Consider the following 110,434-nt stretch of genomic DNA (forward strand, 5'->3'; position numbering starts at 1 on the left):
TCGGCATAGTCCCGGATAGGTTCCTTCTCGATGAAATAACGGGAGCCGGCAATGTCGAGCACGTAATCGCGGCTGATGGTGGAATCGTCGCGATCCAGCACCGCGAAAGTCAGGTCCTCGACATCGAGATTGATGCCGTATCCGATGACGAACATCAGGATGACGCTGCCGAGCACGGCCAGCGTGCCGCGAATGGGATCGCGCTGCAGTTCCAGTGCCTCGCGGCGCGTATAGCTGAACATGCGCCTGAAATCGAAAAATCTCTTGCGGGTGGGCGCCGCATGTTGCGTCACCTGCACGTCCGCTGCTGCCACAGATGCTGTCGCAGGCGCGTCCCTCGTAACCCCGGAAGCATCTTCCAGATAGGCGACGAAAGCCTCTTCAAGTGTTGCGGCATTACGGCTTCTGGTGATCGCATCGGGCGTATCGCTGATCAACACCTTGCCAGCATGCATCAGCGAAATCCGGTCGCAGCGCTCCGCCTCATTCATGAAATGGGTGGAGATGAAGATGGTGACATTATCGTTGCGCGAGAGATCGGCGAGGATTTGCCAGAAGCCGTCACGCGCCACCGGGTCGACACCAGAGGTCGGCTCATCTAGGATGAGAATATCGGGCGAATGGATCATCGCCACCGCCAGCGACAGCCTCTGCCGGATGCCAAGCGGCAGGTCGTCCGGCAGCGTGTCCATGACCGCGCCAAGATCGAAACGTTCCGCCATTTCGGCGATACGCGGTTGAATTGCCTCTTCCGGCAGCTTGAACAGGCGGGCGTGCAGATCAAGGTTCTGCCGCACCGTCAGTTCGGAATAGAGCGAGAAGGCCTGGCTCATGTAACCGACGCGGTGGCGGATCGCCATGTCGCTCGCATCCACCTTGTGTCCGAAGAGCTTCGCTTCTCCTTCGCTGGCGGCCAGAAGGCCCGTCAGCATCTTCATGGTGGTGGATTTTCCGCAGCCATTGGAGCCGAGAAAGCCAAAAATCTCGCCGCGCGGAATCTTGAAGCTGACATTGTCGACGGCGGTGAAATCGCCGAAACGCATGCTAAGGTGCGATGCCTCGATGGCATAATCACCCTCAGCGGTCGGCTTTCGTGGCGCGATATGGACTTCGTGGTAATCCTTGCGCTTTTCTTCGGGAAGAAGCGCGATGAAGGCGGCGTCGAGATTGGGTGCCGCGGTGCGGTCGAGAAGTTCGGCGGGCGAGCCGGTGGCAAGAATCTTGCCGCCATCCATGGCAACCAGCCAGTCGAAACCGGCGGCCTCCTCCATATAGGCCGTTGCGACGATGACGCTCATGCCCGGACGCCCGGCACGGATAGAGTCGATCAGTTCCCAGAACTGCCGCCGCGACAAAGGATCAACGCCTGTCGTCGGCTCGTCCAGGATCAGCAGGTCCGGGTCGTGGATGAGCGCGCAGCAGAGCCCCAGCTTCTGTTTCATACCGCCGGAGAGCTTCATCGCGGGACGATCGGCAAAAGGTTCGAGGCCGGTACTCTTCAGCAATTCGGCGATACGCGCCTGCCGTTCCCTTCCGTCCTGTCCGAACAGCCGCCCGAAAAAGTCGATGTTTTCAAAGACCGACAGGGTGGGATAGAGGTTCTTGCCAAGGCCTTGCGGCATATAGGCAATACGCGGGCAGGTATCCTCGCGGTGGCGCGGATTGGACATGTCGCCACCCAGAACCTCCACCTTGCCCTTCTGGATGGCGCGCGCGCCCGAAACCAGCGACAACAGGCTCGATTTGCCGACGCCGTCAGGCCCGATGAGCCCTATCATCAGCCCGGCGGGTATCTCGACCGATATGTCGTCCAGCGCAACCGTGCTTCCGAAGGTCAACCGCACATCGGTCAATCGCGCAACGGGTGAGTTCCTGTCATTCGTTTCGGGAGGCGCGACCATAGCGGCCACCCTCACTTGACGAGATTGCGTTCGAGATTCTCCGGCCAGGCGGCCTCCGGATCAAGCCGGACATAGGCCATGCCGGGCAGCCCGGTTTTCACATATTGAATATATTTCTGCAGAAGTTCCTGGGGGATTTGCGCCCTTACCCGGAATGTCAGCTTCTGGCGTTCCTCTTCGGTCTCCACCGTTTTCGGCGTGAACTGCGCGACATCCGCGACGAAGGACACTTTTGCCGGAATGGTGTATTGGGGGGCGGCATCCAGTATCAGTCGAACATCAGACCCCATGGACGTGCGGCCAGCCTCGGCCGTCGGCAGGAAAAACGTCATATAGACGTCGCCGAGATCGACGAGGTTCAGAACCCTTCCACCGGCGGAAAGCACTTCTCCGGGCTGGGCGATGCGATATTGCACGCGACCGTCGCGAGGCGATTTCAGCGTCGCATCGGCTATGTCAGTCTCGATGCTCTCGATGTCAGCCTGTGCGGCGTCTACCGCCGCTTCGGCGTCGACGATCTGCGCCTTGGCGGCGTTGATCGCGGCGTCGGAAGCCGCAAGCGAGGCCTGCGCAGAGGCGAGCGTTGCGCGGGCGGACTGCTCGGCGGCCTCGCTGTCATCGACGATCTGCTGCGAGACCGCATTGCCCGTCAGCAATTGTTTCGAGCGTGCATTGGTCTTGGAGGCGGAATCGAGCTGGGCCTTTCGCTGTTCCACCACCGCAAGCGCCGACGTCTTTTCCGCTTCACGCTGGGCGACAAGACTGTGGGCCGTGTCGATTGCTATTTTCGCACGGCGAAGCTGTGCTTCCGCCTGGCGTTTCCTCGCCTCCAGCTGGGCCGTATCCATCTGCGCCAGAACCTGTCCGGCCTTCACGAAATCACCCTCACGGACCATAATATCCTGAAGGCGGCCGGCGGTCTTGGTGGAGATATCGATCTCGACGGCCTCGATGCGACCGTTACTGGCCACGAAACCCGAAGGCAGGCCCTCGGCTGTCAGCTTCGACCAGGCGAAATAGGCGGCCACGGCCAGAACCACAACCGCCAGACCAATGAGCAAGCCCTTTTTAGACATCCGTCTTCCCCATGAACCCTTCAGGTTTCAACCGTAGTACGATAAAACCGAAGAAGCCAGCCACCATCACGTTCATAATTCGTACCTGGTATTTCCCGCACTGAAAGCGGAATAACCGGTTTCGGGGACTGTCTACGCCAGAGAGCGGCCTGCAACCTTGACACAAGTCAAGCGGCGAAAGGATTTAATGGAGAGCGTCATCAAGGCGCCCCCCGTTCGCCGGCAGTTAACCGGCTCACCTTTGAGAACACCGACGGTACCAAACGATCATACCGATGCCGCGCCATCCCGTCGACAATCGGATGTCATCCTCGAGCTTGTCCCGAGGATGACAGAGTAGGGTCTTCTATAGCGCTTGCGAAAGGATGATGTGGGCTCGCTGCACACCTCCGATCCGTTATTGAGGGCGATGATGTTTACACAGCCCGCGCCCGTTTCACCTCCGCCTGCGTCCATTCCGGCAGCCAGTCACTATGGGCCAGCAGCAGATCGTCCACCAGCGACCAAATCTGATCGAGATCGAGTTCCGCCGCAGTATGCGGGTCCATCATGGCAGCGTGAAAGATGTGATCGCGGTTTTCGCTCATCAACGCCCGCACGGTCAGCTCCTGAACATTGATGTTGGTGCGCATCAGCGCGGTGAGCTGCGGTGGCAACTCGCCGATGAAGGTGGGCTGCACGCCGTTATGATCGACCAGGCAGGGCACTTCCGCCGCGCAATCCGATGGCAGCGAGGTGATGCATCCATTATTGCGCTGGTTGCCGTAGATGACGGAGGGCTCGCCGGTCCAGACCGAATTGATGATCGAGGAGGCATATTCCTTCGACTGCTTGACCTCGATTTTTTCGGCCGAGCGATAGGCGGCCGCCTGGCCCTTCCAGCGCTCGATCTGTTCGATGCAGCGCTTTGGATATTCGTCGAGCGGAATGCCGAATTTCTCGATCAGGTCTTCGCGCCCCTCCTTGATGAAATAGGGCGTGTATTCCGCGAAATGCTCGGAGCTTTCGGTGACGAAATAACCGAGCCTCGTCAGCATCTCGTACCGCACCTTGTTGGGGCAGCGTGGGTTCCAGCCGGGTTTTGGCGCGCGGCCTTCGCGATAGGCGCGCACGAGATCGGGGTAGAGGCTCCTGTAGCTGCCATCGGGCTGGCGATGCTCGAATTCCAGGAAAAACGCCATATGGTTGATACCGGCCGAACGGTAGCGGATTTCCTCATAGGGAATATCGAGATCATGGGCGAGTTCCATCGCCGTGCCCTGCACGGAATGGCAAAGACCCACCTGCCGGATCGTCGGGTATTTTTCGGCAATCGCCCAGGTGTTTATCGCCATGGGGTTCACATATTGCAACATAATGGCATTCGGGCAGACGGCCAGCATGTCCTCGCAAATCTTCCAGAGGTGAGGCACTGTGCGCAAGCCGCGCATGATGCCGCCGACGCCAAGTGTGTCAGCAATGGTCTGGCGCAGCCCGTACTTACGCGGCACTTCGAAATCAGTGACCGTGCACGGCTCGTATCCGCCGATCTGGAACGCCACGACAACAAAATCCGCGCCGGAAAGCGCCTTTTTCTGGTCGGTATAAGTCTCGGCCTTCGCCTTTGCACCGAGCGTCGAAATCAGCTTGTTGACGACGATGGCGCTTTCTTCCAGCCTTTCACGGTTGATATCCATCAGCGCGATTGTGGCGCCGGAAAGGGCCGGACGCTGCAGCACGTCCCCGATGATGTTCTTCATGAACACCGTGGAACCTGCGCCGATGAATGCAATCTTGGGATCTCTTGCCATGTCTACCTCCGGCAATTGGGAATTCAAGCGATTTCGAAGGCGGCTCGTACAAGCCGCTGTGTATATTCAGTTTTTGGCTGACTGAGCACGTCCTCGACAGGCCCCTCTTCGACAATCCGCCCGCGCTGCATGACGATGACGCGGTGGCAAAGGGCGCGGACCACTTTCAGGTCGTGGGAGATGAACAGGTAGCTCAAGCCACGCTCATCCTGCAGCTTGCGCAGGAGATCGATGATCTGCGCCTGCACGGAAAGATCGAGTGCGGAGGTCGGCTCATCGAGCAGGATGAATTCCGGCTCCAGCGCGACGGCACGCGCAATCGCGATGCGCTGTCTTTGGCCGCCGGAGAACTCATGCGGGAAACGCGAGAGGATGTTGCCGGGCATACCCGCCGCCTCCAGCGCGTCGCGTACCCGGTCCAGCCTCTCGGCCTTCGTTTTGCCGAGACCGTTGATGATGAGGCCTTCCTCGATAATCTGGCCAATGGTCATGCGGGGGTTGAGCGAGGCAAAGGGATCCTGAAAGACGATCTGCATACGCGACCGCAGGGGCCGCATTTCGGCGCGGGAACGGCCATCGACCCTCTGACCGTCAAAAACAACCTCGCCTCCGACAGGCTCGTTCAACCGGAGCAGGGACTGGCCGAAGGTCGTCTTGCCGGAGCCGGATTCACCCACGAGCCCCAGTGTCTCGTGCCGCCTGAGCGTCAAGCCGAGGCTGTCGACCGCTATCAGCTCCTTGAGTTCTGGTTTGAACAGGCCGCCATATCGCATCATGAAGGAAACGCGCACGCCGCTTGCCGTCAGGAGGACGCCGGAGTTCTCCGGCAGCGGCTTTGCCGTGCCCCGAGGTTCGGAAGCAAGCAGCCTTTTCGTGTAGGGATGCTGCGGCGCTGCAAACAGCCGCTCCGTGGTATTGTGCTCACGCATCTCGCCGTGCTGCATGACATAGACGTAATCGGAAAACTGCTTCACGATCGTCAGGTCATGGGTGATGAGGACCACGGCCATGCCGCGCTTCTTCTGCAGGTCGCGGATGAGGTTGAGGATCTGCGCCTGCACCGTCACATCGAGCGCAGTGGTGGGTTCATCGGCAATCAGCACGTCGGGATCGTTGGAGAGCGCCATGGCGATCATCACACGCTGGCGCTGGCCGCCGGACAGCTGGTGCGGATATTGTTTGAGCCGCGCTTCCGGCTCCGGTATCTGCACCTGCCGCAGCAGATCGAGCGCCCTCGCCTCCGCTTGCTTCTTGCTCAATTTCGAGTGGACGCGGATTGCCTCTACAATCTGGCTGCCGATCGTATAGATCGGGTTCAGCGAACTCATCGGCTCTTGAAAGATCATCGAGATGCGATTGCCGCGCAGCGCCCGGCGCTTGCGCGACGAGAATTTCAGGATGTCGTCGCCGTTGAACCGGACGACTGCCGATTTCGCGACTGTGGCGCGCTTGGTCAACAAGCCCATGACGGTGCGGGCGGTGACCGATTTTCCCGAACCGGATTCGCCGACGATGGCAATGGTCTCACCCCGGTAAAGCTGGAAGGAAATGTCCTTCACTGCCTCCACCATTCCGTGTTCCACCTTGAAAGTGACGGCAATATTGCGGGCATCGATGATGGCGTTATCCTGACGATCATCGGCGTCGAAGCGGATGGCGGGGGCGTAGGTGTTTTGTGCAGCTACCATTGGCGCGCTCCTCTCAATAGGGATCGACGGCATCGCGCAGGCCGTCGCCCAGCGCGTTGAAGGCAAAGACGGTGACCAGCACGAAACCAACCGGTGCAAGAATCCAGGGATAGGAACCGATGACCGAATAGGTAGCGGTATCCTGCAGCATCAGCCCCCAGGAGATCAGCGGCGGCTTTACCGCAAAGCCGAGGAAACCGAGGAAGGATTCGAGCAGCACGACGCTTGGAATATGCAAGGTCACCGCGACGATCACATGGCTCATCACATTCGGCAGGATGTGCTGGAAGATGATACGCCTGTCGGTGGCGCCAACTGCAATCGCCGCCCGGACATAATCGATCCGCGCCAGTGCCAGCGTCTTGCCGCGCACCTCCCTCGACATCTGCGCCCAGCCAAGCGCCGACATGACGCCGACCACAAAGACGAGGAACACGGTTGTTGGTGCGGTGACGGGAATAAGGGAAGTCAGCGCGAGATAGAGCGGCAATTGCGGGAAGGCGAGCACCACCTCCACGAAACGCTGCACCCAGGCATCCAGCGGCCCGCCGAAATAGCCTGAGATCAGCCCAACGCTGGTGCCGATGACGGTAACGATGGCGACAACACTAAGTGCAATGGCAAGCGAGATGCGCGAGCCATAAATGGCGCGCGACAGCACGTCGCGCCCGAATTTATCGGTTCCTAGGAAATGCACCGGCTGGCCATCGGTAGAGCCGAAGAAATGCCGGCTCATCGGAATGAGACCCAGAAGTTTGTATTCCGCACCCTTCACAAAGAAGCCGAGATAGACGGGATTATCGTAATCCGGGCCGACGATAGGCTGGAAGGTGACCGGATCGAGCTCTTCCGTCTCCGCAATGGCATAGACGCGCGGCGCCAGGCTGAAATTGCCGTCCTTGTCGGTGAACCGAACCACCTGCGGCGGTGAAAAACTGCCATGGGTTTCAAGCGGGTTCATCGGCGCGAAGAAGTCCGCAAAAATGGAGATGAGGATCAGCAGCACCACCAGTACCAACCCGACCATACCCGTGAAGGATCGTCTGAGACGCCGCCAGACAAGCGCCAGATAGGTCTCGTTGCCATTGGCGGAGCGGTCGGGTTTTGCCGCGGCGGCCGTTTCGGTTTTCATCTCGTCAAACGCCATCATCTCAGGCCCTCCCGAATTCGCGGACGCGCGGGTCGAGCATGGCGAGCAGCATATCGGCGATGATGTTGCCGACGATCAGCGTGGCAGCCAGCACCATCATGAAGGTCGCGGTGACATAGACGTCCCCCACCGCCATGGAGCCGACGATGGCCGGGCCGACGGTCGGCAACGCGAAGATGATCGCGGTCTCGATCTCGCCGCTCAGCATGTAGGGCAGCACCACGCCCTGATACATGACGAGCGGGTGCACGGCATTCGGCACCGCATGGCGCATGATGACGGCGCCTTCCGAAAGGCCCTTGGCACGCGCCGTCTCGACATATTGCGCATTCAGCGTATCGAGCAGATTGCCGCGCATCACCCGCATATTATAGGCCAGCCCCCCGAAGACGGCGATAGCGACCACCGGCCAGACGTGGCTGACCAGATCGACGAATTTCGCCCATGACCACGGCGCACCGCCATATTGCGGTGAAAAGAAACTGCCGATCTCCGACACATCGAAATGAAATACCATGAGGTAGACGAGGATCAACGCCATCAGGAAGCGCGGGATCGTCATGCCCAGGAAGGCAATGGTGGAGAGCAGGTTGTCGACCCAGGAATATTGCCGAGTGGCGGCCCATATGCCGAAGGCGATGCCAAGTACCGATGCGAAGATGTGGCAGACCAGCGCCAGAGCGATAGTGCGCGGCAGGCGTTCGCCAACCACATCGGCGACCGGCTTGTTGTAATAAAAACTGTAGCCGAAATCGCCGCGGGCGAGGATGCCGCCCATCCAGTTGAAATATTGAATGACAAGCGGCTTATCGAGCCCGTGTTCGATACGGTATGCCTGCGCCTGCGCTTCCGCCTGTTCGAAGGACGCTCCGCCCTGGTTCATCAGCTGCGAGCGGATGTAGTCGGCGTAATCGCCGGGCGGCGCCTGGATGATGGCGAAAGTCACCACGCTCAGGATCAACAGCACCGGAATGGCGGATGCCACGCGTATCGTCAGAAATCTCAGCATCGAACGGTCTTCCTCGGTTTGGATTGGCCGTGTGTTGCCGGCCGCGCTTCACGCGCGACCGGGACCGGGTGTGCTCCGGGAGGAGTTCTTCAGGTTTTCGTACTTCCGGACATAATGGCGTTACGCACCTTTACCGGAAGCTTCAGTTGATCGGCCCGCCCTCGCCCGGCTTGCCGGGAAGCTGCTCAGGGAAAAGTTCATATTTGCCCTGCTTGTCGGCCGCGACCCACAGGCGTTCGCGGATGATGGCGTCTTCGGCCCAGTTGAACATGAAGATCGGCGTACCCTGCGGCACATTGGAGAACCGTTTGTTGACGATGAGCGCACCGGGATATTCGGTGAGGCCAATCGTGTAGAGGTTCTGCGTATAGACCTTCTGGTACTGCTTCATCAGATCGGCCCGCTCGGCATTGTCCTGCGAAGATATGAACTTGCGCACAATGTCGGCCATGTCCTTCTCGAACGGCATCAGGTCCAGTTCCTTGCCTTCGGGTGCGCGGTGGTTCCAGCTGGTGCGCGGCCCGACAGGGGCCAGTTGCTCGGTATTCTGCACCACGGATGAAAGCTCGGTGGAATTGCGCCGCACCAGCCAGTCAAACTGCCCGCCATAATGGGCGGCGTCACGCTGGTTTGAATCGAGGCTATTGATGACGACGCGCAGGCCGAGTTTCGCCATCTGGCCGACGAGACCTTCCGCTAGGCTCTTGTCTGTCGCGTAACCGTTGTTGACGAGAAGGGTAATCTCGACATTACGGCCGCCAAGCTTTTCCTTGGGGAAATTCAGGAAACCATCGCCGTCAGTGTCTTTCAGGCCAATCGAAGCCAGTGCAGCCTTGGCAGCCTCGAGGTTGAAGGGGTAATAGACCGTGGAAGCGCGATCATAGAAGCTCGTTCCCGACGAAATACCACCCGGATAGATCGCCGTGAAAGGCCCCTTGACGAGCGAGTCACCGATCGCTTTGCGATCAAGAGCAGAGGTGACGGCCTGGCGGAACACCTCGTTACGGTTCAGCTCACGGATGGCCTGTCCGCGCTCATCCGGATTGCCCCAGCCATTGGCGGAAAAATTCATCTGCAGATTATAGCCGATAAGGCGCGGTCCAAAGGCAAGGCGGGCTGGCGCATTGGGGTCAGCGGCGCGTTTCAGCGAGGCGACGAAATTCTCCGGCTGCTCGAGATTGGAGAAATCGCCCGATCCCGCCACGGCCTGCACGTCACGGTCCGCCCAGGTGGAGAGCTTGTAATGGACTTCATTGAGATAGGGCAACTGCTGGCCTTTCTCGTCCACTTTCCAGTAATAGGGGTTGCGCCGCAGCACGATGAGATCATCCGGCCGGTATGACACCGGCACCCATGCGCCCATGACCGGCATGTTCATATATTCCGGCGGGAACGCGTTCTTGAACTGGTTATAGGTGTTCTTGGAATACTTCGGATGCTGCGGTTTCAGAATATGCGACGGCCCGGGGCAGAAGCTCGGATAGGCCATGGTGTAGAGATATTGCTTGGGGAATGCCGCCTTGAAGGTCCATTCGACGGTGTAGTCATCGACCTTCTTGAGCGTCGTTCCCTCACCGAAAGCCTCAGGCGATGCACCACCGCCAAGCGGTGAGACATTGGGATCGATGACGGCCTCTTCCCAGTAGAACATCACGTCATCGGCGTTGAAGGGCTCGCCATCCGACCATTTCGCACCCTTGACGAGATGCATCGTCAGCTTGTGGCCATCTTCCGACCACTCCCAGCTTTTCGCCAGATTGGGCAGCGGCTCGGTATCCTTGGCATCTACCTGGAACAGCGGCGCGGTGCGCGTCAGGCACTCGGAAAGGGCGATATCGATGCCGCCCCAGCCCTGGCTCTGGCCGGCAATATAGTTCCAGCCCTCCGGCCTGCCGCCGACCACATGGCGCATCGTATCGCCGTAGACGCCCATGCCGTCGGGCATATTGCCTGTTTTGTAGACTAGCGGCTCCTCGGGCAGGCGCTCTTTCAGCGGCGGCAGCTTGCCGGTCTTTTCGAATTTCTCGGTAATCCAGTCGGGTTCGCTGTAGCTTGGCAGCGCCTTGAATTCGAGGATCGAGTCGCGCGCCACATAGTTGATCTTGCCTTCGGCCGGAAATTGCGGCGGCTCGGGCGGCGTCGTGGTCTCGAAGGCATTCGCATTGAGTGCGATCATCGAAACACCGAACCCCAGTGCCGAGATGATACCAATCCTGCGTTGAAGTAACATCGTCATTCCTCCCAAATGGCAGCTCTTCGACCGCCGACCCTCTCTCATCGTTGAGACCGGACGGCGAACTCCCTTCCGCCGCCGGCCTTTTCCCATGTCTTTTCCTTCAAACGGCCTTTTTCAGTGCCGATTTCTCGGCCCGCAATTCCTCGATGGAACGCACGTTGCGGCGCGCGGCACCCGCCCAGTCACGGGTCTTGACGCTGGACTTCGCAAGTCGCTCCTTCGCCGCCGGAACGGCATCGGCATATTGCGGCAGCCAGCGCGCCTGAGCGACAACCATCTCGTCAACCATCTGCCAGACCTCCTCCGGCGTGGCGACGGCGCCGACCAGCGGATCATGCAGCACGGCGAGTTTCAAAAGATCGATATCGCCAGTGACTGCCGCATGGACCGACATGCGCTGCACGTTGATGGACGCCATGCAGGTGGCCGCGCAGGCTTCCGGCAACGTGATGCCGGAAACCATGTTGATGCCGAAACGGTCGACAAAACCGGGCGATTCGATGATGGCGTCCGCCGGCAGATTGCTGATGACGCCATTGTTCTTGACGTTGAAGTGGCCGCGATAGACACGCCCGGTCTCCAGCGCCTCAAGAATATGGCTTGCATGTTCGTTGGAACGCTTGGCCGGATCGATCGGCTTGTCGGCCGAGGCGAGAAACTGCGGGAATTCCGTTTCGAACCAGTTGCGCGTTTCGGTGGAGTGGCGGAGATAACCGCCGGTTTCCCCGTGAATCCAGTCGGACATGTCGATCCAGCGGGCGATTTCCTCTGGCCGCTTACGATACCACGGCAGATATTCGGAGAGATGGCCGTTGCTTTCGGTCGAATAGACGCCGAAGCGCTTCAGCACGTCGATGCGAAGCTTCTCCTGCTGCGAGAAGACCGGATGCGCCTCAAACGCGGCAACCAGCTCCTCCTTACCGATCTTGCGGCCATTGAGTCGCAGATCGATGAACCATGTCTGGTGGTTGATGCCGGAGCAGATGTAATCGAGTTCTGCCGGGGATTTCGCACCGAGGATTTCGGCAATCTGTTCCGCCCCGTGCTGAACGCCATGGCAGAGACCGACCGTGTCCACCTTGCCATATTCGATGGCTGCCCAGGTATTCATGGCCATGGGGTTGGCATAGTTCAGGAACTTTGCGCCGGGTGCCGCAACCTCGCGGATATCCTTGCAGAAATCGAGAATGACGGGAATGTTGCGCTGACCGTAGAGAATGCCGCCGGCGCAGATTGTATCGCCTACGCACTGGTCGATGCCGTATTTCAGCGGAATGCGGATATCGTCCGCATAGGCTTCGAGCCCGCCGACCCGCACGCAGCTGATGATGTATTTCGCGCCCTCCAGCGCCCGGCGGCGGTCGGTATGGGCGGTCACCTTCACGGGGAAACCATTTGCCTCAACGATCTTGTCAAGGATTGCCCTGATCATATCGAGATTGTGCTGGCTGATATCCGTGAGCGCGACTTCAATATCGCGAAACTCCGGCACACACAGGAGATCGGTGAACAGTTTTTTCGTGAAACCGACGCTGCCAGCGCCAATAATAGCGATTTTGAAACTCATAACGCCACCTCTGTTGCAAATCGAACGGGTGAAACGGGCCGACGGATCGTGAAATGGCATTGCAGAAAAATACCCGTGAGAATCCCGGAAAACCGGCCTTCCTCTCCAATTTTTCAGCAACAATATCCTGCTGGCTGTCTCCTCGGATCGGGATTATGCGTATAATACCGGCGAGGACCAGAGAAGGATTATGCTTTCATGGGTAATTTTGTGCTGCAGGATTTGATCGATCAGGGACCCGGCATGCGAACCGTCTCGCTGCCGCGCGGCCGCCAGACGCTGCACACCATGCCGACCAGCAGCGGTTATGAAATCCGCCGTGGCGGCAATTATGATTGGGATGGGCGCAAGCGCGGCCAGACGCCCTTTACCGTCCTGCAATATTGCATCGGCGGTCAGGGTAACCTGCGCTATGAGAACCGCCATTACGTGGTGAGGCCCGGCGAAACCCTGCTGCTGCTCATTCCACACAATCACCGCTACTGGCTGGAAGATGGCAAGGAGTGGGAGTTCTTCTGGATTTCAATGAATGGCGAGGAAGCGCTCCGCATCCACCGCAACATTCTCTCCGTCACCGGCCCGATCCTCAAGCTGCAGCCGGAAACGGTGGATCATCTCGCCGGATGCTGCTCACGTCTCGTCAATGGTGCCGAGACACCGGGGGCGGCGTCGGCTGTCGCCTATGAGGCGGCGATGACGCTTTATGACGATGTCTTCGGCTCGCATCCTTCCTTTGGCGGCGAATATCGCACGATGCAGCAGGTGCTGAGCTATATAGACAGCCACCTCGGCGATCGACTTTCCGTCAGCGACCTGGCCGCCGTGGCGGGTCTCAGCCGCGCGCATTTTTCCCGAATCTTCACCGCAAGCGAAGGCCTGCCGCCGGCGGAATTCGTCTTGCAAAGACGCCTGAGACGGGCAGCCAAGCTATTGACCACCGCAGCCAACATTCCAATCAAGGAAGTCTCGGTGCTATGCGGTTTCGAGGATCCGAACTATTTCTCGAAGGTGTTCCGCAGGCTTTACGGCACCAATCCGAGCGAATTCCGCACCACCGGCATGTATGCCAGTGTCAGGCAGGGCTGACGCGAAACAGGACTTGGTTTTGACATGTTTCAGGCGATTAAGAATAGGCGTTACACCTTCTTTGGAGGCTGGCAGAGGTGAACAGCAAAATCCGGACGATTCTCGTCTTTCCGCTCAGGGCGATCATCGTTTTCGCCATGGTCCTCGACGGCATTTTCCGCCCGCTCTACCGGCCGGTCATCAGGGCCCTGTCGAACCTGAAAATCATCCAGCGGCTGGAAAGCCGGATAGCGCAGCTGCCGCGCCTTGTCATTCTACTCTGTCTCGCCGTTCCCTTCGCGATTGCGGAACCGATGAAGATCATCGGCCTCGTCCTCTTCGCCCATGGGGCTTTCAAGTCGGGGGTAGTTCTGACGATCATTGCCCATCTTTCCACCTTCCTGATTGTCGAACGCATCTACCATGCCGGCCGGGAAAAGCTTCTCACCTATGGCTGGCTCGCCTGGATCATGCGCTATGTTCGTTTTGCCCGTTCGTTTTACGACCGTTTGAAACTTGCGGCGCTGAGCTGGATTAAGCTTCGGGTCCTTGCACAATCGCGATAGAACCTGCCCGTCATCTTTTGCGGCGCAGCCTTTTCAAGAGATATTCCGCAAGCGCAGTCGATTGCAGCGACACGAGAATGATGATGATGCCGAACACAACGCGGGCTTCAGGCACTTCGTCGAACAGAAAATATCCGACCGCAGTCACAAACAGGATCGACAGATAGCTGACCGGCGCAAGGACGCTTGCATCCGCGATACGATAGGCCCGCAGGAAGCAATATTGTCCCATCTGCGCCAGCAATCCGATGCCGAGCAACGGAACCCAGTCAAATGACGCAACCGGCTTCCATGTCCAGATTGCCGGAATGGCGGTGATGACGGCGAGGCCCACCGTGTAGAACACCATCATGACAGTGGTGTTCTCCCGCCGCAGCGCTCGTGTCTGGATAACCGCAAGCGCACCGAACACCACCGATATCAGCACAACGATCACGCCCACGCCAAATTCCGCGCCGCCCGGCCCAATGACGACCAGAACGCCGACAAACGCAAGACAGGCTCCCGCCCAGCGAAAGCGGCTCACGCTTTCGCCAAGAAAGGCGACAGCCAGCGCCATCGTCACCAATGGCCGGGAAAAACCAACGGCATTGACGGTCGCAAGCGGCAACAGGGTGATGGCGATGAAATTGCTGGTGAGTGCGATGGCATTGCAGCAGATGCGGAAAATGTTACGCCAGGGATATTGGATGCGCGCCATTTCTCCCCGGTGCCGCCAGATGAGTGGCAGGATGAACATCAGGCCAATCATCGCCCTGATGAAGACGAGCTGGAAGGCGGGATAGGTGACGCCTTGCGCCTTGACGAGCGCGGTCATACCGCCCGCAACAAGGGTCATGTCCAGCAACAGCCAGCCTATGCCCGCGCGGGTGTCCGTTTCGCGAGGGCCTTGCTGTTCTTCGCTTTGATCGTCGCCATTCACGCCGGTTGCACAAGATTGGCCATGAGGCGGAAAGCGCCAGGCACAAGCTTGTCCATCTGGTGATGCAGCACGAGGCTGGTATGGGTATGCCTACCCTTGCCGATGACGCCCGAAACCAGCGCACCCTTCAGCGGCTGCTCATCGACATCATGCATGGCGAGCAATGGCTCGTAGACATCATCCCAGCGCGAGGCGAAATAAAGCCCGCGCTCCTTGTCCCAGCCCCCCCAGTCGGCGGCATCAATCCTGTTCGGCCCGGCAAGCAGCGGATGGTCGGGCAAGAGCACCGTTACCTCCGCCTGCGGATCGGTCACACGCCAGCGCAGGGAAGGCTTGCCGATCTCAAGACGCCGAACTGGTGTCGTTTCCGGATTCCATCCGTCAGTCGGCCGGTGATAGAGCGTGACCAGATGACCGCCGTTTTCGACGAAGCGGTGAAGTTTCTCCGTCTCGGCAGCGAGATCCCCGCGGATGCCGAAGGCGAAGATGCCGATAACGATCGTCGTAAAGGATGACAGGTCCCCGCCAAGCGCCTGAGCGTCGAGGTCGGTGACATCGAGTCCCATTCGCGACAGCCAAAGACCCACCCTGTCAGCACCACCACCGACATAGCCGATCCGCGCCTTTTCGGGCAGCTTCAGGTCCAGCGAGAGGATTTTCAGAACGGACGGCGCCAAAAACCTTGCCCGACCGATGTGCGGATAAGCGATCGGCGTTATCTGAAAAGCGGGTTGCGCACCGACAAGCGCCTCGATCTGGGCAAGGCCCACCCGGGCCTCGCCGTTACGTTCGGCAATCCAGTCGCCGCCGTTCTTGCGCAGGTTCCAGCCGCCCGTATTCCTGAACGACAGCGACGCATCGGCGCCCTTTATATGCGCCTGAAAGACATGCGCCTCCTGCCCCTGTCCGAGCGGAACCAGAAGAGCGTCCGGCGCAATGGTCAGCGACTGCGCCGGCGTCACGAAAAACGGTTCCTCAAGGTCGAAGGCGGCCGAAACCGTTCTGCCTTCAATCGTTGCGGAAAGCCGCACTGAGGCATGGCCATTGCCGCCCATGGCTTTCCAGTCAGGCTGATACAGTCCGGAAACAGGTGCATCCTGATCCGCGACAAGCGTAAAGACCCGCGTCTCGCCAAGTGACTGGACGGATGACGATACACCTGATGGCAGGACCGGGGTGACCTCGACATCAATGTGAGCCGCCTTGTCTGAAAGCTCCACGGAAAGAACCGACGTTCCACCTGGTACGATCTCCGCCGGCGCGGCGTAGGCCCGCTCGAAAACATCAAGCGCCGTCAGGATGGCGGCATCGACCTGCGCCCGTTTGCGCCTGATCCGATGTCCGTGCAGTTCCGTGAAATCCGTCGTGGCAGATTCGTCCACCGTCTGCAAAAGCGCTGCAGCCGCAAGAAGTGACGCCGTGATCCGCTGCCTGTCGGGAAAGGCCGATATCGCTTCGCTTATCGCCTGTTCCGCCTTGACCAGCGCCTTTGCCAATTCGGTATCCAGGCCCGGGAACAGCGCAAGGTCGGACAACGAAGACGGCAGCCCGTCGAGGATCGAGTGCTCTTGGCCCCCTGCATCACTGGCGAGTTCAAGATGCAGCGGCCAGACCTCCTGCGCCAGCTTAGGCCAATGTCCCATTCCCTGAGAAGCGTGATAATAACGCGACCATTCGCCGATCCGGTCATATTGCGCGCCAGTCGCCTGCTCCCTGCCGCGAGCGTTTACCGTTACGGTCGTCTCCGGCGGCGGCACTTCGTCATCATAGGTGTCACCACCGCCCGACCACGCGGGAAGGTAATATTTCGCCACCTGCCACGGCTTCAGCCCCTCTGCAAGATGTTCAGGATAGGCCGCAGGGTCCGCCGCCAGCGCGATGGCGCTCTTTGCCGCACGCGTCATGGCGCGGTGGTGCCCATGTTGTCCCGGCACATCGAGAAAGGTCGGGATGACGATATCCGGCCGCTCCTTGCGATAGGCGCGCACCAGCCGCTCAATGATGCGCTGCTGCCCCCAGCGGCCAAAGGTCTGGTCGCCATCCTTGGAGAACCCGAAGTCGTGAATGAGATCCGCCGGCCCATGGCCGAGCCAGCTGATATCCGCATCGATGACGCGGGCCGCCGCCTCCAGTTCCCGCGAGCGGATTACGCCGAGCGCGCCGAGCCTTTCCGGCCCCAGCGCATTCTGACCGCCCTCGCCACGTGTCGAGCAGGCGATGATGGTACGCATGCCAAGCTCCATGCGGAAATAGGCAAGCAACCCGTTCTGCTCGTCGTCCGGATGCGCGCCGGTATGCATGACGGTCACCGTGGACTTCAGCGCGCTCAGCCTGCGATGCAGGCGTATGAGCCACGGATCGGCCATTTGCCGTTCGATGCGCTCCCGGGGGGTAAGCATGGGCGGTCTCCTCCAATATTCAGCCGGGTGCCTGCGCTGCGGCTCCCATGGATGTCTCAAGTTTTGGCGTGACGATATCGAAAAGCGGCAAGGCGGCAGCGCCGAGGGCAGCGGTCAACTGCCCGGACTTGCCATGGATGACACGCGGAAGTTCCCGCTGCCTGCGACTTGCGACCGAGGTCGGCAAAGGCCCCATCCGTGCAATGATTTCACTGATGATGACCTCAGGCAGAGCGCCGCCGAGAATGACTGTCTGCGGATCGAGAATATTCTCGAGCATCGCCACCATGGGCGCCAGATGCGCCGCAGCTTCGTCGATCCATTCCCTCACCACGGGATGGCCTGCCTTGAACAGGGCCTCCAGATCATCAAGTTCCGTATCCGCAACACCGGCGCATACAAGCTTTTCCTTCAGTACATAGACTGAGGCATAAGCCTCCAGGCACCCTCTCTGCCCGCAGGAAGGACAAGGCCTTCCCCTCGGCGAAACAGTCACATGGCCGATTTCGCCGGCATTCCCGAATGCACCGCGATAGGGCGCGCCATCCTGGATGATGCCGAGGCCGATACCGACGCCGAAATAGATCATGCAGAAATTCGGGATCGCCAGACCAGCACCAAACAGCCGTTCCCCGACTGCTGCGGCCGTGGCATCGTTTTCAACCACGACCGGCTGGCCGCAGGCTTCGCCCAGCATCTGCCGGGCATCAATGCCGCCCCAGCCGGAAAGCGTCGTCGGTCCCACCGAAGTCATGCCATCGATCTCGAAGGGACCGGGCATGACGACCCCGGTGCCAAGAAGCCTGCAGCCTAGATTTTTGGCAACGGCGTCATGCTCGGCGGCAAAGGTCTTGAATATGGCTTCCGGTGTCGTGTCCGAGAGCGGCGTGATGCGCTGCGTGCGAAGAACGCCGGCGAGATCAAGACCGACGGTGACCATATGGTCGGCGGCGATTTCCACGCCGATCGTCGCCCCCCCATCCGGGTTGACCGAAAACTGGATCGGCGGCTGGCCGCGACCGGAGCGACGACGGCCGAGCTCCTTCAGCAACTCCTCGCCCATGAGTTCATCGACGATATTGGCGACCGCCTGCGGCGTCAGATGCGTGATCTTGGCGATCTGGGCGCGGCCGAGGGAGCCGTGCCGCCGGACAATATCGAGGACGACTCGCCTGTTATGTTCGCGGCTCCGCTCAGGGTTTTTTCCGATTGCTACGGGATAAGCGTCCACCGTGTGCACCGTCATCTCTTCAACTTCCCGTCTGTTAGAAAATTAATAGCGTCGAACCGACGATAAGCGCAATATAATAATTCAAGTAAATTATCTTATTGACAAATGCCTGCCTTCAGAGAACCGTAAGAGCGACCGGGGGTCAGGCTTGTCCAGGCGGAAGAGGAAACTCCGCCACCGGCAAATCGATGAGCGCGCGCGAAAGCGCGGAAAAGGGAACGATCGCTCCGCATCCGGAAGACCGGGCGGAGGAAAAGGAGGCTTACATGCGCAGGGCAACTCTGTTCGCCGGCTTGGTTGCCGGTTTCAGCACATTTGCATTCAACGCCGCGCAGGCGGTTGAAATCGAATATTGGCAATATGTCTTCGACACCCGCGTGAAGGCCATGGACGAGCTGATCGCACAGTTCCAGAAGGCCAATCCCGACATCACCGTCAAGCAGGTAACCTTCCCTTATGCCGATTACCAGACGCGCGTGATTGCCGCCAATATGTCCGGCAAGGGCCCGGACGTGATGCAGCTGTTTTACGGCTGGCTCGACAAGTTCGCGGCGGGCGGGATTTTGCAGCCACTGCCAACAGACGCTTTCCCGCATGACAAGATCGAAAGCGAATTTTTCCCGATCGTCAGCGCCATGAAACGCGGCGAGGACTATTACGGCCTGCCGACCGCGGTTCGTTCGCTTGCACTGTTCTACAACAAGAAGCTCTTTACCGAGGCGGGTCTCGATCCCGCAAATCCGCCGAAGACGCTCGATGAATTCGTCGCCGCCGCGCAAAAGATCGCTAAGCACGATGCCGCCGGCAATCTCACCGTCGCCGGTTCCACGCTCGATATGGGCGGACAGGATCACCAGTGGTGGCGTGAGGTGCTCATCCGCCAATATGGTGGCGAGCCCTATACCGACAACGACCAGAAGGTCGCATATAATAGCGAGCCCGGCATCCAGGCTCTGAAATTCTACACCAGTCTGCAGCTCGAAAAAAAGATCGGTCAGGCGGGTTTCATGGATGAAGGCCAGGCCGCCTTCCGTGCGGGCAAGGCGGGCATGACCATCGACGGCACTTTCCGGCTGGGCTCGTTCCGCACCATCAAGGATTTCGAGTGGGGCGTGACCGAACTTCCGACCAATGACAAGAATATCCGCTCCAACTATGCGAGCTATTTCGCCAACGGCATCAGCGCCAAGACAACGGGTGAAGAGCTTGAGGCGTCCAAGAAGTTCCTCGCCTATATCTCTTCACCGGAAGCCATGGCGATCTGGCTGAAGACAGTGGGCGAACTGCCGGCGAGACGCTCCGCAGCGCTGACCGAAGAAAACCTGAAGGACCCGATCTACGCGCCGTTCCTGAAGGGTCTGGAATATGCCCACACGACACTGTTCATGGATGAGGCCGCCCAGCGCCAGAACGCCATTGACATGACCAACCGGGTCCTGCTCGAGGGCCAGTCGGTTGAAGATTCCATCAAGCAGGCCGCCGAGGCCGAGCAGGAAATCATCGACGCGGCGAAACCCTGAAAACCGCAGGTCCAACCATGACAGCGACAGATCAACAGGGGGCGGTATCCGGCCGCCCCGGCGGCTCCTTTGGGGACCGTCTTTCCATGCGCACGAAACGGCTCTTATGGATATGGAGCTTTCTGGCGATCCCTATCCTGTTTTACAGCATCATCCGTTTTTACCCGACGCTGCAGGCTTTCTACCTGTCCTTCACCAACTGGGACCTGCTGAGGCCGGCAAAGTTCATTGGCGTCGCCAATTACGTCAAGCTCTTCAAGGACCCGCAATTCTGGAAGGTGTTCAAGAACACCTTTGCGTATCTCATCGTCGGCACGCCGATCAGCCTCGTGCTCGCCTTCGTCATCGCCTTTTATCTCGACCGCGTACGCATCCTGCACGGTTTCATCCGCGCGCTTTATTTCCTGCCCTATCTGACGACGGCGGCCGCGATGGCCTGGGTCTGGCGCTGGTTCTATCAACCGCCGCCCATCGGAATCATCAACGACGTCTTCGCAATTCTCGGCATTCCGCAGCAACCCTTCATCCGCTCTACGGACCAGGCGCTTTATTCGATCATGGTGACAGCCATCTGGGCAGGCCTTGGCTTCCAGATCATCATCTTCATGGCCGGGCTTCGCGCCATTCCAACGACATTTTACGAAGCCGCCCGCATCGACGGGCTGGGCGAATGGGCGATCCTGCGCAAGATCACGCTTCCGCTTCTGAAACCCACCACGGTCTTCCTCGTGGTCTTCTCGTCCATCGGTTTCCTGCGCATCTTCGACCAGGTCTACAACATGACGACCAATGATCCGGGCGGACCGCTCGGCTCAACGAAACCGCTGGTGCTGATGATCTATCAGACGGCGTTCAATTCCTATGCCATGGGTTATGCCGCAGCGCAGACGGTCGTCCTGTTTACCATTCTTCTCGTCGTATCGCTGATCCAGCTCTGGGTCCTGAGGGAAAAGAAATGAGCGAAGCAAAGCCACTTTCCCACGCCCGTATCCGCCCCGGTCGCATTCTCGCCTGGACGTTGCTGTTCATAGGCGGCCTGATCATGGTTTCGCCGCTACTATTCATGTTCTCGACCTCGTTCAAGACGGCGGACCAAGTCTATGATCTCAGGCTCATTCCCGCAGCACCGACGCTTGCCAACTATATCACGGTCATGGCCGACGGCCGTTTCCTGCGCTGGTTCTTCAACTCAATGCTGGTTGCGGTCATCGTTACCGTCTCCAACTGCTTCTTTGACAGTCTGGTCGGGTACACGCTAGCGAAGTTCGAGTTTCGCGGCCGCTATTTCATCTTCCTCGCCATCCTGTCGACGCTGATGATCCCGACCGAAATGCTCGTCATTCCCTGGTATCTGATGTCCAGCCAGCTGGGCTGGCTCGACAGCTACTGGGGCATCATGTTCCCGGGCATGATGACGGCCTTCGGCACCTTCCTGATGAAGCAGTTCTTCGAGACGGTTCCGAACGACTTCATCGAGGCCGCGCGCGTCGACGGGCTGAACGAATTCCAGATCTGGTGGAAAGTCGCCCTGCCGCTGGTGACGCCCGCGCTCTCCGCGCTCGCGATCTTCACCTTCCTAGGGAACTGGACAGCATTCTTCTGGCCGTTGATCGTCACGACAAGCAAGGAGCTCTACACCCTGCCGGTCGGCCTTTCGAGCTTTGCCGTGGAACAGCAGATCCAGTGGGAAATGATCATGACGGGCGCAGCCATTGCGACCATCCCCACCCTCATCGTCTTCATCGTCCTGCAACGCTACATCGTTCGCGGTGTGATGCTGGCGGGCCTGAAAGGATAACATCATGGCCGATATCAACCCGCGCCAGTCGGATACCAGCAAGTTTCCCGACCCTGTCTACAAGGAAACCGTGCTGCGCCCGCTTTTCGACGGCGCCAAGAACCACCACGTAGATGGGTTCCGCCGCATAGACCGCGCCCACCTTGTCATGCTGCGCGAGACCGGCATTCTCGATGCCGAGACGGCGGCCAAGATCGCCGGCGCACTCGAAGACATCGACAAAACCATCGAACCCGCGGAGCTTGTTTATACCGGCGAAGTCGAGGATTTCTTCTTCCTGATCGAAAAAGAGCTGAAAGCCCGCATCGGCGTCGATGTCGCCGGCCGCCTGCACACGGCCCGTTCGCGCAACGATATCGATCACACGCTGTTCAAGATCGGCCTCAAGGAAAAGATCGACACGCTCACCGTCAAGGCGCGTGTCCTGCTGAAAGCGCTGATCGATGCCGCCGAACGCAATCAAGCCACGCTGATCGTGGCTTACACCCATGGGCAGCCGGCCCAGCCCACCACCTTCGGCCACTACCTTTCCGCCGCGATCGAGGTGCTGATCCGGGATATCGAACGTTTTGCAGAGGCGCGCCGCATCGTCGATCTTTCGCCGATGGGCGCTGCCGCCATCACCACCTCGGGCTTTCCCATCGATCGGGCGCGGGTCGCCGAATTGCTGGGTTTTGCTGCACCCTTACGCAATTCCTATTCCTGCATCGCCGCCGTGGATTACACGACCGCGACCTATGGCGCGATCGAGCTGATGTTCCTGCATCTCGGACGGCTCATCCAGGATTTCCAGTTCTGGACGAGTTTCGAGGTTGGCCAGATCTACGTGCCGAATGCGCTGGTGCAGATTTCCTCGATCATGCCGCAGAAGCGAAACCCGGTGCCGATTGAACATCTGCGCCACCTCGCCAGCCAGACATTCGGGCGGGCGCGCACGGTGCTGGATGTGATGCATAATACGCCCTTCACCGACATGAATGACAGTGAGGGCGAAACGCAGGGCATGGGTTATGAGGCCTTCGCCTCTGCGGGCCGGGTTCTCGATCTTCTTGCCAGCCTCGTTGGCCAGATCAGCATCGATCCCGAAAGGGTCGACCAGAACATCCGCCGGTCGTGTATCACCATCACGGAACTGGCGGATTCGCTTGTCCGCATCGAAGACCTGTCTTTCCGCCAGGCCCATGAGATTGCCGCGACTGTTGCCAAGAGCGTCGTCGCGCTGAAAGGCGATCTGCCGAACGACGGTTACCAGCCGTTCCTCAAGGCGTTCCATGAGCTGACAGGGCGGCAAACCGGGATCGATGAGGAAAAATTCATGCAGATCGTCTCGCCCGAGCACTTCGTTGCCGTACGCAGCCGTTTCGGCGGCCCTGCGCCCGAGCCGATGCGGGAGGCGATTGCCACCTATCGCAACACGCTTGCTGCATTCGAGGCGGAAGCACGGCGATCCGCCGATCACGAAGCGGCAAAGGCCGCGGAACTCACAGAGAAATTCACCGCCCTGACGGGAGCCCGATGATGGCGACAATCGAACTCAATAAACTCGTGAAGCGCTACGGCAAGGTCGAGGCGGTCAAGGGCATCGATCTTGCCATTGAAGACGGCGAATTCGTCGTTTTTGTCGGCCCGTCCGGCTGCGGCAAATCCACCACCCTCAGAATGATCGCCGGGCTGGAAGAAATCTCCGACGGAGCGCTGAAGATCGGCGGCGACATCGTCAATGAGAAGGAACCGAAACAGCGAAACATCGCGATGGTCTTCCAGAACTATGCGATCTATCCGCATATGACGGTTCGCCAGAACATCGGCTTTGGCCTCTACACCTCGAAGCTTGACCGCGAGGAAAAGAACCGCCGCATCGAGGAGGCCGGCCGGGTGCTCGGTCTGGAGGCCCTGCTCGACCGGCGGCCGGCGGCCCTGTCAGGCGGCCAGCGGCAGCGTGTCGCCATCGGCCGCGCCATGGTGCGCGATCCCGCCGCCTTCCTGTTCGATGAGCCACTGTCTAACCTAGACGCCCAGCTGCGCGCACAGATGCGTATTGAAATCAAGCGCTTGCATCAGCGTCTTAAGACGACAACCGTTTACGTCACCCACGATCAGGTGGAAGCCATGACCATGGCCGACAGGATCGTCGTCATGAAGGACGGCCACATCCTGCAGGTCGGCACGCCAACGGAACTTTATGAAACACCCGTCGATATCTTTACCGCACGCTTCATCGGCAGCCCCTCGATGAACCTGCTGCGCGGAACCAGAGCCGGCGACAGCGTCGCGCCGTCCGCCACGGGTGAGCTTCTGATCGGCGTCCGGCCGCATGATCTGCTTGTTGGGGAGTCTGGGTCCGCTCAGGGGACGTTTACCCTGGAAGGAACGGTAACGGCAGTCGAGCCGCTCGGGCCGGAGACGCTTGTCCATCTGGACACCGACACCAGTTCGGTAATCGCCACGGCGAGAAGCAAAACCATTCCGGCCGTCGGCGGCAGGCTGCAATGCCAGGCGGCGCGAGGTTCGCTTTATCTTTTCGACGCCAAGACGGAAAAGCTTCTGGGCCGCGCATGATGACAACGGAAAAAACTGCCGTCATCAGCGTCGGCCGGATCTATTGTGACCTCATTTTCACCGGTCTTAATGAACTGCCAGTGCTCGGCCGGGAACTGTTTGCCCGAGACATGGAAATCGCCCCCGGCGGCGGAGCCTTCATTGCCGCCGCCCATTTTGCCCACGTCGGACGCCCGGTTGCTCTGCTCGCAAGGCTCGGCACCGATACATTTTCGCGCGACATCGGTGAGAAAATGGCGCAAAGCGGCGTCGACCTGCGGTTTCTGGAACATGCAGCAGATGCCGGACCGCAGGTGACGGTGGCGACGGTGGTTGGCCAGGACCGGGCATTTTTGACGCGCCGTGCCGGCGCCGCCCGTCCCTCGACGCTCGATGCCGCCTTCGCGTGGGATAACGCCCGGCATCTGCACATCGCCGAGTTCGCCACGCTGCATGAGATGCCTGATCTGGTTTCACGCGCCAAGGCAAGCGGATTGTCAGTATCGCTCGATCCAAGCTGGGATGCTTCGCTGATCTACGACAAGGGGCTGCTGAAGGCCTGTGCCGGTGTCGACGTGTTTTTGCCCAATCTTGAAGAGGCGGGAGCAATCACGGGGCATTCTGACCCGGAAAGAGCCACCCACGCCCTGTCAGAGGCCTTTCCCGTCGTGGCGCTGAAAGGCGGCGCGCAGGGCGCTTGGGTATCTTGTCGAAGGGGCTTGCAGCATCTGGCAGCCCAGGAAGTACCCGTGATCGATACGACCGGCGCCGGCGACGCCTTTAATGCCGGTTTTCTTGATGCCTGGCTTCAAGGCAGGGACGAACAGCAATGCCTCACAGCCGGGGTTGCCGCGGGCAGTCTTGCCGTGCAGGCGGCGGGCGGCGCTCCGAGGGTGTCGACCACCGCTTGAGGCACCTTGCCCGCCTCACTCGCCGCGCGGAAAACGCTGGTTTTCTTCCAGCACGTTGAGGTCCATGTGGTTACGCATGTAGCGTTCCGAAGCCTTCTGCAAGGGTTGGTAGTCCCACGGGTAATAGGCGCCGTTGCGCAGCGCCTTGTAGACCACCCAGCGCCGCGCCTGACTTTCGCGAACGGCGGCGTCGAACACCGGCAACTGCCACCGCCGGCCAATTTCGGCGGAAAGCAACGAGAGCACGTCGCTGAAAGCGGGATCGCCAGCGAGATTGGTGCGCTCTTCGGGATCGGCGTCCAGATCGTAAAGCAGCGGCGGATCGGCCTCACAGACGGACAATTTGTACCGACCGTCCCTGATGGCGACGAGCGGCGAGATCGAGCCTTCGGCCGCATATTCCATCGGCACCGGGCCGCGCCCGCCGGTGCCAGCAGCCAACGGCGCCAGATCCTCGCCATCCGTCCAGCGTTTAAGCGAGGTGATATCAAGCCCTGCCAGACCGCACAGCGTCGGCGTCACATCCAGTGTCGAGGCCGGCGTATCGATCAATGCCGGCTGCCAGCCCGGCGCGGCGATCATCAGCGGTACGCGGGCCGAGCCCTCGAAGAAGCACATCTTGAACCACAGGCCGCGCTCACCCAACATATCGCCATGGTCTGAAAGGAAGAGGACGATGGTGTCCTCCTCCATCCGCGTCGCCTTCAGGACGCCAAGGATTTCGCCGATCTTCTCGTCGATATAGGAGACGTTGGCGAAGTAACCGCGGCGTGCCCGGCGTATCTGCTCCGGCGAAATATCGAAGGCATTGTGGTCACAGGCTTCCAGCAACCGTTTCGAATGCGGGTCCTGCTGATCGAAAGCAATGGCCTCCGACTGCGGATCGAGCGCCGGGCAATCCTCATAGAGATCCCAGAATTTCCGCCGCGCCACATAGGGATCGTGCGGATGGGTGAAGCTGACCGTCAGACACCACGGCCGGTCATCGAGCCGACGAGACAGGTCATAGAGCTTGCGGGTGGCGTGGTAGGCTACCTCGTCGTCATACTCCATCTGGTTGGTGATTTCGGCAACCCCTGCACCCGTCACCGAACCCAGATTGTGATACCACCAGTCGATCCGCTCGCCCGGCTTGGTATAATCGGGCGTCCAGCCAAAATCCGCGGGATAGATGTCGGTCGTCAGACGCTCTTCGAAGCCGTGCAGCTGGTCAGGCCCGACGAAATGCATCTTGCCTGAGAGACCGGTGTAATAACCGGCTGCCCGCAGATGGTGCGCATAGGTCGGAATGTCGGAGGCGAACTCGGCGGCATTGTCGTAAACCCGCGTCCGGCTTGGCAATTGCCCGGACATTAGGGAGGCGCGGGCCGGCGCACAAAGCGGGCTGGCCGTATAGGTATTGGCGAAGCGTACAGACCGCTCCGCCAAGGCTTTCAGATGCGGTGCATGGAGAAAATCGGCCGGTCCATCGGGAAACAACGTCCCGTTGAACTGGTCGACCATCAGAATGAGGATATTGGAACGCGGCATTTCCACTTTCCGGCTCAGAGACCAAGCTTGCCCTTAACGGCATCCGCACCCGGTTTTCCATCCAGCGTGGTAACGCCCTGCAGCCAGCCATCCAGCGCTTTGGGGTTGGCCTTCACCCAGGCCGCTGCCGCGGCTTTGGAATCCTCTCCGCCGAGAATCGAACCCATGAGGGCATTTTCCATGCCGATATCGAACTTCAGGTTTTTGAAGAGCGCCGCCGCGTTGGGGCATTTTTCCGGCCAGCCGGTGCGGGCAAGCGTATAAACCTCTGCGCCGCCGAAATTCGGGCCGAAATAGGCGTCACCGCCGGAGAGATAGGCGATATCGATCTTCTCGTTCATCGGATGCGGCGCCCAGGCAAGGAAGACCACGGCCTTCTTATCCCGGCCCGCCCGTTCCACCTGCGCCAGCATGGCCTGCTCACCGGATTCGACGAGCTGCCAGCCTTTAAGGCCGAAATCATTGGCGTCTATGATCTTCTGGATATTCTGGTTGGCGGGTGCGCCGGGCTCGATGCCGTAAATCTTGCTCTCGAATTCATCGGCATGTTTGGCGAGATCGGCAAAATCCTTCACGCCCTTCTCCGCCATATAGGACGGCACCGCCAGCGTGAACTTGGCGCCCTCGAGATTCTTCGTCAAGACCTCGGCAGCTTTCGCCGAATTGAGGTCATCTACGAAGGATTTCTGCGCCGGCATCCAGTTCCCGAGGAAAACGTCAATTTCGCCGTTCTTCATCGCCTGATAGCCGATGGGCACGGAAAGCGTCTTGACGTCGGCTTCATAACCCAATGCATCGAGCAGTACCGAGGCGACGCCGTTGGTTGCGGTAATATCCGTCCAGCCGGGATCGCTTAGACGTACCAGCTTGCAGGACGCGTCATCGGCCGCCTGAAGCGGGGTGGAGAAGGCAGCCACGGACAGGAACAGGCCGGCGGCGATGCGGTGCAGATGAGAAACGGTTTTCATTGCGGCTCCCCTTGTATTAGTCCAGTTTATTGAACACCACATTGTTTTTGCCTGTGAAGCGGGTATTTTTCGATAAGTGATATAAGGAAATTTAATGTCAGACCGGCCGCTCGATCTCGGATGGATGCGCATCTTTACCGAGGTTGCCCGCCAGGGCAGCTTGACGGCGGCGGCGGGCTCCCTGCGGCTCACCCAGCCTGCCGTCAGCTATCAGATGCGCAGGCTCGAAGAGGAGCTTGGGGTGGCGCTCATCCGCCGCAAACATCGCGGCATCGATCTGACGGCAGAGGGACAAAGGCTGTTCGAGATCGTCTCCCGTAATGTCGATGCCATTGATCTCCTCGCGCAGCAGCTTCGGCGGACGGAGGAACGCCAGACCATCCGCCTGCATACGGACTATGCCTTTTCGTCATTGTGGCTCATTCCGCGGATGCACGGATTTCGAGCGCTCAACCCTGACATCAACATCCAGATCGTTGCCACGCAGGACCCGTTGGGTCAGGGCAAGCATGACAGCGACGTGATGATCATTTTCGGCACCCGGCAGGAGGCGGGTGACGGGGCCGTACTGCTGCTTTCGGAAAAAGTCACGCCGGTCTGTTCACCTGCGTTTCTGGCAGCAACGCCAGCGCCCGCAGGCGTTGCTGATTTTTCGCGGCGGAAACTCATCCACCTCGAAAATACCTCATCAGCGCACTGGTTCGACTGGCCTTCCTATTTCAAGCATTTCGGCGTTCAGAGAGGCCCCGAAAACGACGGCGGCGACATCAGCTTCAACAATTACACCATGGTGGTTCAGGCGACCATCGGAGAACAGGGCTTTGCGCTCGGCTGGGCCGGGCTCGTCGATCCACTGCTCGAGGCTGGCGTACTGGTCACGGCAGGCCCTAGCCTCGATGCACCGGGGCGCGGCTACTGGTTGATGCGGCCGAAAAGCAGCGACAGCGCGGTGAGAAAACTCACCGGCTGGCTGATTGACGAGCGGCGGTGAGGCCGCCGCAGCCGCCCCCGGCGTCCGGTTCAGATCGGATAATGCAGCGGCCCGTCCTGCAGCGTGACCCAGCGTAATTCGGTGAATTCCGCAATGCCCGCCGTGCCGCCGAAGCGGCCGTAACCGGAGGCCTTGACCCCGCCGAAGGGCATCTGCGCCTCATCGTGAACAGTCGGCCCGTTGATGTGGCATATGCCGCTTTCGATCCGCGCGGCAATGGCAAGCGCCCGCGCCTGGTCCCTGCCGAAAATCGCGGCGGAAAGACCAAACTCTGTTTCATTGGCGATGCTTACCGCCTCATCGACGCTGCCGGCCCTGATGATGGAAACGACCGGACCGAAACTCTCCTCGGAATAAAGCCGCATGGCGGGAGTGACGCCATCGATGGCGATGGCATCGAGCATGGTGCCGGTGCCGCCACCACCCGCGACCAGCTTTGCGCCTTTGGACACGGCGTCGTCCACCAGCGCCCTTATGCGTGACGTCGCTTCGGCGCTGACCAGTGAGCCGAGCGGTGTTTTTCCCTCGCGTGGGTCCCCGGCCGTGAGGTTGGACGCTTTTTTGGCGAAGGCCTGAACGAATGTATCGGCAACGCTGTCAAGCACGATGATGCGCTCTGTCGACATGCAGATCTGGCCCTGGTTCATGTAGGCGCCGAAAGCGGCAGCCGCGACCGCCGCATCGATATCGGCATCGTCAAGCACGATGAACGGCGCCTTGCCGCCCAGCTCCAGCAGAGCGGGTTTCAGGTAACGGCCGGCCGTTTCGGCAATCACACGGCCAACGCGGGTCGAGCCGGTGAAATTCACCCGTCTGACGGCGGGGTGCGCGATCAGCGTATCGACGATCTTTGCCGCATCTTCCGGCGCATTGGAGACGGCGTTGAGCACGCCCTTCGGCAGACCTGCCGATGAGACCGCCTCGATGATCAGCGCATGGGTACGCGGGCAAAGTTCCGAGGTTTTCATCACCACCGTATTGCCGCAGGCGAGCGGCGTGGCGATGGAACGTACGCCGAGAATGACGGGAGCATTCCAAGGGGCGATGGACAGCACAACGCCTGCCGGCTGGCGCAGCGCCATCGCCATGGTGCCGGGACGGTTGGAGGGAATGATCTCGCCCTTGATCTGGGTGGTCAGGCTTGCGGCCTCCACCAGCATATCGCTTGCGAGCTTTACATTGAAACCAGCCCAGGCATCGGTCGCGCCGATTTCTTCCTTCATCGCCTGGGTAATGTCAGGCCCGGCGGCGAGTAGCGCCTGAGCCGCCGCCAGCAGCAGGCGGCGGCGCTCGCCGGGCGATGTGGCCGACCAGACGGGAAAGGCGGCAGCGGCAGCATCGGCCGCACGGGTAGCGTCCTCCACCGTTGCCGCCGCCGCGCTGGTCGCAACGTCGCCGGTGATCGGATTGTGACGCTCGAAGCGCTTTCCGCTCGCGGCCGGGCAATGGTCGCCACCGATGAAAAGATTGACAGTCTGCATGGTCTTCCTCCTGAATTCAGACAATGGCGGCGGTGGTGCCGCCGAGAAACGCCCGTTGCACGGCGGCATCGGCGGAGAGGGCCTCAGCTGAACCTGCCCCGACGATACGCCCCGCTTCCAGCAAATAACCCCGGTCGGCCAGCGCCAGGCTTTCGCGCACATTCTGCTCCACGAGCAGAAGGGAAAGGCCGCTTTTCTTGATCTCGGCCAGGGCGGCAAAAAGTTCCTGCGTGACGATGGGCGCAAGACCCAGGCTCGGCTCGTCCAGCAAGAGATAATCCGGTGCCGACATCAGCGCCCGCCCGATGGCGACCATCTGCTGTTCGCCGCCGGACATGGTGCCAGCAAGCTGCTGCCGGCGTTCGGCGAGACGCGGAAACAGCGAGAAAATATGCTCCCGTGTCACTTTCTCTGCTGAACGGGCATGGCGGGGATTAGCGCCGAGGCGAAGATTATCCTCCACCGTCAGCGCCGGGAAAATTCCGCGTCCTTCTGGCACCAGCGCCACGCCGCGGTCCACGATCCCATGAGGAGGGACAGCGGCAAGCGACGCACCGTCGACGCGCACTTCGCCGGACGCCGGCACAACCATGCCGCCGACGGCTTTCAGCAGCGACGACTTGCCCGCACCATTGGCGCCGAGCAGCACCACGGTTTCGCCCTTGGCAACATTGAGCGATATGCCGTCAACCGCGAGATGTTTGCCATAGCGGATTGTCAGTGCATCTATTTCAAGCATGTGCCGCTCCCAGATAGGCGGAAATGACCTGCGGATCGTCAAGCACCGCTGCCGTCGGCCCGTCGGCGATCTTGCAGCCGGCGGCCATGACCACGGAGCGCGGGCAAAGCGCGCGCACGGCGGCCATGATCTGTTCCACCAGCAGGATCGTCGTTCCCTGCGATGCCAGCCGCCGGATCAGCGCTATTCCTTCCTGAAGTTCGGTGGGGTTGAGGCCGGCGAGCCATTCATCCAACAACAGAAGCTTCGGCTCGCCAGCCAGCGCACGCGCCAGTTCAAGGCGTTTCTGATCGATGTAGGTGAGGTCGCCGGCCGGCATGGTTTCCCGCCCGGCAAGGCCTATTCTTTCGAGGCAGGCGCGCGCGACCTTCTCCGCCGCTGGGCGGGACAACCGCTGCGGGCCGAACATGGCCGATACGGCAACGTTTTCGAGCAGGGAAAGCGACGGCAAAAGCCGCACGAGCTGGAAGGTGCGCGCCACGCCGGCGCGCGCAATCGCATCCGGCCGCCGGCCGGCAATCTCCTGCCCTTTCAGCCGGATCGACCCTTCGGTCGGCTTCAGCGCTCCGGAGATCAGATTCATTAGCGTCGTCTTGCCGGAGCCGTTCGGCCCGAGCAGCCCGACGACCTCGCCGGCCTCGATGGTGAGACCAAGGCCATCCACCGCCTTCAGCCCGCCGAAGGTCTTGCGGATATTGGTGATTTCGAGAACGGCGCTCATGCGGCTTTCTCCTTTTTGCGCAACTTCTCCAGCGCCGCCAGCACGCCATCCGGCAGCACGAAGACGATGAGGATGAAGAGAGCGCCGAGGATGATGGAAAAATGGTTGGGGAAGTTCGCGCCCAGCCATTCGAACAGCAGGAAAAGCGGCACTGCACCGAGAATGGGTCCCCAGCGGCGCGTGGCTCCGCCGAGCAGGGCCATGATGACGGTGAGGAACGATACCTGCGGATTAAACACGATGGCCGGCTCGATATAGACCCAGCGCGGGGCCTGAATGGCGCCGACCAGCGTGATGATCGTGGCGGACAGCACGAAGAGCGCCAGCTTGGTGCGGGCAAGATTAATTCCTGCGTGGGCGGCCACCACCTCATCATCGCCGATTGCCTTCAGCGCCAGGCCGAGCTTTCTGCGGTCGATGAGCGACGACAGGACAAGAGTAACGGCGGCCAGCACCAGCAATTGCCAGAGGACATGCTGCGGCTCCAGCGGCAGGAAGATATAGCGCCCGAGCGTTCCGGTCACATTCACTTCATACCAGGTGATGAGCTGTCGGATGAGTTCGGCAAGGCCGAAAGAAAAGATCACGAAATAAATGCCGGCAACGCGCAGCGTGGAAAGCCCGACGACGAAGGCAAGCGCCGCGCCGACAAGGGCGGAGCACAGGAGGACGAGCGGCCAGGGCAAGACCTCGCTCAGCACCGCGACCGTATAGGCCCCGACACCGAAAAAGGCGACGGTGGCGAGCGATATATAGCGGGTCGGACCGGAGAACATGGCCCAGGCGGAAGCAAGCGTGGCATAACCGAGAAGGCCGATGATGACGCCGACACCATAGGCATCGAAGAAGAAGGGGGAAAGCGCCAGCAGCGCGGCTGAGGCGAGGCCGATCAGAAGCGGAATCATTTGCCCCTCCTTGCGAAGATGCCTTCCGGACGCCAAAGCAGGACCATGAGAAAGAGCAGGTAGGTGGCGGCAAGTGTGAGGCCGGGATCGACATAAACCAGCACAAAGGTTTCCACGAGACCGAGCAGCAGCCCGGCGACCAGCGCGCCGAGCAGATTGCCGACACCGCCCATGATGACGACGACAAGCGCCTTCATGGTGAAGACCACGCCATAGGAAGCGGAGAAGGTCTGGTACATCGAGATCATCACCCCGCCCGCCACGGCGAGTGCGCCACCGAGAGCAAAGCCAAGGGAAGCCACACGGTTCACATCGATGCCGACCAGCGGCGCGGAACGGGGCGACAGCGCCACTGCCCGCAGGTTAAGACCCCAGCGGCTGTGGGTGAGCGCCAGATAAAGCCCGCTGCCGATCACAACCGACAGGCCGAAGGACAGCAGCCGGTTGAGCGCCACGGTCGTGCCGAAGATGTCGACGCCATCGGAGAGATAGGAATAGGAATGGTAGTTGCCGCCGAACGCCACGAGCATGATGCCCTGGATAACGAAGAGCAGTCCGAAGGTTGCCAGAATGGAATCGACTTCCAGACGGCCAGAGCCGCCCGAACGGCGCACCAGCGGCCGCATCATGACGCGGTAGATCGCGAAAGAAAGGCCGTAACCGAGCGGTACGATGATGAAAAGCGACCAGAGCGGCGAAAGCCCGTAACCGGAAAACAGAACGAAGGTGATGAAGGCAGCCGCGATCAGCACTTCGCCATAAGCGAGGTTCATGATGCGGGCGATGCCATATTGCAGCGAAAGTCCAAGCGCGATCAGCGCATAGGTCCCTCCCAGCATCAAGCCGAAGATGAGGGTGGATAAGAACAAGGAAATGTCTCCAGTCTGGAACATGGCCGAAGCCTTCCGGCCGGGTTCACGGCCCCGGCCGGAAAGGGCTTACCATTGCGGCTTCGGGACAACGGGCTTGGCCGCACCTGGACGTTCCGCAGGCGCAATCGCGACGAAACGCTCGCCCTGCCATTGCCCCGCCCACCACAGCTGACGAAGCTGGTTGTCTTCAAGTTTGACCGGGCCGATAACGGTGTCGAAGCTTCCCGTCGAAAGCTCGCCCGCCACCGCTGCCCTGTCGAGCCCGACACGCTGGATTGACTGGGCCAGCATTTCGAGGCTCGCATAGGTGATGGCGCTTGCCCAGCTGTCCGGCTTGGTGCCGATGAAGGCTTCGTGACGCTTGAAATAATCCTCGATCCTGTCGCTGCTTCCATCGACGCCGCCGATGCTGATGACACCTTCCTGCTTGCCATCGGAAACCTTCGGGAAAATCGGGAAAGCACCGCCGACACCGACGTAGAACACCTTCGGATTATATCGTGAGGTCTGCGCCTGCTTCGTTACCGCGAAACTGTCCGGCGGATAGGAAAAGGCGATGAAGCTGTCGGCACCGCTTGCCGCGGCCTCGTTCACAAGCGCGGCAAAATCCGAGGTGCCGACCGGATAGGTCTTGTCATAAGCAAGCGTAAAACCTGCTTCCTTCAGCGCGGGTCGCGCGGCCTTGATGAGATCGATGCCGAAACCGTCCGCGACAGATATCACTGCCACCTTGTCATTGATCTGGCCTGCTTCGCGGGCGGCTTTCAAAACATCGGCCAGTGCAACGGCGTAGTCGTGCCCGCCGCCCAGCATCCAGAAGCTCTTCTTCCAGCGCGCGGCGAAATCGGGCGCCTTGTCGGTGACGCCGGTGACCGCGAGCTGCGGATAACCGAAACGGTCATAAAGCGGCGCAACCGCCAGATTAAACCCCGTGCCCCAGGGCGGCAGGATGAAATCCACCTTGTCCTGGCTGGCCAGCCGCTCGGTGAACCGCACCGCGTCCTCGGCCGAGGAACGGTCGTCATATTCGACCACGTCAACTGGCAAGCGCTTGCCATCTGGCAAAGTGAGGCCGCCGGCATCGTTGACTTCCTTTACCCATAATTTGTAGTTCGGAATGGTCGTGATACCCGCGCCGGTGGCATTGGCGCCGCTTTTTGACACGGCATAGCCAATCTTTACGGAAGTGCGGTCCTGCGCAGTGGCATGACTGAAAGACACTGCAGACAGGGCAGCACCGGAGAGCAGGCAGAACAGTGTTCTGCGCTTCAAATTGTTCATGATGTTCCTCCCAAAGCGCTCGATCGGGCAGCCCTTCTCCTCAAGACTCCCCACGCGCTGATCGAAGTTTAGCAATGACAGTTGCATATAAAATGCACTAACGTAGTGCATTATTGCACTTTTGGAGGTTGAATGCCGCTGCACAGCCAGTTTGCCGCCAATCGCGTGGAGATCACGGCACGTACCTTCGCCTCCTCGCTGCGCGTATCGGAATTCCGGCTGGAAGCAGACAGCGCCCACCTGCTTTTGCTTTCTGTCGGGGAAGCGGAGATCACGCAGGGCGATAAGAGGCTGGATGTCCCTTCGCCGGGACTCATCTGGCTGCCCATAGGCCCGGCCGGCCGCGTGAGACTGAGCGCCGGAAGCCGCGGATCGCTGTTGACGACCACCGAAATCGGGCTGGCTCACGCGATGCCGACGGGCACGAGCGCAAACGCCGTACGCGCGATACTGCAGCGTATTCTGGTACAGACACCCGAAGAACAGGGCCAAAAGGAACTGGAGGCTTATCTCCAGACAATCGCGAGCGAAAATGTCCGCGCAGCGACCGGTTCCGACACGATCATCGCCAGCCTGCTCTGCGTCACCCTTGTCCGCATCTGCCAGCACGCCATCGCCGATGTTGCTGCCGCCGTCTCCACCCCGGGCGGCCTCACCGAACGTTTCGTCCTTCTGGTGAGCCAGCACAAGCACGATCAATGGGCCGTGGAAGATTATGCACACCATCTCGGCGTTACCCGCGAGCGACTGGGATTTGCGGTCCGCAAGGCCACGGGGCTTTCGCCACAGGCCTATATCCACCGGGAACTCATGTCAGATGCGCGCGACCTTCTTCTGAACTCTTCGCTGCAAGTTGCTGAAATCGCGTTTCGACTGGGGTTTCAGGACCCCGGTTATTTCAATCGCTTCTTCACCCGCAACGAGGGGACCTCTCCTGGCCGTTTCAGAAGAACGGCAAGGCAGAAGCAGAACATGCCGCCGCCATCCTATGCGGCCTGGCCGTGACGGGACAGGAGGCTGACAACTACGCGGCTTCCAGTTCCTTGATATTCGCAAGGTCCGTTTCCAGCCTCGCTGCAGCCGCCTTAATGTCAAAAGCGTTCTGCAAGTTCAGCCAATATTCCGGGGTGGTCTTGAAAAACTTTGCCAGACGCAAGGCGGTGTCCGCGGTGATACCAAGTTTCTCTCCCGCAATCCGTTCTATGCGGGTGCGCGGAACATTGAGGTGCCTTGCGAGCGCGTATGCCGACATCCCCAGCGGCTCAAGATAGAGTTCCCGCAGGATTTCGCCCGGATGGATCGGAGGCGATTTACTGATTGTCATGCTCGCTGGCCCTCCTTGGCCGATTTGTCATGAGCCTTTCCACGAGAATTCCAGACTAGTGATAGTCGGTTATTTCCACGTTCTCCGGCCCTGCTTGCGTCCAGACGAAGCAGATACGCCACTGCTTGTTGATCCGGATCGAATATTGTCCCTCACGGTCGCCGGAAAGCTTTTCCAAACGATTGCCGGGCGGTGAGCGAAGGTCTTCTACCGTGGTCGCCGCATCCAGGACCGTGAGCAGTTGCTGGGCGCGGCGTAGCATATCGGAGGGAAATCCCTTCTTCACAGATCCGTCGTCAATCGAAGCAGTCAGCTTGTTTTTAAAAGAACGGATCATTGCCTGCCTCTTGATGTTCGTATCATAAACAGATACGCGCAGAAGTCAACAGAACCGTATCTTAAAGAGATACGTTATTATTTCCCCTGGACGGTCCGATGCCGCCCGATCGGCAGCATCATCGGCTTGCCCGATGTCGGATCCGTGATGACACGGCTTTCAATACCAAAAACGTGGCGGACATTCTCTTCCGTCAAAACGCCTTCCGGCGTGCCGAAGACATGCAGCTTTCCGCCCCTCATGGCGACGAGATGATCGGCATAACGGGCTGCGAGATTGAGATCGTGCAACACCATGACGATGGTGGTCCCACGCGACTGGTTGAGGTCTGTGAGAAGGTCCAGCACCTCGACCTGATGGCTGATATCGAGGAAGGTGGTCGGCTCATCCAAGAGCAATATGTCGGTCTGCTGGGCAAGCGCCATGGCGATCCACACGCGTTGCCGCTGACCGCCCGACAATTCATCCACCGGCCGTTCGGCAAGCTCGACCGTGTCGGTGGCGACGAGTGCTGCGGCAACCGCTTCGTCATCCTCACGTGTCCAGCGTGCGAACAGGCCGTGATGCGGATGTCGCCCGCGGCTGACGAGATCCGCAACCACGATACCTTCAGGCGCTATCGGCGATTGCGGCAGGAGACCCATCCGCTGAGCCAGTTCCCGGGAAGGCAGGCGATGGATCGACTTGCCGTCAAGCAGGACCTGACCGGCGCGCGGTGTGATGAGCCGCGACATGCTGCGTAGCAGAGTGGACTTGCCGCAGGCATTCGCGCCGACGATAACCGTGATCTTCCCGCGCGGGACGGTGAGGTCCAGCTCTTCTATGATGAGGCTGTCGCCATAGCCGGCCGAGAGGCCGCTTACGGAAAGAGAGTGGCCGGTCATAACGAGCCTCCGCTGCGGTTGACCCGCACGATCAGATAAATCAGATAGGGCGCACCGAGCGCACCGGTGACGACGCCGACCGGGTAACGGCCGGGCAGCAGGAACTGGCCGCAATAGTCACCCGCCAGCACCAGCACCGCCCCGACCAGTGCGGCGGGAAGGAGCAGCGATCCATTGCTGCCGACGATACGCGCTGCAATTGGTCCGGACAGGAACGCAACGAAGGCGATCGGCCCCGAGACGGCCGTAGCAAAGGCGATCATGCCAACGGCTGCGACGATGACGATGATGCGTGTCGCCCCGACCCGAACGCCGAGTGCCGCGGCGGCATCATCACCAAGCCTGAGCGTCTCGAGATCCCGTGCACGGCTGAGAAGCAGGCCGCCGAAGAAAACCAGCGCGATGGCAAGCGGCAGTGTCTGGGCAAGTTTGGCGCCATTGACACTGCCGGTCAGCCAGCGCATCGCCTCCTGCAATGTCCAGGCTGGCGCGACGGAGAGAATATAGGCGATGATGCTTTCCAGCATGGCGGAAACACCGATGCCGACAAGGATCAGACGCGTTCCGGCCACGCCGTTGCGGAAGGAGAGGAGATAGACCAGTAGGGCGATGCCAAGGCCGGCGACGACGGCGACAACCGAGACCAGCGGTCCGTTCATCTGCAATACGACGATGGCAAAGACGGCGGCGGCGCTGGCGCCGGAGCTGATGCCGATAATGTCGGGGCTGGCAAGCGGGTTGCGTAACATGATCTGAAAGGCGACGCCGCCAAGCCCGAAGCTCAGCCCCGCCAGCACCGAGAGCAGCGCGCGTGGCAGGCGCAATTGTCCGACGGTAAAGCTGACGCCGGCGATGTCCTCGCCAAGGAGCACGCGGATCACCTGACCGGGCGGGGTGAATGATTGGCCGAGCGTCAGCGTAAGCCCAAAAGCCGCGACGAGAAGCGTCAGCAGGCAAAAGATGACGACACGGCGCCGGCCTTGCCGAAGATGGCGGTTGAAACCCAGCGTTTCGACGACTGACGGAAACATGCTCACAGCTCACGCACCCTCTGCCGTCTGACGATCCAGATGAAAAACGGCGCGCCGACCAGCGCCGTGACGATACCGACATCGAGTTCGGAGGGCCGCGCGACGATGCGGCCGACAATATCGGCGGCCAGCAGCAGGCAGGCGCCTCCAAGCGCTGAGAACGGAAGAAGCCAGCGATTGTCCACCCCGACCAGCGAGCGGCAGAGGTGAGGCACCACCAGACCGACAAAACCGATCGGGCCGCAAATGGCGGTGGCAGCGCCGCACAGAAGAATGGCGCCGAAGGATGCCATGGCTCTGGCGACGGCAACGTTTTCTCCAAGGCCGGCGGCCAGCTCGTCGCCAAGCGCCAGTGAATTCAACTTCCGCGCCGAAAGCAGGCTTATGACGAAACCGGCAGCCAGAAAGGGCAATACGGTCTCGATACGTTCGAAGGTCGCCCCGCCGACACCACCGATCTGCCAGGCGCGGACGCCGCCGGCGATATCGCTGCGCGGCAACACCACGGCGATGACGAGCGACGAGAAGGCGACGGAGGTGGCGGCACCCGCAAGTGCGAGTTTCAGCGGCGTGGCACCACCTCGCCCAAGCGAACCGACAACATAAACGAAGATCGCGGATGCGCCCGCCCCGGCAATTGCCGTGACGATGAAGGCCTGAGCCGAGGCGATGCCGAACCAGACGATACCGATGACAACGGCAAGCGACGCCCCCATGTTCACGCCGAGAATACCGGGATCAGCAAGCGGATTGCGTGTGACCCCCTGCATGATCGCGCCGGCCAGCCCCAGCGCGGCACCCGCTATAAGCGCAAGCACGGTGCGCGGCAGGCGCACAGCAACCGCCGCTTCTGCAACCGTTTCGACACGGCCACTCACCCCACCAAGAATATCCGCAAATGAGACCTCACGCGTGCCGATGGCAACCGACAACGCACATAGCAGCCCGAGAAGCGCCAGCACCGCGCCAAGCCACGCCATCCGCACGCGGTTCGAGCGCCCGGCCAAAAGCACGGCAGCCGCTTTGCCGGATCCGGACATTGTCACTGTGATTTCCCGGACTTGCCGGCGGCCCTTGCCAGAAGATCGGCATAGTCCTTCAACACCCATGAAATCGACAGGGGCGTTGGATTAGAAGCCGTGCCGAGCGGATCGCGCCCCAGCATAACGACAGCATCGTTTGAGACGGCAGGCATCCGGGCGAGAAGCGGATCAGCGCGCATGGCATTCAGCAGCGGCTCGCTACCATAGGTCACGATGATATCGACATCGTCGAAGGCATCGACGCGCTCGGCGCTGATACCGGCAGCGAATTGCCCAGGCCTCGTTGCCTCCACAACGCTTTTGGGGGACGCAAGGCCAAGATCTTTGAAGAACTTCACTCTGGTATCATTGGCCGTATAGAAATTGACAACGCTGAGATTGGTGGCGTCGAGATGGGTGACAAACATGGCCGACTTGCCCTTCAGTTGCGGGTGGCCGGCAACGACCTCGGCTATTTCACCCTCGATGCGCTTGATGAGCGCCTCCCCTTCTGCGGCCATTCCAAGACCGGCGCTATTCAGCCGGATCATGTCGCGCCAGTCCGTTGCCCATGGCGAGACAGGATAAGCGACCACCGGCGCGATCTGGCTGAGCGTGTCGTAGTCGGACTGGCTGAGGCCGGAATAGGCCGCGAGGATGACATCCGGTTGCGTTGCCGCCACAGCCTCGAAATCGATGCCGTCACCCTCATCGAACAGCACAGGCTTTGGCGCGTCGAGCTCGGCTAGCCGCTTTGCCACCCAGGGCAGCAGCCCGTCGCCGTCATCATCGCCGAAGTTGGCGGCGGCAAAGCCGACGGGCACGATGCCGAGCGCCAGCGGCACCTCATGGTTGGCCCAGGCGACAGTGGCGACCCGCTCGGGCTTCTTCGCAATCGTCGTCGTGCCGAAAGCATGTTTGATGGTGACGGGATAGGGTGCCGTCTCCTCCGCCACAGCTGTATTCTGTGCGATCACGGACAGAAAAAACACGAAGACCGGTAGAAGACCACAAAACAGGCGGGGCATGAGCGAGGCTTTCAAAGTTCAAAAGTGGACTTGAATTCTCAGCTTCAATTGCCCCCGTCAAGTCCGGTGAGGAAATGGTTCCGCAACAGCGGTGAAATTTCCGGGGTTTTGTACAAAACCGCAAAAATCTACAATACCGGACAAACTTTCTCAAGTTATTGGGCGCATTGAGAGTGGTCCGTGAAAACGGCGATCGGGGCATTAATTTCTGGAACCTACCAATGAATATCGAAATCCAAGGCAGAAACCGCAAAACCGCGCGACGTCTCCACGGGAAAGCGGCCCTGCTGACCTGCACGGCGCTTGCCGCATCCATGCCCGGCCTTCTCGTGGCGCAGGAGGCTGCCAACACGGGCGGCAGCACGGTTCTGGAGACCATCACCATCGACAGCGGCGACAATGATCAGAAATCGATCGTCGCCACCCGCACGACGAGCGGCAGCAAGATGGCGACCGATATTCTCGACACACCTGCCTCTGTATCTGTCATCACCGCCAAGGAAATGCAGCAGCGCGGCGTGCAGACGGTAGAAGAAGCACTGCAATACACCGCTGGCGTCACCACGGATTTTTACGGCTCCGACGACCGTTTCGACTATTTCAAGATTCGCGGTTTCGACGCTTACATGTACCGCGACGGCTTGACGCTCGGCCGCCCCTTCGGCGCGCTGCGCGAAGAAACCTATGCCTATGAGCGCGTCGAAGTGATAAAGGGCGGCAATTCTACCACCTTCGGCGTTTCGGACCCCGGCGGTTCGGTAAATTACTCCACAAAAGTGCCGAAACATGCGCGCTTCGGCGAAGCCTATGTGACCGGCGGTTCTTATGGCCGCGCCGAGACCGGCTTCGATTTCGGCGACAACATCACCGGGGACGACACTCTGTCCTATCGTCTGACCGGCAAGCTTCGCAACGCCGATGCGGAATATGACTATTCCCGCGACGACGAGAAATTCTTCATGGGCGGTCTTACCTGGCGTCCGACCGACGCCACCAGCCTGACTGTCGTTTACGACCACCTTAACAAGGATGGCGTTCCCGGTGGCGGCGGCCATCCCGTCGGCTCGCATTTCGACCGGAGCCGCTTCTTCGGAGAACCCGACTACAACTATCGTGGCACGAACCGCAACTCGCTGAGCGTGATGTTCGATCACGATTTCGGATCCGGCCTGACGCTGAGTTCCAACGCCCGCTACAGCAAGGCGAATACGGACTTCGGTTATGCCTATATATCGTCGACGCCGACCAACGGTTCGACCATCGCCAATCGTTCCTATTTCGGCAACGACACCGAGACCGAAAACTTCCTGATCGACACGCGCCTGCAATATGACACGCGGTTCGACAACGTCGAAAGCCGCAGCCTGGTCGGTGTTTTCTATAATGACTACACCTCCGGCAGCAAAAGCTACTTTGGCGCTGCACCGAGCATCAACTGGATGAACCCGATCTATACCGGCGCGCCCTCTTCCGTGCCGCTCTATGCGGACTCCCTGACGGACCAGAAGACAAGAGCGCTCTATCTGCAGCAGGACCTGACCTTCTTCGACAGGCTCACCATCAGCGCCGGCCTTAGAAACGATTGGATCGACACCGACCAGACAAACCGGCTGAACCGCACGACGGCGAGCGGCGACATCAGCGAACTCACGAAGCGCATTGGTGTGTCCTACAAGATAACCAACGAGATCGCGCCCTATATCAGCTATGCTGAATCGGTAGTGCCCGCGTCCGGTCTCACCGTCGAGCCGGAGCGCGGCGAACAGATCGAACTCGGCGTAAAGTACCGTCCGGACGCTTTCCCGGCTCTCTTCACCGCCTCGATCTACGATCTGAAAAAGAACAACATCACCGTCACAAGCCCGATCACCAGCCTGCCCACAACGATCGGCGAGGTGCGTGTGCGTGGTCTTGACCTCGAGGCCAAGGCTGAGGTCACAGACAGTCTCAGCCTGACGGCAGCCTATTCCTATCTCGATGCGGAAATCACCGAAAACGGCACTGGCGGCAATGTCGGCAACAGGCCGCAGTTTGTGCCCGAACATCAGGCCTCACTATGGGTCAACTATACGCTTGCGGGCAACGACCATTTCGGTGACATGACGTTCGGTCTCGGCGGCCGCTATACCGGCGCCTATTATTTCGACAACGCCAACAAGGTCGAAACCGGAAGCAGTGTGACCGTGGATGCGGCATTCAGCTACAAGATCCAGGAAACCGCCTCGCTGGATGTCAATGTCTCCAACCTTTTTAACGAAAAACACGTTTCTTATGGCGGGTTCGGAGCAGACTTCTACAATCCAGGCAGGGCGTTTTCGGTTACCCTGCGCAAGACATGGTGATGTAAGATATCCACAATACTTCAATATATTGTGGATATTTCCTGATGCACGATGTCATGCTCTGGCTTGCCCGAGATTCAAACAGGCGGTCGCCCACCACGGCCTACGCATCAGGACGCAAATCCCGCCTTTTCAAAGCAGCCTGTGCAGACGTCGCCAGGCAGCAGGCGTGTTACCCACGGACTGACGGAAAGCCTTGGTGAGATGAGCCTGATCGGAAAAACCCAGCTGGGCAGCAATATCGGCCACCGTCAGATCGCCTTCCAGCAGAAGTTTCTGTGCGGCATCGATACGCCGCTCAAGTTGCCATTGCAGAGGCGTTTTGCCGGTTGTCTGGCGAAACACCGTGGCGAACCAGCTTTCCGACAGCCCGACAATATCGGCCATCTCGGCGACCGTCATGCGGTCATCACCGCGCTTTTCCACGCGGGCGAGTAACCGGTTCATCTGCGCCTGCGTCAGCCTGCCATTTGCCTGCTCGGGCGTTGGTCCGGGAATATCCAGCAAGCCGGCAACAATACTGCCGACGAGGCTTTCGGCATAAAGCGGATGTTTCTGCGGCTCGGCCAGTTCATCCACCAGCAGGCCCGCCAGGGTTTCCACTCCGCCGATATCCTGTATCTCGACCGGACGGCGTAACGCGGTCATGGCCGCCGAACCGCCGACCGCCGGGGACAGGAAGCGCAGAAGCCGGTCCTTGTGGATATGCAGGTTGAGATGGGAAAAACGATGCGTGGCGTTGCTGCCCGTCCACATGGGCACGCCTGCCGGCACGTAAACCGCCCTCGTCATCGGCCGCGAATGTTGCGAAAGCTCGCCGTCGCGATTTGATATGCGGATCCGTGACGAGACGTCGTTGAAGAAAATCATGATGCGCGGATCGGCGGCGAGATAATACCCTTTCGCCCCCACTTGGCTCTCCGCCTCCCAGAAAGCGCTGACCAGCCCGTCGAACTGGCGCCACTTGACCGGCGCGGTGACGCTGATCCCTTCCGTGTACCAGGTCATGGAATGCCAGAAACCCAATGCAATTACCGTCCGGTTGTCGAGCCGAGGCCGAGGCGTGGAAACAAACGTGGCCCAGGGCAATCGTGGCAATCACCCTGCACGCCGCCATAACATGACTTATCTATTCATGTTAATAGCAAAGATCATTATGAATAGAAACATTCTCCCCCGCGAAAAGGCTGGAACCTCTGCCCGGGACGACCGTTGAATTCCTGGCAGCAACCTAACGAGGGAGATTATTCATGGACCGCAACAAGGAACCCGGCGACTTCGCAGAGAAGAAGCGCGAGGAACAGGGTCGCGGCGTCATCGTCGCCGGACCGGATGCCCACGAGAATGAAAAGAGCGGCAGAACCCCGTCGCAAGGGGCGGAGAAATCATCCCCGGAGCGTCCTGTACCGTCTTCCGACCGTCGGTGAGCCGCCGCCGCGTCCAGCACATTTGCGCAACGCGTGTGAGAGCGCCTAGCCGATCTACGAGAAGCCGAAAACAAAAGCGCCTCCCCGATCTCTCAGGGAGGCGCTTTTTAATGGCAAACAGGCTCGTTACAGAAGATCGAAACGGTCGGCGTTCATCACCTTCGTCCAGGCGGCGATGAAGTCGCGGACGAATTTTTCCCTGTTGTCGTCCTGTGCGTAGACTTCCGCATAGGCACGCAGGATCGAGTTCGAGCCGATCACGAGATCGACACGAGTGGCGGTATATCGTGCCACGCCAGTCCTGCGATCACGAATCTCATAGAGATTGTTGCCGGTCGGGACCCAGGAATAGGCCATATCCGTCAGCGTCGTGAAGAAGTCGGTCGTCAGGGCGCCGGGCTTGTCAGTGAACACGCCATGTGTCGCACCGCCGTAATTGGCGCCAATGACGCGCAGACCGCCGATAAGTACTGTCAGTTCCGGCGCAGTCAGGCCGAGAAGCTGGGCGCGGTCCAGCAGCAGTTCTTCGGGGCTGACAACATAGTCCTTCTTGATCCAGTTGCGGAAACCATCCGCCAGCGGCTCGAGCGGAGCGAAGCTGTCGGCATCCGTCTGCTCGGCGGAAGCGTCGCCGCGGCCCGGTGCAAACGGCACGGCGATATCGAAGCCGGCCGCTTTCGCGGCCTGTTCCACGCCGTAATTGCCGGCCAGAACGATGACATCCGCGATGCTCGCACCGGTTTCACGGGCAATCGGCTCGAGAACCGAAAGCACATGGGAAAGACGGGCGGGCTCGTTGCCTTCCCAGTCCTTCTGCGGAGCAAGGCGGATACGTGCGCCATTGGCGCCGCCGCGCTTGTCTGAACCGCGGAAGGTGCGGGCGCTGTCCCAGGCGGTGGCAACCAGATCTGCGACCGGAAGGCCCGAAGCGGCGATCTTGGCCTGTACGGCAGCCACATTGTAGCTCGTCGAGCCTTCAGGCACCGGGTCCTGCCAGATCAGGTCTTCTGCGGGAACATCCGGTCCGAAATAACGGGATTTCGGCCCCATGTCACGGTGCGTCAGCTTGAACCAGGCGCGGGCGAAGACTTCGGAGAAATGATCCTGATCATCCTTGAACTTCAGCGAAATCTCACGGTAGATCGGATCGACCTTCAGTGCCATGTCCGCATCCGTCATCATCGGGATGGTGCGGATCGAGGCATCCTCGACGTCAACAGGCTTGTCTTCTTCGGCGATGGTGATCGGCGCCCATTGCGATGCACCGGCGGGGCTGTGCGTCAACGTCCACTCATGCTTGAACAGCATGTCGAAGAAGCCGTTGTCCCACTTGGTCGGATGGCTCGTCCACGCGCCTTCGATACCCGAGACGACGGTATCACGACCGATGCCGCGGCCCTTGGTGTTGATCCAGCCAAGGCCCTGATATTCCGGGCCTGCGGCTTCCGGATCGGGGCTGAGATTGGCCGCGCTGCCATTGCCGTGCGACTTGCCGATCGTGTGGCCGCCGGCGGTGAGCGCCACGGTTTCCTCGTCGTTCATGCCCATGCGCGCGAAGGTCTCGCGCATCTGCGCCGCCGTCGCCAGCGGATCGGATTTGCCGTTCACGCCTTCCGGATTGACGTAAATGAGACCCATCTGCACGGCGGCAAGCGGGTTTTCCAGCGTTTCCGGCTTCGTCACGTCGCCGTAACGACCGTCGCTCGGCGCCAGCCATTCCTTTTCATCACCCCAATAGGTGTCCTTTTCCGGAGCCCATATGTCTTCACGGCCGAAGGCGAAGCCGAAGGTCTTCAGGCCCGCAACGTCGTAGGCAATGGTGCCGGCGAGCGCGATCAGGTCTGCCCAGGAAATCTTGTTGCCGTATTTCTTCTTGATTGGCCACAGCAGGCGGCGACCCTTGTCGGTGTTGACGTTATCAGGCCAGGAATTCAGCGGTGCAAAACGCTGGTTGCCGGTGTTGGCGCCGCCGCGGCCGTCCGTTACGCGATAAGAGCCGGCGGCATGCCAGGTGACACGGGCCATCATACCCACATAGCTGCCCCAGTCGGCCGGCCACCAGTCCTGGCTATCGGTCATCAGGGCCCGAAGATCGGCCTTGAGGGCCTCGACATCAAGCGTCTTCAGCGCTTCGCGATAGTTGAAGGAGGTGCCTAGCGGATTGGTCTTGGTGTCGTGCTGATGAAGAATATCGAGGTTCAGCGCGTTCGGCCACCAGTCGGTCACCGATTTGCCGGAAGCCGTATTGCCTCCGTGCATGACGGGACATTTGCCAGCCGGTTTTGAAGTTGCGTCCATTTCGCCCTCCGATGGGTTTAGCAATTAAACAAAATAAGTTCGACACGGGCAGCGGTATGAATCAGCGTTCGCAACGGGTTACTGCCAATCGCAACGACACTGACGGCCTTTCACAGCTACAGCCTCTTTCTGTCATGATGATGACTAACAGGCGGGTTCCATAATTTCCAATTGTATATTCTAAAGGCTGCGATATGCTGAGCTTATGATTGCGCTCTCCATGAAACATCTCCGCTATTTTGACGCTCTGGCGAAGATTGGCCATTTCGGGCGTGCTGCCGAGGCCTGCGCCATTTCGCAGCCCGCCCTTTCGCTTCAGATCCGTGAACTGGAAGAACTGATCGGTGCGCCGCTGGTCGAAAGAGGCAGCCGGCAGATCAGGTTGACCGCTCTTGGCGAGGAGTTTGCCGAGCGCACCCGCGCGATCCTTCAATCGGTCGATGAGCTGCAGGATCTGGCGCGGGCTCGGCACGGCCCGCTCAGCGGCCGCCTGCGCATCGGCGTCATTCCGACCGTTGCTCCCTATCTCCTGCCGCAGGTCATCAAGACGCTTACGAGACATTACCCCGGGCTGGAAGCACGTCCGCGAGAGGCGGTAACGCAAAAACTGATCGAGGACCTTCTGGAGGCCCGGCTGGACATGGCCATCGTCGCCCTCCCCGTCTCGGAACCGTCGCTGGAGGAAATCCCGCTATTTTCCGAGGAATTCATCCTGGTGCGGCCGATGGAGGATGCGGGCATACCGGTGCCGAGCGCCGACAAGCTCGGCGAAATGCGCCTGCTGCTTCTGGAGGAAGGCCACTGTTTCCGCAATCAGGCGCTATCCTTCTGCAGCACTACGAATGCGCCACCCCGCGTGCTGATGGAGGGGAGTTCACTATCCACCCTGGTGCAAATGGTCGGCGCCGGCATCGGCGTCACACTCATTCCACAGATGGCCGTCGACATGGAGACCCGGCAGTCCACGGTCTCGGTCTTCCGTCTGGCGGAACCGCGACCGTCCCGCACCATCGGTATCGTGTGGCGGAAGAGTAACCCGCTTTCGGCGCAGTTCGCTCATATCTCGGAGATCATCCGAGACTGTGGCCTGCAAAAAATTCAGGGCGGTAACGTTTCCACCAGATAGAGGTCAGGCGCACAGGGTGCGCAAAGTCGGGCCGAAGCCTCGAAAAAAGCCTTCTTGATGCGGCTGCGCTTGTCACTGCCATCCATTGTGGAAATGGGCACTTCGAACCCGAACATGCTCTCCGGCATTGCAAGCCGCTCGTTCCAGAAAGCGTCAATGTCCGAAAGCAGCATCTTCTGGCGCCGTCTTCGCCGATGGTTTATCGGATGCCGGGCCTGCGAGATCGCAAAGAAGCTATGCGCACCCTTTCCCAGATAGGCCTGCATAACCATCAACACCGCCTCTTTGGGGCGCAGACCACAAAGATCACGCGTTACGGCCACCATTTCCTGCTTCGCCGCGTGCGGCCCCTGCATTCCGCCAACCACGATCGTCCTGACATCGCCCCGGTTTACGAACATGAACTTTGCTGTCCAAACTGTCGCCTCATCCCGGCATCGGATCAACCGGACGGCAAACGCGCCCTCGTGCCGGCCCCCAAAGCGGTCCGCAAGCGCCAGGCTACACCGGTAATCGTCGGAACGGCCGGAAATCACTGACATCTGGACGGCATCCCCAGCCCAGATCGCTGCCATCACACTGCGCGAAAAGCACTCCCTGGCGAGGTGAAAATTCGTGGTCAGAAGTGCGAGACGTTTCTGAGAGCCCAGATTGGCGATAAGGAATTTCGAGAAAGGTTTTTGCAGCAGATCGTCGTGCGGAAGCGCCAATTGCTCCATTGCCGAAAACCGCATGAGAAAACGCCACCATCGCAGCGTCACGATGGGATTGCCCGCAAAACGCATCCATAAAAGAAAACCGCGCTTCCAGTGTGCCCGCCGGGTGAACCCCGCGAGCCTTGTCATAAGCGGCAAAAAAGACACTCCCGCCCCCTCAGCGGCTGGGAGACCTTCCGGGTAAGCCGGCAGCGGATCAAGCGCACCGGGGTCATGAGCACGGCGGAGGGCAGACGTTTCAGCGCGCCACATTTTGACACCTGCAGAGAGAATGAGAGCAAAGGGAAAAGAGGGAGGAGGACATCTCGATAATAGCAATCACCTGCGAATCCGGATTTTGCCGCGCCAATCCAATTAGGCCCGTCAAGCTGACATGACTGTGAAACCAAACGGGCGGTGCGTGATAAAAACGAAGACTTTCCAGAAAGGGAGTTTTCACGTGGCGGCACGGCACCGGCGTCTTCCAGAAGGGACACACTGCGCCATCCCGGCCCATAGCGCCTTTGCCATCAGTCACGATCCGTCTCCACACCACAAACCAACTCAGTTCGGTCAGTCTGACGGGCGTTCTGCACCGGTAACGTTACGTCAACATTATGCCGCCGGGCATTCGGGCCGGGTAATGCTGCTGCAATTATGAATGCCTATCCCTTGGCCATCGGCCTGAGCGCAGGCGACGTGACCCGGCGGTTACCGGATTGGTTTTATCTGGAGAAACAATGTTATGTGGATGAAGAGAACGATAAAGGCGGGGGGCGCGCTTGCTGGCTGCGTTCTCGTCGTCACCGCTCTCGGTCCGGTACGCGGAAGCGCGGATGCGAATGAGCGCGTCAAGGGTGTCGTGGCGGCGGCTACTATGAGCCCTGCCGGCATTCCTTTCGAGCTCACAGAGCAGGAAACGGCAAAGATCGGTACACGCTCCATGGCGGAACGCCTCAGCATTAGCGGTGAGCTTCAGCCAATCAGCCGCGTTGTGATCCGCGCCCGCGAAGCCGGAAAGATACTTGAGATGACGGTCCGGGAGGGGCAGCCGGTCAAGGCGGGCGACCTGCTTGCGCGTTTTGAAACCGACGAGTTGCAATCAACGCTGCTGCTCCGGCAAAGCGACCGGAATGCGGCCGAGGCTGAGCTGACACTGGCGATGCAGGCGCTGGCGAGAACCGAACAGCTGGCTGCAAAAAACATTGCCTCGGCAGAGCAACTCGACAAGGCGAAAAGCGATGTCGTGGTGAAGACGGCAAGGGTTCAGAGCCTGTCGGCACAGGTGGATATTGCCCGTCTCGCCGTCCGCAACGCCGAAATCCGTGCACCATTTGACGGAACCGTTACCAGACGTGTGGCAGAGACGGGGTCGCGGATCAGCGCCGATGGCGAACTTCTGACGCTGGTGGACAGCAGCATGCTGGAAGCAAAAGTCCTCGTAGCCACCCGCGATGTTCCCCGCATCGCACTCGGCCAGACGGCCGACCTGGAGATCGACGGGCTAAGTGGGGACGTCGTCAGGAGCACCGTCGACCGCATCAATCCTCTTGCCGAAGAGGGGACGCGTTTCGTCGCGGTCTATCTGCGGCTTGCCAACCTTGACGGCAGGTTATGGGGCGGAATGTTCGCAAGCGGATCGATCCTTCTGCGGGAAAAAAACGACGCGCTGGTAGTTCCCGCCATCGCGCTTCGCAAGGATGAGACAGGCTATCATGTTCTCAAGGTGCTGAACGGCCATCTCCGCCGCCAGGCCGTTGCGCTTGGAGCGCGCTGGAACGGTGGAAGCTCCGTCGAGATCGCCGCCGGCCTGAACGGAGGCGAGACGATCCTCACCGCGCCGTTGCCGGAGTTACAGCCTGATATGGCGGTGACGATAGACAGGGCGGGCTGACATGGTTCTGACCCGCATATCCGTTACTCATCCCGTTTTCACCACCATGATGATGGTGGCGCTGCTGGTCCTGGGCTTCTTTTCACTGCAGAGACTGGGGCTGGACCAGTATCCCAAGGTCGACGTGCCCGTCGTCGTGGTGGCCATTACCTATCCAGGCGCGACACCGGAGACGGTGGAGACCGACGTGACACGTCCGGTCGAGGAGGCCCTGAACACCGTCGGCGGTCTGGATGAAATCACCTCTACCTCCTATGAGGGGCGATCCGTCGTGGTCGCGAAATTCAAGCTGGAGGTTGAAGGCGCGACCGCCGCACAGGATGTGCGTGACAGGGTGGCGGCCATTGAGGCAAATCTGCCGGAAGACACGAAAAAGCCGGTCATCTCTCGCTTCGACCCCGCTGCGGAACCGATCCTTTCGATCGCGATCAGCTCCACGGCACTCGATGTGCCTGCCCTCACCACACTTGCCGACCAGAAGGTGTTGCGGCAACTGACCAGCGTCTCAGGCGTCGGCCAGGCGACACTCGTCGGCGGCCGAAAGCGGCAGATCGATGTTGCAATGGACGAGACGCGCATGCGCGCGCTCGCGATTGGCGTCAACGAGGTGGCGAATGCGCTGCGCAGTGGCAACGGTAACAGCCCGGCAGGCAGCATCGTGGAGCCAACCTCCGAACGTACCATTCAGGTTCAGGGCCGCATCGACACCCCACAGGCACTGCTGGATATGGTCGTGGCGCGGCGCGGCAGAGCGCCGATCCTGCTTTGCGACGTGGCAACAGTTTTCGAAGGGGCGGCCGACGCGGAAAGCCGCGCCCTTTACAACGGCCAGACGGCACTGGCGATCGATATCGTCAAGATACAGGATGCCAACACCGTTCAGGTCGTAAGGGACGTGAAGAGCCGCCTTGACGACCTCAATAGAGAACTCGCCCCGCAGAACGTGCAACTGCGCATCGTCACGGATTCGTCTATCCCGATCCGGGAATCCGTCACTCAGGTGCAGACAACCCTGATCGAGGGCGCGGCACTTGCAATCGCCATCGTTTTTCTCTTCCTCAATTCATGGCGCAGCACGGTCATTACCGGATTGACCCTGCCCGTCGCCATCATTGGCACGCTTTCAGTAATCGATTTCCTCGGCTTCACGCTCAATACGCTCAGCCTGCTGGCGCTGACGTTGTCCATCGGCATTCTGGTGGATGACGCGATCGTGGTACGCGAAAACATCACCCGCCATCTTCACATGGGCAAATCCCATATCCGCGCAGCACTTGATGGAACGAACGAGATCGGGCTTGCGGTTATCGCCACCACCGCGACCATCGTGACAGTCTTCCTGCCGGTCGCCTTCATGGGCGGAATTGTGGGTCGGTTCTTCTACGAATTCGGCGTCACCGTCTCGGCCGCCGTGCTCATTTCCCTCTTCGTCGCCTTTACGCTCGATCCGATGCTGTCGAGCGTCTGGTACGATCCTGATTCACAGCCTGACGCGAAACGTGGGCGCATCGGTCGCCTGATTGCACGTTTTGATCATGGCTTCGGACGTTTCGCCGGCAGGTACCAACGCGTGATCGGCTGGACCCTCCGACATCGGCTCGTTACATTGCTTGCCACCATCGCCATTTTCATCGGTAGCCTCTTCATGGTGCCGCTGCTCGGCGCGGAATTCGTGCCGACCGCCGACGGGGGCCGCTTCCAGATAGCCGTTACCGCACCGGCCGGCTCTTCGCTGGATTACACCACGGCGAAGGTCCGGCAGGTCGAAAAGGCGCTCAGGCAGTTTCCAGAAGTCGAGACGCTTTATTCCACGATCAATACCGGCGGCGCCGCCGGCAAACATCGCGCCATCATTCAGGTGGCGCTCGTGCCGCTGGAGATGCGGAGCAGGACGCCGCTGGCGCTTACCGACCCGATCCGCCAACGCCTGACGGCCATACCCGGCATTGAGTTCTCGATCCTGCAGGACGGCCTTGGCGGCGAGGAAAGCCCGGTGCAGCTCAGCGTTCTCGGCGACGACAGGGAGGTACTCGACAAAATCTCATCCGCCCTGATGGAAGACATGAAGAAAATCCAGGGCCTTGTGGATGTGACCTCCAGCGCCCGCAACGTGAGACCCATCCTTTCCGTACGCCTGAAATCCGCAGCCGCGAGCGATCTCGGTGTCAGCAGGTCCGAACTCGCTGCAGCACTCTCGCCGCTCATCGGCGGCGAAGACGTATCGAAATGGACGGACAGGAACGGCAACAGCTACGACATCGTCCTGCGCCTGCCTGCCGAGCGGCGTTCCGATGTCATGGCGATCAGCGACCTCATGATCGCAACCGGACGGACCACGTCAAACGGCGCCCCCGTCATGGTGCGTCTCGATCAGGTCGCCGAGATCAACGTCGTTCCGGCACCGGCGGAAATCCGCCGTATCGACAATCGCCGCGAGGTGCTGGTCACGGCCGATATTGCCGGCCTCACGCTAGGCGATCTGACGGAAGCGTTGCAGAACCTCACAGCGCATCGCGATCTGCCGGATGGTTACCGCATACGCTTCGGCGGCGAGGCCCAAACAATGGAGGAAACCGTGGGCCATATGGTGACAGCGCTGACCATGGCGGTCATCTTCATCTACATCGTCCTTGCCTCGCAGTTCGGCAGCTTCATGCAACCACTCGCCATCATGGCGTCGCTGCCGCTCTCGCTTGTCGGCGCCCTCGCCGGCCTTATGGTGGCCGGCAGTACGATCAACATGTTCTCGCTGATAGGCTTCATCATGCTGATGGGCCTCGTGACCAAGAATGGCATATTGCTGGTCGATTTCGCCAATCGTGAACGGCGGCGCGGCCTTTCGCTGAACGAGGCGCTGGAAAATGCGGGTGTGATCCGCTTCAGGCCGATCATCATGACGACGCTCGCGATGATCTTCGGCATGATCCCTCTCGGGCTCGCCATAGGTGGAGGCGGCGCGCAGCGCGCGCCGATGGCCCATGCGGTGGTGGGCGGCCTCATCAGTTCCACCTTTCTCACCCTGATCGTCGTGCCGACCATCCTGTCCTATATCGACAGCATCAGCACGCGTTTCGCCCGACTGCTGCCGAAACCGCTGGACGAGGCGGATGAGCAAGACGTGTCGGATCGACAGATGCAGTTTCTTCAGCATGAGCTTCACCTGCCGAAAGATATCCGGCAGATTTGAGCCTGTCGTTTTACGCCCACATTAGTCGTCGGTTCAGCCAGGCGATGCGGCAGATATTCATCCCCCTTCGCCCGTGCGGCCCTTCCGTTTGCCCTTTGGCCTGAAATCGACCAGCAGCGATTTCAGCTCGATATCCCTGACCCTTCTTGCCGCCTCGTCCGGGCGAACCCATTCCACCAAGCGCTCGCCACGCTCCTTGAATTTGGCTTCCGCGCCCGTCACCTCGATCTGAAACACGTCCACGACGCAGGGCACGACTTCGCCATTATCCAGCATCTTGAGATAGGTATAGCGGCCGACCGCTTCCTTTCTGACCCGGCCACGAACACCGGCCTCTTCCCAAGCCTCGATTGCCGCGGCCTCATGGGGCTTCTTGCGCTTCATCGGCCAGCCGCGCGGAATGATCCAGCGGCCGCTGGTGCGTGACGTGACAAGCAGGATTTCGACATTGTCATCGCCCCCGCCATATCGAAAGCACAGCGCGGCATATTGCTGCCGGAAAGCGCCTGTGAAGAGCTTTTCCGGAACCGCAGCAAGCTGCTGAAGCAATGTCAGGGGGCGGGCCGGGCGGGATTTCCGGCTTTTTTTCGTCGATTTCATATCCGTTGATAGTGCTGATTTTCCGGGTTGCATCAATGCCCCGCGTGCATTTATGACAGTTTTATGACAATTACCCCCCACAACATAAAAAGCGCCACCGAGGGCCAATTCGCATGATGAGCATTTTCCGCAAACTGATGCCGCGCGAGGATCGTTTCTTCGATCTGTTCAGCAAACATTCCGAAACCGTCATCAAAGCGGCCGAAGCCCTGGACAGCCTGTTGAGCGGCGTCGATGTCGAAAAGAACTGCGATCTCATCGTTGCCCTCGAACATCAGGCGGACGACATCACCCGCGACGTGTTGCTTGCAGTGCGACGCAGTTTCATTACGCCTTTCGACCGCGGCGATATCAAGGACCTTATCCAGTCCATGGATGACGCCATCGACATGATGCACAAAACGGTCAAAACCATCCGTCTCTTCGAGCAGAGCGAATTCGACCCGCTGATGAAGGAGATGGGCCATGAGATCGTGCGCGCGGCGAGCCTGATCGCAGAGGCCATTCCGCTTCTGGAAAAGGTCGGCACCAATGCCCAGCGCCTGTCATCCATCGCCGAAGAGATCACCCGCGTCGAGGGGCGCTCCGACGACCTGCACGACCAGGGACTGAAAGACCTGTTCCGCCGCCATGGCGCCGCCGGCAATGCCATGGCCTACATGATCGGCAGCGAGATCTACGGCGAACTCGAAAAGGTGGTTGACCGCTTCGAGGATGTGGCCAACGAGATCAGCGGCATCGTTATCGAGAACGTCTGATGGATGTCGCACTTGCACTGCCGCTGCTTGTCGGCCTCATCGCCATTGCACTGTTCTTCGATTTTCTGAACGGTCTTCACGACGCCGCAAATTCCATTGCCACGATCGTTTCCACCCGGGTGCTGCGGCCGCAATATGCCGTTGCGTGGGCTGCCTTCTTCAATTTCATAGCCTTCCTCTTCTTCGGCCTGCATGTGGCGGAAACGCTCGGCACCGGCATCATCGATCCGGCCATCGTATCTCCGCAGGTGATTTTCGCGGCGCTGATCGGCGCGATCGTCTGGAACATCGTCACCTGGATTTTCGGCATCCCCTCCAGTTCGTCGCACGCCTTGATCGGCGGCCTCGTTGGCGCAGGTCTGGCAAAGGTCGGCTTCAATTCCATCGTCTGGTCGGGTCTGCTGAAGACAGTCGGCGCCATCTTCATGTCACCGGCGATCGGATTTTTCCTCGCGCTGCTTCTGGTGCTTGCGGTATCGTGGCTTTTCGTGCGGCAGACGCCCTTTGCAGTCGATCGCACCTTCCGCGTCATGCAGTTCATCTCCGCCTCGCTTTATTCGCTGGGCCACGGCGGCAATGACGCGCAGAAGACCATGGGCATCATCGCCGTGCTGCTGTTCAGCCAGGGACATCTCGGGGAGAGTTTCTACGTGCCCTTCTGGGTGGTGATTTCCTGCCAGTCTGCCATGGCGCTCGGCACCTTGTTCGGCGGCTGGCGCATCGTGCATACGATGGGTTCAAAGATCACGCGGCTCAACCCGATGCAGGGTTTCTGCGCTGAAACCGGCGGCGCATTGACGCTGTTCGGCGCCACCTGGCTCGGCATCCCGGTCTCCACCACGCACACCATCACCGGCGCCATCGTCGGCGTCGGGGCCGCACGCCGCGTCTCCGCGGTGCGTTGGGGACTGGCCGGCAACATCGTCATCGCCTGGATCGTGACCATGCCGGCAGCGGCACTGATTTCCGCTTCCGTTTACTGGCTGACGTCGCTGTTCGGCTGACACTCCCCTGCCCCATCGGCCCCTCCCGGAACAAAAACCACACCGTGGATGTTTGATCCGGGAGATCAACGGGCAAGCGGATCGCGGGAAATGGCACGTCAGGTTTTCTGGAAGGGTTATCTGAAGCTGTCGCTGGTGACGGCCTCCGTATCGCTGACACCTGCAACGACAGAAGGCAACAAATACCGCTTCCACGTTCTCAATCGCAAGACCGGCAATCGCGTCGAAAGCCGTTACGTCGACAGCGTCACACACCGCCCCGTTGCAGCGAAAAACCAGGTGAAGGGTTTTCCCCGTGGCGAGGGCGATTATGTGCTGCTCGAGGATGACGAGATCGATGCGGTGGCGCTCGAAAGTACCCGCACGATCGATATCAAGACCTTCGTGCCAAAAGGCTCCATAGACTGGATCTGGTACGACCGACCGCACTTTCTTCGCCCGGAAGACAAGATCGGCGCCGAAGCCTTCAGCGTCATTCGCGAGGCCATGACGGCAAACGGCGTTTTCGGCATTGCCCGGCTTGTGCTCTACCGGCGGGAACGGGCCGTGCTGCTGGAACCTTCCGGCAAGGGTATCATCCTGTGGACATTGCACTACGGCGAGGAGGTGCGCGAAAGCATTGACGCTCTCGATCCGAAGATGAAACTTGAAAAGCCGCTGCTGCAGGCCATGGAAAAACGCATTTCCAGCCAGATGACGGAGTGGAAACCAACGTTGGTTCAGGACCCGATCCAGAAAAAGATCAGGTCGCTGCTCAAGAGCAAAGGCAATGAGGCGCCCGCCTCGAACAAGAAGGCCGGCACCAAGGCCCGAACCGGCGGCAACGTCATCAACATCATGGACGCCTTGAAGAAAAGCATCGCGGCCGAAAAGAAGCGCTGAGACGCTGTCTTAGCGTGCCTTTTTCGGCAAAGCCTCCGCGGCGGCAAAAAAGCCCTCCCAGGGATCTTTCTTCAATGCGGCAAGACGTGCCCCGATATTGTTGACCGTGAAGTGGGCAGGACCGATATCGGCCGTGAGTTCGGACCATTCGAGGGGGGCGGAGACCGCCGCACCCGGCCGCGCCCGGGTCGAATAAGGCGCCACCGCGGTATTGCCGCGACCGTTGCGCAGATAGTCGATGAAAATGCGGCCTTTGCGTTTTGCCTTGGTTGCAACCGAGAGATACCTGTCCGGCTCGGCCTTCGACATGTCTGCGGCCATGGCTTTGGCAAATGCCTTGACGGCCGTCCAGCCCGCCTGCGGCTTCAGCGGGGCAACCACATGAAGCCCCTTGCCGCCTGATGTCTTGACGAAAGCTGCCAGACCCGCCGCTTCAAAACGTTGCTTCAGTTCAAGCGCCGCCTCTATCACATCCTCCCAGGAGACATCCTCGGCGGGATCGATATCCATGGTGATCATATCCGGCTTTTCCCAGCTCGCGGTGGTCGCTCCCCATGGGTGGATTTCAAGCGCCGCAGACTGCACGAGCGCCATCATGCCATCAAAATCGGTGATGCGGATCAGTGGTTCGCCGGCCTTGTCCTTGGGATCCCTGATCTGTTCGATGGCCTTGTTGATGCCGCGCCAGGCGTGTTTCTGGAAAAACCGCTGCCCTTCTATACCCTCCGGGCAGCGCAGCAGCGCCAGCGGCCTGTTTACCACGAAGGGCGCCATCTGCTTCCAGACCTGGGCATAATAATCGGCAAGACCTTCCTTCGTCACGCCGTCATCCGGCCAGTAAAGGCGGTCCGGGTGAGTGAATTGGATGGCAGACTGCGGCGGTCTGGTGTCGTTCACGGCCTTCTCCTCGCGTTCGATTTCTTGAGCAGGCTTATCCTCGCGCAGTCCTCGGAATGAGGCGTGCCGCAGATTGCCATCGCCCGACCACGCCCGGAATTCGACCTCCGCCACGAGTTCCGGTTTGACGTAGTGAAGGTCGCGACGTGCAAGCGCGGTCAGCTTTTCTCCGAAGGGGCTTTCCTTTTGCGCGAGCGGCTTCAGGCGTCCGAGCAGCATCTCAGCCACCTCGCCGGTGTAACCCGTACCGACAAGGCCCACATGGCGCAGCTTGCCCTTTTCATAGACGCCGAGGGCCAGTGAACCGATGGCATGATCCGAAGTGGAAGAAACCGTATAACCACCGATGACGAATTCCTGCCGCATCGAACATTTCGATTTCACCCACTCACCCTTGCGGCCGGAGACATATTTGCTGTCCTTGACCTTGGAGATCACCCCTTCGAGGCTGAGACGACAGGCGTGGTCCAAGACCAGCGCGCCGCTCTCCTCGAAATGTTCGCTGTAACGCAGCTGCGGATTGCCCGCCGGAAGGAGTTTTTCGAGGAGAGCCTTGCGTTCAGTGAGCGCTGCGCCGCGCAGGTCGGACCCATCGAGATACAGAAGATCGAAGGCGTAGAAGACGAAACGGTCGCTGCGCCCTTCACTTAAATCCTGTTGCAGGGCTGAAAAGTCGGATGCGCCGCTGTCCCGTTCCACGACGATTTCACCGTCGATCAGGGCTGTTCCGGCGGGCAAGGCCTTCAACGCGCGGGCCACCGCATCCCCAAATTTCTCTGTCCAGTCCAGGCCACTACGGGTCAGGAGCTGGAGTTTGCCGTGGTCGAGCCGGACCTGCAGTCGGTATCCGTCGAACTTGATTTCGTGCAGCCAGCGATCGCCGCCAGGCGGTTTCGGCTTCAGCGTGGCAAGCGCCGGCGGCACGAAGGACAGAAGCGCCTGTTTACGCGCCCCTGGGTAAGTCATGCGCCTGCTTCCGGCCTGAAGAGGATGCCGTGGCCTTTTTCGAAACGGGTTTGGAATTCCACGTGTCCTTGGGTTTTGAAGCGACATCTTCGACGCTGCGACCGGTTTTCACCGATTCCGGCCGCTCTTCCAGAATATCGGCACCGCCGTCGTGCCGCGCCTCGTCATCATCGCCCTTGATCAGCAGCCAGTTTTCCCGCTTTTCGCCAGGCTTTCCGTGCATACGCACGAGATGCCAGCGGCCTCTCAGCTTCTCGCCTTCCAGCTCGAATTCGAGATGGCCTTTTCGATAGCCCTTTCTGGCGTCGCCGATCGGCCGCCAGACGCCGCGATCCCAAACGATGACGGTTCCGCCACCATATTGTCCTTTTGGGATGACACCCTCGAAATCGCCATAACTGAGCGGATGGTCTTCCACGTGCACGGCAAGGCGTTTTTCTTCCGGATCAAGGCTTGGGCCTCGCGTGACCGCCCAGCTCTTCAGCACCCCATCCATTTCCAGACGAAAATCGTAATGCAGCCTGCGGGCATCATGTTTCTGGATGACGAAGCTCGACCCTTCGGCGTCGGCCTTCGTCCCTTTGGGCTCAGGGGTCTTGTCGAAGCTGCGTTTGGCGTTATAGGTTTGCAATCCCATGGATCAGCTCGCTTTCCGCGACGTCTTGCGGCCTGACGGCTTCGCTGTTTTTCCGGTGTCTTCCCTTGCGCTGCGACGAAGCGCCTCCTTGAGATCAATCACATTGTCCTGTTTCTGCGGTGCCCGCTTGCGGATTTCCCGGCCTTCAATCTTGGCTTTCACCAGCTCCGCAAGGGCATCGTTGTAACGGTCGCTATAATCGGAGGGATCGAAGGTGCCGGCCCGCGTTTCGATGATATGACCGGCAAGTTCCAGCATTTCATCATCGAACTCGATGTCCGGGATGGATTTGAAGACCGTGTTCTCTGCCCGCACCTCGTAACCGAAGTTCAGCGTGGTTGCGACGAGCGCCCTGCCGCTCGGGCGAATGAGCACCACGCGGTTGCGACGGAACAGCACGGCCTCTCCGAGAGCAGCAACATTTTCGTCTTCCATCGCTCTGGCGAGAAGGGTCAGCGCCTCCTCGCCACCTTCCTGTGTCGGCGCTAGATAATAGGACCTGTCGAAATAAAGCTTGTCTATGTCGTCGCACTGGAGGAAATGCCGGATACGGATGACCTTGTCATTTTCCGGCATCAGCTTTGAGATTTCGTCACCCTCGATGACGATGTAATCGCCATTATCGCGTTCGTAGCCCTTGACCTGCTCGTCCCGTTCGACCGCCTCGCCGGTATCACTATCCACATATTGCCGCTCTACGCGGTGACCCGTCTTGCGGTTGACGATGTTGAACGAGATTTTCTCCGACGAGGTCAGCGCGGAATAAAGACCGATTTCACAATTCAAATCACCAAAGACCAGATGGCCTTTCCAGCTCGCCCTCCTGTTCATGACGCCCGCCCGTGATTGTCGTTACGCGACGAGCGGCCGCCATTCCGGTCTGCGGCAAGAATGCGCTCGATGGCAGGAACGTCAGCTTCCGCAAGAACCGGCACAGGGTCGGACGCCATGGCTTCCAGCACTTCAGGGGAAAGGCCGCCATTGCGAATGACCCATTCCATGGCCTCTCTCGTCTGCCTTTCCGCCTTAAGCTGCGCGTAAAGGGCCAGTATAAGCCGGTCGCGCACATCGAAGGGTTTTGCGTCCGTTTGTGAACGTCGTTCGTGCCTTTTCATGTCTGCTCCTCGAACAGCCAGCTGGCGCCTGAGTCATTGTCTCAGGCAATACCCTTGCCGCCGGTCACGCCGTAAACCTCACCATTGATAAAACTGCCGTCCTGCGATGCGAGCAGGACATAGACCGGCGCAAGCTCCACCGGCTGGCCGGGGCGGCCAAAATCGCTATCCTTGCCAAAATTGCGCACCTTTTCGGTGGGCTGGCCGCCGCTCGGTTGCAGCGCCGTCCAGAACGGGCCCGGTGCGACAGCGTTGGCGCGCACCCCCTTGTCTATCAGCTGCTTCGCCAGCGCTTTGGTGTAGGCCACGATGCCCGCTTTTGTGGTCGCATAATCCAAGAGGATTGCAGAAGGCTCGTAGGCCTGTATCGAGGCCGTGGTGATAACGGAAGCGCCTGGCTTGAGATGGGGAACGGCGGCCTGCGCAATCCAGTGAAGAGCATAGAGATTGGTCTTCATCGTGCGGTCGAAATCTTCGGTCGACAGTTCCTCGATGCCCTCGCGATATTGCTGTCTTGCGGCATTGATTACCAGAATATCCAGGCCGTTGAGATCGCCAGCCGCTTTTTCGACCAGCTCGCGACACCAGCCTTCATCGGTAATGTCGCCGGGTAACGCCACCGCCAGACGGCCTTCCGCCTCGATGAGCGCGACCACCTCCTCGGCGTCGGATTCCTCTTCAGGAAGGTAGGAGATCGCGACATCCGCTCCTTCTCGTGCGAAAGCGATCGCCACCGCACGGCCGATGCCGGAATCGCCGCCCGTTATCAGCGCCTTGCGACCGGCAAGCTTGCCCGAGCCCCTGTAGGTCTTCTCCCCATGATCCGGCAGGGGCGTCATGTTGGTCACGAGACCCGGCATCTCCTGCTCCGGCGTCGAAAAAGGCGGGCGCGGATACTGGCTGCGCGGATCCTGGGGCTCGAGGCGGTCTGTCATTGCGGGCTCTCCCAACAAAAGGTGTCCATTCGTCGCGCGCGGCCCGGGAAAAGCTGATCCGACAGCTTTGTCCGAGCGGTTGTTCGGCGCCGGAAGTGGCACGGACAACACGGCGCGCCACACGCAATCCTAACGATCTGCGCAGGCTCTCGTTCCATGAAATCAGGCTGGGAGGATGAATGGCCGAGCGTGGATGGCCGACATGGAGATGGCCGGCAGCGCGCCCCACGCGCTGCCTCGCCTTCCTCAAACGGTATATTTCTTCCGGGTGGTTGTGCCCGCGGCCTGTGCCGGCGCCACATCCGGCTTGCCAAAGAGATAGCCCTGAGCCTGCGCGCATCCTTCATCGACAACCATGCGATATTGCGCATCGGTTTCGATTCCTTCCGCCGTTACCGGCAGATCGAGGCTGCGACCAAGGCCGATAACCGCGCGCACGATAGCGCGGGCATTGTCGTCATCGCTCATGGCGGCAATGAAGCTGCGATCGATCTTGATCTTGTCGAAAGGGAAGCTCTGCAGGTTGCTAAGTGAAGAATAACCCGTACCGAAATCATCCATGACAATGGCAACGCCAAGCGCTTTGAGCTGGGTCAGAATTGTCAGCGTCGCCTTGCGGTCTTTCAGCAGGGCAGCTTCGGTGATCTCCAGTTCCAGCCGGTTGGGCGAAAGGCCGGTCTGCATCAGGATGGTGCAGACGACATGGCCCAGATTGGCCAGTGAAAATTGCAGCGGCGACACATTGACCGCGATTTTCAGATGCGGCGCCCAGGTGTTCGCCTGACGGCAGGCCTCGCGCAGCACCCATTCGCCGAGCGAGATGATGATACCACTTTCCTCGGCGATCGGGATGAACACGTCCGGCGGCACCACGCCTCTTGTGGGATGCTGCCAGCGTACCAGCGCCTCATAACCGACGACCTCACCGCATTCGACGGAAAGGACCGGCTGGTAATTCAGCACGAGTTCATCACGATTGATTGCCAGCCTCAGATCAGTCTCGAGCTGGCGACGCTCGCGCGCCTCCTGATCCATCAGTGGGTCATAAAAGGCCAATATGCCACGGCCGCCCATCTTGGCCCGATAAAGCGCGAGATCGGCGGCATGCAGGATGCTTTCGTCATCTTTTCCGTCGCGTGGAAAGACGGCAATACCGATGCTGACACCGACGGCGGTCGGATCATTGGCGGCATTCATTTTCAGGGCGAACATGGCGAGGATCGTCTCGGCAAGCAGGCGCGCTTCTTCCGCCTTGGTATGCCGCGCGGTCAGAATGACGAACTCATCACCACCGAGCCGGGCGACCACATCTCCAGATCTCGCGCATTCATCGAGAATCGCCGCGACTTTCTTGAGAACCCTGTCGCCTTCGGCGTGGCCGAATATATCGTTGACCGCCTTGAAGCGGTCGAGATCGAGCGCCAGCAACGCAAATTCGTCGCCCTCGCCGCAATGTTCGATCTGCTGGCGCAGCCGCGTCTGGAACATGGTGCGATTGGAAAGGCCGGTCAGCACATCGTGGCGGGCAAGATATTCGATCTCCCGCTGCGCCTCACGCTTCTCCGTCAGGTCGCGAATGGCCATGACCTCGCAGGGACGACCTCGGTATTCGATGGTGCGCACGGCGAGTTCGAACACCTGCGCGCGGTCGGCGCGCTCACGTATGGCCTCTACGGGCGCATTACGGGGTACATAGACGGGTTGCCCATCCGTGGCCCGGAAAAGTTCATCGGGATTCTTTCCAACCAGCGACGTTTCATCGCGCCCCAGCAGGCCTGCGAAACGCGTATTCAGCTCGACGATGCGGCCATCGCGCACGACCGCAAGACCGTCCAGTGTCGCGTCGACGAGACCCTTGAGGTCGACGAGATACCGGTCCACGAGCGCCGCGGTCGCGGTTGCGGAAAGGATCAGGAATGTCACGCCGGAAACCGCGCCGATCATGATCAGCCGGCCGAAATTGTCGGGGTCTGGTCCGGAAATGGACGGATCGGGCGAGAGAACGGTGGCTGACACGGCAGTGAAATGCAGCGCGCAGATTGCAAGGATCGACGCGGCGGTGGGAAAAACGATACGTTTCCAGGAGCCGAGGCGGTGAAACAGCCAGGAGGACAGAAGAAAAAACGCCCAGGCGACGGCAAAACCGCCAAGAACAGCCCCCCAATCGTAGCTGACCGTGGCGGCGACATCTATTCCCGCCATTCCGACGAAATGCATGACGGCAACGGAGAGCGTCACCAGGGTGGCGGCGATGACCGGGCCGAAAATTGCCTGCGTGCGGGCGGTAAGCGCCAGCCAGAAGCCGAGCACGGCAAGAACCGCCGAAAGCGCGGTGAAGTAAAAATCGAAGCCGATGGGAACAGTGCCCTTATAGGCAAGCATGGCGACAAAATGGGTGGCCCAGACGCTGAGCCCCGCCGCGAAGGCGGCAACCAGGATCCAATAGGGCTTTCGGCTGGAGGGACTTTCCTCAGCGCGCAACAGGAGGTGAAAAAAGGCGAGCATTCCCAGCAGACAGATCAATGCCGCAAGAAGCACGATCTCCCGATCGTGTTGGACGGCAACGCATTCCAGCACCGTGAACATGATGCACTCTCCCAGCCTCTGAAGAACCGCTCACGATGGCACTATGAAAGTGGTTTATTTATAAATCTCTAATGCAACTACTGATAACGGCCTCTTCTCGTCCAGAATCCTGAGTAGAGCCCGGGCCGGTGTGCCAGGCTGTAACGCTTTTGGCAAACCAACCCGACGGTAAAAAGGAAAACCCTTTATTTCCAGCTTTGATAATCCGCAGCGGCGCAGCCAAACGGAGCCCGGCCGTCAGAGAAGCGTTCTTGCAGGCGGGCGCAGCCCCACTCGTTGAGTGCCGCCGGCAGCATGTTGTTGATGTCCATGCCGGGGGAGTTGAATTGCGACGGAGCGCTTGTGACATACCACAGCCAGTAGCCCATGACCGCCACGATGATGACGGCGAGAATGGCGACGAAAGTCCCGAGCCTGCGCAGGAGGCCGGGCCCCTTGTTCATCGACGCGGCCTGGGCGGCGGCAGCCTCCTGTGTCTCGTGCGCGACCATCGGGGCAAGCGATGCGAGAGCTTCCGCGCGCTCCTGTTCCGTCAGGTCGATCCGCTCCAGCTGATCGTCAAGCAGGACAGGCAAGGCGCCGTTACCATGCAGGACTGCAAGCGCCACATCCTGTTTGCCGGTATTGCCTATGACAACGGGAATGCGACCCCGTTCCAGATGCGTGAAGGATTGCCGCTTGGTTTTATCGTCTCTGACCGTATCGGCATAGGTCACGAAAAGACGGCTGCGTTTTTCGGCAACGGCCGTCAGCGCCACCGGAATAACGGTCAAGGGCGCCGGGTTGCGTAGCTGCAGGCGGACCCGCAGCATGCGGACAAGTGTGAACAGCATGGCGAGACTGCCGAAACCAAGCAGAAAGACGAACACGCCGAGTGTAATGATGCGGTTCCAGAGCATGTCCAGACCCAGCGAAATCGTTGCGAGTTCCGGGTTCTTCGCGGAGATGACCAGCCCGGTTTCGTAATCGCCGGAATGGAGATCGACGAACATGACCTCGACATCCTTCTTGTAGCTCACGCCCGCATGGTCGTAGGAAAGATCGGCCTTGCAGGTCGTGAAGATCGCTTTGCGTGTCTTGCAGCTGCCGCTGATATCGCCGTTTTCAATCTCCAGCGGATCCTGGCTGATCTTGTAGTCACGCACGACGCCCGGGCCTTCGGCTACCAGCATGACAATCGTGATTACGAGAAGCACGGGAACGGAGAAGTAATAGGCAGCCGGCACCGAAATGACGCCACGTTTGAGGCTGAGTGGCCGAGACGGAAGTTTTATCTGTGCAAGGTTCATAGTCGTCAACGCATTCTTCGGGAGGTAGGTGAGCGGAGTTCGCGACTCTCGCCCGACGGAAGGAAAAGTTGCCGCACGGTCTAAACCGATGAAGTCCTTGAGAAAACCCCCTGAAATTACGGGATGGTGCGCGGCTATCTCCCGTCCCGGCGCTGTATTCCTGGTCAACGTGCGGGAGAAGACTCTGGCGCATTGGCCCAGTCACGCATAAAAACGGGCGGTAAAACCGCCCGTCACCTGTTTCGCAAACTATGCTTTGCCGTCAGTCCTTCGTGACCTTTTCAAGCCGGGTCGTCTGGCTGGGGTGGCCCACATAATCCTTGACGCGTGCATTCAGCACGATCGGCTCGAATCTTTCGAACATCGGCAGCACCGCAGGCTTCTGCGCGACGAACATTTCCTGCATCTGGGTGTAGATTCCGCCGCGCTTCTTGGCATCAGGCTCGAGTGACGCCTTTGCCGTGAGCGCGGTCAGTTCCGGAATATCCCAGGCCGAGCGCCAGACGAAATTGCCGGCGTTGTTGGCGGCAAGCGAGTTGTCCGGGTTGCTGGAGAACTGCTCCATCGAGCCCAGAACATTCGGCATGTAGGCTCCGGTCTGCGGAATGAGCAGATCAAAATCCCGCGCGCGGTGCGCGGCAATCACGTCCGAGCCGTTACCCTGCTGGATATTGACCTTGATACCAAGCTGGCTGAGCGTGGCCTGAATGGCAGTGGCGAGGTCGATGCGCGGCGTCTGCGCGATCGTCTTCAGATTGAGCGTGAAACCGTTCTCGTAGCCGGCCTCCTTGAGGAGCGCTTTTCCCTTCTCCACGTCGAGCTTCCAATCCGGGCTCGGAATGGCATATTCGAAATTCTCTGGTACCGGCACCGTGCGCGCCCGCCCGTAGGGACCCATGATGGTTTTTTCCATGCCCTTGTAGTCGATGCCGTAGGCGATCGCTTCGCGGACCTTGGGGTTGGACAGGGGCTCCTTGCCGGCATTCATGGACAGGACGTAAAAACCGCCCGTCGGCACACGCTGGATCTGGAAACCGTCCTTGTTGTTGAAGGTCGCGAGATCCGCAGCCGTCAGCGCGCTGGCGATGTCGATATCGCCGCGCTCCAGCATCAGGCGCTCAACCTGGCTTTCCGGCACATGCCGCACGATGACGCGGCGCATTTTGGGGCTACCGGCCACATAGTCCTTATTCGCCTCCAGAATGATGATCTCATTCGGCGACCAGCGGTTCAGGGTGAACGGGCCAGAGCCGGCCGAATTCGTTCTCAGCCATGCATTCCCCCAGTCATCATTGACCTCGTGGGACTTCAGTTCCTTGCTGTCGACCACGCTGGCAATGACCATGGCGAGGCGATAGAGCAGCAATTCCGAAGTCGTTTCACCCGAAAGATCGACGCGAACCGTTTTTTCATCAGGAGCACTTACCAGCTTGTCGATGTTGTCGGCATTGTAGCCCACGCGCTTGAGGTTCGCTGCGGCCGCCTGGTTCATCTTCAGAAGGCGGCTGAGCGAATAAACCACATCGGCCGAGGTCACCGGGTTACCGGAGGCGAAATTCGCCTCGCGAAGATGAAAGGTGATGCCTTTCTCATCCGTTTCCCAGCGCTCGGCGAGCTGCGGCGAAACCTTGCCGGAACCGTCCACCGAGATCAGGCGATCATAAAGATTGGCCATGATTTCGTTGGCTTTTGCCTCGGTGGCCTGATGGGGGTCGAGTGACAGCACCTGGGCCAGCGACGTGCCGATAACCAGCTGGTCGTTGGGGGTTTTGGCCGCGACGGGCGATCCCTGCACGAGCATAGCGCCAAGAACGGTGGTGAATGCGAGACGGATCAATGTTTTTTTCATACCTGCTCCTCCTACAGATCGGTAATTGATGTTCGGGAAAAGCCGCGACGCAGCGGGGCGTCGCGGGCCAAAACGGTCAAAGATGTTTGTTATCAAGTGCTTCGATCAAGGCTGCGATGTAGCCGTAGCAGAAGGCGAAAGCGACGCCGACGGGATCGCGTCCGGCGATCGTCGGCACATGGTCCGGCATGATCATGTAGCGATAACCGAGTTCGTGATAGAGTTTCAGCGAGCGCACCATGTCCATGTCCCCCTCATCGGGGAAAGTCTCCATGAAGGACAATTTCCCGCCGCTGATGTTGCGGAAGTGGACGTTGAAAATCTTGTCGCGGCTGCCGAACCAGCGGATGATGTCGTCGATCTCCTCGCGCGGATCATCAAGCATCTCGCCGATTGACCCCTGGCAGAAATTCAGGCCGTGATAGGGGCTCTCGCGCATCTGCACGAACTTCTTCAGCCCATCGACTGTGCCGAGCACACGGGTGACGCCCCTGTAGCCTGGCGGTGTATAGGGATCATGGGGGTGGCAGGCGAGACGCACCCTGTTGCTTTCAGCAACCGGCACGACGCGTTCGAGGAAGTAGTCGATGCGTTCCCAGTTCTCGTCTTCGGACAGAACGCCGGCGAGGCCCGGTGCGGCATCATGGTCCGCCTTGTCCCAGCGCCATGCCTCGTTGAGCGAACCGCCACGGCCGCGCTCCATCTCCGTGCGCGGAATGCCAATGAGGTTGAGATTGTATTTCGCGGCAGGAATTCCGGCCCTCGCGATATTTTCGATCATCGCGCAGACGGCATCGATCTGCCGGTCGCGATCCGGGCCGGCAAGCAGGATATCGGGATATGACGCCTGCTCGATGGGCCGGGACGGCAACGGCAGTTGCACCATATCGAGGACAAGGCCAAAGCTTTCGACCTTGTCACGGTGGCGCTCGAAATCCTCGAAAGTCCAGCTCGCGGGTGCTCCGGGCGGATCCGCGCTGATGTTTTTGACGCCGAGCTGCGCCCAGACCTTGTAATCCTCGTCATCGCGCGCAGCAACCTGGGTGCCGACATACATCGATTCTCTCCTCTCTCCATGCAAGTCATCATATGACATCGCATGAAATAAGATGAGTGTCGAGATGCTATTGCGCCTCCGAGAGCAGCCTGTATCGCCGCTGGCTTGCCAGCATGTGTTCACGCATGGCTTTTCGGGCCGCATCGGGATCCTGCTCGACGATGGCGCGCAGGATTGCCTCGTGCTCGGCCTGGACTTTGCGAAGATAATTCGCGTCGCCGGTTTCAGGCAGCGTTGGGAACTGCCCACGCGGTATCGAGCGTGAACCGAACTGGCGCAATGCCTCCAGATAGAAGCGGTTATTGGTTGCGGTCGCGATGGCCGAATGGAATTCGTAATCCGCATCGACGGTTGATTCGCCAGCGTCGATGGCACGGGCCATTTTCCGGTGCGCCGCCGAGATTGCCGCTTCCTGCTGGGCCGTCCGGCGATAGGCTGCGATCGCCGCCGCCTCCCCTTCCGTTGCCAGGCGGAACTCCAGCATTTCCAGCGTCTCGGCAATGGTGCCAACTTCAGACTGCGTCAGTTTCACGCCGGCCCATTCACTGTCGCTACTGACAAAAACCCCCTTGCCCTGGATAGGGACGACGTAACCGGCAGAACGCAAATCGGCAATCGCTTCGCGGACCACCGTCCGGCTCACGCCATAAGCGCGTTCCAATTGCGGCTCCGTGGGAAGCTGGTCGCCATTTTTCAGTTTTCCACTGCGAATTTCTGCGCTGAGATTATCGATGATCTGTTGCGCCCGCCTCTCCCGCGGCCTCGCTTTGTCGCCAATCATGCCAGTCTTCCCTCTTGCAGAATACGAATCCCTTCGTTACTCATATGATGACGTGGCGGCACGTCATATGTTTTCATGTTAACTCAGGGAGGGGTTGGGATGAAGTACCATCAAGAGTTTTTACAAAAGAGAATTGCGCGTCTGCGGCGAGCAGCGGGCAAAGGGCCGGCCCCTGACGGATTTCTCTCAAGGAAGTGCGGCCAGCAATGACGGAGATTTCACTGCGCGGGCTTGGGCATCGTTTTCTGCAACTGATCGTCAGCCTCTTCATCCTGCTCTGCATCACCTTCATCATAGGCCGTGTGATGCCGACCGATCCGGTCGGAGCAATCGTCGGCGAGCTTGCCGATCCAAAGGCCTATGAGGCCATGAGGGCGCGGCTTGGCCTTGATCTGCCACTTTATCAGCAGTTCTTCATTTACTTGCGTGGTCTGCTGCATGGGGATTTCGGTATCGCGATCCTGACGGGCAATCCCGTGACGCGCGATCTGGCGCAGGCCTTCCCCGCAACCTTCGAACTTGCGACGCTGGCGATCATCATCTCGACGATCATCGGCGTTCCCCTCGGTCTTGCCGCAGCCCTGTTTCGCGATACGTTCATCGACAAGTTCGCGCGTGTCTTTGCGCTGGTTGGACATTCGATACCTGTCTTCTGGTTCGGCATTGTCGGGCTCGTCATTTTTTATGCCAGTCTCAATCTTGTCGGAGGGCCCGGCCGGGTGGACGTGTTCTACGAGGGTCTTGTGGAACCCAGAACCGGCCTGATGCTGGTCGACAGCCTGCTTGCGGGCGAGACGGAAATCTTCTGGAACGCGCTCGGACACATCATCCTGCCGGCCGTAATCCTTGCCTATATGGCCATGGCCTATATCACCCGCATGACGAGGGCCTTCACCCTCGAACAGCTGAGCCAGGACTATGTTATCGCGGCGCGGGCCAAAGGTGTCAGCCCCGCACGCACCATAACCCGCCATGTACTGCCCAATATCGCCGTGCAGCTCATCACCGTTCTGGCAATTTCCTACGGCAATCTGCTGGAAGGCGCCGTGGTGACCGAGATCGTCTTTTCCTGGCCGGGCATCGGCCAATATATGACCAATGCGCTGCTCATCGGCGACATGAATGCAATCCTCGCCGCCACGATCGTCATCGGCTTCATATTCATGTTGCTCAACTTCCTCGCCGATCTGGCCTACACCACGCTTGATCCCCGTACACGGGAGGCCGCACGATGACCGATATCGCGCAAAACAATACCGTCGATCGCCCCGGCGTCCTGTCGCGCCTGTCGACCACAACCGTGCGGACACTTAGGAAGCTCGCAGATGAGCCACTTGGGATGTTCGGCTTCGCCATCCTGGCGGTTCTGGTTCTGGTCGCCATTTTCGCTCCGCTCATTGCGCCTTACGATCCTGCCCGTCAGGCGCTCGAAAACGCGCTTCAGCCGCCAAGCTGGGCGCATCTGGCCGGAACCGACGAATTTGGCCGCGATATTTTCAGCCGGCTCGTCTACGGCACCCGCATCACCATCCAGACCGTCCTGTCGGTCTCGGTCATCGTTGGTCCGATCGGCCTTGCGATTGGCGTCATGGCGGGTTTCTTCGGCGGGCGCACCGATGCCATCTTAATGCGCGCGACCGATATCGTCCTCTCCTTCCCCTCGCTCGTGCTCGCACTTGCCTTTGCGGCAGCGATGGGAGCCGGTCTCGGAACAGCGATCATCGCGATCTCGCTGACGGCGTGGCCACCGATTGCGCGTCTCGCCCGCGCGGAAGCACTGGTGGTGCGAAACACCGATTATGTGGCCGCCGCCCGCCTCTACGGTGCCTCGCCGCTGCGCATCCTGTTTCTCTATATCGCGCCGATGTGCATTCCCTCGGTCATCGTTCGCCTCACGCTGAACATGGCGGGCATCATCCTGACGGCTGCTTCGCTCGGCTTTCTCGGCCTTGGGGCGCAGCCGCCGCTGCCTGAATGGGGTGCGATGATCTCCAGCGGCCGCAAATTCATGCTCGATTACTGGTGGGTCGCCGTCATGCCCGGCATTGCCATCCTCCTGACGAGCCTTGCCTTCAACATCGCCGGCGATACGCTGCGCGACCTTCTGGATCCGCGTCATGCCCGTTCCTGACAGCACTCCCATACTCTCGGTACGCGACCTCAATGTCCGTTTTGGGCGCAATGCCATTTCCGCCGTTTCCAACGTCAATTTCGACGTCGGCCGCGAAAGGGTCGGTATCGTCGGTGAGTCCGGTTCCGGCAAATCCACCACCGGCCGGGCCGCCATGCGCCTTTTGCCAAAGAGCGCGACGGTGACGGCGGAGAAAATGGATTTTCTCGGCAAACCGCTGCTCACAAAAACCGAACGGCAGATGGGCGCGATCCGCGGCAGCGAGATGGCGCTGATCATGCAGGACCCGCGTTATTCGCTGAACCCGGTGCTGCCCATCGGCAAACAGGTGGCGGAAGCCGCCGAACTGCATCTGGCGCTTACCGGCCAGGGGGCAAGGGCTGCGGCGCGCGACATGCTGCTGCGCGTACGTATCAACGATCCCGACCGCGTCATGGCGCTTTATCCACACCAGATATCGGGTGGCATGGGGCAGCGGGTGATGATCGCCATGATGCTGCTCGCCAAGCCGAAGCTTGTCATCGCCGACGAACCGACCTCGGCCCTCGATGTCAGCGTGCGCAAGGATGTACTTCTGCTTCTGGACGAGATGGTGCGCGAGAACAATTCCGGCCTGATCCTCATCAGCCACGACATCCGCATGGTGGCGGCGTTCTGCGAACGCGTGCTGGTCATGTATGGCGGGCGCGTCGTGGAAACGCTGACGAAGCTTGAAGATGCGCGGCATCCCTATACGCGCGGCCTGATCGCGGCCATGCCCGATCCCCGCAATCCGGTCAGGCGCCTCAAGGTGTTGGATCGTCAGGCAATCGATGCGGAGGTGATGCGATGATCACGGTAGACAAGCTCGACGTCGTCTACGGCGCCAAGGAAAAACGTAACCACGTCGTACGCGGCGTCAGCCTTACGGTCAACAAAGGCGAAACCCTCGGAATTGTCGGCGAAAGCGGCTGCGGCAAATCGACCTTGCTGCGCTCGCTGGCAGGTCTGGAGGGTGGCTGGACCGGCTCGATAAGCTTTAATGGAAAACCGGTCGGCAAGACCCGCAGCCGCGACGAACTGAAACTGGCCCAGATGGTGTTTCAGGATCCCTACGGTTCGCTGCATCCTCGCCACCGCATCGGTCGGGCTCTGGCCGAGCCCATCCGCGCCATGGGGCTTGGCGACGGCTGGTCGAAGGTTCCCGCCGCCCTGCAACAGGTTGGCCTGCCTGCGCATTTTGCCGAGCGGTTCCCGCATGAACTTTCCGGCGGTCAGCGCCAGCGCGTGGCAATCGCCCGCGCGCTGATCCTCGAACCACCTATCCTGCTGCTCGATGAACCGACATCCGCGCTCGACGTTTCCATCCAGGCCGAAATCCTCAACCTTCTTGCCGACCAGCGCGAAGAACGCGATCTGACCTTTGTTCTCGTCAGCCATGATCTGGCTGTCATCGCCCATATGTGCGATCGCGTGCTGGTGATGCAGAACGGCGTTTTTGTGGATGAGCTGACCAAGGCCGACCTTGAAGCAGGCGTTACCCATGCCGCCTATTCAGGCGAGCTGTTCGAAAGCAGCTTTCTTTGAGATGATCGGTCGCGGAGATGGCTGAAGCGCGGCCGGACCTTTCTGGACGCGCGCCGGGGCTCAGTTCAGCCGATTGCCGTTCTCGTCCGAAAACAGATGAATGCCATCCAAAGACGGGGATATCCTTATCTCCTCGCCGACCGCTTGGACTATGCGTTCGCGAAAAACGCCGAGCACCCGCGAACCACCCAGTGTCATGGTGACCTGCGTTTCCGATCCCAGCGGTTCGACGAGCAGGATCTCGGCCGGCACGCCCGCGGGATCAAGGGCGAAATGCTCGGGCCGGATGCCATAAGTCGCCCCTTTTCCCGCAAGAGCGGCGGCAGCGGCCGGCAATGGCAAGACCACACCGCCGGTTTCAAAACCGGCTTGCGATATCACGCCGGGCAGAAAATTCATGGAAGGTGAGCCTATGAAGCCGGCAACGAACTGGTTTGCCGGACGGTCGTAAAGTTCGAGCGGCGTGCCGACCTGCTCGACACGGCCGCCGTTCAGCACGACGACCCTGTCAGCCATCGTCATCGCCTCCACCTGGTCATGCGTCACATAGATCGTGGTGGTCCTGAGTTTCTGATGCAAAGCCTTGATCTCGCCACGCATCACGACGCGCAGTTTGGCATCAAGGTTTGAGAGGGGTTCGTCGAAGAGGAACACCTGCGGATTGCGAACGATGGCGCGGCCCATTGCAACGCGCTGGCGCTGACCGCCGGAGAGCTGGCGGGGATAACGGTCGAGCAATGCGGTGAGACCAAGGATCTCCGCCGCCCAGTTCACCTTCTCGGCGATTTCCTGTTTGCTTGAGCCGCGATGCTCCAGCGAAAAGCCCATATTGGTTGCGACCGTCATATGCGGGTAAAGAGCGTATGACTGGAACACCATGGCGATGTCGCGGTCCTTGGGATCGAGATCGTTGACGATCCGCTCGCCGATCTTGAGTTCACCACCCGTGATCGTTTCGAGACCGGCGACCATCCGCAGCAGGGTGGACTTGCCGCAGCCGGAGGGGCCGACGAGGACGACAAATTCGCCATCCCTGATATCGAGATCGACGCCGTGAATGGTTTTTACCGCGCCATAGCTTTTGCGGATGTCGGACAGGGTTACGTTAGCCATCGATTAAATCCGGTTCTTCAGCCCTTGAGGCCGGTATGGGCGAGGCCTTCGACGAACTGCTTCTGGGCAATCACGAAGACGATGAGCACGGGCAGCGCCGTCAGCGTCGCTGCGGCAAGCTGGATATTCCACATCGGTCCGCCATAGGCGTCGGTATATTGGGTCAGCGCCTGCGGCAGCGTGAACATCTCTGCGCTGGAGAGAAAGACGATGGGCTCAAGGAACAGGTTCCAGGAGTGCAGGAAGGTGAAGATCGCAACCGAAGCCAGGGCCGGTTTTGCCAGCGGCAGCGCGATCTTGCGGAATATCTTGAAGCGCCCGAGACCATCGACACGCGCCGCCTCTTCGAGCTCGGCGGGCAGCGTCACGAAGAACTGCCGCATGACGAAAGTGGCAAAAACACTAGGCGCGCCGAAGATCGGCACAAGAATGAGCGGCCAGTGTGTGTTGACCATGCCCGCCTTCAGAAACATCTGAAACAGCGGCACGATCGTGACTTCCGACGGAATGAGCAGGCCAAGCAGCACGACCATGAAAATGAGATTTGCGCCCGGAAACCGGATCCGCGCAAAAGCATAGCCTGCCATGGACGATATGATCATCGTTCCTGCCGTCACCACAGCGGCAATATAGGCGGAGTTCCAGTATTGCCGCACGAAAGGCTGCAACTCGAAGACCTTGGAATAGCTCGTCCAGTCCTGGTTTTGCGGGAAGAATTGCGGCGGGAAGGCGAAGATATCACTGATCGGCTTGATCGATGACGTCACCATCCACCAGGTCGGAAAGACGAACGGGACCAGGAGCACGCACAACACCCCGTAAAGAGCGACCTGCATGCGTGGGGAAAGGTCAGCTTTCATAAAAGACGATCCTCTTGCGCATCTGCCACTGGGCGAAGGTCAGTACGGCGACGATCACAAACAGCAGGATGGACAGCGTCGAGCCGTAGCCAAAGAAATGAAACTGGAAGGCCTGCTGATAGAGGTAATAGACCAGCACCGTGGTCGAGAGACCCGGCCCCCCCTGGGTCAGAACTGCGATCTGCGCAAAAACCTGCAGCGAGCCAACAATCGTAATGATCGAGGTTAACAGGATCGTCGGGCTGATCAGCGGCAGGGTAATGCGACGAAACTGCTTGAAGGCGGGCGCGCCATCGATGCGGGCGGCTTCGTAAAGTTCTTTCGGCACACCCTGAAGTGCTGCCAGAAACAGGATCATGTTAAGCCCGACATTCTTGAAGACCTGCACGACGATGACTGAAATCATCGCGGTCGTTTCCTCGCGCAGCCAGTTGGGGCCTTCGATGCCGACCATCAGCAACATGCCGTTGATGCCGCCATTTTTCTGCAACAGGAACCCCCAGACGATCGTCCAGGCAACCAGCGAAACGACAACCGGCGAGAAGAACAGCGTCCTGAATATCGCAATGCCAGCCAGTTTCTGGTTCAGCAATACGGCCAGAAGCAACGCCAGTGACAGGTTGAACACGACGAGCCCGGCCGAAAAAATCGCCGTCGCGCCAAGGACGTCGCGAAGATTGTCGTCCTCGACCAACATCCGGTAGTTCTGCGCACCCGTATAGGTGAAGGTGTTGGCAAGCACATTCCATTCATGCAGCGAATACCAGAACACCAGCCCGAGCGGGATCAGAACAAAGATGACGATGCCGATCAGCTGCGGGGCGATGAACAGGAATCCCGCAAGGCTGTCGCGCCGCGCGATGGTCCAGAACGCCGGGGCCGGACGATCCTGAGTACGGGCAATATCCTGCGCGACAGCCATGGTTTTCTCCTCAGCGCTTCAAGAGCGGCCCGATCTGGCCGCAGATTTTCTGAAGCGCACCGGCCACATCGGCCTGCGGCCGCCAGACGGCGTCGAGGTTCGAACGCACGATCTGCTGGATCTGCGCAAACCCGGTGTGGCCGGGCATGACCTTGCCGGTCGAGATGCCGGAGATGACAACCTTTTCGATCTGCTCCTCGCTGAGCAGCGGGTTCGTCTTTTTCAGCACCTGCGCATTCAGCAAAGACTTGCGCGCTGAAGGGAAGAACTGGCTGAGTTTGGCGGAATTTTCCGGATTGGTCATGTAAGCCACGAATTGCGCCGCGGTCTCGGCATTCTTGCCTGATTGCATGACGCCGATACCCGCCTGGCCGATCAGCGCATAATCGCCCGCAGGGCCCTTCGGAAGAGGCACGAGGTCCCAGCCAAATGGCTTGTCCTTCGGCAGAAGCGAGGCGCGGCTGATCTGCGTAATCGTCATCGCCGCATTGCCAGCGAAGAAATCGACCGTCTCGCCGGGGCCCGGAATGGCCTTCTTGTCGAAGATGGCGTCGTGGATGAACGAAATGGCATCCGCCATCGGCTTTTCCGCCATGGTGCAGGTGGCGCCGTCAGCACTCCAGGGTGAAGCCCCCCAGCCATTCCAGACGGAAGTGAGATATTGCCAGTTCTGGTAATTGAAATCGCGGACGACAAGCCCGCCCTTTCCGGTCTTGGCGACAGCCGACGCCGTGGCGATGGCGTTGTCCCACGTCCATTCGCCGGCAGCGATCATGTCGGCAGGGGTTTTGGCACCGGCAGCCTTGATAAGATCGTTATTGACGAAGACGGCGAAGGGCGAGGTCGAAAACGGATAGGCGTAAAGCGTACCGTCCTGCGACCAGCGTTCCGTGGCGCCGGCACCGACCTCCTCAAGATTATATCCCGGCGCAGCCTTCAGTGTGTCCGTCAGCGGGTAGAGCGCCCCGGACTTGACGAAATCATAAGCCGACGTCTCGAAAATCCAGGCCATGTCAGGTGCGTTGCCGCCCGCGATCTGTGTGGTGAGTGCAGTCGTGTAGGTATCGAAAGGCAGGGACTCATAAGTCACGCTGACATTTGGATGATCCTTCTTGAAACCGGCTGCGATCTCGTTGAAGAGCTTGAGATGCGCCTCGTTGGCGCTCCAGATCGTCATGCGCAGATTAACCGCATCCTGCGCAATCGCTCCGCCCGCAAACGCAAGCGAGCCAATCAGGGCAAGCGCACAGGCCGTGGATTTCAGTTTAAAATGATTGTTCATTCCCGGTCCTCCTCCAAAGATGGGTTCGATGAGACGGCAAACCGCCGTCCTAATAGGCCGCGATATCAGGCCAGCGTATTTCGATGCCCTGACGGGTCAGCTGCGTCTGGAAGGCTTCCAGGCGGTCATCGTCTTCCTGCACCTGATGTGGCGTGAGGCCATTTTCCAGGCAGTGCGCCGCAAGCATCCCGGCCACTTCGCCGATGTTCCATTCGACCGGATGCAGGCGGTAGCAACCATTGGTAATATGCGTCGTGCCGATGTTCTTGCCGGCCGGGATCAGGTTTCTCACCCGCTGCGGGATCAGCGCACCGAGCGGTATTTCAAACGGGCAGGATGGCACGTCGATATAGTTGTCGCCGCCGGTGGATGGATGCAGGTCGATGCGGTACATGCCGATACCGATGCTGTCGCGATAGCGGACCGCGCCTCTTTCGCCGCGAACCGTATAGGAAAGATCCTGCTCGACGATGCGCGTCACCGGCTTGATACGGCGGCTTTCGCGAATGTAGGGTGCCATGGCAAGCCCATGTTCGGTGCCGGTGATATCGCCACGCAGCCGAAGCCCGCGAAACCCCTGCCCGCCATCAAGGCGCGGCGCTTCCGTCTGCAGCCAGTAAAAGACCGAATAAGAAAGATCTGCCGCCGCCTTCAGGTGGCGCGCCTTTTCTTCCTCGGTCACATCGATGATCGTGCCATCCATGTAATCGATCATCGGCCAATTCACGAGGCAGATATCCGATTGGTAGAAGCCGGGCGCAAAGTTTTTCCGTGCCGCGATGCGCCGGAAAATCCAGAGATTCTCATCACCGCCGCCCTTGCGCTGATCGGCATCGACCAGCAGCGGATTATCATCGGGATTTGGCGTGAAGGAGCGGGTGGTATGCTCCAGCGTGCGCGGATGGGGCGCGGTGAAGCCGAGGAGCGGCCCGCCCCAGAAATGCGGCTGGTAAGAGCGCCAATAGTCGTAGTTTTCAGGCTTGTCGATCGTCTGGTCGCCATCGACATGGTCAATGGCAAAGCAGATTGAGACAGCCTGCACATTGTCCGGTTGAGCGTGCTCAGGCGCGCTCGGTTCCCCCGTGTCAGACTGCGCCTCAAAACCCTTGGCATATTCCGTGCCGGTCATCGGCAGCAGATCGCCAAGTTCGGTGGCGTCGAGTACGTAATCGGCGGATATGACGATTTCAGCGCCGCCGTCGCGATGGCGGAGGGTCACGGAGCGAACCAAGTCGCCGTCCACATCGGCCCCGACGGGACGCCAGGGCTTGAGTATCGTCAGGCGACCTGCGCCAATATAGGGCACCAGCATGCTTTCCATGACCGCGAGGCTGACACGCGGCTCGGCGCAGATGCGGCTCACCCATCCGCCGCCCGGATTAAGGTCGCCCCAAGCGCGCGCGCCTTCCGTCAGCGGATAATGGTCTCGATAATATTGCCGCACACCGTTGCGCAGCGCCCGGTAGGACCGGGTGATGCCGAACTGTTCAACCCATGTATGCTCGTCCGAGGGAACGGCCTGACTGGTCAATTGGCCGCCGATCCAGTCGTATTCTTCGGTCATGATCACGCGTTTGCCCGCTCGTGCGGCCGCCAGTGCCGCCGCTACGCCGCCAAGGCCGCCACCGACCACGAGAATATCTGCTTTCATGTCTTTCACGACGTCACATCCGTTTTGTTGACTGAGGACTTGTTTGCCGAGCCGGTCGGGGCCGGCCCCAACGTCTCTCCCTTGACGGGTTCACATTTGAGAAGGATCTGCCCACCGGCGCTGCCGGTCTCGATGCGGTTGACCAGCATGGCGGTTGCCTGCCGCCCCATCTCCTCGCGCGGAATTTCATAGGAGGTGAAACGCACGGGACTGCGTGCGGCCCTGATATGGCTGCCAAGCACGATCATCGAAAATGCGTCCGGCACGACAAGCCCCCTCGCCCGCGCCAGCGCCTCGACGCGCACGGCATCGGCCAATTCTATGAAGAAGGCGACTGTGGCCCCGCTCTCAATGATGGCATCAAGTATTTTCTCGGCCGGGCGGTTGACCGCCTTGATATGCAGGGCAATCGTGGCCGCATCTGCGAGCGCCGCGCTGAAACCTTGCCAGCGATCGGCAATCGATTCTGCCGGACCCTGAGGGCCGATATAGGCGAGCCTGGTGTGTCCCAGCGCGATGGCGTCTTCGACGAGCTGACGCGTTCCCGCGGCGTAGTCACCGCCGACATAGGGAACCGGCCCACCGGCATCTTCACGCCGGCCGATCGCGACGAAGGGATAGTCTTCCGAAACCAGCCGGGCGAGTTCCTTGCGATCGAACTCGCGGCCGAGAACCAGACAGCCGTCCGCAATCCGAAGCCTGTTGCCTTCCGAGAAAATCTTGCGGTTATCGCCGACACCGGCGCTCGTCAGCAGCAGAAGATCATAAGCCTGCTGCTGCGCCTCTTCTTCGATACCCAGCAGAAAGGGCGTGAAGAAGTCAGCCTGAGCGCTGGGGAATGCTGGCTCATAGGTGAAAACGCCGAGGATCCGGTTCAGCCCCTTGGCCATGCGCCGCGCAATCGGATCGGCAACATAACCGGTCTGGCGAATGACGGCCTGCACCCTTTCCCGGGTTTCGTCCGGGATGCGCGCGACCGCTGCCGGCGCGCCGTTCAGAACAAGCGACACCGTTGCCTGGCTGACACCGGCAAGCTTGGCGATATCGTTCTGCGTGAGACGTCTGTGACTGGACACGCCATGCCCTCCTCCGGCATTCGTTCCGTGCTAATACGCATTAGCTGCTAATGCGTATTAGCACCATCTTAGCGTAGGGAGTCAAGCGATAAAGTGCATTCGCTGAAAGGGTTGCAGATTATCGCAAGCCTGCGCTGCAATGGCAAAACGCGGCAGAAACGGCAATGTCAGCTGTAAAAAACAGCGGTCGGCCCGGATTTACGGATTCGAGGATGCTTTTTCGCCCGCAAGCTTCTGCTCAAGCAACCAAGTCCACATCGCCTCGTCGTTCAGCACTTTTCCCTCGACCGCCTGATGGTCAGTGTCCTCAAGCACATTGAGCCGAACATTGCGCTTCAGCTCCTTAAGACGTTGCACGAGCACCACTGTATCGGACAGCGGGATCACCTCGTCATCTGCACCATGAAAGGCCCAGAAAGCCGCCTTCTCGTTCGTTCGATTGAGGTAGTGCCGAATGCCGCCGCCGGCAATCGGAACCACCGCGGCGAAAGTTTGAGGAAACTGTTCTGCCATGGACCATGCGCCGAACCCTCCCCGGCTATAGCCGATCAGATAGATGCGCTCCCGGTCGACCCGATGGTTGGCCACCACCGCCTCAAGAACGCTTGCGACACGCTCGATCGGATAAAGTAGTTCCTCACTCGGATTTTGGGGTGAAAACACCAGGAAGGGAAACTCACGTCCGTCCTCTATCATTTTCGGCAAGCCGCTCGACCGTAGCTTTTCGACGTCGCTACCGCCCTGATCGCCGCCATGCAGCCAGACGACAAGAGGATAGGTCTTGTTCGAGCCGGCGTAATCCTTGGGCGTATAAAGCAGGTAGTTGAGGTCAGAAGCGATGGTGACATCGGATTTCATCGCTTTCTGTTCGGCCTGTGCAAATGTCGAGGCAGTGATTGCAGCCAGAGCGATCAGGCAGGATTTAAGTCGTCTCATGATTTTTTCCTCCCAGTGAATAAGCCTCTTCGGGGTAATGACCGTTAAATCCGATCGGGTTCAACGCTCCCGGAAAAAGCAGGAAAAGCGCCTCGGAAAACATGAAATATTTCTTTATTTCAAACCAATGAGACAACTGCCTCATCTGATTTCCGGCGATGCGACGACAGCATATCCGCTTCCACTCCTGAGGCAACATTCGAGGAAGAGACTTCAGAAATCGAGCTGTCAGGTGATGGCGCCAATCGGACTTGTGAAGCAAGGCTTTTACGTTCAGCATTTGTTCTGGCTTGCTGTTTGAGTCTTTGCTAATCATTGCGGCACGAAGGCGAAATGGCGGCGCGGGCTCAGCCGCCCGCCGTTTTCGGGGAGGCAACTTCGCCTAGGGCAAGTATCAAGGATTAGTGCAGGATGGCGGTTGCCTATCTGGAAAAACTGAACGAGCAGCAACGCAAGGCCGTGGAACATGGTGTTGGACTGGTGGATGGACATGTCGCCGGTCCGCTTCTGATCATCGCCGGCGCCGGCTCTGGAAAGACCAACACGCTGGCTCACCGTGTTGCGCATCTGATCGTGAATGGCGCCGATCCCCGCCGCATCCTGCTGATGACATTCTCACGGCGCGCAGCTTCCGAGATGGCGCGCCGTGTCGAACGGATATGCAAACAGGTCCTCGGGGCAAATTCGGCAATCATGACAGATGCATTGGCCTGGTCCGGCACGTTTCACGGCATTGGTGCACGGCTGTTGCGCATCTATGCCGAGCAGATCGGCCTCAACATCGATTTCACCATCCACGACCGCGAAGACAGCGCCGACCTCATGAACCTTGCCCGGCACGAGCTGGGGTTTTCCAAAACCGAAAGCCGCTTTCCGACAAAGGGCACCTGTCTTGCGATCTATTCGCGCGTCGTGAATTCCCAGACGCCACTCAAGGACATCTTGCGCCAGCATTATCCCTGGGTTGCCAACTGGGAAAGCGAACTCAAGGAACTGTTCGCGGCCTATGTCGAGGCCAAACAGGTCCAGAACGTGCTCGATTACGACGATCTTCTGCTCTACTGGGCCCAGATGGTCAGCGACCCCGTTCTGGCCAACGATATAGGCAACCGCTTCGACCATGTGATGGTCGATGAATATCAGGATACCAACCGGCTGCAGGCTTCGGTGCTGATGGCGCTGAAGCCCGGTGGCCGCGGCTTGACCGTGGTGGGCGACGACGCGCAGTCTATTTATTCTTTCCGGGCGGCGACCGTGCGCAACATCCTCGATTTCCCGGCTTCCTTCAGCCCGGCGGCCGATATCATCACGCTGGATCGCAACTATCGCTCGACGCAGCCGATCCTTGCAGCCGCCAACGGGGTCATCGATCTCGCGCGCGAGCGCTTCACCAAGAATCTCTGGACCGAGCGGCAGTCGCTGGAGCGCCCGAAACTCGTGACGGTGAAAGACGAGACCGAGCAGGCGAACTTCATCATCGACCAGATCCTCGCCAATCGCGAAACCGGCATGACTTTGAAACAGCAGGCCGTGCTGTTCCGCACCTCCAGCCATAGCGGCCCGCTCGAGGTGGAACTGACCCGCCGCAACATACCCTTCGTCAAATTCGGCGGCCTGAAATTCCTGGACAGCGCCCATGTGAAAGATATGCTGGCCGTGCTGCGTTTCGCACAGAACCCGCGCGACCGCGTCGCCGGTTTCCGGCTGCTGCAGATGCTGCCAGGCATCGGACCAAAAAAGGCTGGCAATATTCTCGAGACAATCGCGAGGGATCCCGAACCCTTGCTTGCGCTCGCCGAAATTCCGTCGCCGCCGAAGACCGGTGATGACTGGGCAGCCTTTACACAAATGCTGGTGGGCCTGCGACACGCGCCGAATGACTGGCCGGGCCAGATCGGGCAGGCGCGGCTGTGGTACGAACCGCATCTGGAACGCCTGCATGAGGATGCGGACACCCGCAAGGCCGATCTGCTGCAGCTAGAGCAGATCGCTGGCGGCTACCCTTCACGCGAACGCTTCCTGACCGAACTGACACTCGATCCGCCCGACGCCACCAGCGATCAGGCCGGCGTGCCGCTGCTCGACGAGGATTATCTCAGCCTCTCGACCATCCATTCGGCAAAAGGCCAAGAGTGGCGCTCCGTCTTCATCCTCAATGTGGTCGACGGCTGCATCCCCTCGGACCTCGGCGTCGGCACCACCCAGGAACTGGAGGAGGAACGCCGGCTGCTCTACGTCGCCATGACGCGCGCCAAGGACAGCCTGTCGCTGATCACGCCGCAACGTTTCTTCACCGGCGGCCAGAGTTCTCAGGGCGACCGGCATGTTTACGCCGCCAGAACTCGCTTCATACCGGCGACGCTGTTGCAATTTTTCGAAACGATGAGCTGGCCACTGGTTTCAGCCGCCGCTTCGGAACGCAGCGCGCAGCAGATCCGGATTGATGTGGGTGCCCGGATGCGGGCGATGTGGAAATGAAAAGCGGGGCGTTCACCCCGCTGTAACTGACGATTATTTTCCGATCAACGCCGTCATCATAACGTCAGGATGCGCCGCGACTGGTCGGCACCTATCGCGTAGCGCGCTTCGGAAGAGTGAGGCGACGACGCCTAAATATTCAACAGCAAGAGGTCAGTATGCGGGGAAGCGCCGTTGCTCTCGCTTTCAATCATTCTAGCGTACATTTCATCGAGGTCCTGGCTGTCAACTCTTACTGGACCGCCCCTTTCCTGAGAGGCGCGGATATCAATGATGGCCTTTCGTTTGGCTGCTAGTTCTTTGAAAACCGCAAACCCTCCCGATCGCTCGAGCCCATAGGGCCAAAACTCCGTCACTATTGGTGCGTCCGCCTCAATGAGCGAGCGCGCACCAGATAGAACCTGCCCTTCGTGCCCTTGGGTGTCAATCCACACCAACCCAATATCGCTATACTCAACGCCCGAGGAAGCTATGATGTCATCAAGAGGCCTAGTAGCGATAACATGGGTTTCCCAAGTTTCCTCACCGTGCACAGATCGCGCTTCGTTTTTGTGTCCGACGCGATGGTCTCCGAAATTATAAGGCGAAATCTGGATTTCGATCTGCCCTTCGGCGTTGGATGCAGCAACCAGATGGTTGACGCAGGCCGTATCGACGTCGTGAAGAATTTGGTTCACGCGCAGCAAACGGAAATTGTTCCGGTCAGCCTCAACACATACAGCTTTTGAAAACCCCGATGTGAGGGCGAAAATCGAGTGGGTGCCTATGTTTGCACCGACATCAACAAATACATTGCGACGGACGACCAAACCGCAACTTTCGGCAATTTCTATAGCGCCACTTATGGCCCGTTCCTCAAAGCCACCAGAGGATCGAATGCTGTGGCCAATCACCTTGTCCGCAGTGTAGGTAACAAAGGCGCCCGATGTCGTGTCAGTTATCGAAAACCTATGCCTATCCATTTCCTGAGCCGCAACATAACGGTTGTGCTCTTCAGAGATAGCTACCCCCATAACAAATTCGTAGGTGTCGGCGCCCTGCCCAATGTCGTCGTTCTCTGGATCTCGACCTAGAAGATTGTTGTAGGCTTTGACGACCTGATCCCTGTTAATCACGCTTCCCGACATCTCTCCCCTCTTTCCCCTGCGAAGACTGAGCCCTATACGATCTAGCGGCGGAATCACACGCTAAATCGGCGTGGGATGAAGCATCATAGACCCTTCTACCTGCCACTGAACTTTAATCCAACGGCGATTAGTGCCCCGGCGGTTCAGATCACCGGAAATGGGCGGTTTTTCATCGCCGCCGATGCCGCGAGGCTGTTCCAGCGCTCGGGCGTCCGCTCCTACGCGCTCAACGCCACTGGCATCACGCTTGCCGAACAATTGCTCGAGCTTGAAAACGGCCACGTCCTCATTATGCTCCTGCACGGCCGCGCCCACCGCGAAGCGAACACCGCCATAGCCGAAGCCGCCTCGATACTCCGATCGTCATGCTGCTCAGCCACGAAGACAGCGTGCTCAAAAAACACCCCAACGCCAGTCTCTTCCTGCCCCGCGCCAAAAACGAAGGCGCGGCGCTGCACGCCCCGACCTTCATCGCCATAGAAACCATCGCGCTTACCCTCTCCGCCGCCTGCCCCGAGCGAAGCCTTGAGACGCTCGAGCTCCTGGTGGAGCTGAGGACGTCGATCAGGCCGCATAAGCGAGTGTGATTTTCCTTGAGCACGGCATACATAAGAATTTTCTAGATGTTGTTCGGCGAATGGTCTAGGTGGTAAAAGGTGCGAACGCCACCTTTGATGCTTTGAATGACGTGCAGTTTAAAACTTCAGGCAACTGTTACGCGATCAGCATAACGCCATGGTAGGCGCATATAATGGAGATATCCAATTTATTGAATCGAGTATCAGCCCACCTTTTTTTAAAAATCTAAGCTGATGCACCCTCTTCAAGACTCTAACTGCGCGAAAAAATCAATGAACAACTCTGTTCCACAGTCGGAAAAAATAGAGCACATCTTGAAACAGCCTGTGGAATACGCGGATATCGATATCGATCGGTATCAAGGCGTGTTGCTCGATCTGGATGACACGCTGTACCTCTATGAACCCTGCCATCAAATAGCTCTGGCTCACTGTTTCGCCGAAAATAGCTTAGGTCTGTCGGAACGGGATTTTAATCATTCGTATCGCGAAGCTAGAAATTTGGTGACTGCTCGACTATATCCACAGGGTGTATGCCGTTCACGTCTCCTCGCCTTCCAGTTGATGTGCGAAGATGCAAAGGTTCCACGACCGTTTTCGGCAGCCCTCGACCTCGATGAAGTCTATTGGACGACATTTCTAGCAAACATGAAGATTGATCCGTCGGCGGACGCGTTTCTCACTCGTTGTGCTGCAAAAAATTTGCCTGTTTGTGTCGTCACAGATATGACCGCGCATATTCAAATTAAAAAGTTGCATGCACTTGGAATAGATGGAGCAATTTCTTCACTCGTAACGTCTGAAGAAATCGGAGCCGAAAAACCGGATCCAAGGATGTTCTTTAAAGGATTGGAAAAGTTGGGGACTTCCACTAAGCACACTATCATGTTGGGTGATAGTTTTAGTAAAGACGTCCAGGGAGCGCTTGCAGCAGGCATCCAGGCTCGACTGATCAAGCTGCAAGACCAATGAGCGCGATGATTTCGAACCGAATAACCAATAGCCCTGTTTTCAAGTTCCTGATCGTTGGCGGCATCTCAACTCTCGTTAACTACTCCGCCTACGTTCTTCTGTTCACCGTTTTTGGCTACACGTATTCCATTGCTTTCGTAGCTGGATTTCTCTCCGGCGTAGCATTTGGATACTATTTTAACAAAAGGTGGGCTTTCGGAAAGCGGGAGGCGTCCAACCTTCGATTGGTGCTGAGCTATTTTGTCGTTTATGCACTATCAATGATAGCGGGAATTTTGGTTTTGAAGTTTCTTGTAACAGGAATGGAGGTTCATCCTTTAATTGCAAATTTCTTTACCATCGTATTGACGACATGCACTAATTTCGTGGGTCTACGCTATTTGGTGTTCCGATGATTAGTCATATCCAGAAAACCCGGGATAATCTGAGAATTCGAGTGTTGGGATGGACAGCAACCATCACTCATTCAAAGGCTTTCTGGCTCATACTAGCCTTGAAAATCATTGCGTCGTGTTTCTTTGGTTCTGAATACCTGACAAAGCTATTTATTCCATTTCTTGACAGTTTCGCCTCATCTCCATCAGTAAATCCGTATGATTTGTTTTGGAGCTCAGGAAACACTACCAATTTTCCGTACCCCGCAGCGATGCTATACATTATGGCATTTCCGCATTGGCTATTGAGCCAAATCGGCTTAAATTCCAATCTGCTAAATATTGAACTTTTTATATATCGAATTCCAATTCTGTTGGCAGATATAGCTATATTTCTAACACTGAGCCGCTGGCATCGGCGACGGGTTGAATTGGTCTTATGGCTGTACTGGGCATCACCGGCACTATTTTATATTAACTATCTGCATGGTCAACTGGATGCAGTTCCAGTGGCTCTCGCTATTCTGTCCACCTATTTTCTGTTTTCAAACCGCCCATTCATTTCAGCACTCATTCTCGGGTTGGCCATCTCCACAAAAATGCACATGCTGCTCATGGCCCCTTTCGTGCTGGTTTATCTTTGGCAAGATTACACACGATTTGCACCGGTACTGAAATATGGCGTGACCATGTGTCTCTCCTTCTTGATTATAAACGCACCATATTTGTTAAGCGATGGCTTCATTCATATGGTTTTTATGAACGCACAGCAAAACAAGGTTGGGCTTGCCGCATTTTCACTGAACAATGGGATCGAATTCTACCTCATCCCCGCCCTTCTTATGGCGCTCATCATATATGCCACACACATCCAGATAAGGAATCGAGATGTATTCCTGATATTTATTGGATTTTCATTTGGAATAATACTCTTGTTCATCCCGCCGTCTCAAGGATGGTATTACTGGGTATTGCCGTTTTTCATCTATTTCTACGTAAGATCACCAAGATCATACTTTCCGGTTATAATTGCCTTGCAGGCTGCGTACTTTTTATATTTCGCTCTCATTACCGATTCGGATTTCACGACACTCTTGCAGGTTGGAGATTTTGTCACTCGCGAATCTCTGTACGCGACTTTATCCCGCCTGGGAATTGATGCGCCCATCGCACTCAATTCCGCATTCACAGGCTTGCAGACCCTGCTGCTTCTCAATTGTGTCGTCGTCTTTTACCAGGGCGTGTATATCCCGCAGCGCCGCAGCATCATGGCGCGCCCGTTTATGCTTGGGATTGCAGGCGACTCCGGAGCTGGAAAGTCAACCATCTCCTCCTGTATCCAAGATTTGTTTGGGGTCTCACAGCTTGCCGTCATCTGCGGCGACGACATGCATAAGTGGCAACGCGGACATTCCCAATGGCATGAACTGACGCATTTGGACCCACGTGCAAACGAGCTTCACAACGAACTTCAATACCTCAAGCTTCTTCGCGAAAACAAGCTGATCTGGCGCAGGCACTACGACCACAATACCGGAAAATTTACCAACGAGTTGCCGATAAGCCCTCGTCCGGTGATGGTCATGGAAGGGCTTCACTCGTTTTATCTAAAACCTGCCCGAGACCTATTTGACCTGAAAATATTCGTTAAGCCGGATCCCACTTTGCTTCTCCATCGCAAAGTCGTCCGCGACATGAAAAAGCGGAACTATACCAAGGAAAAAGTTATCCGATCCATTGAAGAGAGAAGGAAGGATTCCGAGAAATATATCGTCACTCAGGAGCGGTATGCAGACATAATCGTTTCCCACATGTTGCGCCAACCCATAGCGACAGAAGACATAGGAAACCCTGAGATCGCGGCTGAAGAATGGCTGCGCGTCACGCTGTCCAATGAATATTTCCTTGACCCCATCATCACAGATCTCCTGGAAATGCTGCCAGGCGCAGTCAGCCACTATTATGACGAGAACGACTTACAGGTTCTGGACTTTGATCGCCCTCCGGAAGTCGAGGATATTCTCGCGCTCGGCGAAAAATATGTTGAGGGTCTTCAGCAGTTCGGTATCTACGATCCGAAGTGGCGTGGCGGCTGGCAGGGCCTAATGCAACTTTTAATTGGTTATTGCATCTTTCACGGCTGGGAATCAGAATATGGTAGCTGACCTTCAAACGCTGGTAACAATTTCTCGCCAATTAGGAAGCGAGGTCGGATATATCCAAGGTGGCGGCGGAAACACGTCACTCAAGGTGAATGATGATGAAATGTACATCAAGGCGTCTGGTCGCTCGCTTGCCGAAGTCGACGCAGAAAACGGCTTTTTGGCAGTCAATTGGCGTCAGGTGAAGGCGGGCTTGTCGACATGCGAAACTGAAGGAACTTATAGCGAACTGCTAGCCGAAAGCTCTTTCAGCGCCGACAAGACGGTTAGGCCATCCATCGAGACCGGCTTTCACGCGCTTCTCGGTCGATGTGTGGTACACAGCCATTCTGTATGGTCGAACATCCTCAATTGTTCGGAGGAAGGTCCAGCGATCATTGGGAAGCTCTTCCCAAATGCTTTATGGATCGAGTACGAAACACCAGGTTTGCATTTGACGAAGGCCATAATGGCGCGCACCAATAAATTGGATCAGCAGATTCTATTTTTGCAAAATCATGGGCTGATCGTATGGGCCGACGATGAAAAAAATGCATCGATCCTGCATCAATCAGTAAACGATAAGATACGAGAACATTTCAATGGAGGACTTCAGTTCCCGGCTGCGGATGTCGCGGTTCCTCTCTCATTTCGCGACGGGCTTCTTTTCCCCGATCAAGCGGTTTATCAGAGCAATATAGACTTGGCGCATAGTCGTGCCGGACGAGAAACAATGCTCGCCTGTGATTTTATACTTCACAATATTATAAAATTAGGATTGACGGTCAATTTCATTAGAAGCTCAGAGAAAGACGTGTTGCTGAACCTTGAGACGGAAAAGTATAGACAGAGGCTGATAACCGAATGAAACTACAGTTAGTGATCCCCATGTCTGGTCTTGGGTCTAGGTTTGCAAGGGTTGGGTACACGGACCCAAAACCCCTGATTAAGGTTCACGGACGACCTATGATAGAATGGGTCCTGCGCATGTTTCCAGGTGAAGAAACTCCACTCTTCATCTGCAGGGAGGAACATATTGAACAGACGCCCATGGCGTCCGTTCTGAAAGAATTGAAGCCGAAGGGTGAGATTGCGACTATCAAGGGCGAAAAACTCGGACCGGTGGCAGCGTTGATGGCCGCTGCGGATAAAATAGATGATAATTCCCCAGTTTTGGTCAGTTATTGCGACTACTACATGAGTTGGGATTATGCTGCGTTTCTGCAGTACCTCGACGCCGGAAACTTCGCCGGCGCGATACCATGCTACACCGGTTTCCACCCTCACCTTCTGCCAGCAAAAAATCTTTATGCGAGTTGCCGCATCAACGACAGCGGACTTTTATCTGAAATCAGGGAAAAACACTCCTTCGAAGCCGACAAAACCAAAACCCTTCATTCGCCAGGCGTTTATTTCTTCGGTTCGGGGCGACTTTTGAAGGACTATGGGAATCGCCTGATGGCCGCGGACGACTCACTCAATGGAGAATATTACGTCAGCATGATCTACAATCATCTTGTAAGAGACGGGCTGCGTGTAGGCGTGCCGGCGAACATCGACTATTTTTGCCAGTGGGGAACACCTGAGGATCTAGATGAATATCTCTATTGGAATTCCGTCGCACGGAGGCGTTTGCCGTGAACATCCTCATCCCCATGGCTGGCGCCGGTTCACGCTTCTCCGTTGCTGGATACACCCAGCATAAACCCGTCATTCCTGTATCCAGCAGGTTCCGCAACGAAACAGTCCCGATGGTGGTCGCGGCCGTTGACGATTTGCCTGTCAATTCTGCCGGAAGAGATACAAAGCTGATTTTCATTGTCCGCGACTTCCACCTTCAAGATGGTGTCGATGTCATTTTGAAAAAAAGGTTTCCCCACGCTCAATTCATTTCAATCGACAGTCTCACCGAGGGGCAGGCGAGCACCTGCCTTCTAGCGCGCGAAGTAATTGATAATGATGAACCCCTGCTAATCGCCGCATGCGACAACGGCATGGACGTGTCGCGGGAATATTTCGAAGAGCAAGCCCAATCAGCCGATGCCCTTATATTCACCTTTCGTAATAATGAAGCCGTTCTTCAAAATCCGAAATCCTATGGTTGGATCAGGGTGCAAGGAGACAAGGTTACGGGGGTTTCAATAAAACAGCCAATTAGCGACAACCCGGTAAACGACCATGCCGTGGTGGGCACTTTCTGGTTTCGTCGAGGCAGCGACTTTGTGAAAACTGCCGACGAGATGATTGCTGCAAATGACCGCATCAACAATGAATTTTATGTCGATCAGGTATTCAAATATATGGTGAACGCCGATGCAGATGTCCGTGTAACAGAAATATCGCGATACATTTGTTGGGGTACGCCAGAGGACTATGAGGCCTATGAGAATACTTTGTCCTACTGGACGGAGTTCACGGCAAGGGAGCCTTGGACACGATGAGGCTCGCGATCATAATTCCCTGCTACAACGAGCGAGACAATATTCCTCTGATTATCTCCCGCTTGAGGGAAACGATTGGAGAGCGAAACGATGTAGACGTCGTCTTGGTCGACAACGGCTCCACCGACGGGTCCGATGCCGTTCTCGCAAACACACTTGAAGCTGGTTCGCCAATTCGCTCTGTAAAGGTCCCAAAAAATCAGGGATATGGTTACGGAATCCTCTTTGGACTTGCTTCCACAGATGCAGATGTTCTTGCCTGGACTCACGCGGATATGCAAACCGACCCCAATGATGTTCTGGTTGGCTTTGACCGACTGCGTCAATATGGAAACCCGAAGGTCATTGTAAAAGGCCGACGAAAGGACAGACGCTTTCTGGAAGCCTTCTTCACGTTCGGCATGCAGATTCTAGCAGCCTTCGCTCTGCGTATCCGGCTTAGCGATGTGAACGCCCAACCCAAGATTTTCCCTCGTAGCTTCTACGAAAATTTCATCAGGGAAAAGGCGCCTCACGACTTCTCCTTAGACCTGTTCCTGCTCTATCAGGCCCAAGTGAACGAATATTCCGTTGTGGAAATACCTGTTACTTTCGCACAGCGGGTACATGGCGTTGCCAAAGGCGGCGGCAGTTGGAAAACCAGGATGAAGCTAATTCGCCGAACGGTAGCATATATTTTCTCCCTGCGCAGATCATTAATATTAAAACGGGGTAATCAAGTATGATCATAATAAAGCATCGTCAAAATCTCGTTGAAGAACTCGCTGCTGCACCGAATACATACGGAGTAGAAGTTGATCTACGCAACCATGGGGACAGGATTGTTGTATTCCATGACCCTTTCAATAACGATGCCGTAACACTGGACGATTGGCTCCGAGAGTACAAACATTCATTCCTAATTGCGAATGTGAAAGAGGAAGGCCTAGAGCCCAGGTTAATACCCATTTTGGAAAAGCATAACGTCCAAGAATACTTTATCCTCGATGAAAGCCTTCCTTACATCCGAAAATTTGCCCTTAGTGGGTTATCAAAATTTGCTGTTCGCGTGTCCGAGATTGAAAGTGTCGAGACTGCTTTGAACTTGGTGTCTCATCTCCGCCAACATGACAAGAAGATCGATTGGGTTTGGTTGGATTCATTTAGTGGCAATCCGTTGCCTCAGGCATCACTCAACGTGCTCAAAGCCAGCGGTTTGAAATTGTGTCAAGTGTCGCCGGAGTTGCATCATGTTGATAGACCGGATGTGTGGGAGAGTATGGTTGAACGCTTCATTCGCCAATGGGGAAATGCGCCAGCAGATCATGTCGATATGGTCTGCACGAAACTGCCGGACATCTGGCGTAACTACGCCAATGCCTAACCCAGAAAAGTGAGATTATTTTGTCACAAATATTCTGAGCAATTGGCAGACATGCTTCTCCACTCCATCAAATTCGAGTTCTAGATTTTCGAGTTTGCACACCTCGGAAGCCAATGCCGCCCTCAAAGAGAACCTAAACATGAATTCAAATCATCAAGAAAAAGAAACCACGAGATACTTTTTTGATGTATCCGCTCTGCACGAATATGTCAGAGCTTTTGAACGTTACTCGGGAATTCAGCGGGTGGTCGCAACGATAATTGAGAATTATCTGCGCGTTCTCGGCGGAGAAAATGTGCACATCTCGTTTCTCGAAAGAGGCTTCGGAAAGTATAAGTGTATAAAACTGACAGATATTGACCCACTTTGCTTCCGATCACCAGCATCTCTCGCAGCGGCGATGGGCAAAAAGGGCGTCGCTGGATCGTATCTTGCGCCGATAGAGAAATACAAGTCGAAAAAACACAAATACCTGTTCCATCGTTTGAAGTTTGATTTTTTTGCCGTGATGAACATGGACCGTCGCTTTACGAAATATAGCCTAACCGCTGAAACTTGGAGAGAACTGCGGCGGCCGATCCCGCGACCTGTAGAAACCGTCGAGTTTTTGGATTTCTTTGACTTGGCTAGGCCAGGAGATCACCTGATTGTCATCGACAGTTCGTGGCTTCCAAAACATTCCGAAATATTCAGGAAAGCGAAAATCCTTGGCCTCAAAGTCCACACTTTCGTATACGATCTGGTTCCTGTGGTTATGCCGCATGTAACGGCAGGAAATATGCCAAATATGTTCTACAATGCACTTGTGGACAGCTTCGACTATACAACCTGTTACATTACAATATCGGATTCGACGAAGACCGATCTCGACAAGTTCCTGCAAAAAAAAGGCATCAACATACCAACTCGATCCCTACCGTTGGCTCAGGAAGGTTTACCTTCGAAAACAACCGCGTTCCCGAGCGGCACGGATGACCATATCATCAATGAACGAAATGCCGATTATGCTCATATCGAGGAAGTTGGTGCTTTACGGGACGAAATACGCAGTGTCGCTACAATCCCCTTTGTCCTTTGCGTGGGCTCCATCGAACCACGTAAAAATGGCTGGAGAATTGCCAACGCCTGGGCCAGATTGTCCGAATTGAAGGGAGTAGAAGTTCCTCGTCTAGTATTCGCAGGCGGACCCGGCTGGTTGAGATACGAATTCGACACATTTCTCAAGGGAACAGGAAATCTTAATGGCTGGGTTCAAGTGGTAGATCGGCCGTCGGATGCTGAACTAGCCTTTCTTTACCGCAATTGCTGCTTCACTATTATGGCCAGTATCTATGAAGGTTGGGGGTTGCCCGTTGGAGAATCCCTTGCTTACGGAAAGACCGCGGTCGTATCCAACACGACATCATTACCAGAGGTCGGTGGCGACTTGGTAAAATACTGCGATCCGAATTCGATCGACAGTATCGAGGCCGCATGTAGGGAGCTTATTTGCCAGCCTGAGCTTAGAGTCGCCCTCGAAGAAAAAATTAAAGCAAGCAATTTAAGAAGCTGGGGCAACGTCGCAGAAGACTTGATTAAAATCCTGGCGAGCTGATGCGTAAGCCCACGGTGAAGGCCGTCATGTGATGACGGCCTTTTGACCCCCAGTCCTAGTGGTAACACTAGGAGTAGTGACGAAGCATCCAATTGAGGTGATCACGTCCGTAGAGCGCCGTCGGCGCTGGTCACGAGAAGACAAAGAGCGCCTAGTCGCTGCCTGCTTTGAGCCAGAGGCGGTCATCTCCGAGATTGCCCATGCGGTTGGTATCCATGCCAGCCAGCTGTTTCGTTGTGACCTTACTCCGTCGAAATAATCCAATTTGCACTAAGGTCTGGCCCATTGAGAAGACCAGGGAAAGAAGCGCAATCGTTTTACAGAAGAACAGATCATCGGCATTCTGAAGGAGCACGAGTGACGTGCCCCCGTTCAATTAGGCCATTTGGAACTGGAATTTCCACTTATGATCCCTGTTGGGAAGAAGAGGAGAATTCGATGAAGGCCTCGAAGTTCTCGGAAGCGCAGATCGCATTCGTGTTGAAGCAGGCAGAGTATGGAACGCTGATCGGCCAGGTCTGCCGCAAGGCAGGAATTTCGGACGCGACGTTTTACAATTGGCGCAAAAAATACGCGGGCTTGATGCCCTCGGAGATGAAGCGGCTGCGACAGCTTGCAGAAGAGAATGCCAAGCTGAAGCGAATTGTTCCCGACCTGGCGCTGGACAAGGCCATGCTACAGGATGTCCTTTCAAAAAAGCTTTGAGGCCTGCCCGCAAGCGCAAGCTTATCGACACCATCAAGGCGGACTGGAAGGTTTCGATCCGGCGTGCATGCTCGGTGTTGAAAGTCGACCAGTCGCTCTATGTCTACAAGTCCAGGCGTAGCGAGCAGGCCGAGTTGAAGCTGAAGATCATGGACATCTGCCAGACGCGGGTACGCTACGGCTAAAGGCGTGTGCATATCCTTATCAAGCGTGAAGGCTGGCCCGTGAACCCGAAGCGAATCTATTTACAAGGAGATGGACCTCCAGCTCCGCAACAAGGTTCCCAAGCGCCGGGTCAAGGCGAAGCTGCGGGCTGACAGCACGGAGCCGACCCATTCCAACCATGTCTGGGCGATGGATTTCGTTTATGACCAACTGGCCACTGGTCGCAAGATCAGAGTTCTGACGGTCGTCGACACTTATTCGCGCTTTCCGCCGGCAGTCGATGCCCGCTTCAGTTACATGGGCGAGGATGTCGTTCCGACACTGGAGCGGGTCTGCCTGCAGGGAGGATATCCGACGACCATTCGCGTCGATAACGGCAGCGAGTTCATCTCTCGAGACCTTGATCTTTGGGCCTATCACAAGGGTGTCGTGCTCGACTTCTTCCGGCCAGGCAAGCCGACCGACAACAGCTACATCGAGAGTTTCAATGGCAAGTTCCGCGCCGAGTGCCTGAACGCCCACTGGTTTATGACCCTTGACGACGCGCGGGCAAAGATAGAGGGTTGGCGTAGAGACTATAACGAATTCCGGCCACACAGCGCGATCGGCAACAAGGTGCCGATTTCGCTTATGGACAGCTCATCGGCACCAACGCCGACATGAGCCATAACCCCGGAAAATTCCAGTTCCCGCTGCCCAAATTCGGGGAGCACGTCACAAAATCGCTGGAGCAAACTGAAAACTGGATAAAACTCGGGGGCAACGTCAATCCGAATCTGAAGTTCAATTCATTGTCTTTTGGCATCGACTTGCCACTAGGAATTTCCTCCAAAATTGCATCAAATTCGAGCCTATCGAGGACAAACTCTAATCCAATTTGGAGGAAATTCCCGGCGCCATGTCAACAGCTAGTCCAGATCATCGGTTTTATATTTGGAGCTAAAACGCCCAATTTTTTTTATTTAAGAAGAACATCTTTCGTAGATCGATATGTTTGTGGAAACGGAATTTCTGAAGAACCACGAGCCATTGAGACGATTAGGCTCAAAAAGGTCGTCGTCATCGTATACGGTGCCTTTGATAACGCGTTTCAAGCACATCGAGCGCTTAAATGCTTCAATCTCCTCAATGCGCTGGCGGTAGTCGGGTACGAATTTGTACATTTCAACGTCGCCCTCATCCAAAACCAAAATTTCAAGATCGGGAGTAAGCGGTTGTTTAAAAGTCACTATTGGCCGCTGAACCCAATTTTGTGAAACGGGAAGGTAACGCTCTGGGATCGCGATCGGTTTAAAATCCATATCGGCTATATAGCTGCGGATCTCTTCCTCGACTCCGAAGTACGTCGCTTCTCCGTGGTTGAATACCCTCGTAGTCAAAAATGACATTCCATTAACAAACGACAGCATAAGAATGAAGGCAGAAAAAATTCTGCCCAGCGCAGGTCCCTTGAAGTCTAGGCAGAGGTACAGGCACAAGCAAACTACGAACAAGCTGATTCCTGCAGAATATGTTGGATTGAAATAATTCAACTTCCAGAACAAGAAATAAAATAGAACCGGAATCAGAAACGAGAAAAACTGACGCCAACTGCGCGAGAATATCAAGAGAATGGGCGAGAGCATCCAAGGTACGATCTGCACCACAGAATGATTGGCACGCTCAAAGCCGAGGCCCGCCATTTGATACAGATTTGGATTTTTTGCGAAGTCATTCAAGAAATCTGGCGTCCCCGAAAACACGTACTCAAAAAATTGGAACGCTCCATATCGCTCAATGCCAGGAGACGCATTCTCAAAATTGTCGACAATCGTTTGAAATACAGGCAAATGAAGAATCAACGCTGGTATCGCCGCGTTAAGCAATACACCCGAAGCCATTGCAATAAGCAGTGTAGCCGCCGTTCTTAAACCGTTGTCACGAAATACGTAGAACACGATATAGAGGCCAATGAATATGCACGCAAACCAGCTCAGCCGGTGATTCATAGGCAAAATTACGACGGCCCCGCTTACCAAACTAAGCGATATCCGGTCAAATGAGACGCGCAGCCGTGCGAGACCGTAGACGGCTATTGCACTACAAAACCACCAAGCTGCTTCAGGCCGTACACGAACGAATACAAAAAAAGCTTGATATGAGCAAATAAATACCAATGTACCGAGCAAAACTACCTTACTGCGATTACCGCCGACCACCAGCAATATTGTTTTCATCATAAAAAAATACGTTCCAGCGCCGAATATCGCCGAAACGAACCTTGCTCCAACCGGGCCGGAATAAATCAGCTGGGCGGACGTGTAAACGAGCGAATAAAATATTCCGGTATCTTTGCGAGTGCTAAACGGAATCCCTTCAAAATAGATCGCCTCATCTGGATGAAAGTCTATGTGCAAGGACGCATAGCAAAAAACACAAAACAAAACTAGCGCGACTAGAGCCACGCTCGCATTACACTTCCTATCTGGAATAGTCATAAGCGCTCCGAAGCATTACTTCCATTTTGTGCGGTATCGGCCCTATTGCAACCATTTATCAGAGACCACCCGAGATTAATTCTATTTCGAAGATGAGATAAACTCTAGCTTTAAGGACGATCACTACTCAAGTATGCTCACAGTTGCTCCCAATCGAAAATTTATATTTTTCGTAAGCCGCTACCGGAACTACTTTTTGTTCAATGCCAAACGGCAGATATATTCGCTGCTGTACAGCAGAAGGCATCGAGAATGATTTCTCGTGGCTGACAATAACGAATTTACCGAGTTTCACGACCTGCATCACCCCTGATCGTTTAACTGCTTCACTAAGCGCGATGGGCTCCGTCCCTTCGATTTTATCCGCTTCGAATGGTATCATGACATCGAAAATTATCGCCTTAGCACTAGGACACAACGACCTCGCCGCAGTCAACAATCCGGGAGCTTCTTCGTAAGCACTCAGAGTTAGCTTCATTTTTTGAATTTCCGCGGAAATTGATTGCTCGATGTGTCCTGCGCCGATCACGATAGATACCGCGCACAATAGATATCCTAAAGTCCCTCGCAGGGAGACACAGAGAAAAATTGCGGAAACAACCGCCACGACCAAGGGTACAAATGAGTACCAAGAAAATATCATCCCCTTCGAAGTAAGCAACAAAATCAGCAGTATCGATCCCACCAGGAAACCGAGAAGCCCGAAATGGTCACCAATAATTCCTCTGAGCCGCAACGTAAATGTGATCACGACGATTGGTGCCAGAACTAGAAAAATAGGAAACGCATCTGCCGGACGGAGCAATAGAATCTGGTCCCAACTAAAGATTGGGGCACCGAAAAAACTGTCCCCCCAAAAATCCAAATCGAAACGCAGAGGAGGAGTCGGAAGCGCTAAAATAGATTTTAACACCACAATCGGCCCACCTGCCATAAAGATTGCAAGGCAGCTCAAAAACAAAACCACCACAAACGCCAAGCCAAGCCGAGGAACTTTCCACGGGTATCTCGCAATCACAACCGTCGAGCTAACCAAGACGTAGGGAGCGTAGAGGATTTTGATATAAGTTCCGAGAAGGGCGCAGGAAATAGCGATATTGTACTTTCTTTTTGCAATACAGTATGTCCCGATCGAAAAAACAAGTATAAGCAAGTACTCGGGTGAAATAACTTTCCCGTAAAAAAACAACCCCGGCGATAAAAGCAATGTCAACGAAAATATCGATGACTGGAAGTGACCATACCGTTCTTCGAAGGTCTTCTTCCAAAAGTAACAGGACAAATATTTTAGTGATAAGAATACTTTATATGACAACAGCACAACGTTCAAATCCAACAAATTTGCGATACTGAGTAATGCAACCATCAGAAACCAAAATGGATGACCATACGGCCCGGGGAATCCTTGGGGAAACAAAGACGCGTCCCAAGATATAAATGATTCCATATAATCCGCAGATATATCAAAGAACAACGCCTCGTCAGGAGCAATTGATCTAAGTATCTCAACGGTTTCTCGATAACCCAATAAATGAATTTCTAAAATAAATAGAGCGATCAGGACGAACGCGAACACAAAAAAATCTAGTTTTCTCGAATTCATCACCATTTCTGTCTGTCAGTTGTCATTGCCTACCCGCCCTCGCCTTCAATTTTCAGTTACCAAACTCGAAGCAACTTTTACCGAAGCAAAGTGCTTAGAATAGCGCACTATACGCTTCACATGTCCTCGAAAACGACGCAAAGTCGCTGCTTGCATATCGATATGATCTCTCAGAGATATCGTCATAGATCTGTGGTTTGGTCGCCCATTCCTCCAAGATAACCCCAAGGTCTGTGGCCGCTTTTGGCCCCACGGAAACCTTTCCTACGAAATCCGGCGTTTCACTGTACGTGCCTATATCACTAACGATCAACGGCAGGCCGTATTGTAAGGCACGTGACACGATCGCGGACGTTTCTCCTACCGTTGGGTCGCGTAACACGATACACACGTCAGCGCTTCGAAAATAATTTAAAAGCTTTTCTTGGCTGACGCCTCCCTTAAATTGCACTAGATGCGAAACGCCCAAATCCGCCGCCATGTCGGGTAAATCGAAGCAGTCTTCGCTTAACCTGCCGACCACATCTAACCGAACTTCCAAACCGCGTTCTTTACAAAGAGCAATTGCCTCAATCTGGTTGTCAACTCTCTTGAACCTATCAACAAATCCCAACGTACAAACATTCAAAGAATCCCGCACCTGGCGCCTCTTTACTGGCACCCCATCGGGGTAACACTGCGGGAGAAGAAACGTAGGCGTATCGGAGAAACGCTCCATTATAAAGTTTCGCGCCAAGTGAGAGTGTACGATAACTTTACTCGCCCTCGCGAGAACTTCCTCGTTCAATGGATGCCCTAACACATCCGAACTTTCCCAGGGCATAATCTCCGCCCTATCAATTCGTTGCCTGCAACTTTCCGAAAACTCCTCGCCGTACCACTTCCTCAGAAGGGCATAATATATTTCGCTGTCTCTCACATACGTAAAATGCGCGAAGAGGTGATGTAAGGAAAAATCATGGAGGTGAACCACACCACCATATTTCAGAAAATTCAAAATTTGTTCATCGTGAAATGCGCGGTTATTACCTATCTGATAGATAGTACGCGATGGGTCGTTTTCCAATGGATCAAAACTGTCCAGACCCATGACCTGTCCCAACGGGCTTGGAGTATGACAAAATCTGCTTTGCGTAAAGATGTTGACATCATGACCTAGTGATCGAAGGCCCATAATCAGTCCCTCAGCATAGTCAGCGATACCCGTAGGTTGCGGCGGAACAGGAGTTACTATACTTAACGCTTTCAACCCACCTCTCCCTTGGTTGCTTTCACCAATAGATTGGCCGCTACAAACAAAAGGTGATTCAGGTGTATATTTTGTGTCGGTTCGCCACCGTCCTCATTGATGTATCCTGACGCCGGTAGTCGTTCGCACCGGTACCCAATCACTTCGAGAACAGTGGAAATATACTGATATGTAATCGGCTTAACGTGGGTAGGATCAACGTTGAAGAAAAATGTTGAAACGAAGAGGTTCTCGGAGTTCGGAGTCTCCATGAGCAATGTTCCACCGAAAGCAAGAACTCGATAAATTTCATTAAGTAACAGAATGAGATCCTCGAACTCAAGATGTTCAATTACGTGAAACAATGTGATTGTCGCAAAAGAATTTTCATCGCAATTTTTGAGGAAAACAAATGCGTCCTCGAGATGGACAACCAACCCCTTACTTACGCATTCATTTCTCTGTTCCTCGTTTATTTCCAGCCCAACGCCCTCAACGCCATTGTCTCTTAAAATTTCAAGAAACGTTCCTCTGCCGCATCCGATATCCAGAACCTTTCCGTTTCCGACATCAAGTACTAAATGCGGAATGTAAGCCTCTAGCTGCTTTCGCACGACATCAGAGGGGCCTCTATGACGACGATCGAGCTCAGTCATAATATCCTGTTTAAGAAGATTTATATCTTCTCGGCGATATGGCTTTTTTCGTAACACTGATTTCAAGTGTTCCCTTCCATCCTCTTTATTATCATCGCCCCGACGCCGCTCTCGCGCTCCTGATTGGATGATAGAGCCATTCGCATCCGTTGCGGACGGATCAGTATTAATTGCAAGGCCCCGCGGCAGAGATTTAAATCCCAGAAGTCCGCGAAGCAAGGATCCTACCCCTGTTTGCCTTGTTTTTTGCCGAAACTCTTCCTCTGCGATCAGCAGTTCTATATGTCTAGAAGGCTGCTTTTGATTTTGCTTAAATTCCTCACTCTGCAAAATTCCGCGCATAATATCGGTCCGCAAAATGCCGTCAGTTAGCAGTCCTTTATAGTGCTCGAGCTCACTTCCACAACAACTCCGATGCAGAAGTATTCTATAAATACATTTCAGAAAGTCGGATGGCTTGGAGTCGAATAAGTAGGCTGCGGGAATATCATTTTCATCATACCTATAGGCCTGACTTAAGAATCCACCTTTTATTAGGTCTTCCTTAATGTATTCTTCGACAGCAATTCGGACACTCTCCTTATCTGACATTCCTATATACCCCGTTTCTTTATCAACCCGTTCTCGTCAGAGAGGCGAAGTGAGCATTGCGCTTTCCAGTAAAAACGCACAACGCTTCGGCATAATGGCGAGCGCTTTAGTGCGAAAAAAATCATTCCCGTAGTGCCCTCTAATTGCGAAATTCGAACGCTACCGTTCGATGAAAAGTCGTTTCCAGACTCCATTGGCTCTCGGCTTCAACAGACGGCCTCATCGTAATGTACCCAAGTCGACGAAGCCAACATCACCGGCTGCGTCGAACCACCCGCAGCCTTCTTGAACCATAGAGAGGATCAGCTTTGCGCCAGAACGCGGGGGAGCGCCTTCTATCACCATATGCAGGTTCCGGCGTTCTCCCGGCCCAATCTCTCCGCCGATCACAGAAAACCTCGTCCTACCAATATCAAGGCGAGATCGGTCATCTATCCACCGTCCGGCTAGATTAACGGTGCCTTTGCCTTGCGTATGTTGCCATTTCTCGGCGCCTAAATTTTCAACTTGGAGCTCTAGCAAATAACGCGAAGGCAATCCGGTCACAGCTCTAAAGAAATTACTCCGATCAAAATTTTCAAAGCGAAGCAGAGTAATTTTCGATTTATATTCGCTTAGACACGGGACTTCTTTCGGAAAACTGCTTTCTTTGTGACCCCAGAAAATCTCTTCGCTAGAATACTCATTTGCAGCCCCATCAGTCCGTGTCCACGCCCACAGCGCAGGCATCTGGATAACCAAAAACAAGCAAAGTATAAGTCCCAGCGCGTTAATCGTTTTGATTTGCGATTTGGAAAAGGCCAACATCACCGGCACGATAAGTATGGCTGTTGCTTTTAAATAACCCGTCCAGTGCATTGTCACAACTGCACCAAATGTGGCGGCTAAAAGAGGCAGAGGAAGAAATGCAGCACCAATCAACATCACATTAGTGGACGCTTTCCCGTTGTTCTTGCTTATTAGATAGAGGGATGCAGCGAAAGCCCCCAACAGGAGAATAATCGTTGGCCCCAGCGCCACCTGTGAATTTGCTAAAGACCTGGCAAAAAAAGCTGAACCATCGGTGACTGCTCGCTGAAGAGCCTCATACCAAGCCAAGAACGGTGTTGTAAAAATTGCCCCGGCAACTCCCGGCTCTTGAGAGGGAAATTTTCCAAATCTAAGAAAGATGCTTAATTGCCAGCCGACAAAAACGATCCCTGGCAGCGCAAACAAAAAAAGTTTGGCGTATAGCGAGATAGCCCATTTCGTAAGGTCAGCTCGATGAACATAGGTATACGCCAAAAATATTCCTGCTGCCGCAAATACGAAAGATTCTCGCGAAAGTATCGCCATAATCGCTGCAAGCGAATATAGTGGGTACCGTCGCCGCAAAAGGCTATCAATGGCAATTAAGAAAAATGCATCACCTGCGGCGTCGGGTAACCCACTCAATACCGTAACCTGAACACCGGCGCTAAGTGACCAGAATAAAGCCCAACTAGCGCTGAGGCCCATTCTCTTAAGTATCGAAGCTAATGCAAAAGTGCCCCAGAAAAGTAACGCCAGGTTCGTGCCCCAATAGACGAGAGGGGTTACCCATTTCTGTAGCGTCAAAAGAGCAACAGCGTTCGCCGCTAACGGAAAACCGATACGTTGATAACGATAGGTTACAGCGGTATCCATATGCCGAGCGGTATCTTCGCTCATTTTGAGATCGTTTGCGATCGCAAAATAAAATTGCCCGTCCCATCCCACGTTACCGGAGCCGACGTACCACGGCTCAACATTGTGATTTCGAAGAACCTCAGTTATTCCAAAGTAAGCAGCGGAGCGAACATGCCATGCTAGATTTCCTCGCCCATCCCCAGCGAGAAAGAAAAACATAAGAAGCATAGAAAATGTTACGGTAATCGACGAAACCCAGACAGGCGCACCAAATCTGGCACTTAGCTTTTGGAGTCGGTCATTTATGAACATTCTCAATGCTTTCACGACCTCCTGTACCAAAAAGCTCCCACCATGCTACTTATGGATTTAAAGCTTGCTGAAACAATCATCGAAGACTATTTCCGAACTTCTTGACGCCAATAGTTCAGCAAATCATCCAAGGTTTCGTCCCAATCGTAAGCCGGTTGCCAATTAAGCAGTTGTCTTGCACGGCTAGAATCTCCAACGATTTTCGGAACGTCACTCGGTCGTAATCTTGACGGGTCTTCAACAAGTTCAATCTTCAGATTGGACTTAGCCAATAGGGATTCCAATATGTCGCCAACCCGTCGGGATTTTCCGGACGCTAAATTAAACACCGTTCCGGGCTCCAAAGAGGGCGGCATCGACAACGCTACCTTGACGTAAGCCGAAACTATATCTCTCACATCCGAAAAGTCGCGTTCAGCCTCAAGGTTGCCAACTTTGATTCGTGGCTCCTGCAAACCCTTTTCTATCCTTGCAATCTGTGCGGCAAAGGCCGGCACAACAAAGCTGTCCGTTTGAAATGGTCCTGTGTGGTTGAATGGTCGAAAGCGAACAGACCTGAGACCATTGCGTGACATTTGCCCTACCAACAAATCTGACGATGCTTTGGAGACTGCATACGCATTCATTGGATCGAGTAGAGTGTCTTCGCCGAGAGGATGGGCTATTTTCTTTGCGGTGCCGCCATACACCTCAGACGTACCCACATTGACAAGCAGGGTCTCGGGACAATGCTTCAATATGGCATCGGCCAAATTCATTGTGCCAAAAAAATTGACCGAAAAAGCATCTCGTGGTGCGGTAGCGGCTCTCTGGACATTCGATTGTGCAGCGAGATGAATGACGACATCGGGTCGCCATTCAATCATTGCAGCAGCAGTTGCCGCCTCGCTTTCAACATCTAGGGAAATCCACTTTTCGCGCGAGTCAAGACTAGCCGAAACGGGGGCTTCACCATCCCGTCCCGAGGAGAGCAATAAAGCATCTGACGGCAGAGCGTCCAAGAGGGCTTTTCGGAGCCAACGGCCTACGAACCCTCCTGCACCGGTCACCAAAACGCTAAAGCAGGAACAACGCTTCACCGTCATGTTATCGTTCACTTAACGCTTAACCGCTGCAAGTCTGCATCAACCATTTCGCAGATCATTTCCTCCAAGCTGATCTGGGCCTCCCATCCAAGCTTTTCTTTCGCCTTCGCGGGGTTACCCAAAAGAATGTCTACTTCCGCAGGTCGGAACAGCTCTGGATCGATAACCAGATGATCTTCCATTTTCAGACCGGCATGCGAAAATGCAATTTCGCACATTTGTCTGACGGTTACCGTCCGGCCGGTAGCAATCACATAATCGTCCGGCACTTCCTGTTGCAGCATGAGCCACATTGCCTTGACGTAGTCTTTCGAATGGCCCCAGTCACGCTGTGCATCAATATTGCCTAGACGCAACTCCTTCTCCATTCCCAATCTTATACGCGCCACGCAATCCGTAACTTTGCGAGTTACGAACTCAATCCCACGCAGGGGCGACTCGTGATTGAACAATATCCCGCTGGAAGTATGCAAGCCAAAGCTTTCGCGGTAGTTGACTGTCATCCAATGTGCATAGAGCTTGGCGGCAGCGTAAGGAGATCGAGGATAGAAAGGCGTGTGCTCGCTTTGTATCGGCTCTTGAACGAGCCCATACATTTCCGATGAGGACGCCTGATAAAATCTGGCCTCCGGCGTCTCCAGTCGAAACGCTTCCAGCATATTCACACAACCGATACCCGTGACCTGGCCGGTCAGAATAGGCTGGTTCCAAGACGATTTAACAAATGACTGCGCAGCAAGATTGTAGATTTCGGTGGGGCGTGTCTCGCGCAAGATCCGTATCAAACTCGACAGATCGGTCAAATTGCCATCAAGTAATTTTACCCTATCGCGAATACCCAGCCATCTTAGGCGTGAATCATTTATATCAGCAGATGACGAACGTCTAACCAGACCATAGACTTCGTAGCCTTTATCAAGAAGACATTGCGCGAGATAGGCTCCATCCTGTCCGATAATCCCCGTTATAAGCGCCTTTGGCATATTTTCATTTTCCTTATTTAGAATGCATCAGAGCCGACTGATTTCGATACTTGCCTCAATGGCGAATAGCTAGTTTAGTCTTGATGATCAATGGCATCAGGCACCCAATACCCACAACTTTTAATTGCTTATCCGGCCAACATCGACCCTCTTGGCGATTTCATTGTCGTCCAACGCCTGCAACAGGTCAGATGCAACATCGTTCCAGGTTCGCATTGAAGAACGGGCATCCGCGATCTTCGCCTTTAATACATCATATTCAGACTTATTCGCCAACAATTGGCCTAGAATATCCGCAAGTTCAGCAGACTTTTCCGGGTCGAAATAGCGCGCCAGGTCCCCCCCCGCCTCTCTCAGTGCCGGAACGTCCGCCGCCAGTGCAGGTGTTCCGCACCATAACGCCTCGCTGATCGGCAAACCCCATCCTTCCATCCGGCTGGGGAGAACAAGCGCAAATGCACGCCTATACAATTCCGCCAGTTCCGCCTGGTTCGGGTTGTGTACGAAATGAAATTTTGTGGACAGGGGCAGAAATCGCTTATTCTTTAGAAATTTCTCCACTCGTTTGCGTCTCGCGCCGGCCAATACGAGATTGGGGACATCCATTCCCCGCTCGTGAAGGGACATCATGGCCTCGACTACGCATTCCAGATTTTTCCTGCCGTTATAGATTCCCACGCAAAAGATGTAACGTCCGGATGGCCCGCGCTTCTCTATAGATTCTGAGGTCGGGCGCAACTCGTTGCAAAGCGGCACGGCAACGACCTTTGATACAGGCGGCAACACGCCTCTCTCCGAAAAATGCAAAACCTCACGTGCTGTGAATTCCGAATTCGTGAGAATGAGTGACGATGCTTTAATCGCCACCTGATTGTCGTGCAGAAAATTCTTCGGGAAAGAGAATTGATTCCTGTGCGTGAAATCATGCAACGGGATCATGTCGTGCAGAAGTGGGACAAAGATCACGTTTGTTCCACGTGCTTCAAGGGCGGCTAGATAGTCGGACATAATCTTCGGCCTGCCCAGGGAAATCAGCACATGACCGGAGAGATCGACTTCCTTAGCCGAACCATCCGGGACCGTAGCCCAACGCCGTCGGTTTCTGAAATCGACGACCTTTCGAATTGCCCAATAAACGGAAGATTTGAGGGGATTATTGTTGAAGAGGCTTTGGCGCAGCCGAAGGGGAGTAGCCGAAGGAGGAAGATTGTGGTCCAGCACGCCGGTTGGCGACGCGTCTCCAACCCTTGGAAAAACTTCATAAAAACGACCATGATACGGAGAATATATGACGTATCGGACTCTGGAATCCAATTTTGTCAGTTCGTAAGCGACCTCCATAACAGTTCTGGAGATACCATAATATTTAAATTTTACGCCTGAATTTAAAAAAAGCTCGGAAAGATCGAAAAAAACTTCAGTCATCTTGCAGACATATCCTTATGCCCCACCAAGTGGCAGTTGACGCCGATGCAGCGTTACTAAATCACCCGCATCGGGGACACGCCCCGCTTTAAACCCTTATACTTTTGGCGCGGGCGGAGAGATGTGCGCGGCTTATACAGGTGGTTCTGAACCCTTGTCAAATGCGCTCATCACCCGTGAAAACTTCGGCGGTCATCGGTTCAGCAAGCAAACATTAGGTTATTTCGATTCGCTGTGGAAAGGTCTAAGCGGCATTTGAAGCGTCACCTGACGTTCGATATCACGAATGTTAAGGGGCGATAGAAATCTGAGAGGTCTCATTTTGAACACATACGCTCGAAAGATCACGCCGGTTCTTCTGGCCGGTGGTGCTGGCTCCCGACTTTGGCCGGTCTCGCGCGATCAGTTGCCCAAGCAGTTTCAGCCGCTGGTCGGCAATCTTTCGACCTATCAGCAGACCCTGCAGCGGGTGGGTGACGAAACGCTTTATTCCGAGCCACTTGTCATCACCAACGAGGATTTCCGTTTTTTTGCCCGCCGTCAGGCGGAGGAGATCGATCTGCCGGCCACCGTGGTGCTTGAGCCCGCCCGCCGTGACAGCGCAGCCGCCATGGCCGCCGCCGCCGTGCTGGCCGAGCGTCGCGAGCCCGGATGCCTGGTTCTGGCGCTTGCTGCCGACCATGTGGTGCTCGATGCCGACAAGTTTTCCGATGCCGTGAAACTCGGCGCCAAAGCCGCCGATCAGGGCAATATCGTCGTCTTCGGCCTGGTGCCGACGGAGCCGCGCACCTCCTATGGTTACATCAAGCCGGGCGAGGCGATTGATGGTGAAAAGGATCTGAGCAAGGTCGAGGCCTTCGTGGAGAAGCCTGACATGAAGACGGCGATCTCCTATCTCGAAAAAGGCTATCTCTGGAATTCCGGAAACTTCCTGTTCCGCTCCGACGTGATGATTGCCGAACTGGAGGCCTTTGCGCCGGAAATTCTGGCCGCGGTAACGCAGTCCGTCGAGCAATATGAAAGCGACCTCGGTTTCGTGCGTCTGCATCAGGAAAGCTTCGAAGCCTCGCCCAAGAATTCCATCGACTATGCCGTGATTGAGAAGACCAGGCGCATGGCTGTCGTGCACGGCCATTTTCGCTGGTCGGATATCGGCAGCTGGGACGCGATCTGGGAGATCGCCGACAAACACAGCAATGACAATGCGCTGGAAGGTAACGGCGTCTTCATCGATTCCGAAGGCTGCCTCATCCATTCGACGCAATTGCTGACGACGGTTGTGGGCGCGAAGGACATGGTGGTGGTGGCCACCAAGGATGCGGTTCTGGTGGTGCCGAAGAACCGGGTGCAGGACGTGAAGGGTCTGGTGGAGACGCTGAAGGACGGCGAACATGCGCCACAGACGCAGACCCACAAGCGCGTTTACCGGCCTTGGGGTTACATCGAGCACATGTATGTGGATGAGCGTTATCGGGTCGGTCATATCACCGTCGATCCTGGCCACCGCATCTCCTTCCAGAAACACTATCACCGCTCGGAACACTGGATCGTCGTCAAGGGAACGGCCACCGTGACGATTGGTGACGAGACCCGGCTGCTGACGGAAAACCAGTCGGTCTATATCCCGATCGGCCAGCCGCACCGTCTTGCCAATGAGGGGCAGATCCCGCTCGAACTGGTCGAAATCCAGACCGGAGCCTATATCGGTGAGGACGATGTCATCCGCATCGAGGATGATTATAAAAGACGTTAACGGCGCATCTCGAATGTTCGACCGGGCCGGCGGGATGTTGACACTCGTCGACCACCGCACTATTTGGTTCGCTTGATTAACGAGTCTGAGGACTTTTCCAGCGCCGAGAGAAATTATTAAGCCAGCTGATACGGGATTACGAAACGAAGTAGGATGCGGCTTACCTATTCGGAACAGATAGTGGACTGGTTTCCTGGTCAAAAATGATCGAAATGGACAGCCATCAATTTCTCAAATCGTAGTGGTATCAGCTAACTAAGGATATCTCCGTGGTCGGTTCTTTTTTGTCTGAAAACGACAAGACGTTGCTGGTGCGACTTTTCAAAGAAAATTTCAGAAAGCATGTTGGCTGGTATTCTGCGGCAATTGTCGCTATGCTCGTCGTCGCCGGTACAACGTCTCTCAGCGCATGGATTATGCGCGACATCGTCAACAGTGTTTATCTGAAGCAGGGCTTTGACGTCGTTCTTGAGATTGCTTTTGCGGTCGCGGCTATCTTTATCGTAAAAGGTTTCGCAACCTTCGTGCAGAGCTATTATCTCAGCAAAGCTGGTAATAGCATCGTAGCGGAGCAACAACGCAAAATCTACGATCGCCTCCTGAAACAGGGCGTCTCCTTCTTTCAGAACCTGCCTTCCTCGGAACTGCTGGTTCGCGTCACTTACAATGCACAAGCGGCGCGTAGCGTCATCGATACGATCGTAACATCTTTTGTCCGTGATCTGTTTTCGCTTATTGGCCTGATTATCGTGATGTTCGCCCAGAATTTCCTCCTGAGTGCGATCTCTATGATTATCGGTCCTCTTGCCATCTTCAGCGTTCGGCTTGTTTTGCGCCGCGTACGCAAGATCATGGAGGCGGAGCTTGCTTCACTCGGTGAGATTGTCAATGTCGTACAGGAAACCAGCATAGGTGTACGTGTCATCAAGGCATTCTCGCTTGAGAAGCTTATGCGTCAGCGCATGAACAAGGCGGTTTCCGACGTAGAGCAACGTGCCAATGGCATTGCCAAATTGGAGGCCGCAACTAGCCCCATCATGGAGACGCTATCAGGCCTCGCAATTGCTGTCGTTATTGCCGTGTCCGGCTATACCGTTCTCGAAAAAGGCGGCTCGCCGGGTGATTTGATGGCTTTTATTACCGCCCTATTGCTCGCTTATGAACCGGCGAAACGCCTCGCCCGCATGCGGGTACAGATCGAAGGCGGTATGATTGGCGTGCGGATGATGTTTGAGGTGCTGGACGCCCCGCTGACGCTTGCCGAGAAAAAAGACGCTGAGCCTTTGCCCAAAGCGACAGGCGATGTCGAACTAAAAAATGTAGGCTTTGAATATGTTGCAGGCCAACCCGTTTTGAAGGATGTCAGCCTGCTCTTCGAAGGCGGCAAGATGACCGCGCTGGTAGGCCCATCCGGCAGCGGCAAATCCACCATCATCAATCTCATAATGCGCCTTTACGATCCGCAAACCGGCTCAGTAGAAATCAACGGTATGGATTTGCGCGACGTTTCTTTTTCGAGCTTGCGCGAGCATGTTTCTTACGTCGGGCAGGAAACATTCCTGTTTTCGGGAACCATAAGGCACAATATTTCCGTTGGCCGCGACAATGCCACCGAAGAAGAGATAATAGCGGCTGCCAAGGCAGCCAATGCGCACGATTTCATCATGAGCATGCCGGACGGCTATGATAGTAGGCTCGGCGAAAATGGCTCTGGATTGTCCGGGGGGCAGCGGCAGCGTGTTGCGATTGCCCGCGCCATGCTCAGAGACGCAGATATTTTGATCCTCGATGAAGCAACAAGTGCATTGGATTCAGAATCCGAAGCTCTCGTGCGCGATGCACTTGAACGATTGACTTTCAACAAGACATCAATCGTCATTGCTCACCGTCTCTCCACTATCAATCGCGCCGACAAAATTGTCGTTATGGACAATGGTGAGGTTGCCGAGCAGGGCAGCAGACGTGAGCTTCTTGCGAATGATGGCCTTTACAAACGGCTTCACAGCATCCAATTTGATGCCGATGTTGCTTAGTGGAGAGGATTCGACACACGAAAAGCGCGACTTTGATCTGCGCCGACTGCGTCAGCTATAACGAACCGCTTGCTTGCAGCATATTAATACTAACTGTCTCGCCACCCTGAAAATGAGGGTGGCGAATGTAGCAGGCCAGCGGCTGGGCGTGCTGAGTTCACCCACTGACCGCCAGCGCCGCCTCGGCCTCATAGATGGCGCAGACGATGTGGTAAAACGTGCTTGCCGGCGCCGGTTCGTCGAGCATCGGCCGGTCCGCCGGCCATTTGTCGAACCACAGGCCCTTGACCGGCGTGTCAAGGAAAGGCTGCAGCGCGCCGATGGCGCTCAGACCAGAGGCAAGGTAACGCTGCCGCTCCT

91 protein-coding genes and 2 pseudogenes (1 of these 93 running past the window's edge) are annotated in these 110,434 nt (G+C 57.2%); 37 read left to right on the forward strand and 56 right to left on the reverse strand.

The window, feature by feature from the left end:
- The 8 genes from rbbA to WA845_RS17115 all read right to left on the reverse strand — a co-directional run.
- Nucleotides 1–1,901, reverse strand: partial view of a ribosome-associated ATPase/putative transporter RbbA gene (gene rbbA, locus WA845_RS17080; protein WP_135856216.1) — the 5' portion only. 868 nt of this gene lie to the left of the window's left edge; 1,901 of the gene's 2,769 nt are visible here — the first part of the coding sequence; its start codon is at nt 1,899–1,901; the stop codon falls past the left edge of the window.
- An 11-nt stretch (nt 1,902–1,912) separates the two neighbouring features.
- Nucleotides 1,913–2,977, reverse strand: coding sequence for an HlyD family secretion protein (locus WA845_RS17085; RefSeq protein WP_037092548.1), 1,065 nt, complete (start codon nt 2,975–2,977; stop codon nt 1,913–1,915).
- Between the two features lie 416 nt (nt 2,978–3,393).
- Nucleotides 3,394–4,767, reverse strand: a complete 1,374-nt coding sequence (locus WA845_RS17090; RefSeq protein ID WP_035209541.1) for an alpha-glucosidase/alpha-galactosidase — start codon at nt 4,765–4,767, stop codon at nt 3,394–3,396.
- A 23-nt stretch (nt 4,768–4,790) separates the two neighbouring features.
- Nucleotides 4,791–6,455 carry an ABC transporter ATP-binding protein gene (locus tag WA845_RS17095; protein WP_135856218.1) on the reverse strand — a complete coding sequence of 555 codons (1,665 nt, stop codon included), beginning with the start codon at nt 6,453–6,455 and terminating at the stop codon, nt 4,791–4,793.
- A 13-nt stretch (nt 6,456–6,468) separates the two neighbouring features.
- Nucleotides 6,469–7,605 carry an ABC transporter permease gene (locus WA845_RS17100; RefSeq protein WP_022563840.1) on the reverse strand — a complete coding sequence of 379 codons (1,137 nt, stop codon included), beginning with the start codon at nt 7,603–7,605 and terminating at the stop codon, nt 6,469–6,471.
- Between the two features lies 1 nt (nt 7,606).
- Nucleotides 7,607–8,614: an ABC transporter permease gene (locus WA845_RS17105; protein ID WP_045533939.1), complete on the reverse strand. Its 1,008-nt coding sequence runs from the start codon at nt 8,612–8,614 to the stop codon at nt 7,607–7,609.
- Nucleotides 8,615–8,756: 142 nt separating this feature from the next.
- Nucleotides 8,757–10,844, reverse strand: coding sequence for an ABC transporter substrate-binding protein (locus WA845_RS17110; protein WP_337322469.1), 2,088 nt, complete (start codon nt 10,842–10,844; stop codon nt 8,757–8,759).
- Nucleotides 10,845–10,950: 106 nt separating this feature from the next.
- Nucleotides 10,951–12,417, reverse strand: a complete 1,467-nt coding sequence (locus tag WA845_RS17115; RefSeq protein ID WP_135856223.1) for an alpha-glucosidase/alpha-galactosidase — start codon at nt 12,415–12,417, stop codon at nt 10,951–10,953.
- Between the two features lie 198 nt (nt 12,418–12,615).
- Here WA845_RS17115 and WA845_RS17120 point away from each other — a divergent pair, with 198 nt between their 5' ends.
- Both WA845_RS17120 and WA845_RS17125 read left to right on the forward strand, forming a co-directional pair.
- Nucleotides 12,616–13,503, forward strand: a complete 888-nt coding sequence (locus WA845_RS17120; protein ID WP_004444665.1) for an AraC family transcriptional regulator — start codon at nt 12,616–12,618, stop codon at nt 13,501–13,503.
- A 77-nt stretch (nt 13,504–13,580) separates the two neighbouring features.
- A complete protein-coding gene (locus tag WA845_RS17125) occupies nt 13,581–14,048 on the forward strand; it encodes a hypothetical protein (protein WP_100911502.1) in 468 nt (155 codons plus the stop codon).
- Between the two features lie 10 nt (nt 14,049–14,058).
- Here the strand turns inward: WA845_RS17125 and WA845_RS17130 are convergent, their stop codons facing one another.
- From WA845_RS17130 to WA845_RS17140, 3 genes are read right to left on the reverse strand one after another with little or no spacing between them, the layout of a single operon-like run.
- A complete protein-coding gene (locus WA845_RS17130) occupies nt 14,059–14,970 on the reverse strand; it encodes a DMT family transporter (RefSeq protein ID WP_135856225.1) in 912 nt (303 codons plus the stop codon).
- Nucleotides 14,967–17,369: a PIG-L family deacetylase gene (locus WA845_RS17135; RefSeq protein ID WP_337322470.1), complete on the reverse strand. Its 2,403-nt coding sequence runs from the start codon at nt 17,367–17,369 to the stop codon at nt 14,967–14,969. Before WA845_RS17135 ends, WA845_RS17130 begins: the two co-directional genes overlap by 4 nt.
- A gap of 19 nt (nt 17,370–17,388) precedes the next feature.
- Nucleotides 17,389–18,615, reverse strand: a complete 1,227-nt coding sequence (locus tag WA845_RS17140; protein ID WP_111813808.1) for an ROK family transcriptional regulator — start codon at nt 18,613–18,615, stop codon at nt 17,389–17,391.
- A 251-nt stretch (nt 18,616–18,866) separates the two neighbouring features.
- Here WA845_RS17140 and WA845_RS17145 point away from each other — a divergent pair, with 251 nt between their 5' ends.
- Genes WA845_RS17145 through WA845_RS17170 form a run of 6 tightly spaced genes read left to right on the forward strand, consistent with a single transcriptional unit; the run spans nt 18,867 to nt 25,367 of the window.
- Nucleotides 18,867–20,120, forward strand: coding sequence for an extracellular solute-binding protein (locus WA845_RS17145; protein WP_037092597.1), 1,254 nt, complete (start codon nt 18,867–18,869; stop codon nt 20,118–20,120).
- Between the two features lie 17 nt (nt 20,121–20,137).
- On the forward strand, nt 20,138–21,079 hold the full coding sequence (locus WA845_RS17150; protein WP_111813810.1) for a carbohydrate ABC transporter permease: 942 nt from the start codon (nt 20,138–20,140) through the stop codon (nt 21,077–21,079).
- Nucleotides 21,076–21,918: a carbohydrate ABC transporter permease gene (locus tag WA845_RS17155; protein ID WP_006697289.1), complete on the forward strand. Its 843-nt coding sequence runs from the start codon at nt 21,076–21,078 to the stop codon at nt 21,916–21,918. The genes WA845_RS17150 and WA845_RS17155 overlap by 4 nt, the downstream gene beginning before the upstream one ends.
- Before the next feature lie 4 nt (nt 21,919–21,922).
- Complete coding sequence (gene argH / locus WA845_RS17160; protein WP_125270690.1) at nt 21,923–23,437, forward strand: argininosuccinate lyase; 1,515 nt, start codon at nt 21,923–21,925, stop codon at nt 23,435–23,437.
- Nucleotides 23,437–24,477: an ABC transporter ATP-binding protein gene (locus WA845_RS17165; protein WP_006697291.1), complete on the forward strand. Its 1,041-nt coding sequence runs from the start codon at nt 23,437–23,439 to the stop codon at nt 24,475–24,477. The genes argH and WA845_RS17165 overlap by 1 nt, the downstream gene beginning before the upstream one ends.
- Entirely contained in the window at nt 24,474–25,367 is an 894-nt protein-coding gene (locus WA845_RS17170) for a carbohydrate kinase family protein (RefSeq protein ID WP_112766400.1), read from the forward strand. The genes WA845_RS17165 and WA845_RS17170 overlap by 4 nt, the downstream gene beginning before the upstream one ends.
- A 15-nt stretch (nt 25,368–25,382) precedes the next feature.
- On the opposite strand, the gene betC is transcribed toward WA845_RS17170, so the two are convergent.
- Nucleotides 25,383–26,897 (reverse strand): choline-sulfatase, encoded by a 1,515-nt coding sequence (gene betC / locus WA845_RS17175; protein WP_174150455.1) that lies wholly within the window; start codon nt 26,895–26,897, stop codon nt 25,383–25,385.
- Between the two features lie 14 nt (nt 26,898–26,911).
- Nucleotides 26,912–27,865 carry a choline ABC transporter substrate-binding protein gene (choX, locus tag WA845_RS17180; RefSeq protein ID WP_004444697.1) on the reverse strand — a complete coding sequence of 318 codons (954 nt, stop codon included), beginning with the start codon at nt 27,863–27,865 and terminating at the stop codon, nt 26,912–26,914.
- Between the two features lie 94 nt (nt 27,866–27,959).
- Between choX and WA845_RS17185 the strand changes: the two genes are divergently transcribed.
- Nucleotides 27,960–28,856, forward strand: a complete 897-nt coding sequence (locus WA845_RS17185; RefSeq protein WP_004444701.1) for a choline sulfate utilization transcriptional regulator — start codon at nt 27,960–27,962, stop codon at nt 28,854–28,856.
- Nucleotides 28,857–28,885: 29 nt separating this feature from the next.
- On the opposite strand, the gene WA845_RS17190 is transcribed toward WA845_RS17185, so the two are convergent.
- From WA845_RS17190 to WA845_RS17215, 6 genes are all read right to left on the reverse strand, one after another.
- Nucleotides 28,886–30,337 carry an aldehyde dehydrogenase gene (locus WA845_RS17190; protein ID WP_174150456.1) on the reverse strand — a complete coding sequence of 484 codons (1,452 nt, stop codon included), beginning with the start codon at nt 30,335–30,337 and terminating at the stop codon, nt 28,886–28,888.
- Between the two features lie 16 nt (nt 30,338–30,353).
- Nucleotides 30,354–31,076: an ABC transporter ATP-binding protein gene (locus tag WA845_RS17195; RefSeq protein WP_174150457.1), complete on the reverse strand. Its 723-nt coding sequence runs from the start codon at nt 31,074–31,076 to the stop codon at nt 30,354–30,356.
- Complete coding sequence (locus WA845_RS17200; RefSeq protein ID WP_337322471.1) at nt 31,069–31,797, reverse strand: ABC transporter ATP-binding protein; 729 nt, start codon at nt 31,795–31,797, stop codon at nt 31,069–31,071. Before WA845_RS17200 ends, WA845_RS17195 begins: the two co-directional genes overlap by 8 nt.
- Entirely contained in the window at nt 31,794–32,702 is a 909-nt protein-coding gene (locus WA845_RS17205) for a branched-chain amino acid ABC transporter permease (protein ID WP_112635934.1), read from the reverse strand. Before WA845_RS17205 ends, WA845_RS17200 begins: the two co-directional genes overlap by 4 nt.
- Nucleotides 32,699–33,571 carry a branched-chain amino acid ABC transporter permease gene (locus tag WA845_RS17210; RefSeq protein ID WP_108081412.1) on the reverse strand — a complete coding sequence of 291 codons (873 nt, stop codon included), beginning with the start codon at nt 33,569–33,571 and terminating at the stop codon, nt 32,699–32,701. Before WA845_RS17210 ends, WA845_RS17205 begins: the two co-directional genes overlap by 4 nt.
- A 69-nt stretch (nt 33,572–33,640) precedes the next feature.
- Complete coding sequence (locus tag WA845_RS17215) at nt 33,641–34,855, reverse strand: amino acid ABC transporter substrate-binding protein (protein WP_112635987.1); 1,215 nt, start codon at nt 34,853–34,855, stop codon at nt 33,641–33,643.
- A gap of 132 nt (nt 34,856–34,987) precedes the next feature.
- Here WA845_RS17215 and WA845_RS17220 point away from each other — a divergent pair, with 132 nt between their 5' ends.
- A complete protein-coding gene (locus tag WA845_RS17220; RefSeq protein ID WP_112552771.1) occupies nt 34,988–35,860 on the forward strand; it encodes a helix-turn-helix transcriptional regulator in 873 nt (290 codons plus the stop codon).
- Nucleotides 35,861–35,879: 19 nt separating this feature from the next.
- Here the strand turns inward: WA845_RS17220 and WA845_RS17225 are convergent, their stop codons facing one another.
- From WA845_RS17225 to WA845_RS17250, 6 genes are all read right to left on the reverse strand, one after another.
- Nucleotides 35,880–36,179 carry a HigA family addiction module antitoxin gene (locus tag WA845_RS17225; protein WP_004444714.1) on the reverse strand — a complete coding sequence of 100 codons (300 nt, stop codon included), beginning with the start codon at nt 36,177–36,179 and terminating at the stop codon, nt 35,880–35,882.
- Between the two features lie 55 nt (nt 36,180–36,234).
- On the reverse strand, nt 36,235–36,516 hold the full coding sequence (locus WA845_RS17230; RefSeq protein WP_045533913.1) for a type II toxin-antitoxin system RelE/ParE family toxin: 282 nt from the start codon (nt 36,514–36,516) through the stop codon (nt 36,235–36,237).
- A gap of 77 nt (nt 36,517–36,593) precedes the next feature.
- Complete coding sequence (locus tag WA845_RS17235) at nt 36,594–37,400, reverse strand: ABC transporter ATP-binding protein (protein ID WP_172873836.1); 807 nt, start codon at nt 37,398–37,400, stop codon at nt 36,594–36,596.
- The gene (locus WA845_RS17240; protein WP_337322472.1) at nt 37,397–38,431 is read right to left on the reverse strand and encodes a FecCD family ABC transporter permease; all 1,035 of its coding nucleotides are present in this window, start codon (nt 38,429–38,431) and stop codon (nt 37,397–37,399) included. The genes WA845_RS17235 and WA845_RS17240 overlap by 4 nt, the downstream gene beginning before the upstream one ends.
- Nucleotides 38,432–38,433: 2 nt before the next feature.
- Nucleotides 38,434–39,471 (reverse strand): FecCD family ABC transporter permease, encoded by a 1,038-nt coding sequence (locus WA845_RS17245; protein ID WP_438860900.1) that lies wholly within the window; start codon nt 39,469–39,471, stop codon nt 38,434–38,436.
- Between the two features lie 2 nt (nt 39,472–39,473).
- On the reverse strand, nt 39,474–40,481 hold the full coding sequence (locus WA845_RS17250; protein ID WP_337322473.1) for an iron-siderophore ABC transporter substrate-binding protein: 1,008 nt from the start codon (nt 40,479–40,481) through the stop codon (nt 39,474–39,476).
- 221 nt (nt 40,482–40,702) lie between these two features.
- Between WA845_RS17250 and WA845_RS17255 the strand changes: the two genes are divergently transcribed.
- Nucleotides 40,703–42,823 (forward strand): TonB-dependent siderophore receptor, encoded by a 2,121-nt coding sequence (locus WA845_RS17255; protein WP_045533908.1) that lies wholly within the window; start codon nt 40,703–40,705, stop codon nt 42,821–42,823.
- 132 nt (nt 42,824–42,955) lie between these two features.
- Here WA845_RS17255 and WA845_RS17260 read toward each other — a convergent pair whose 3' ends face one another.
- Nucleotides 42,956–43,849, reverse strand: a complete 894-nt coding sequence (locus WA845_RS17260) for a helix-turn-helix domain-containing protein (protein ID WP_200892985.1) — start codon at nt 43,847–43,849, stop codon at nt 42,956–42,958.
- A 224-nt stretch (nt 43,850–44,073) separates the two neighbouring features.
- On the opposite strand from WA845_RS17260, the gene WA845_RS17265 reads away from it, so the two are divergent.
- Nucleotides 44,074–44,250: a hypothetical protein gene (locus WA845_RS17265; protein ID WP_004444725.1), complete on the forward strand. Its 177-nt coding sequence runs from the start codon at nt 44,074–44,076 to the stop codon at nt 44,248–44,250.
- 126 nt (nt 44,251–44,376) lie between these two features.
- Here WA845_RS17265 and katG read toward each other — a convergent pair whose 3' ends face one another.
- Nucleotides 44,377–46,548 carry a catalase/peroxidase HPI gene (katG, locus tag WA845_RS17270; RefSeq protein ID WP_125270705.1) on the reverse strand — a complete coding sequence of 724 codons (2,172 nt, stop codon included), beginning with the start codon at nt 46,546–46,548 and terminating at the stop codon, nt 44,377–44,379.
- Nucleotides 46,549–46,753: 205 nt separating this feature from the next.
- Here katG and WA845_RS17275 point away from each other — a divergent pair, with 205 nt between their 5' ends.
- Complete coding sequence (locus WA845_RS17275; protein WP_337322474.1) at nt 46,754–47,674, forward strand: hydrogen peroxide-inducible genes activator; 921 nt, start codon at nt 46,754–46,756, stop codon at nt 47,672–47,674.
- On the opposite strand, the gene WA845_RS17280 is transcribed toward WA845_RS17275, so the two are convergent.
- Nucleotides 47,647–48,519: a DUF535 family protein gene (locus WA845_RS17280; protein ID WP_337322499.1), complete on the reverse strand. Its 873-nt coding sequence runs from the start codon at nt 48,517–48,519 to the stop codon at nt 47,647–47,649. The genes WA845_RS17275 and WA845_RS17280 overlap by 28 nt on opposite strands.
- A gap of 595 nt (nt 48,520–49,114) precedes the next feature.
- Between WA845_RS17280 and WA845_RS17285 the strand changes: the two genes are divergently transcribed.
- Together WA845_RS17285 and WA845_RS17290 are read left to right on the forward strand one after the other, a co-directional pair.
- Nucleotides 49,115–50,263, forward strand: coding sequence for an efflux RND transporter periplasmic adaptor subunit (locus WA845_RS17285; protein ID WP_337322475.1), 1,149 nt, complete (start codon nt 49,115–49,117; stop codon nt 50,261–50,263).
- Between the two features lies 1 nt (nt 50,264).
- The gene (locus WA845_RS17290) at nt 50,265–53,450 is read left to right on the forward strand and encodes an efflux RND transporter permease subunit (protein WP_337322476.1); all 3,186 of its coding nucleotides are present in this window, start codon (nt 50,265–50,267) and stop codon (nt 53,448–53,450) included.
- Between the two features lie 57 nt (nt 53,451–53,507).
- On the opposite strand, the gene WA845_RS17295 is transcribed toward WA845_RS17290, so the two are convergent.
- Nucleotides 53,508–54,050: an NUDIX hydrolase gene (locus WA845_RS17295; protein WP_337322477.1), complete on the reverse strand. Its 543-nt coding sequence runs from the start codon at nt 54,048–54,050 to the stop codon at nt 53,508–53,510.
- A 113-nt stretch (nt 54,051–54,163) separates the two neighbouring features.
- Between WA845_RS17295 and WA845_RS17300 the strand changes: the two genes are divergently transcribed.
- From WA845_RS17300 to ku (WA845_RS17310), 3 genes are all read left to right on the forward strand, one after another.
- Nucleotides 54,164–54,808 carry a DUF47 domain-containing protein gene (locus WA845_RS17300; protein ID WP_100911481.1) on the forward strand — a complete coding sequence of 215 codons (645 nt, stop codon included), beginning with the start codon at nt 54,164–54,166 and terminating at the stop codon, nt 54,806–54,808.
- The gene (locus WA845_RS17305) at nt 54,808–55,812 is read left to right on the forward strand and encodes an inorganic phosphate transporter (protein WP_004444749.1); all 1,005 of its coding nucleotides are present in this window, start codon (nt 54,808–54,810) and stop codon (nt 55,810–55,812) included. The genes WA845_RS17300 and WA845_RS17305 overlap by 1 nt, the downstream gene beginning before the upstream one ends.
- 90 nt (nt 55,813–55,902) lie before the next feature.
- Nucleotides 55,903–56,694 carry a non-homologous end joining protein Ku gene (ku, locus tag WA845_RS17310; protein ID WP_269842894.1) on the forward strand — a complete coding sequence of 264 codons (792 nt, stop codon included), beginning with the start codon at nt 55,903–55,905 and terminating at the stop codon, nt 56,692–56,694.
- Nucleotides 56,695–56,703: 9 nt separating this feature from the next.
- On the opposite strand, the pseudogene ligD reads toward ku (WA845_RS17310), so the two are convergent.
- The 9 genes and pseudogenes from ligD to WA845_RS17355 all read right to left on the reverse strand — a co-directional run bounded on the left by ligD (nt 56,704) and on the right by WA845_RS17355 (nt 68,806).
- Nucleotides 56,704–59,194 (reverse strand): annotated as a pseudogene (gene ligD, locus WA845_RS17315) (DNA ligase D).
- Nucleotides 59,195–59,197: 3 nt separating this feature from the next.
- The gene (gene ku / locus WA845_RS17320; protein ID WP_337322478.1) at nt 59,198–60,025 is read right to left on the reverse strand and encodes a non-homologous end joining protein Ku; all 828 of its coding nucleotides are present in this window, start codon (nt 60,023–60,025) and stop codon (nt 59,198–59,200) included.
- Complete coding sequence (locus tag WA845_RS17325) at nt 60,022–60,309, reverse strand: hypothetical protein (RefSeq protein WP_004444758.1); 288 nt, start codon at nt 60,307–60,309, stop codon at nt 60,022–60,024. Before WA845_RS17325 ends, ku (WA845_RS17320) begins: the two co-directional genes overlap by 4 nt.
- A 41-nt stretch (nt 60,310–60,350) precedes the next feature.
- The gene (locus tag WA845_RS17330) at nt 60,351–61,244 is read right to left on the reverse strand and encodes an SDR family oxidoreductase (protein WP_111814135.1); all 894 of its coding nucleotides are present in this window, start codon (nt 61,242–61,244) and stop codon (nt 60,351–60,353) included.
- Nucleotides 61,245–61,490: 246 nt separating this feature from the next.
- A complete protein-coding gene (locus WA845_RS17335; protein ID WP_337322479.1) occupies nt 61,491–63,830 on the reverse strand; it encodes a bifunctional diguanylate cyclase/phosphodiesterase in 2,340 nt (779 codons plus the stop codon).
- Nucleotides 63,831–64,015: 185 nt separating this feature from the next.
- The gene (locus WA845_RS17340; protein WP_048902936.1) at nt 64,016–65,119 is read right to left on the reverse strand and encodes a hypothetical protein; all 1,104 of its coding nucleotides are present in this window, start codon (nt 65,117–65,119) and stop codon (nt 64,016–64,018) included.
- A 262-nt stretch (nt 65,120–65,381) separates the two neighbouring features.
- The gene (locus tag WA845_RS17345) at nt 65,382–66,920 is read right to left on the reverse strand and encodes an ABC transporter substrate-binding protein (protein WP_278068055.1); all 1,539 of its coding nucleotides are present in this window, start codon (nt 66,918–66,920) and stop codon (nt 65,382–65,384) included.
- 124 nt (nt 66,921–67,044) lie between these two features.
- Nucleotides 67,045–68,025: a mannonate dehydratase gene (locus tag WA845_RS17350; RefSeq protein ID WP_004444768.1), complete on the reverse strand. Its 981-nt coding sequence runs from the start codon at nt 68,023–68,025 to the stop codon at nt 67,045–67,047.
- A 67-nt stretch (nt 68,026–68,092) separates the two neighbouring features.
- Nucleotides 68,093–68,806 carry a FadR/GntR family transcriptional regulator gene (locus WA845_RS17355; protein WP_004444769.1) on the reverse strand — a complete coding sequence of 238 codons (714 nt, stop codon included), beginning with the start codon at nt 68,804–68,806 and terminating at the stop codon, nt 68,093–68,095.
- A 206-nt stretch (nt 68,807–69,012) separates the two neighbouring features.
- On the opposite strand from WA845_RS17355, the gene WA845_RS17360 reads away from it, so the two are divergent.
- From WA845_RS17360 to WA845_RS17375, 4 genes are read left to right on the forward strand one after another with little or no spacing between them, the layout of a single operon-like run.
- Complete coding sequence (locus WA845_RS17360) at nt 69,013–70,041, forward strand: ABC transporter permease (RefSeq protein ID WP_022563795.1); 1,029 nt, start codon at nt 69,013–69,015, stop codon at nt 70,039–70,041.
- Nucleotides 70,038–70,937: an ABC transporter permease gene (locus WA845_RS17365; RefSeq protein WP_034497999.1), complete on the forward strand. Its 900-nt coding sequence runs from the start codon at nt 70,038–70,040 to the stop codon at nt 70,935–70,937. Before WA845_RS17360 ends, WA845_RS17365 begins: the two co-directional genes overlap by 4 nt.
- Complete coding sequence (locus WA845_RS17370; RefSeq protein ID WP_337322480.1) at nt 70,924–71,769, forward strand: ABC transporter ATP-binding protein; 846 nt, start codon at nt 70,924–70,926, stop codon at nt 71,767–71,769. Before WA845_RS17365 ends, WA845_RS17370 begins: the two co-directional genes overlap by 14 nt.
- Complete coding sequence (locus WA845_RS17375) at nt 71,766–72,503, forward strand: ABC transporter ATP-binding protein (RefSeq protein WP_034498002.1); 738 nt, start codon at nt 71,766–71,768, stop codon at nt 72,501–72,503. The genes WA845_RS17370 and WA845_RS17375 overlap by 4 nt, the downstream gene beginning before the upstream one ends.
- A 60-nt stretch (nt 72,504–72,563) precedes the next feature.
- On the opposite strand, the gene WA845_RS17380 is transcribed toward WA845_RS17375, so the two are convergent.
- The 7 genes from WA845_RS17380 to WA845_RS17410 form a co-directional block, all read right to left on the reverse strand.
- Complete coding sequence (locus WA845_RS17380) at nt 72,564–73,616, reverse strand: ABC transporter ATP-binding protein (RefSeq protein WP_108081281.1); 1,053 nt, start codon at nt 73,614–73,616, stop codon at nt 72,564–72,566.
- A gap of 17 nt (nt 73,617–73,633) precedes the next feature.
- The gene (locus WA845_RS17385) at nt 73,634–74,476 is read right to left on the reverse strand and encodes a carbohydrate ABC transporter permease (RefSeq protein WP_337322481.1); all 843 of its coding nucleotides are present in this window, start codon (nt 74,474–74,476) and stop codon (nt 73,634–73,636) included.
- Nucleotides 74,466–75,398: a carbohydrate ABC transporter permease gene (locus tag WA845_RS17390; RefSeq protein ID WP_112416243.1), complete on the reverse strand. Its 933-nt coding sequence runs from the start codon at nt 75,396–75,398 to the stop codon at nt 74,466–74,468. Before WA845_RS17390 ends, WA845_RS17385 begins: the two co-directional genes overlap by 11 nt.
- 10 nt (nt 75,399–75,408) lie before the next feature.
- Nucleotides 75,409–76,680, reverse strand: a complete 1,272-nt coding sequence (locus WA845_RS17395) for an ABC transporter substrate-binding protein (RefSeq protein ID WP_004444781.1) — start codon at nt 76,678–76,680, stop codon at nt 75,409–75,411.
- 49 nt (nt 76,681–76,729) lie between these two features.
- Nucleotides 76,730–78,331 carry an FAD-dependent oxidoreductase gene (locus tag WA845_RS17400; RefSeq protein WP_337322500.1) on the reverse strand — a complete coding sequence of 534 codons (1,602 nt, stop codon included), beginning with the start codon at nt 78,329–78,331 and terminating at the stop codon, nt 76,730–76,732.
- Nucleotides 78,332–78,336: 5 nt separating this feature from the next.
- Entirely contained in the window at nt 78,337–79,407 is a 1,071-nt protein-coding gene (locus WA845_RS17405; RefSeq protein WP_080823173.1) for a LacI family DNA-binding transcriptional regulator, read from the reverse strand.
- A gap of 198 nt (nt 79,408–79,605) precedes the next feature.
- Nucleotides 79,606–80,343 carry a prolyl oligopeptidase family serine peptidase gene (locus WA845_RS17410; RefSeq protein WP_112767008.1) on the reverse strand — a complete coding sequence of 246 codons (738 nt, stop codon included), beginning with the start codon at nt 80,341–80,343 and terminating at the stop codon, nt 79,606–79,608.
- 411 nt (nt 80,344–80,754) lie between these two features.
- On the opposite strand from WA845_RS17410, the gene WA845_RS17415 reads away from it, so the two are divergent.
- Entirely contained in the window at nt 80,755–82,821 is a 2,067-nt protein-coding gene (locus WA845_RS17415) for an ATP-dependent helicase (protein ID WP_337322482.1), read from the forward strand.
- 131 nt (nt 82,822–82,952) lie between these two features.
- Here the strand turns inward: WA845_RS17415 and WA845_RS17420 are convergent, their stop codons facing one another.
- Together WA845_RS17420 and WA845_RS17425 are read right to left on the reverse strand one after the other, a co-directional pair.
- Nucleotides 82,953–83,948 (reverse strand): FkbM family methyltransferase, encoded by a 996-nt coding sequence (locus WA845_RS17420; RefSeq protein ID WP_337322483.1) that lies wholly within the window; start codon nt 83,946–83,948, stop codon nt 82,953–82,955.
- A 60-nt stretch (nt 83,949–84,008) separates the two neighbouring features.
- Entirely contained in the window at nt 84,009–84,230 is a 222-nt protein-coding gene (locus WA845_RS17425; protein WP_337322484.1) for a hypothetical protein, read from the reverse strand.
- Between the two features lie 83 nt (nt 84,231–84,313).
- Between WA845_RS17425 and WA845_RS17430 the strand changes: the two genes are divergently transcribed.
- The 12 genes and pseudogenes from WA845_RS17430 to WA845_RS17480 all read left to right on the forward strand — a co-directional run bounded on the left by WA845_RS17430 (nt 84,314) and on the right by WA845_RS17480 (nt 94,944).
- Nucleotides 84,314–84,535 (forward strand): hypothetical protein, encoded by a 222-nt coding sequence (locus tag WA845_RS17430; protein ID WP_337322485.1) that lies wholly within the window; start codon nt 84,314–84,316, stop codon nt 84,533–84,535.
- A 264-nt stretch (nt 84,536–84,799) separates the two neighbouring features.
- Complete coding sequence (locus WA845_RS17435; RefSeq protein ID WP_337322486.1) at nt 84,800–85,498, forward strand: HAD family hydrolase; 699 nt, start codon at nt 84,800–84,802, stop codon at nt 85,496–85,498.
- A 5-nt stretch (nt 85,499–85,503) separates the two neighbouring features.
- Nucleotides 85,504–85,893 (forward strand): GtrA family protein, encoded by a 390-nt coding sequence (locus WA845_RS25295; RefSeq protein WP_443111971.1) that lies wholly within the window; start codon nt 85,504–85,506, stop codon nt 85,891–85,893.
- Nucleotides 85,890–88,037 (forward strand): hypothetical protein, encoded by a 2,148-nt coding sequence (locus WA845_RS17440; RefSeq protein WP_337322487.1) that lies wholly within the window; start codon nt 85,890–85,892, stop codon nt 88,035–88,037. Before WA845_RS25295 ends, WA845_RS17440 begins: the two co-directional genes overlap by 4 nt.
- The gene (locus WA845_RS17445) at nt 88,027–88,881 is read left to right on the forward strand and encodes a class II aldolase/adducin family protein (protein ID WP_052686814.1); all 855 of its coding nucleotides are present in this window, start codon (nt 88,027–88,029) and stop codon (nt 88,879–88,881) included. Before WA845_RS17440 ends, WA845_RS17445 begins: the two co-directional genes overlap by 11 nt.
- Nucleotides 88,882–88,901: 20 nt before the next feature.
- A complete protein-coding gene (locus WA845_RS17450) occupies nt 88,902–89,654 on the forward strand; it encodes a glycosyltransferase family 2 protein (protein ID WP_337322501.1) in 753 nt (250 codons plus the stop codon).
- Complete coding sequence (locus tag WA845_RS17455) at nt 89,651–90,454, forward strand: nucleotidyltransferase (protein ID WP_045533925.1); 804 nt, start codon at nt 89,651–89,653, stop codon at nt 90,452–90,454. The genes WA845_RS17450 and WA845_RS17455 overlap by 4 nt, the downstream gene beginning before the upstream one ends.
- Entirely contained in the window at nt 90,451–91,179 is a 729-nt protein-coding gene (locus tag WA845_RS17460) for a glycosyltransferase family 2 protein (RefSeq protein ID WP_337322488.1), read from the forward strand. The genes WA845_RS17455 and WA845_RS17460 overlap by 4 nt, the downstream gene beginning before the upstream one ends.
- Nucleotides 91,176–91,817, forward strand: a complete 642-nt coding sequence (locus WA845_RS17465) for a hypothetical protein (protein ID WP_045533880.1) — start codon at nt 91,176–91,178, stop codon at nt 91,815–91,817. The genes WA845_RS17460 and WA845_RS17465 overlap by 4 nt, the downstream gene beginning before the upstream one ends.
- Nucleotides 91,818–91,956: 139 nt before the next feature.
- Nucleotides 91,957–93,411 (forward strand): glycosyltransferase family 4 protein, encoded by a 1,455-nt coding sequence (locus WA845_RS17470; RefSeq protein ID WP_337322489.1) that lies wholly within the window; start codon nt 91,957–91,959, stop codon nt 93,409–93,411.
- A gap of 97 nt (nt 93,412–93,508) precedes the next feature.
- Nucleotides 93,509–93,670: a transposase gene (locus WA845_RS17475; protein ID WP_337322502.1), complete on the forward strand. Its 162-nt coding sequence runs from the start codon at nt 93,509–93,511 to the stop codon at nt 93,668–93,670.
- 179 nt (nt 93,671–93,849) lie between these two features.
- Nucleotides 93,850–94,944 (forward strand): annotated as a pseudogene (locus WA845_RS17480) (IS3 family transposase).
- Nucleotides 94,945–95,243: 299 nt separating this feature from the next.
- Here the strand turns inward: WA845_RS17480 and WA845_RS17485 are convergent.
- The 8 genes from WA845_RS17485 to WA845_RS17520 all read right to left on the reverse strand — a co-directional run bounded on the left by WA845_RS17485 (nt 95,244) and on the right by WA845_RS17520 (nt 106,288).
- The gene (locus tag WA845_RS17485; RefSeq protein WP_337322490.1) at nt 95,244–96,758 is read right to left on the reverse strand and encodes a hypothetical protein; all 1,515 of its coding nucleotides are present in this window, start codon (nt 96,756–96,758) and stop codon (nt 95,244–95,246) included.
- Nucleotides 96,759–96,885: 127 nt separating this feature from the next.
- Nucleotides 96,886–98,361, reverse strand: a complete 1,476-nt coding sequence (locus WA845_RS17490; RefSeq protein ID WP_337322491.1) for a hypothetical protein — start codon at nt 98,359–98,361, stop codon at nt 96,886–96,888.
- Nucleotides 98,362–98,455: 94 nt separating this feature from the next.
- Nucleotides 98,456–99,451, reverse strand: coding sequence for a glycosyltransferase (locus tag WA845_RS17495; RefSeq protein ID WP_160297389.1), 996 nt, complete (start codon nt 99,449–99,451; stop codon nt 98,456–98,458).
- Nucleotides 99,452–99,606: 155 nt separating this feature from the next.
- Nucleotides 99,607–100,836 carry a methyltransferase domain-containing protein gene (locus WA845_RS17500; RefSeq protein ID WP_337322492.1) on the reverse strand — a complete coding sequence of 410 codons (1,230 nt, stop codon included), beginning with the start codon at nt 100,834–100,836 and terminating at the stop codon, nt 99,607–99,609.
- A 219-nt stretch (nt 100,837–101,055) separates the two neighbouring features.
- Nucleotides 101,056–102,810, reverse strand: a complete 1,755-nt coding sequence (locus WA845_RS17505; RefSeq protein WP_337322493.1) for a hypothetical protein — start codon at nt 102,808–102,810, stop codon at nt 101,056–101,058.
- A gap of 71 nt (nt 102,811–102,881) precedes the next feature.
- Nucleotides 102,882–103,880: a GDP-mannose 4,6-dehydratase gene (locus WA845_RS17510; protein WP_337322494.1), complete on the reverse strand. Its 999-nt coding sequence runs from the start codon at nt 103,878–103,880 to the stop codon at nt 102,882–102,884.
- An 8-nt stretch (nt 103,881–103,888) separates the two neighbouring features.
- Nucleotides 103,889–104,863, reverse strand: a complete 975-nt coding sequence (gene gmd / locus WA845_RS17515) for a GDP-mannose 4,6-dehydratase (RefSeq protein WP_045535525.1) — start codon at nt 104,861–104,863, stop codon at nt 103,889–103,891.
- A gap of 120 nt (nt 104,864–104,983) precedes the next feature.
- Entirely contained in the window at nt 104,984–106,288 is a 1,305-nt protein-coding gene (locus WA845_RS17520) for a glycosyltransferase family 4 protein (protein WP_064263175.1), read from the reverse strand.
- Between the two features lie 286 nt (nt 106,289–106,574).
- On the opposite strand from WA845_RS17520, the gene WA845_RS17525 reads away from it, so the two are divergent.
- Nucleotides 106,575–108,041, forward strand: a complete 1,467-nt coding sequence (locus WA845_RS17525; RefSeq protein ID WP_443111970.1) for a mannose-1-phosphate guanylyltransferase/mannose-6-phosphate isomerase — start codon at nt 106,575–106,577, stop codon at nt 108,039–108,041.
- 269 nt (nt 108,042–108,310) lie between these two features.
- Nucleotides 108,311–110,074 (forward strand): ABC transporter ATP-binding protein, encoded by a 1,764-nt coding sequence (locus WA845_RS17530; protein WP_045535649.1) that lies wholly within the window; start codon nt 108,311–108,313, stop codon nt 110,072–110,074.
- Nucleotides 110,075–110,231: 157 nt separating this feature from the next.
- On the opposite strand, the gene WA845_RS17535 is transcribed toward WA845_RS17530, so the two are convergent.
- The coding region (locus tag WA845_RS17535) for an AGE family epimerase/isomerase (RefSeq protein WP_337322496.1) at nt 110,232–110,434 on the reverse strand (203 nt) is incomplete at its 5' end.

This window comes from Agrobacterium sp. CMT1, assembly GCF_037203725.1.
Classification (GTDB): domain Bacteria; phylum Pseudomonadota; class Alphaproteobacteria; order Rhizobiales; family Rhizobiaceae; genus Agrobacterium; species Agrobacterium pusense.

Excerpts from the sequence above, each read along its gene's own strand:
- WA845_RS17110 (WP_337322469.1), bottom strand. The coding sequence starts at position 10,844 with ATGTTACTTCAACGCAGGATTGGTATCATCTCGGCACTGGGGTTCGGT.
- WA845_RS17365 (WP_034497999.1), top strand. The coding sequence starts at position 70,038 with ATGACCGATATCGCGCAAAACAATACCGTCGATCGCCCCGGCGTCCTG.
- betC (WP_174150455.1), bottom strand. The coding sequence starts at position 26,897 with ATGCCGCGTTCCAATATCCTCATTCTGATGGTCGACCAGTTCAACGGG.
- WA845_RS17240 (WP_337322472.1), bottom strand. The coding sequence starts at position 38,431 with ATGTTTCCGTCAGTCGTCGAAACGCTGGGTTTCAACCGCCATCTTCGG.
- WA845_RS17185 (WP_004444701.1), top strand. The coding sequence starts at position 27,960 with ATGTCAGACCGGCCGCTCGATCTCGGATGGATGCGCATCTTTACCGAG.
- WA845_RS17390 (WP_112416243.1), bottom strand. The coding sequence starts at position 75,398 with ATGGCTGTCGCGCAGGATATTGCCCGTACTCAGGATCGTCCGGCCCCG.
- WA845_RS17460 (WP_337322488.1), top strand. The coding sequence starts at position 90,451 with ATGAGGCTCGCGATCATAATTCCCTGCTACAACGAGCGAGACAATATT.
- WA845_RS17225 (WP_004444714.1), bottom strand. The coding sequence starts at position 36,179 with ATGACAATCAGTAAATCGCCTCCGATCCATCCGGGCGAAATCCTGCGG.
- WA845_RS17105 (WP_045533939.1), bottom strand. The coding sequence starts at position 8,614 with ATGCTGAGATTTCTGACGATACGCGTGGCATCCGCCATTCCGGTGCTG.
- WA845_RS17285 (WP_337322475.1), top strand. The coding sequence starts at position 49,115 with ATGTGGATGAAGAGAACGATAAAGGCGGGGGGCGCGCTTGCTGGCTGC.
- WA845_RS17355 (WP_004444769.1), bottom strand. The coding sequence starts at position 68,806 with ATGATTGGCGACAAAGCGAGGCCGCGGGAGAGGCGGGCGCAACAGATC.
- WA845_RS17340 (WP_048902936.1), bottom strand. The coding sequence starts at position 65,119 with ATGAACCTTGCACAGATAAAACTTCCGTCTCGGCCACTCAGCCTCAAA.
- WA845_RS17220 (WP_112552771.1), top strand. The coding sequence starts at position 34,988 with ATGCCGCTGCACAGCCAGTTTGCCGCCAATCGCGTGGAGATCACGGCA.
- WA845_RS17280 (WP_337322499.1), bottom strand. The coding sequence starts at position 48,519 with ATGACAAGGCTCGCGGGGTTCACCCGGCGGGCACACTGGAAGCGCGGT.
- WA845_RS17145 (WP_037092597.1), top strand. The coding sequence starts at position 18,867 with ATGCGCAGGGCAACTCTGTTCGCCGGCTTGGTTGCCGGTTTCAGCACA.
- WA845_RS17490 (WP_337322491.1), bottom strand. The coding sequence starts at position 98,361 with ATGAATTCGAGAAAACTAGATTTTTTTGTGTTCGCGTTCGTCCTGATC.
- WA845_RS17190 (WP_174150456.1), bottom strand. The coding sequence starts at position 30,337 with ATGCAGACTGTCAATCTTTTCATCGGTGGCGACCATTGCCCGGCCGCG.
- WA845_RS17135 (WP_337322470.1), bottom strand. The coding sequence starts at position 17,369 with ATGCTTACCCCCCGGGAGCGCATCGAACGGCAAATGGCCGATCCGTGG.
- ku (WP_269842894.1), top strand. The coding sequence starts at position 55,903 with ATGGCACGTCAGGTTTTCTGGAAGGGTTATCTGAAGCTGTCGCTGGTG.
- WA845_RS17380 (WP_108081281.1), bottom strand. The coding sequence starts at position 73,616 with ATGGCTAACGTAACCCTGTCCGACATCCGCAAAAGCTATGGCGCGGTA.
- WA845_RS17140 (WP_111813808.1), bottom strand. The coding sequence starts at position 18,615 with ATGACGGTGCACACGGTGGACGCTTATCCCGTAGCAATCGGAAAAAAC.
- WA845_RS17520 (WP_064263175.1), bottom strand. The coding sequence starts at position 106,288 with ATGACTGAAGTTTTTTTCGATCTTTCCGAGCTTTTTTTAAATTCAGGC.
- WA845_RS17305 (WP_004444749.1), top strand. The coding sequence starts at position 54,808 with ATGGATGTCGCACTTGCACTGCCGCTGCTTGTCGGCCTCATCGCCATT.
- WA845_RS17445 (WP_052686814.1), top strand. The coding sequence starts at position 88,027 with ATGGTAGCTGACCTTCAAACGCTGGTAACAATTTCTCGCCAATTAGGA.
- WA845_RS17115 (WP_135856223.1), bottom strand. The coding sequence starts at position 12,417 with ATGAGTTTCAAAATCGCTATTATTGGCGCTGGCAGCGTCGGTTTCACG.
- gmd (WP_045535525.1), bottom strand. The coding sequence starts at position 104,863 with ATGCCAAAGGCGCTTATAACGGGGATTATCGGACAGGATGGAGCCTAT.
- WA845_RS17470 (WP_337322489.1), top strand. The coding sequence starts at position 91,957 with ATGAATTCAAATCATCAAGAAAAAGAAACCACGAGATACTTTTTTGAT.
- WA845_RS17440 (WP_337322487.1), top strand. The coding sequence starts at position 85,890 with ATGATTAGTCATATCCAGAAAACCCGGGATAATCTGAGAATTCGAGTG.
- WA845_RS17290 (WP_337322476.1), top strand. The coding sequence starts at position 50,265 with ATGGTTCTGACCCGCATATCCGTTACTCATCCCGTTTTCACCACCATG.
- WA845_RS17500 (WP_337322492.1), bottom strand. The coding sequence starts at position 100,836 with ATGTCAGATAAGGAGAGTGTCCGAATTGCTGTCGAAGAATACATTAAG.
- WA845_RS17170 (WP_112766400.1), top strand. The coding sequence starts at position 24,474 with ATGATGACAACGGAAAAAACTGCCGTCATCAGCGTCGGCCGGATCTAT.
- WA845_RS17465 (WP_045533880.1), top strand. The coding sequence starts at position 91,176 with ATGATCATAATAAAGCATCGTCAAAATCTCGTTGAAGAACTCGCTGCT.
- WA845_RS17275 (WP_337322474.1), top strand. The coding sequence starts at position 46,754 with ATGATTGCGCTCTCCATGAAACATCTCCGCTATTTTGACGCTCTGGCG.
- WA845_RS17410 (WP_112767008.1), bottom strand. The coding sequence starts at position 80,343 with ATGAGACGACTTAAATCCTGCCTGATCGCTCTGGCTGCAATCACTGCC.
- WA845_RS17255 (WP_045533908.1), top strand. The coding sequence starts at position 40,703 with ATGAATATCGAAATCCAAGGCAGAAACCGCAAAACCGCGCGACGTCTC.
- choX (WP_004444697.1), bottom strand. The coding sequence starts at position 27,865 with ATGAAAACCGTTTCTCATCTGCACCGCATCGCCGCCGGCCTGTTCCTG.
- WA845_RS17095 (WP_135856218.1), bottom strand. The coding sequence starts at position 6,455 with ATGGTAGCTGCACAAAACACCTACGCCCCCGCCATCCGCTTCGACGCC.
- WA845_RS17165 (WP_006697291.1), top strand. The coding sequence starts at position 23,437 with ATGGCGACAATCGAACTCAATAAACTCGTGAAGCGCTACGGCAAGGTC.
- WA845_RS17345 (WP_278068055.1), bottom strand. The coding sequence starts at position 66,920 with ATGCTCGTGCAGGGATCGCCCGTCGCGGCCAAAACCCCCAACGACCAG.
- WA845_RS17120 (WP_004444665.1), top strand. The coding sequence starts at position 12,616 with ATGGGTAATTTTGTGCTGCAGGATTTGATCGATCAGGGACCCGGCATG.
- WA845_RS17430 (WP_337322485.1), top strand. The coding sequence starts at position 84,314 with ATGCTGCTCAGCCACGAAGACAGCGTGCTCAAAAAACACCCCAACGCC.
- WA845_RS17195 (WP_174150457.1), bottom strand. The coding sequence starts at position 31,076 with ATGCTTGAAATAGATGCACTGACAATCCGCTATGGCAAACATCTCGCG.
- WA845_RS17450 (WP_337322501.1), top strand. The coding sequence starts at position 88,902 with ATGTCTGGTCTTGGGTCTAGGTTTGCAAGGGTTGGGTACACGGACCCA.
- WA845_RS17250 (WP_337322473.1), bottom strand. The coding sequence starts at position 40,481 with ATGCCCCGCCTGTTTTGTGGTCTTCTACCGGTCTTCGTGTTTTTTCTG.
- WA845_RS17385 (WP_337322481.1), bottom strand. The coding sequence starts at position 74,476 with ATGAAAGCTGACCTTTCCCCACGCATGCAGGTCGCTCTTTACGGGGTG.
- WA845_RS17245 (WP_438860900.1), bottom strand. The coding sequence starts at position 39,471 with ATGTCCGGATCCGGCAAAGCGGCTGCCGTGCTTTTGGCCGGGCGCTCG.
- WA845_RS17200 (WP_337322471.1), bottom strand. The coding sequence starts at position 31,797 with ATGAGCGCCGTTCTCGAAATCACCAATATCCGCAAGACCTTCGGCGGG.
- WA845_RS17350 (WP_004444768.1), bottom strand. The coding sequence starts at position 68,025 with ATGTATGTCGGCACCCAGGTTGCTGCGCGCGATGACGAGGATTACAAG.
- WA845_RS17510 (WP_337322494.1), bottom strand. The coding sequence starts at position 103,880 with ATGACGGTGAAGCGTTGTTCCTGCTTTAGCGTTTTGGTGACCGGTGCA.
- WA845_RS17525 (WP_443111970.1), top strand. The coding sequence starts at position 106,575 with ATGTTAAGGGGCGATAGAAATCTGAGAGGTCTCATTTTGAACACATAC.
- WA845_RS17300 (WP_100911481.1), top strand. The coding sequence starts at position 54,164 with ATGATGAGCATTTTCCGCAAACTGATGCCGCGCGAGGATCGTTTCTTC.
- WA845_RS17205 (WP_112635934.1), bottom strand. The coding sequence starts at position 32,702 with ATGATTCCGCTTCTGATCGGCCTCGCCTCAGCCGCGCTGCTGGCGCTT.
- WA845_RS17435 (WP_337322486.1), top strand. The coding sequence starts at position 84,800 with ATGAACAACTCTGTTCCACAGTCGGAAAAAATAGAGCACATCTTGAAA.
- WA845_RS17330 (WP_111814135.1), bottom strand. The coding sequence starts at position 61,244 with ATGACAGACCGCCTCGAGCCCCAGGATCCGCGCAGCCAGTATCCGCGC.
- WA845_RS17395 (WP_004444781.1), bottom strand. The coding sequence starts at position 76,680 with ATGAACAATCATTTTAAACTGAAATCCACGGCCTGTGCGCTTGCCCTG.
- WA845_RS17335 (WP_337322479.1), bottom strand. The coding sequence starts at position 63,830 with ATGTTCACGGTGCTGGAATGCGTTGCCGTCCAACACGATCGGGAGATC.
- WA845_RS17155 (WP_006697289.1), top strand. The coding sequence starts at position 21,076 with ATGAGCGAAGCAAAGCCACTTTCCCACGCCCGTATCCGCCCCGGTCGC.
- WA845_RS17230 (WP_045533913.1), bottom strand. The coding sequence starts at position 36,516 with ATGATCCGTTCTTTTAAAAACAAGCTGACTGCTTCGATTGACGACGGA.
- WA845_RS17215 (WP_112635987.1), bottom strand. The coding sequence starts at position 34,855 with ATGAACAATTTGAAGCGCAGAACACTGTTCTGCCTGCTCTCCGGTGCT.
- WA845_RS17085 (WP_037092548.1), bottom strand. The coding sequence starts at position 2,977 with ATGTCTAAAAAGGGCTTGCTCATTGGTCTGGCGGTTGTGGTTCTGGCC.
- katG (WP_125270705.1), bottom strand. The coding sequence starts at position 46,548 with ATGGACGCAACTTCAAAACCGGCTGGCAAATGTCCCGTCATGCACGGA.
- WA845_RS25295 (WP_443111971.1), top strand. The coding sequence starts at position 85,504 with ATGATTTCGAACCGAATAACCAATAGCCCTGTTTTCAAGTTCCTGATC.
- WA845_RS17415 (WP_337322482.1), top strand. The coding sequence starts at position 80,755 with ATGGCGGTTGCCTATCTGGAAAAACTGAACGAGCAGCAACGCAAGGCC.
- WA845_RS17265 (WP_004444725.1), top strand. The coding sequence starts at position 44,074 with ATGGACCGCAACAAGGAACCCGGCGACTTCGCAGAGAAGAAGCGCGAG.
- WA845_RS17090 (WP_035209541.1), bottom strand. The coding sequence starts at position 4,767 with ATGGCAAGAGATCCCAAGATTGCATTCATCGGCGCAGGTTCCACGGTG.
- ku (WP_337322478.1), bottom strand. The coding sequence starts at position 60,025 with ATGAACAGGAGGGCGAGCTGGAAAGGCCATCTGGTCTTTGGTGATTTG.
- WA845_RS17360 (WP_022563795.1), top strand. The coding sequence starts at position 69,013 with ATGACGGAGATTTCACTGCGCGGGCTTGGGCATCGTTTTCTGCAACTG.
- WA845_RS17370 (WP_337322480.1), top strand. The coding sequence starts at position 70,924 with ATGCCCGTTCCTGACAGCACTCCCATACTCTCGGTACGCGACCTCAAT.
- WA845_RS17325 (WP_004444758.1), bottom strand. The coding sequence starts at position 60,309 with ATGAAAAGGCACGAACGACGTTCACAAACGGACGCAAAACCCTTCGAT.
- WA845_RS17235 (WP_172873836.1), bottom strand. The coding sequence starts at position 37,400 with ATGACCGGCCACTCTCTTTCCGTAAGCGGCCTCTCGGCCGGCTATGGC.
- WA845_RS17420 (WP_337322483.1), bottom strand. The coding sequence starts at position 83,948 with ATGTCGGGAAGCGTGATTAACAGGGATCAGGTCGTCAAAGCCTACAAC.
- WA845_RS17150 (WP_111813810.1), top strand. The coding sequence starts at position 20,138 with ATGACAGCGACAGATCAACAGGGGGCGGTATCCGGCCGCCCCGGCGGC.
- WA845_RS17375 (WP_034498002.1), top strand. The coding sequence starts at position 71,766 with ATGATCACGGTAGACAAGCTCGACGTCGTCTACGGCGCCAAGGAAAAA.
- argH (WP_125270690.1), top strand. The coding sequence starts at position 21,923 with ATGGCCGATATCAACCCGCGCCAGTCGGATACCAGCAAGTTTCCCGAC.
- WA845_RS17495 (WP_160297389.1), bottom strand. The coding sequence starts at position 99,451 with ATGGGTCTGGACAGTTTTGATCCATTGGAAAACGACCCATCGCGTACT.
- WA845_RS17100 (WP_022563840.1), bottom strand. The coding sequence starts at position 7,605 with ATGATGGCGTTTGACGAGATGAAAACCGAAACGGCCGCCGCGGCAAAA.
- WA845_RS17295 (WP_337322477.1), bottom strand. The coding sequence starts at position 54,050 with ATGAAATCGACGAAAAAAAGCCGGAAATCCCGCCCGGCCCGCCCCCTG.
- WA845_RS17400 (WP_337322500.1), bottom strand. The coding sequence starts at position 78,331 with ATGAAAGCAGATATTCTCGTGGTCGGTGGCGGCCTTGGCGGCGTAGCG.
- WA845_RS17485 (WP_337322490.1), bottom strand. The coding sequence starts at position 96,758 with ATGACTATTCCAGATAGGAAGTGTAATGCGAGCGTGGCTCTAGTCGCG.